The following is a 115,343-nucleotide window of genomic DNA, read 5'->3' as shown; positions in this document are numbered from 1 at the left end:
CGACCCGTGATTTATCGGTGACGACAGCTCTGGCGGTGCTGGTCTTTTTGTCGGTGCACTGGTTCGGTATCCGTATCCAGGGCCTCCGCCGCTATCTCCACCACTATCTGACGCCAAGCCCGATCCTGCTGCCCTTTCATCTGATAAGCGAGGTCACTCGGACCGTCGCCCTGGCGATACGGTTGTTCGGTAACATGATGAGTCTGGAAATGGCTGCCCTGCTGGTGCTTATGGTGGCTGGTTTTCTCGTACCGGTACCGATATTGATGCTGCATGTCGTCGAGGCGCTGGTGCAGGCGTATATCTTCGGCATGCTGTCCTTGATTTACATTGCCGGAGGGATTCAATCGCAGGAAGCAAGACAGGCGGAATAAGGGCCTGTTGACAAAGGAGCATACCATGTCGGACATGAATCTCATTGTGCTGGCTTCGACGCTGGCGGCGGTGCTGGGCATTGCCATCGGGGTGCAGCTGACGGCCCTGGCCATGGGCAAGGCCATTGTCGGCGCCCTGGAGGCCCTGGCCCGTCAGCCCGAGGCGGAGAAATCGATCATGCGCACCCTGTTCATCGGCCTGGCGATGATCGAATCCCTGGCGATTTATGTGCTGGTGATCGTCCTCATTGTGTTGTTTCGCAATCCTTTATTGGAATATCTCATCGGCCCTTAAGAGGAGAACGATTGTGGAACTGAATTGGACGACGTTTGTTCTGGAAATCGTCAATTTTCTGGTGCTGGTCTGGCTCCTGCAGCGTTTTTTTTATAAACCGGTGAAGGGGGTGATGGAAAAGCGCCGGCAGGACATCGATCTGCAGCTGCTGCAGGCCGAAGAAGGACAGCAGCAGGCGGAGGAATTACGGCGGCAGTATGAAAACCGCTTGGCGGACTGGGAGAATGAGCGGCAGGATGCCCGGCAAAAGCTGCGGCAGGAGATCGATGCCGAACATCAGCGGCTGCTGTCTGAACTGCAGCTGCAGCTTGAAGATGAGCGGAAAAAGAACGACGTCCTGGTGGCACGACAGGCCGAGGAACGGCAGCGGCAGAGCGAGACGCGGGCGCTGGAGCTGGGTGCCCGCTTTGTCGCCAGGCTGCTGGAGGAGCTGGCCTGTGAGGAGATACAGTCACGGCTGATAGAACTGCTCATGGTGGAGCTGAAAGATCTCCATCCGGAGCAGAAGGAGACGCTGGCGGCCATGGCGGAAAATGGCCGGCCGACGGCAGCACAGGTATCGAGTGCCTATCCTCTCGACCAGACACAGCGGGCTGCCCTCAAACGATACCTGGACACGCTTTTGTCTCATCCGCTGCAGTATAGCTGGACGCAGGATGCAAAATTACTTGCCGGGGTGCGCATCACCGTCGGTCCCTGGGTTATTCACGCCAATCTGTACGATGAGTTGAAATCCTTTGCCGCCATCGCCCATGGTTACTGATCCGTGTGACACGAGTCTGCTTGACAGACAGGAAGCCTGGCTGCAGGCCTATCGCTACGGCATGCGTTTTACCGAGCAGGGACAACTGGTCTCGGTCGGCGACGGCATTGTCTGGATCTCCGGCCTGCCATCGGCGCAAATGGACGGCCTGGTGGTCTTTGCCGACGGCAGCCGGGCGATGGTGTTCGATCTGTGTCAGGACAAGCTGGGCGCGGTATTGCTCGACGATACAATGACGCTTACCTCGGGGATGCCGGTCTTTCTCGCCCATGAGCAGCTGCGTGTGCCGTGCGGCGACGCTCTGGCCGGGCGGGTCGTCGATCCGCTGGGTGTTCCTCTGGATGGCCTGGGACGCCTGGAAACCATGAAGTATCGCGCCATCGAACAGAGATCGCCACCGATCATTGCCCGTGATTTTGTGCACAAACCGCTCTATACCGGCATAAAAACCATCGATACCCTGATCCCCATCGGCCATGGGCAGCGCCAGCTGCTGATCGGCGATGAAGGCCTCGGCCGCAGTGCCCTGGCCATCGATACAATCCTCAACCAGCGCGGCGCAGGAGTACAGTGTGTCTATGTGCTGATCGGCCAGAAGCGTTCCACGGTCATCAACACCATCGAGACCCTGCGTCGCTGTTCTGCTCTTGACTACATCACCGTGGTGGTGGCTGAGGCCAGCTCCCTGCCGGGCATGCAGTATCTGGCCCCTTTCTCCGGCTGTGCCGTTGCCGAGGAATGGATGCATGCGGGCAGACAGACCCTGGTGATTTACGATGATTTGAGCACCCACGCCAAGATCTACCGCGAGCTGTCCCTTTTGCTGCGGCGTCCTCCGGGCCGGGAGGCCTATCCGGGCGACATTTTCTCCATCCATGCCCGTCTGCTGGAGCGAAGCACCGCCTTATCAGCCGAGCATGGCGGCGGTTCGATGACCGCGCTGCCCATCGTCGAGACGCAGCAGGGAGAAATTGCCGGCTATATCCCAACCAACCTGATTTCCATTACCGACGGGCAGATCTACCTCGACCAGAACCTGTTCTCTGGCGGTTTTCGGCCTGCCATTGATATTGCCCGGTCGGTATCGCGGATTGGCGGCCAGGCACAGCACGCAAAAATCAAGGCCGAGGCCGGCAGGATGAAGCTCGATTATCTGCAGTTTCTCGAACTTGAGGTGTTCACCCGCTTTGGCACCAGGCTCGAGGCATCGATGGAAAAAGCCATTCATCGCGGCCGGATATTGCGGGAAATTCTCAAACAGGAGCAATTGCATCCACTGCCGGTGGAATTCCACATGGCCTGGCTGGTCGCTTTTAATACCGGGCTGTTTGATCCCGTAGAGGCAGAGCAGCTCCCCGAAATTTTGCAATATGTGCAGCAACAGGTGGAGTTGAGCGCGCTGTGTCTGGAGGATGACCGAGAAAAATGGCTTACAGCCGTCCACCGGTGGCTTGCCGAAAAGGGGGAAACGGGGGAACATGAGCCGGTATCGCCGCGTTGAACTGCACCTGCAGCAATTACAGGAATTGCAGTCGATCATTACTTCGATGAAGACCCTTGCCCAGCTGGAACTGCACAAGCTTGCCGGGGGGATGGCGAGCCAGCGGGCAATGATGACCATGCTCGAGCAGGTAGCCGCTGATTTCCTGATGTTTTTTCCGCATTCCGTGCCGCCCCAGGGCAATGCGCTCTGGCTGGTTTTCGGTTCCGAGCGCAGTTTTTGCGGCAACTTCAATGAATTGCTGGTCAGACGTTTGCTCCATGAATACCCTGTCTGTATCGAACATCCGCAACGGGTGCTGGCGGTAGGGCGCAAACTCTGCGAACGACTTGACGAGGCGCTGCCTGGATATGCCGGGCTGGCAGGTGCGTCCGCCGGGGAGGAGATCCCATCGGTGTTAACCCAGGTGGTCGCCGCAACGCAGAAACAGCTGGTGGCAATCAGTGCTGCTACGTTGTGGGTTCTCTGGCATAACGATGAGCCAAGCAAGATCATTTTCCGACGCTTGCTGCCGCCGGAAGAGGCGTGTCCGCTGCCAAGACGAGGTCATCCGCCGATGCTCTATAGCCAACCGGATCGGTTTTTCAGCGATTTTCTGCAGCACTACCTGCTTCTCGGCCTGACGCAGTTCTGCACGGTTTCCCTGCTGGCGGAGAATCAGTACCGCATCCGCCATCTCGAGGGCGCCGTCCGCCGGCTTGATGAACGATTGGCGACGTTAACTTCACGGGCCAGGACCCTGCGTCAGGAAGAGATTATCGAGGAGATCGAGATAATACTGCTTGGCAGCAGTACCTTTGCCCCCTTGAACCGGAGTGGTTGATGGAAAAAATTATTTCGCGCAACAGCTTTCCTGGAGGAATATGCACCCTCTTCATTCACCTACGCAAGAACCGAAGCCGATATGGCATGCCCTGCCCATCAGCGAACTGCTGACCCTGCTGGTCACCAGTGAGAACGGCCTGACAGGCGCCGAGGTCAACAACCGCCTGGAATACTACGGCAGGAATCGCTTTCCGCAGAAACCGCCGGCCGCCTGGTGGGTGATCCTCCTGCGGCAGTTTATGAGCCCGCTGATTTACATCCTGGCCATCGCCGCTATCGTTTCCGCTGTGGTGCATCCGGATGCCCCGGCCGATGCCCTGTTTATTGTCGCCGTACTCGTCTTGAACGCCGCCATTGGCGGCTACCAGGAGGCCAAGGCCGAGCAAAAAAGCCATGCCCTGCTGCAGCTCCTGCAGATCAAGGCCTCGGTTCTCCGCGATGGCGAAGTACGTGAAGTTGATGCCGACGAGGTGGTACCGGGGGATATCGTCTGGCTGGAATCGGGCAATCGGATTCCGGCAGACATGCGCCTGCTCATGACCCATGGTCTGGAAGTCGACGAGTCGCTGCTGACCGGCGAGTCACTGCCGGTTACCAAAGAGAGCCTGTGGATCGGCGAAGAATCCACCCCGGTGGCCGATCACCGCAACATGGCCTATGCCGGTTCGATAATTATCCATGGCCGGGCCAAGGGAGTGGTCGTGGCAACCGGTCCGGCCACTGTCGTCGGGCAACTGGCTGTTGATGTCATGAGCGCCGAAGGGGGCAAGCCGCCTCTTCTTCTGCGCATGGAAAAATTCACCCGGGTTATTGGCGCCAGCGTCCTCTTTGCTGCAGTGGTGATTGCCGCAGTCGGCATTCTTTTTCGCGGGTATAGTCTCAATGATATGTTTCTGTTCAGCGTCGCGCTGGCGGTTTCCGCCATTCCCGAAGGGCTGCCGGTCGCCCTGACGGTGGCCTTGGCCATCGCTACGACACGCATGGCTCGCCGGGGCGTGATCGTCCGCCGGCTGGCGGCGGTCGAAGGGCTGGGCAGCTGCACCTTGATCGGCAGCGATAAAACCGGCACACTCACCTGCAACGAATTGACGGTGCGCTCCATCTCCCTTCCCGATGGACAGTTTCTCGAGGTCACCGGAGAAGGGTTTATCCCAGACGGAGAAGTGCTGTTTGATGCCCAGGCCGTTGTTGCCGACGCTTGGACCGAGCTGCATGATCTGGCCGTTGCCGCGGTACTGTGCAACGAGGCGGTCCTGCATCAGCGCGATGGTTCGTGGAGCTGGCGTGGCGACCCGACGGATATCGCGCTTCTGGCCATGGCGCACAAGATAGGCGTGTTTCGGGAAACGGCCCTGAGTCGATATCCTCAGGTCAACGAAATACCCTTTGAGCCGGAACGCCGCTATGCGGCCACCTTTCACCAGGATCAGGATCAAGGGGCAGGGTGTCTGTTTGTCAAGGGCGCTCCCGAGCGGGTACTGGCAATGTGTGATTTTCCCGGACAAGCGGCCGCGGCACGCAAGCTGCGGGCTCGTGCCGCATCCCTGGCCGATCAGGGTTTCAGGGTACTGGCCCTGGCCAAGGGGCTGGTGGAAGAAGACTTTGACGCCTCGCAGGCGCCGCCGGAACCGGAAGGGCTGGTTTTTCTAGGCTTTGTCGGGATGATTGATCCACTCCGCCCAGGGGTGCAAAAAGCTGTTGCCGAGTGCCGTTTAGCCGGGATTACCGTGAATATGATTACCGGCGATCATCCTGGTACGGCTTTTGCGATTGCCCGCGACCTGGGCTTTGCCCATCGGCCGGAGCAGGTAATTACCGGGCGCGAACTGGAGGAGATGGCACCGGAGCAACTGGCCGAAGCCGTACAGCACGGGCGCGTCTTTGCCCGGGTGACGCCGCGGCAAAAGCTCGAACTGGTCGAGGCGGCCCGGAACATCGGTCATTACGTGGCGGTGACCGGCGACGGTGTCAACGACGCACCTGCTCTGCGGCAGGCCAACATTGGTGTCGCCATGGGAATGTCGGGCACCGATGTCGCGCGGGAGGCGGCGGATCTGGTGATTACCGATGACAATTTTGCCACCATCGTCGCCGGTATCGAAGAAGGGCGTATCGCCTACGATAACGTCCGTAAAGTGATCTACCTGCTTGTTTCCACCGGGGCTGCGGAAGTGATTTTACTTGGGCTGGTCGTTATGACCGGCTGGCCGCGCATCCACGCCGACCAGGCGCTGCTCCCTCTGCTTCCTGCCCAGTTGCTCTGGTTGAACCTGGTGACCAACGGGATTCAGGATGTCGCGCTGGCCTTTGAGCCTGGCGAGGCCGGGGTTTTGCAGCGACCGCCGCGACCAACCCGGGAACGTGTTTTCAATCGTTTGATGATTGAACGGACCATCGTCGCCGCTCTGGTCATCGCCGGGGTCAGTTTTGCCGCCTTTTTCTGGATGATCGAAATCGGTGGCTGGTCCGAAGGACAGGCTCGCAACGGTCTGCTGATGCTCATGGTACTGTTTGAGATTATTCATATCGGTAACTGTCGCTCGGAAACCACCTCGGGCCTGCGACTTTCGCCATTAAAAAGCCCCATCCTTCTGGTCGGTACGGTTCTGGCGTTTCTTGTGCACATGATCGCCATGCATATCCCCTTCATGCAGAATATATTAGGTATTGAACCTATCAATTTTGTAACTTTTGCCGCACTGCTCGGGCTTGCTCTGACTATCTTTGCGGCCATGGAGATGCACAAGTGGTGGTGGAACATTCGCCACAAGAACGAGAAAAAAAATGACCCGGCCTATGACCTTGCTTGTTGTTCTGCTTCTTCGGCGATATTATAGCAGGTAAGCAGATGAAGAGTTTCTATAAGGAGTGCACTATGACGAAACGATTATTGGCAGTGTTTGCCTCGGCCGCTGTTCTTTCGCTCTTTGCCACCGGTATTTCGCTGGCTGCCGCCGGGGATCAGGGCCAGGGCCGGCAGCTCATGACCCAGCAGGAGCGTAACGAATTTCAGTCAAGAATGCGTTCAGCGAAAACCCCGGAGGAGCAAGAGCAAATTCGACGGGAAAACCACCAACTCATGCGCGAACGTTCCAAAACGCAGGGTGGTGGTGGGAAGGGCAGTGGAAAAGGATCAGGAGGCGGGAAAAAGGGGAAGTAATGGTTCTGGTGGATGGCTCTGGTGATCGCGATAAAGTATTGCTGCCTATTCCGTCTCCTCTACCCCCAAGGGCACTTCCTTCAGGCGAACAACGAAGCAGATGACGAATATTTACGACGCCATCAATAGTGCAGCAGCTGCGGCTCCCGCCAGGCAGTATCGCCGCCCAGTTCGCAAAGTATGGCGATAGCCTTCTCCATATTGGCGCCGACGGAGGCCAGGCCGTGGGAATCGTCTCCAGGGACGACGGCGATGCCCATGGCCAGCGTCATTTCCAGAATCACCCGGGAAATGTACGGTTCGTCCGCCCCTTTCAGTAGCGAGCGAAGGTTGAAATCCATGATCAGATCCAGCTCGCGGATGAGCTGGAGATTTCTTTTGATCCGCGCCATGATCTCCGGCTGGAGAAGTCTTTGCTTATAACCTGGGTCAAAAATTCGGATCAGGTCGAAATGGCCGACGACCGCCGGCCGCAGCAGCTTGATCATCTGGTACTGCGCGTCAAAGTAGTTGCAGTACAGCTGATCTATGCCGCCTGTGGCGGCAACCGTTTTGTCGTACTGCTCCTGGGAATAGTCAAAGCCCATATCGTTGACGAAATGGACGGAACCAACGATATAATCCGGCTGAAACCTGTTGATCAGCGACGGAATAAACGCTTCATAGCCGCTGTAGGTTTCAATCTCCATGGCCGCAAAGATACGGATTTCCGAGCGATATTTCTTCTGCAGCCGACGGCATTCCCGCATATAGTCGGCAAAACGATCAAAGAGAAAATCCGGCGTCAGGCCGGCCGCTCTCTGATCAGGATACAGCAATGCATCGCTGATAGCCGGGGAGTGTTCGGTGATGCCGACCCAGGGGAATTGCTTGGTGATATATAACTGGATAATTTCTTCCAGCGAATCGGTGGCATGGTGGCAGAACTGGCCGCTATGGCCACCATGCACGGAGACAAATGAGGTCTTTTTCATGAGAATTTTTACGATGTCATCGAGGAGTTAATGCAAGGATTTACCGGTGCTGGACATGGCCAGGTTGCCGTTCCGGACACCTCGGAGGGAGGTGAGCCGGTCCGACAGCTCCTGCACTTCTTTGGCCTTACCCCGGACGATGATGACTTCCAGGCAGTTGTCATGGTCCATATGCACGTGGGTGGTGGAGACGATATGATGGTGATAGTCGTGTTGCACCAGGGTAACTTTCTCCTGCAGCTTGTGCTGGTGATGATCATAGACCAGGCTGATGACGCCCATGACCTGTTTGTCGGCTTGCCACTCTTCCTTGATGAAGGCCTTGCGGATCAGATCCCGGATAGCTTCCGAGCGGTTGCTGTAACTGTGCGTCTTGATGTGCTCATCGAAAATATCCAGCAGCTTTTCTTCAAGTGATATAGAAAATCTCTTTAACATGAAAATCACCTCCCCAGGTGGTCACAGTTGTCATGGTCCCCACTATAAATGCTCGTGGTGTTCTATGCAAGCGCATTGACACCCCTCTAGATTCATTTGGCCGATCGGCCTCGCAGCCGCAGCAGGCAGTAGAGCATGGTCAAGCCAAGGCAGATGATGGTATACCAGGGAAACCAGGAGATGGCTCGAACAAAGGCCAGGTTCTCTATGGCCGAGGGTGACCATGTCGGATATAGCGCTGTCGCGGCCGTTCGCTGGTGGGTGATGAGCAGGGCAAAGAGAAAGCCGATCAGGCCATAGGCGAGATTGAAGGCCATCCCCTTGAAACTGAGCACGGTCGCCCGCTGGTGCGATGCAGTTATGTGATTGAGATAGTGGCTGGTGAAAAAGGAGACAAACATCATCGCGACAAAGATCAGGGCCATGGGCAGCAGCCCCCAGTAAGGGAAAAAGCCGGTAAGGCCGAACAGCCCGACGAGACTGATGGCCGCCACCCAGAGCATGTTGGTGGTCGGCGAATTTTTTTCAACCATGTATTCGGCAATTTTCGGGGCGAGCAGGCCAAGCAGGGCTATGGCTGAACCGATCACCCCGAAACTGGCCTCCGGCAGATCTATCTGCCGATAGTACTGGCTGTTCATGGTGACGATCATGCGCAGAATATGGTCGTAACACATGCCGAAGAGGATGATGGCCATGGCAAACGGCGTCCTGGCGATCCATGCGCCGGCCTGCCAGGTCATCTTCAGTGCGGCCAGGGTTCGAAAATTGATGCCATTGGTGTCCTCTTTCTTTTTTTCCTCCATCCTGAAGGCGGTAATGGTCGCAAGTATGGCCAGAACAAGGGTCAGGTAGACTGGAAAGCGCATGGTTGTCTGCTGGTCGACAATAAGTGAGCTGCCGAGCCAGGCGAGCAGCTGGTTGACCATGTTCGGATCGTAGATGAGCGCCCCGGTGGTCATGGTGACAATCGTGCCGATGGAGCGCAGGCGCATCTGCAGGCTGAGCACCTTCGGCCAGTCGTCGGGGTTGCCCTCTGCGGCCAGGGTGTCGTAGGCAATTGCCTCGTCGGCCCCGCTGGCCATGGCCTCGGCCAGACCGCTGAGGACGCGGTTGATGAGAAAGACCAGAAAAATAAGGCTGCTGTTGCCTAACGGAACAAAGGCCAGCAGCGACATCTCCACCACCATGAGCAGGGAGGTTGCCACCAGCAGGTATTTTCTGCCGAGAATATCCGCCAGGGCGCCGGAGGGGACCTCGGCACAGACAATGGTAATCGCCCAGACGGTATTGAGCAGGGCGAACTGTTCAATGGTCAGGCCGAAATCGAGGAAGAGAATGGTGAAGACCGGGTAGTAAAAACGGGCATTGAAGAAGATCCGGAAGGCGATAAACAGGCGGATATTGCTGATCGAAAAAGGCGAAGCTGCGGCTGGCATGATATGTCCTTACAAGAAAAATCCCCGGGTCACGTTCACATTACGGCATATTACGGCATATACTGACGACTGGGAAGCACCGTCCGGTCGGAACGGCCCAGGTGTATCTCTATTCTTCTGACCACCAGCGAAAGGGTCAGACAGAGGAGGAGATACATAAAAGAAATAGTCAGCCAGACCTCAATAGTTGCCTGGGTCGAGGCCATCACCTGCAGGCCCTGGAAGGTCAGTTCCTGGATGGAAATTATCGAGACAATCGATGACCATTTGATGGTATTGATGAATTCGTTGGCCAGCGGCGGCAGCATGATGCGTATGGCCTGGGGCAGGACGACCAGACGCATCATCTTCCATCGGGTCAGGCCGAGGGCCATGCCTGCTTCCCATTGTCCGGTATCGATGGCCTGGATTCCGGCCCGGGCGATTTCGGCAATATAGGCACCCTGGAAAAGAGCCAGGGTGAGCACGCCTGACAGAAAAGGGGTGATCAACCCTGGTTCGGCAAGAATGACGGCGAGAAATTGCTGCACGCCGTCCGGACTTGCCCGGAACATATCTTCGATGCCGAGAAAGGTGAGCAGCTGGTCGCTGACAAAGTAATAAAAGATAAACACCAGCACCAGTGGCGGGGTATTGCGGATCGCCTCGATATAGGTCCTGCCGATCAAGCGGAAAAAAAGCCGGGGGGAGACGCGCATCAGGCCGATGGTAAAACCGAGCAGCGCGGCCAGCAGGGTCGCCCAGATGCTGATTTTGATGGTGGTGAGGAACCCCTCGAGGAGAATATTTGCCGTCCAGCGCTGTTTCTCCGCGTCAAAACGAACAAGGTAGGTCGGAATAATCTCCCAGTTCCATTTGTAGTTAAGCGAGTAGAACAGCCGATACCAGATGTAGGCGAAGAAACCAATGATGGCCAGGAGGATGACGCCGTCGAGAAGGGTGACTGCTGGTTTCTTCGCTTGCATGGAAAAAGTCGGATTAAGAGTTCAGCCTATTCGACCTGGCTTTGCCAGTCTTTGCCGCCAAACCAGTAATTGTGCCGTTCTTCCAGCCAGCCTTCAAGGGTGGCCACGGTGATCCAGCTGTTAAAGAAGGCGAGAGTATCCGGGTCGCCCTTTCGCATGGCAAAGCCAATCGGCTCCTTGGTAAAGGTGCCCTGGATTGGCAGAAAGAGGGTGTCGCTGTAATCGACCGCCTCATAGGCCGGCCGTGGCGCATTACCTACCACCGCATGGACATTGCCGTTGCGCAGTTCCTGGTAGGCCTGGGGCTCGGTATCAAACATCCGCAGTTTGGCCTGGGGCAGGAATTTCTTGGCGGCGGCAGCCGCGGTGGTCCCCAGTTTTACGGCAATCTGTACCTCCGGTTTGTTGAAGTCCTCAAGAGAGTCAAAACCGGCGGCGAGCTTTTTGTGGGCGACAATACCCATCCCTGCGTAGTCGTAGGGCTGGGTGAAGTTGACCTGCAGGGCGCGCTGCGGCGTGATGCCCATCCCGCCGATAATGACATCGAATTTCCCGGTCAGCAGCGCCGGAATAATCCCCGACCAGGCGGTGGGCAGGAATTCAACCTTAACGCCCATATCTTCGGCCAGGCGAGTGGCCACATCGATTTCAAAACCGATCAGCTTGCCGTTTTTATCCTTCATCGCCCAGGGCTGGAAGATATCCATGCCGACTTTCAGAACCCCTCTTTTTTTAACGGTTTCGATGGTGCTGGCCGCGGAAATCTCCTGCTGCATGGTTGCCGCATGGCTGAAACCGGTGATGCACAGCAGCAGGAGGGCGAATGTGGTCAGGCGGAGGATACGGTGGTGTGTTTTCATGTCAGTCTCCTTGTACGTTAGGAATAAAGTAGTATGAACCATACATCTCACGGTAAACTAAGACGTTTTTCCATTATGCCAACAACTACCGACAAAAATAATGTAATGCACAGATACATGGCCGCTACGGTAAACCAGATCTCAAAGGTCAGGTAGGACTCGGCGATCAGGGCCTGGCCCTGCATGGTCAGATCGTAAATGGCAATGGTGCTGACCAGGGCCGAATCTTTCACCAGCGAGATGGCCTGGCTGGTCAGCGGCGGCAGCACCGTCCGGATGGCTTGTGGAATGATGATATGGCGATAGGTGGCAAAGGTGCTCAGACCCAGGCTGTCGGCCGCCTCGATCTGCCCCCGGTCAACCGACTGGATCCCGGAACGGAAAATTTCCGAGGCGTAGGCGCCTTCGAAAAGACTGAGGGCGACGATGGCGGCGGTCATCCGATCCAGGTCAAGCATCGGACCAAGGACGAAATAGATGAAAAATATCTGGATAAGCAGCGGGGTGTTTCTGCTTGTTTCAAGATAGATGATCGCCAGCCCCCTGGCGACAAAGGAGGTGGACAGACGAAACAGTGCGGTCAGCAGGCCGATAGCCAGGGCCAGCAACAGGCTGATCAGCGAGATCCGCAGGGTAATCAGCAGCCCTTCGACTAACGGGCCGGCGACGATGCCCGACTCGGTCATCGAAAACAGGTAGCGGGGAATCTGGTACCATTGCCAGTTATAGCCGATGTTGTCGGCACTGTGCACCGCCAGCCAGCCAAGGACGGCAATGAGCCCAGTAAACTGGAAAACATCAAAAAGCGGGCTGCGAAAAAACGTTCGCAGTGCATTGTCATTTTTTTCGGCAGAGAACATAATTGATTGATTAGGCGATATCCTTCCGTGTCAGCTGCTCCCTGGCCATTTCCGAGATGGTTCTAAAATCAATTTTACCGCTGCCCATTTTCGGCAGTGTCTCCCAGACGAGAAAAATTTTCGGCAGGGCGATAGCGGGAAGGTGTCTGGCCATCTGTTTCAGAACGGTTTTTTCATCCAGCGGCGTGGTGACCACCGCGACGATTCGCGCCCCTTTTATCGAATCGGGGATCTCCACGACACAGCAATAGCTGTCTTCGGGGAGAAACTTTTCCAGTATATCCTCGATCTTTACCAGAGAAACCATTTCTCCGCCGATTTTAACAAATCTCTTTAACCGGCCGACATGCCACAGATAGCCGTCTTCGTCCAGATTTCCCATATCCCCGGAATCATACCAGCCGCGGCGGATGTGCAGGGAGGTCTGTTCGAAGTCATTGAAATATCCCTTCATGACGCTGTCGCCTTTGACCAGGATCCGGCCATCCTCACCAAGGGCGCATTCCTCGCCGGTCTGGTAATTCTCGATACGTATCTGGATACCGGGAATAGGTTTGCCGACACTGCCCGGCCGGTTGAATTCCGGGGTGTTGGTCGAGATGACCGGCGAGCATTCCGTAGCGCCATACCCTTCGTAGACGGTAATATTGTGTTTGGTTTTGAAACCTTCCCGGAGCGCCTCGGGGCACTTGTCCGCTCCGGTCAGGGCGATACGCAGCGAATCAAAATCGCCTTTCTCGGATTTTCGCAGATATCCCCAGAAAAAAGACGGCGTGCCGACCAGGAAGGTTGCCTTATGGTCGCGGACGATGGTGCATACCTTCTTGAAGTCGAGCGGATTGGCGTAGGTGAGCATGGTCATGCCATGGTATATCGGCAGCCAGAGGTTGACGGTGAGGCCGAAGACATGGAAAAACGGTAGGGTACACATGAACACATCATCGCTGCGAAAATCGAAAATCGGCGAAACCGAGGCGATATTGGAGAGAATGTTTTTATGGGTCAGCTGTACCGCCTTCGGATCTTTTTCACTGCCGCTGGTAAACAGGATAACCGCCGTGTCGTCTTCGTCACCGCCATGAACAAGCTTTTTCAGCAGTGCTGCCGGAAGGGCCGCGGTGATGGCGGCCCGCACTTTCATGGCGGTGGTGATCGAGGCCATGATGTCTTCGATATAGACCATGCCGGCGACATGGGGGCATTCTATTTTTTCCAGCAGGGCCTTCGAGGTAATGATCGTCTTGAAATCACACTTCCTCTGGGCATATCCGGCATTCTGTTCCGCCCCGGTGGAGTAGTTGATCATCACCGGAATACGCCCGCTCATCAATACGGCAATTTTGCTGAGAACGCAGCCGGCCGAGGTCGGTATCATGATACCGATAAACCCCTTATCCAGTCGCGAAAAAAAACGGCAGAGAATGAGACAGGCGATAAGCGCTCTGGAGTAGCTGAGTTCCCGGTTGGTGGAGAAATCGTGCATGGCCAGCTTGTTGCCAAACCGTTTGGCGATGTCGATAAATTGATGATGTAACAGCACCGGCGTCTCCTGTTGTGAAGGTTGATGTGCAGGTTGATGGTCTGGTGTCCGCCGCGAGAGATGCGCTTAGTTTTTCAGTTCAAGTTCAGCTATATCGGTTATCGAAGAGGGCATATCTTTTTTCACCTGAACGCCCAATTCCTTCAACTGTTCGGCCTGGGCAATCAGGTTGCCCCGGCCCTGGGTCAGCTTGAGCAGTGCACCGTCGTAGGTGCTGTGGCAGGTGGCCAGCTGCTTGCCGATTTTTTCCATCTCTTCCATAAAGCCGCGAAATTTATCATACATGATACCGGCCCGTCTGGCGATCTCCAGGGAATTCTTGCTCTGATGTTCAAATTGCCAGATATTTTCCACCGTGCGCAGGGTGGCGAGCAGGGTTGTCGGCGTTACTATAATGATGTTTTTGCTGAGCGCCTCGCCGAAAAGATTGTCATCCTGCTCGAAGACGGTGGAAAAAGCCGCCTCGATGGGCATGAACATCAGGACGAAATCCAGCGAGTGTATGCCGCTCAGCTCGGCGTAATTTTTTTTACTCAGGCTGTTGATATGTTCGCGAACGGCCTGCAGCAGGGTGGTGAGATGGGTGGCACGCCGGTCTGCGTCGTCACTGTTGACATATCTCTCCCAGCTGATCAGGGAGACCTTGGAATCGATAATGATATCTTTGCCTTCCGGGAGATGCACCAGCACGTCCGGTTTTAATAACCGATTATTGTTATCCCGAAAGCCGCCCTGGGTGTCGTATTCGAGGCCGCGGCGCAGGCCGGACCGCTCGAGGACCCGTTCCAGCACCAGCTCGCCCCAGTTACCCTGCGCCTTCGTGTCGCTTTTCAGGGCCCTGGTCAGGTTGATCGCCTCCTGGTTGATCTGCTGGTTGAGGTCGCGCAGCTGGACGATCTCATTTTTCAGGGAGAACCTTTCGCGGCTGTCATGTCGGTAGATTTCGGTAATTTCCTGCTTGAGCGCGGTGAGCTGGCTGTTAAACGGCTGCAGGATCGCGTCCAGCTTATCCCGGTTCAGTTCGCTGAATCTGACACTTTTTTCGTCGAAGATCTGCTGGGCCAGACCGGCGAACTGCAGGCGCAGTTCTTCCCTGGCATCTTCGAGCAGCTGCAGTTTTTCGGCACCATGTTTGCGTTCATTGTCGAGCAGCGTCGTCAGCCGGGCCTCCCTGATGGCCTGGCTGTTGCTCCTGGCCTGGGTGTCGGCGATGGTTTTTTCCGCCGCCGTCAGCCTCTCCTTATATGCACAGTGCTGCGCCTGTAATGCGCCACGTTTGACCAGCAGCAGGAAGCAGACACACAACAACAGCAACGAGGTGCAGAACAGCAGCAGGACCAGAGCCGGCACGGAGATATCCGGTGGCAGGAAACCCTGGAGAAAAAGGACGAATGCCAGGGAAAAGTCATTCATATATCACCCAAGCGCCACATCGAGGGTCATCATGATGGCAAATCCCAGCATAACGCCGATGGTCGGGATATCGGAATGCCGCGCGGCCTGTGACTCGGGAATCAGTTCTTCGGCGACGACGTAGATCATCGCCCCGGCGGCAAAGGACAGGGCGTAGGGCAGAATCGGCTGCATGGTGATCACCGCGACCGCGCCGAGAACCCCGGCGATCGGCTCGACGATCCCGGAGGCCTGGCCGCAGAGAAAGCTTTTCGTGCGCGACATGCCCTCCCGGCGCAGCGGTACGGAGACAGCGGCGCCTTCCGGAAAATTCTGGATGCCGATACCGATGGCCAGGGCAACCGCCGCGCCGATCGAGGCAGCAGGATGCCCGGCCGCCGCGGCCCCGAAGGCGACGCCTACCGCCAGTCCTTCCGGGATATTGTGCAGGGTTATGGCCAGAACCAGCAGGACCGAGCGCTGCCAGCCGGTTTTAATTCCCTCTGCCTCTTTGGGCGGAAAACCAGGATGCAGATGCGGCAGAAGCTTGTCGGCGCACCAGAGAAACAGCCCGCCGCTCAAAAATCCGATGAGGGACGCCAGCCAGGCGATGCCGCCTCTGGATTCGACCATTGCAATGGCCGGGGCAAGCAGGGACCAGAAACTGGCGGCAATCATCACCCCGGCGGCAAAGCCGAGCATGCCGTCCATGATCTTTCGCTCGATTCTCTTAAAGAAAAAGACCAGTCCCGCGCCCAGGGCGGTCAAAAACCAGGTAAAGCAGGTGCCCATCAGGGCCTGGGTGATCGGTGTAAATTGACGAAACCACTCTTCCATACGGTCTTTCCTTGAGAGATCAAAGAGGCCAGGGCCGGTCTTTGCCGCCGAGGATGTGCAGATGGAGATGGAACACCTCCTGGCCGACCTTGCTGCCATTGTTGCAGATCGCCCGGTAGGCGTCACCGGTGCCGTTTTCCACCGCCACCTGGGCACCGACACGCAGCAGCTTGCCGACGAGTCTGTCATCGGCTTCGACCACATCCACCGGACCGGCAATATGTTTTTTCGGGATCACCAGAAAATGGACGGGCGCCTGGGGGGTAATATCCCGAAACGCCAGCACCTCCTCGTCTTCATAGAGCTTTTCGGCGGGGATTTCGCCTGCAACAATCTTGCAAAAGATACAGTCATGCATAGCCGCTTCTCCTTTTTTGTTTGTCATCTCGTTGTAGAAATGGGCATTGGATCTGGATGTATTGGTATTCTATACAACAACAGGCGGTTTTCGTAAATGCATGGAAGGATGGTTTCTCGGCTTTTCCGGTAAAGTGCATAAAAAAACGCAAAACAGTATGTGTCACATACTGTTTTGCGGCAGAAGATGAAATAAATGCACTAGGCGATGTGAGGAGGAAAAGCTCTCCTTTTTCCAGTTATTTGCTGTATTTGAAAATCAGTTCCTTGTTGGCTTCGTCGATAAGCACCTCTCCGCCTTTGGCCAGTTTGCCGAAGAGGATTTCCTCGGTCAGGGTGTCGCCAATCTCCTTCATAATCAGACGTCTGAGCGGTCTGGCGCCATAGTCCGGGTCGTAGCCCTTGACGGCCAGGTATTTCCTGGCCTGGGCGCTGAGCTTGATGCTCACCCGTTTTTCGGCCAGCTGTTCCTCGAGCTCGCGGATCAGCTTGTCGACAACACGCTCGGTCGCCTCCTGATCAAGCGAGCTGAACGAGACGATGGCATATCGAGCCTGTTGCGGAACTCGGGGGCAAAAAGCTTGTTCACCGCCGTCTGATCCTTGCCTTTTTTGCTGGTGACAAAACCGATGCTTCTGTTGGCCATTTCTCTCGCGCCGGCGTTGGTGGTCATGATCAGGATGACGTTGCGAAAATCCGCCTTTCGACCGGAGTTGTCGGTGAGGGTCGAATGATCCATCACCTGCAGCAGGATGGAAAAAATGTCCGGATGGGCTTTTTCGATCTCATCGAGCAGCAGCACCGAGTACGGATGTTTGCGGATGGCTTCGGTGAGCAGGCCGCCCTGGTCGAAGCCGACATAGCCCGGAGGCGAACCGATCAGCCGGGCCACGGCATGTTTTTCCATGTACTCACTCATGTCAAAGCGCTCGAAATGCACATTGAGGGTGACGGCCAGTTGTCTGGCGACCTCCGTTTTACCCACCCCGGTGGGACCGGCAAAGACAAAACTGCCGGTGGGAGAGTCAGGGTTGCCGAGGCCGGCCCGCGAGCGTTTGACCGCAGTCGTCACCGCCTCGATGGCGTCGTCCTGGCCAAAGACCACATTTTTCAGATTGACCGCCAGCTCACGCAGTTCATGGATCTCCGAGATGGAGCTGCTTTTCGCGGGAATCCTGGCTATCCGGGAGACGACCTTCTCGACATCGCCGACCTTGACCATGGTGCCCTGTCTGCCTTCAAGCCGGAAAAAGGAACCGACCTCATCCATGATATCAATGGCCTTATCCGGCAGGAAACGCTCGTTGATATAGCGGTCGGAAAGTTCGGCCATGGCCTTCAGCGAATTCTGCGAGTAGCGCACGTCGTGGTGGCTTTCGTATTTGTCTTTCAGCCCTTTGAGGATAAGGTGGGTGTCGGCAACCGAGGGTTCCTCGATATCGATTTTTTGAAAGCGCCGGGAAAGGGCCCGGTCTTTTTCAATCTGGTTTTTATACTCTTCATAGGTGGTCGAACCGATGCAGCGTAAAATGCCGGCCTGCAGGGCAGGTTTCAGCAGGTTGGAGGCGTCCATCGAGCCGCCGCTGGTGGCGCCGGCGCCGACGATGGTGTGCATCTCGTCGATGAAGAGGATGGCATTTTTTTTCTGCTCGATCGCTGAGACCACACTTTTCAGCCTTTTTTCAAAGTCGCCGCGATATTTTGTGCCGGCGACCAGGGTGCCCATATCGAGCAGGTGGATCTCGACATCCTGCAGGAGATCGGGAACCAGTGGCTTTTCGCCTTTTTCTCTGGCAACCTTGTCCTCATAAATGCGCAGGGCGAGCCCCTCGGCCATGGCCGTTTTGCCAACGCCGGGTTCTCCGACCAGCAGCGGGTTGTTTTTCTTCCGCCGGCACAGCACCTGCATGATTCTGCCGATTTCCTCATTGCGACCGATGAGCGGATCGAGTCTCCCCTGCGCGGCATATTCCGCCAGGTTGATGGTAAAATCTTCCAGGGCCTTGGCGTCTTTTATACCTTTTTGCGGTAAGGGACCCTCGGGCGGCGTGGTAAAAGGTTCTTTCTGCAGGCCATCGGCGGGCAGCTCGTGGGAGATAAAGTTCACCACCGACATCTTGCCGATACCGACCGAGGTGAGAAAGTAGACGGCATGGGACTCTTCCTCGGCCAGGATGGAGACCAGCACATCACCGCTGTCGACCTGCTGTTTGCCGCAGCTCTGCACATGGGCGACCGCCCTTTGCAGCACTCGGTTGAAGGCGATGGTCTGGGCCGGTTCTCCGGAGTTGGTGTTGGTAAATTTGGGTATTTCCATAAGAAAAAACTTCTCCAGGCGTTCCTTGAGGACCTGGGTTGAGCCACCGCACTCATTAATGATGTAACTGGTGAGCTCGTCATGCAAAAGGCCATAGAGCATGTGTTCAACAGTGACATATTCATGATTATGGGTTTTTGCTTCTCTTATGGCCATTATCAGCGCTTTTTCCAGTGTTTTGCTCAGCATAATTCTCGCACTTTGTTGGGTGAAAGGGGTACTTTCACCTGTTAGACTGTTTCCATTGAACAGCGGAGTGGAAACTCATTTTTTTTCGCCAGCTGGTGCACCACCGAGATCTTCGTTTCGCAGATTTCCCGGGTATAGATTCCAGCGATTCCTACGCCCTCGTTATGGACATTAAGCATTATTTTTGTTGCGTCATGGTGCGACTTGTGAAAAACGGTTTCAAGGACGGCAATGACAAATTCCATGGAAGTATAGTCGTCATTGTGCATCAATACTTTGTAGAGCCGCGGTTCTTTGATCTCAATGGTATCTTTGGTGAGTACCGATCCTTCTCTTCGTCTTTTGCTCTCTGCCATGGTTCTGCAATAATTAATAAAAACGTTAAATAGTTTTGTTTGGTTAGGAAGCCCTCCGCCGACCGGAGACTGCCTCGTTCGCCGCTGCCATCCGTCGTTTTCGGCCAGACCCGGAATCAATGCCAGAAACAACAGGATCGTCAAACATCAATTATGATAACAACTCTCCGCGCATTTTCAATATACCATACACTGCGCCTTCAGGAAAATTTTGCTGACCCGTGGAGCATGGCCAGAAAAAGTTCCTCGAGGATGAGTTGTGCCGGTAAAGGCGAGCCTTTCAGGCGAAATTCCGCCTCGAGCAGCATGGTCAGCCATCGTCGCAGCCCCGCACAGGAATATTCCGATGCCTTGGTGAAACTCATGAACAGGGCATAGGGATGGCCCTGGAGCATATCGCTCCATTCCCCCTGGAGCTTGAGGTCCGGCAGGTAGCTGTTCTGGAATTCCTTGGCGTTCATGCCATGTCGCCAGGGTGGGGAGGGGCGCATCTGCAGGGAACGATAGATCAGTTGTTTTTTGAGGAAATTGCGCATGGTGGCGAGGATGGCCAGGCTGTGGAACCCTTGTTCCTGCAGGCGTGACAAAATTATCAGGGTTCTGCTCACCTGTCGCTTACTGAAGGCATCGGTCAATTCATACAGGGCGTCCTCCCGGTTGCGGACGACCATTGTGTCCAGGTCAGCGCAGGTGATTACCGGCCGGTCACCGACAAAATGGGCCAGTTTTTCTGTTTCGGTGACAACGGCCACCGGATGAAAACCGACCCGCTCAAAAAATATTTCCACCGCCCGGGGATCTATTCTTTTATTGAATTCCGTAAGGGTCTTCTGCATCACCTCTTTCAGTACGGCCTTTTGTTCATTTTGCGCGGTGGCATTGGCGCCGGAGGCGACGGAGCAGTCGACAACGGTGCCATGTTTCTTGAGGTAGGTGAACAGTCGCTGGCGCTTGTCCACTGTCTCGGCGGTTAAAAGAAGGATGTTGCCGCCGGGGAGTCCTTTGTCGAATGCCTCGATATACCGGTCGACCAGGTTTGTCGGGGTGACCCTGGCCGGCCCCTGGCCTTCGGTAAGGAGCGCGTCGGCCCAGGCAAGGCTTTCGCCCGGCTTGTCAAAGGCGAAGATCTTTTTCCACTCCTTGCCGGGTATTTCCGAGAGGGGACTGGGGCCGTCGATTTTCAGCTCAACCGCCTGGGCTATGGCCTGGAGGTGGCGCAGAGCCGGACCGGGACGACCGGCCTGGAAAGCCTGGACCGCCTTCTGCCATATTTCCGAGGCGACGGTTTTACTATGGAAAATCCGGCTGTTGGCGACCCGGTAGAGCTGTCGGCCCGGGAGCAGGCTGAAGCTCATCAGTCTGGCCAGGGTCTGGCCCGGGTCTTCCGTGTCGCCGTCGAGGCTGTGTACGGCTCCGGCCTGCTGGGCCAGGAGGGTATTCTGTAGAGAATCGGCGGCCTCCTTACAGAGAAAACGTTCGCCGAAAAAAAGAAAAACCTGGGACTGGAAAGGGAAGGGGGCTTCCTTGATTTTTGCCTGCAGTTCCAGGCGGTTAATTTGTACCATCTGTCTGTCCTGTACGAGATTTACTCCGTCGTCCCGAAAAAAAGAGGGGAATGAGATACCATGGTGGAAGAGGATGTATCCACTGTAACGCTCTCTTATAGGGTAGTTGTTTTTCCTTGGATTTCCAAGTGTTCAGTTGTAAAACAGACTGGACATGAGAGAACCGTTCGGTGCTCTGCTGCAACAGGAGGTGTGCACTGCCGCGAGCTGACCGTGGCGATAAGCCGTCTACATATAATACCATCCAGGTTGCTCTCTGCTCGAAGAAAATGAACCTGGGAAACGAGAGAAAAAATGAAATTACCAAAGAGAAATGATCCCTGCTGGTGCGGCAGCGGCAGAAAGTATAAGAAATGTCATCTGCTCTCCGATGAGCTTGGCGAAACCGCTCCCCCCGGTCTGCCTAAAAAGAGAGGCGGCGAGGCTACTGTCTCACCCGGCAGGATAAGTCCACGCAGATCTGTTCCGGAGCATATCCGCCTGCCGGAATATGCCGTCAGCGGCGTGCCTGCCCCCGGCAAAGCTTCCTGTAAAAAGAACAGCGCCGAGCAGATCGAACGGATGCGCCTGGCCGGAAAAATTGCCCGCGATGTACTGGATACGGTCCTTGCCCAGGTGCGACCCGGCATCACCACCGATGCGCTTGACCAGATCGCCCACCTGCGGACCATCGAACTTGGCGCCTATCCCAGCTCTTTAAACTATATGGGTTTCCCGAAATCGATCTGCACCTCGGTCAACGAGGTGGTAGTCCATGGCATTCCCGACAGCAGAGAACTGGTCGAAGGCGATATCATCAACTGTGATGTCACCGTCTATGCCCATGGCATGCACGGCGACTGTTCGGAGACCGTTTTTGTCGGGGACGTCGATGAAGAATCAAAAAGGCTGGTGAAGGTAACCTGGGAGTGTCTGATGAAGGCCATCGATGTGGTCAGGCCGGGGCAGCCGCTCAATGCCATCGGGCAGGTCATCGAAGAACATGTCCGGCACCATGGTTATAGCATCGTCCGTATATTTACCGGCCATGGCATCGGCGAATCGTTTCACATGTTGCCCTATGTCGCCCATTTTTATGAGCCGAACAATAAAACGCTGCTCGAAGAGGGCATGACTTTCACCATCGAGCCGATGATCAATGCCGGACGTGCGGAATGCGTCATCTGGCCCGATAAGTGGACGGCGGTCACCTGCGACCTGGCCAGAAGCGCCCAGTTCGAGCATACGCTGTTAGTCACTGCCGACGGTGCGGAGATCCTTACCGGTGGCCGGGAACCCTGGTTCTTGAAAAAGTGATCGACACGGCTTGCCGCTTCACGCCACCCTCTGGCGACAGTTGGTTTCATGGGTAAACAGCAGCAGGAAAAAGGAGGCGGTGATCCATAGGAGCATTAAGCCAAAGCCGCTGCGATAGGCGGCCACATCATACATCCTGATGTCCATGACCATGCTCCCCGTCCACATGCGGTCGAGAATCCAGCCGACGGCCGGCTGCAGGATCATCGGCCCGGCCATGACCCCCATGTTGATCACCCCGGAGACGGTTCCCGCCAGATGTGTCGGCACCGATTCCTTGGCAAAAACAAAGCTGATGATCATACACCCGGACGCAAAACCGGTTATCAATAAAACCGGAACGAGTGCGGTGAGAGAGATGTCCCGCACCAGAATAAGCGTGGCCCAGCCGGTAACCGAGATGCCGCAGCCAATAAGATAGAGCTTTTTACGGTTGTGCAGCCGGTCGGACAGCCAGCCGAAAAATGGACCGCCGACGGCCCAGGCAACCAGCAGGGCCGAGGTGAGGGTGGCGGCAGCGGTCGGGGAAACACCGTGCAGGGTGGTTAGATAGGGCACGCACCACAACCCTGAAAAGGTGAGCACACAACCGACGATGCCGCCGGGAATGACAAAAAGAAGCACTATATTGCGGTAGGTGAAGACATGAAGGACATCAGCGATGATATCTGAGTCTTTTTTTGCGGCAGGATGGGCAGGCAGCGGTAGGAAATCGCGGTAACCTTTTTCCTCGGGGTAGTCCCGGACGAACAGCCAGGTGCCGGCGCCGATAAGAAGGGTCGTGGCCGCGGAGAAGAGCATAACGTCTCTCCAGCCGAACTGATCGACAAAGATGCGCAGGGGGGTGCCGGCAAAGACCGCCCCGATAATGCCGCAAAAGAGCGCCAGCCCCGACACCATGGCAAAACGCCGGGGGGGGAACCAGCTTGCCGCCAGCTTTAACAGACAGACGAAGGCAACCGCTACTGAGCCGCCGATAAGCAGGCGTCCGGCGGCAGCCCAGGCAATGCTCGGCGCCCAGGCAAACATCACCGCCCCCAAGGCCGCCACCAGAGCCCCCAGGGTAAGGAGCCGCCGTGGTCCCCAGCGGTCGGCAAGAATCCCGGTGGGGATCTGCATGGCTACATAGCTGTAGAAATAAAATGCCGAAAGATTGCCCAGGGCGGCGGCGCTGATCTGGAAATCGCGCATCAGCTCGCCGGTGATCACCGCCGGGGCGACCCGATGAAAAAATCCAAGGAGATAGAAAACGGCACCAAAGCCCCATACGAAAAGGCCGGCTGTCATGGAGGGGGTGCTGTCGTGTGAGGAAGTAGTCATCGGTTTTTTTTGGCGGAGAACAGTATGTCCATATCGAGAATTTTCCGGATCAGGTTTGAAAGTTCTTTCATCGCCACAGGTTTCATGGCAAAGCCCTTGATACCGGCAGCTCTGGCCTTTTCTTCGGAAATTGCCGAGCTGAATCCGGTGCAGAGAATGATCGGCAGCTGCGGTCGAATCTGCAGCATGCGCCGGGCGAGATCGATACCGGACATGTCCGGCATGGAATAATCGGTAATGACCAGATCGAAGTCACCGGGTTGATTCTGGAAAGTGGTCAGTGCCTCAAGGCTGCTGGTGCGTACCGTCACGCTGTAACCCAGTCGTTCCAGCATGGTCTGGGCCATCCGCACCAGCATTTTTTCGTCGTCGACAAAAAGGATACGTTCACTGCCGCCGGAGGGCCGCTCGATCGTATCTGCTTTCTGCAGACCATGTTCCGTAACTGTCGGGAAAAAGATATGGAAGACTGTGCCCTCGCCCGGCGTGCTGTACAACCGTATGAAACCACCGTAACTCTGGACGATGCCATGGGCAATGGCCAGACCCATGCCGGTCCCCTTGCCGGCTGCTTTGGTGGTAAAATACGGCTCAAATATTTTATCCTGTATTTCCAGCGGAATGCCCGGGCCGGTGTCTCTGATGGACAGCTGCAGGAAATTTCCCGGCGCAACGTTTGGCACCTCGCGCAGATCCTCTTTGCTGAGCTCTGTCTTGTGCAGGGAAATAAACAGGGTGCCGCCGCTTTCCTCCATGGCATGAAAGGCGTTCGTGCACAGGTTCATGACTATCTGATGAATCTGCGTCGGATCGGCAACAATTACATCCGTCTCGGCATTGATATCCTGCCGGATGTCAATGGTGCTGGGCAGGATGGAGCGGAGCAGTTGGAGGATTTCCCGGACGATATGTGCCGGTTCGAGCGGGACCATCTCGGCCTCCGCCTGACGGCTGAAGGCGAGTATCTGGATGACCAGATCCCGAGCCCTGGAGGCGGCTGCAATAATCTGCTCAATGTCTTTTGCTGCAGAGGATTCCGGCGGGCTGTCTTCCCGTGCCAGTTCCGCATAGCCGAGGATGGCCCCCAGCATATTATTGAAATCATGGGCGATACCGCCGGCCAGGGTGCCGATGGTTTCCATTTTCTGCGCCTGATTCAGATGGGCTTTGAGTTGCGCATTCACCTCTTCCATCTGTTTGCGCTGGTTGATATCACTTACGACAATTCGCCACACGGGCGAGTCGTCTGATCCTTTTGCCAGGGCGGACCTCAGTTCTGACCAGAATGACCTGCCGTCCTTTTTCACCATCTGCAGTTCAGTGACCTGCGGTGTATCCGTTTCCGTGAGCTTTCTGCGATGGTGATAGAAGATGTCCTGGTCTGCCGGAAGGACAAAATGAGTGAACGGCTGTCCGGCAAGATCTCTTTTGTCGACCTCTAAAAGAGCGGCGGCGGTGGCGTTGGCTTCGAGGATCAAACCCTCTTTGTTGACGGTGACATAACCTATCGGCGCCTGGTTATAGAGGTCGTAATAACAAGCTCGTGTTTTGTTCAGGGCCTCTTCTGACCGGCGCAGTTCTTCGTTCTGTATCTCAAGTTCGGCCTGGTACACCCGGAGTTCAAAGACCAGCCGACGTATGTCATCGGGCGACATGGACTGCAGGTCGGTCGACGTCTGCGCCATTTTTTCTCGCACCTTTCTCTCAGCCAGTTGGCGAATTGCTCCCACGTTATGTGGCGGATAATTATTGCTTGTCATGCTCTCCCGAGACTTCTTCCGTAAGATTTTTCCCTGCAGGAAGAGCGCCCGGACCTTATCTGTTTCAGGCAGAAGGTATCTGTCGTTACACACGTATCATATACTCATAAACTAACGAGTGACAGGCAGGAGATCAATATCTCTTGCAGAGAAAGATGTTTTTTAGTCGCTGAGTGCAATACCAGGCAACGAAGAGCCTGCTAAAGAAACAGGGTGTAGGCCGGGTTGTCGGTCTCTTCCTGGTAGCGGTAGCCGAGGGCGTCGAGTCGCTTTTCCAGTTCGCCGGCTTTTTCCTCCGGCGACTCCAGGCCGATAAGCACCCGGCCGAAATCACCGCCATCGGCCCGGTAATGAAAAAGAGAAATATTGTGCCGGCCCCGGGTGGCACGAAGAAAACGGGTGAGGGCGCCGGGGGTTTCCGGAAACTGGAAGCGAAACAGCCGTTCATGGTCGACCACGCCCGATTTGCCGCCGACCATGTAACGAATATGCGTCTTGGCCAGGTCGTTGTCGGTAATATCAAGATTTTCATAGCCCGCCGCACTGAGCTGGGCAGCAAAATCAAAGCGTTCCTGTTCCTTGCGAATGGAGATGCCGACAAATATATGCGCCTCCTTTCGGCTCGACAGCCGGTAGTTGAATTCGGTAATATTTCTTTCTCCGACCATGTCACGGCAGAAGGCCTTCAGGCTGCCGGGCCTCTCGGGAATGGTCACGGCAAAGAGTGCCTCCTGCTTTTCACCGACCATGGTCCGTTCCGTGACATACCGCAGCCGTTCAAAATTCATATTGGCCCCGGAGTTGATGGCCGCCAGGGTCTGCCCGGTGCAGCCGGTCTCCTGGATATATTTGAGCAGGCCGGTCATGCCCAGGCCGCCCGCCGGTTCGACAATGGCGCGGGTCGCCTGGTAGATCGCCTTGATGCCGCCGCATAACTCATCGGTGGTCACCCGGATTATTCTATCGACGTATTTTTGGCACAGTGCAAAAGTGAGTACGCCGACCTTGCGGACCGCCACCCCGTCGGCAAAAATGCCCACCGAGTCAAGGGAAATCCGTTTCACGGCAGCCAGGGACTGGTACATGGCGTCGCTGTCCACCGGTTCCACACCGATCACCTGGATCTCCGGGCGCAGGGTCTTCAGGTACAGGGCCATGCCGCTGATAAGTCCGCCGCCGCCGACCGGGACGAAGACCGCGTCAAGCCGGCCGGGATTCTGCCGCAGCAGTTCAACGGCGATGGTTCCCTGTCCGGCAATGACCAGTTCGTCATCAAAGGGATGGACCGGGACCATGGCCGTTTCCAGGGTAAGCTTTTCGGCGTGGCTTGCCGAATCCGAGTAGGTATTGCCGTACAGGACTATCTCGCCGCCGAAACCCCGCACCGCATCGATCTTTATCTTTGGTGTGGTCTGCGGCATGACGATCAGCGCCCGTATGCCCAGTCTGGCGGCGGCAAAGGCGACGCCCTGGGCGTGGTTGCCGGCGGAAGCGGTAATGACCCCTCTGTCCCGCTCCGCAGGTGACAGGTGGGCCAGCTTATTATAGGCACCCCGCAGTTTGAAGGAGAAAACCGGCTGCTGGTCCTCTCGTTTCAGGAGGATTCTGTTGTCGAGTCGCCTGGAGAGGCCTGCCGCCGTGTCAAGCGATGTTTCTACCGCTGCTTCGTAGACACGGGAAGTGAGGATCTGTTTAAAAAGTTTCTGCACGGCTACGCCTCGCTGTCAATGCGTACTAGCGCAAACTGTCGTTGATTAGTTGCAACGCACTATTACCGGGGCAGAGATCCGCCTCGGTCAGGGTATTCAGCGGCCGGAGAGTCGAATTGATGATATCGTGGGTCTCCTGGATGTCCGGGTTGACATATAAAAGGCCGGTGAGCAGCCTGCCCCGCTTTTTTTCCAATTCCAGTTTGTTCACCGCCTGCAGCCGGTCGGTGACATCTTCACGCGAATCCGCCTTGTGCAGATGGATGATACTGCCGTCGTGCATCACCACCTCCTGACTTGCCCCTTCGGCATATTGCGCGAGGATTTCCTGCTGCAGGGGGACAAAATCAAAGGTGTTGGTCGCCTCGATATGTTCCCGGACATACTCATAGCTCTTGGTCGAGGTGGAGGTGTTGTTAAAGGTGACGCAGGGCGAAATGACATCGATAAAGGCCAGGCCGTTGTGGGCCATGGCACCCTTGATCAGCGGTACCAGCTGCTGCTTGTCGCCGGAAAAGCCTCTGGCGACATAACTGGCGCCCAGTTCGATGGCCAGTTCGCACAGGTCGATGGAGGAATACGGGTTCGGCGCACCTCTCTTGCCCACCGACCCTTTATCGGCGGTTGCCGAGTCCTGCCCCTTGGTCAGGCCATAGCAGCCGTTGTTCATGCAGATGTAATTGAGGTTGAGGTTGCGGCGCAGGGCGTGGGCAAACTGGCCCATGCCGATGGAGGCGGTATCGCCGTCGCCGGAAATGCCGATGTACAGCAGCTGGCGATTGGCCATGTTGGCCCCGGTGGCTACCGACGGCATACGCCCGTGCACGGCATTGAAGCCGTGGGATTTACTGAGAAAATAGGCCGGCGTTTTTGACGAGCAGCCGATACCGGACATTTTCGCCACCCGATGCGGCTCCACCGACAATTCAAAACATGCCTGGATAATAGCGTTGGTCGTCGAGTCGTGACCACAGCCGGCACAGAGGGTGGAAATTGCCCCTTCATAATCGGTGCGGGAATATCCTGCCGAATTTTTTGCAAGTTTTGGATGGCGAAAATTTGGTCGCTCAAAGCTCATGCTTGTCCTCCCTGGGAAACCTGGAGATGTTCCGGATGCTCCTTGGCAAGGAGAGCCTGGATTTTCTCGGTAATGAAATCAGCGGTGATGGGCAACCCATCGAAGTTGAGTATGGAGCGCAGCTTTCGCGGGGAAATATCATTTTCCGTCATCAACATGGTGCGCAGCTGCCCGTCGCGGTTCTGTTCAATGATAAAGATCAACTGGTGTCTGTTGATAAAATCGACCACCTCTTCCTGGAAGGGAAAGGCGCGCAGCCGCAGGCTGTTGATGTTCAGCCCCTGCTCCGCCAGGCGACTGATAGCCTCATAGGCGGCGTGGGTGGTGGTGCCGAAAAAAACCACGCCGACAGCAGCACCGGTGTCCCGGATCTTGATGTGCGGCGCCGGCATCAGGCTGCGGGCGGTCTGCCATTTCACCAGAAGACGCTCCATCCCGGCCTGGTAAATGGGGCTTTCCTCGGTGTATCCGGCATATTCGTTATGCGAGGTTCCCCGGGTGACATAGGCGCCTTTGGTCGGATGCGTCCCGGGATAGGTCCGGTAGCAGATGCCGTCGCCGTCGACATCGAGATAGCGTCCCCATTTCTCCTGGCGGCTGTCCAGCTCTTCGGCGCTGAGCACCTTGCCGCGGTCGTATTTGCGATCATCGTCCCAGACAAGAGGAGCGCTGACATGGTCGTTCATGCCGAGATCGAGGTCGAGCATGACAATGACCGGCGTCTGCAGCCGCTCGGCGAGATCAAAGGCATCGGCCCCGAGATCAAAACATTCCTTCGGATCACAGGGGAAGAGCAGGACGTTTTTCGTATCGCCGTGCGAGGCGTAGGCGCAGGCCAGCAGGTCGGCCTGCTGCGTGCGGGTCGGCATGCCGGTACTTGGGCCGGCTCTCTGGACATTGATCACCACCGTCGGAATTTCGGCGAAATAGGCCAGGCCGAGAAATTCGCTCATCAGGGAAATACCCGGGCCGGAGGTGGCGGTAAAGGCTCTGGCGCCATTCCACGAGGCACCGATGACGATGCCGATGGCCGCCAGTTCATCTTCTGCCTGCAGGATGGCCACCTTGTTGCGGCCGGTGTCCTGTTCCGTTCGGAATTGCCGGCTGTAGCGCTCAAAGGCCTCGACCACCGAGGTGGATGGGGTGATCGGATACCAGCCGGTGACCGTGGCCCCGGCATAGACGGCGCCCAGGCCGAGGGCGGCATTACCGTCGACAAGGATTTCGTCGCCGAGTTTGTTCGACTTTCGTACCGACAGCCGGCAGATCCCGGCGTGATGCTCTTTGGCGTAGGCGAAGCCGAGCTCGAGGGCCTTGATATTGGGTTCGCCCAGCTTGGGTTTTTTGCGAAACTGTTTGTCGATGGACTCGGTCAGAATGGAAAAGTCCAGATCGAGGAGAAAGGACAGGGCGCCGACATAAATGATATTGCGCAGCAGCTGGCGCAGTTTGGGATTTTTGAACTCGTCATTACAGAGAGTGGTGAGCGGTACGCCGATGACGGTGATATCGTCACGGTTGAATTCATCTGACAATTCCCTGGTGGAATCGTAGAGAAAGTAGCCGCCGGGCAGAACCTCCTGGTAATCCTGGAAAAGGGTCTGGCCGTTGACGGCCACGGCCAGATCGACCCCGCCCCGTCTGCCGAGAAAGCCATGCTCGTTGACCCGCACCTCATACCAGGTCGGCAGCCCCTGAATGTTCGAGGGAAAGATGTTTTTCGGGCTGACCGGAACGCCGAGCCGGAAAATGGCCCTGGCAAAAAGATTGTTGGCGCTGGCCGAGCCGGAGCCGTTGACGTTGGCGAAACGGACGACAAAGTCGTTGACACTCTCTATCTTGTTCATTTTTGACCTGCCACGGCGGAATTATAGGTAAACTGCACCATTTCCCAGGAGGAAGTCGGGCAGCGTTCGGCGCAGAGCCCGCAATGCAGGCAGACATTCTCATCTTTGACCATGACCCGGCCGGTGGGCAGGAGTTCCGAGACGTAGAGGGCCTGTTCCAGGTTATCGGCCGGGGCGAGAAGTCGTGTGCGGAGATCGTCTTCGTCGCCATTTTCAACGAAGTTAATGCAGAATTCCGGACAGATATCGACACAGGCATCGCACTCGATACAGGTGGAGTAGTCGAAAACCGTCTGCACATCGCAGTTCAGGCAGCGCATGGCCTCCTGGTGGCCGGTTTTTTTATTGAACCCCAGTTCAACTTCGACCAAGCGGTCCTTCAGCGATTTGACCCGGTCGGCCGTCGGCACCGCATAACGTTTGTCAGGGGAGACGTGGCTGTCGTAGATCCAGTCCTGCATGCCCATCTTCTGGCTGACCAGATTGGTCCAGGGGGCCGGTCGGTCGTGGAGATCCTTGCCCCGGCAGAAGAGATCGATGGAGATCGCCGCCTCATGGCCATGGGCCACGGCGGTGATGACATTTTTCGGCCCAAAGGCGGCATCGCCGCCAAAAAAGATATGCGGTATGGAAGATTGATACGTTTTCTCGTCAAGGACGGGAAGTCCATGCTCATTCATTTCTATGTGCATATCTTCCTTGATGAAAGGAAAGGCATTCTGCTGGCCGACGGCGAGGAGCACCTGGTCGCAGGCGATAAAGACCGGCGGTTCCTTGGTGGCGAGCAGTTTGCGTTTGCCGTCCGCATCGTATTCGGCGGTCATTTTCTGGAAATGCATGCCGATCAGTCGCCCGTCTTCAACGACAAAATCGACCGGGGAGTGGTTGTCGATAATGGGGATGCCCTCGTCCTCGGCATCCTCGATCTCCCAGGGTGAGGCCTTCATATCGGCGCGTGGGCTGCGGACGATGACCCGGACGTCTTCTCCGCCGAGCCTTCGTGCCATGCGGCAGCAGTCCATGGCCGTGTTGCCGCCGCCGAGCACCAGCACTTTTTCCGGGGTTGAGGTGACGTGGCGGTAGAGCACCGAGGCGAGCCATTCGATGCCGATAAAAATCGACGCATCGCCGGCAATCCTGCCGGGCAGATCCGGCAGGTCACGGCCGCGCGGGGCGCCGGTGCCGACGAAGATGGCGTCGTAACCCTTGTCGGCAATGGTCTTCAGGTTCTCGACATAGTGATTGAAATGGCTGGTCACGCCCATGTTGAGAATGCGGTCGACCTCTTCATTGAGCACTCTCTCGGGTAAGCGGAAGGAGGGCACCTGGGTGCGGATAAACCCCCCGGCCTTCGACTGATCATCGTAGAGGTCAATCTCGTAACCGAGCGGCAGCAGGTCGCGGGCGACGGTAAGCGAGGCAGGACCGCCGCCGACGAGCGCAATTTTTTTGCCGTTTTTTTCGCTGGGAACCTCGGGCAGGAAGTCGGTGCTGTCGCTTTTAAAATCCGAGGTGACCCTTTTCAGCCGGCAGATGGCCACCGGGGTCTCCTCGACCCGGGTCCGTCGACAGGCAGGCTCGCAGGGCCGGTCACAGATACGTCCGAGGATGCCGGGGAAGACATTGGAAATCCAGTTGATTTTGAACGCCTCATCGTACTTGCCCTGGCTGATCAGCCGGATATATTCCGGCACCGGGGTGTGCGACGGACAGGCGTACTGGCAGTCGATGACTTTATGAAAATATTCCGGATCTTGTGTGTTTGTCGGTTTCAAGAATCGCTCCTCTGTTATCGGTGATACAAGATATCGTCATTCGGCATTCTCGGGCAGGCTCCTTATTCAGGGACAATACGCACCGCACCCTTATCAGCCGAGGCGGCGAAAAGGGCGTATGCCTGCAGGGCCTTGCTGATAGGCCTGTCCCGGTTGGTCGGTTTATAGGCGGCGGCTCCTTTTGCCTGTTCCTTTACTCTCCGCGCCGCGAGTTCCTCGTCGGTGAGGGCAACACTAATCGTTCTTGCCGGGATGTCGATGTTGATTGTGTCGCCGTCTTCAAGCAGGGCAATGGCCCCGCCGGCCGCCGCTTCCGGCGAAACGTGGCCGATTGACAACCCCGAGGTGCCGCCGGAGAAACGTCCGTCGGTGACCAGGGCGCATGCCGCGCCGAGATGGATCGATTTCAGGTAGGAGGTCGGGTAGAGCATCTCCTGCATGCCGGGTCCACCTTTCGGGCCTTCGTATCGAATAATGATAACGTCACCGGCCTTGATGCCACCGCCGAGAATAGCCTCACAGGCGGCCTCCTGGGAGGAGAACACCCGGGCGGTGCCGGAGAATTGAAAAATTGACGGATCGACGCCGGCGGTTTTGACGATACAGCCGTTCTCGGCGATATTGCCGAACAGGACGGCAAGTCCGCCCTCCTTGCTGTAGCAGTGGGCCATGTCCCGGATACATCCGGCCTCGCGGTCAAGGTCGGCTTTTTTGTACATGGTGTTCTGCGAGCCCATGACCAGATTCAGCCCGGCGGCAGCCGGCGCGCTCAGGTACAGCGCGGCCGCTTCCTGGCTGTGGCCGGGGCGGGAGATGTCCCATTTGTCCAGGGTTTCGCCCAGAGTCGGGCTGTCGACTCGATGGACGGTTGCATCGAGCAGCCCGGCCCGGTCGAGCTCGCCGAGAATGGCCATGATGCCGCCGGCACGGTTGACGTCTTCAATATGGTAGCTGGAAGACGGAGAAACCTTGCACAGGTTGGGTACCCGGCGCGACAGGCGGTCAATATCGTCCATGGTAAAATCGACCCCGGCCTCATGGGCGATAGCCAGCAGGTGCAGGACGGTGTTGGTCGAGCCGCCCATGGCGATATCCAGGGTCATGGAGTTCATAAAGGCGCTTTTGGTGGCGATGGACCGGGGCAGCACCGAGCTGTCTTCCCGGTCGTACCAGGCCGAGGCCATGGCCACGATACGTTCGGCCGCCCGTTCAAAGAGCAGTTTACGATTGGCATGGGTGGCGACTATCGTGCCGTTGCCGGGCAGCGCCAGGCCGAGGGCCTCGTTCAGGCAGTTCATGGAATTGGCGGTGAACATCCCCGAGCAGGAGCCGCAGGTCGGGCAGGCGCAGCGCTCCACCCGGTTGATCTCCTCGTCGCTGACCGTATTGTCGGCGGCGAGCACCATGGCATCGACCAGGTCGTATCGCTTGTCGCCGTCAACACCGGCCTCCATTGGTCCGCCGGAGACGAAGATGGTCGGGATATTCAGGCGCATGGCGGCCATGAGCATGCCGGGGGTGATCTTGTCACAGTTGCTGATGCAGATCATCGCATCCACCGTATGGGCATTGCACATATATTCGACGCTGTCGGCAATCAGCTCGCGGGACGGCAGGGAGTAGAGCATCCCGGCGTGGCCCATGGCAATGCCGTCGTCGATGGCGATGGTATTGAATTCGGCGGCAAAACAGCCGGCCTTGTCGATAATTTTTTTCAGGTGCTGGCCGATTTCATGGAGGTGGACGTGGCCGGGGACGAACTGGGTGAACGAGTTGACGATGGCGATGATCGGTTTGCCGAACTGCTCTTCCTTGACGCCGTTGGCCCGCCAGAGGCTGCGGGCACCGGCCATTCTTCGTCCCTCTGTGGTTGTTGCGCTGCGCAATGGTATTGCCATGATAGTACTCCGGAATTTTTATAGGGAAGCCATAACGGAAAGAAATATGTAGAAAATTAGAAAAAAAAAGCTTGCAACCCACGTTAATTTAGAGACAATATACTATGAAAACAAGTGGTATTGCACAATTTTTCAAGGGAGCAAAATGAAAAAGACGGAAATAGACTACTGGATAGCGGCAATGCTGGAGTCCCATGACAACGTTTCCGACCTGAATATAACCGTGGGGAAATCGTTGCAGGTCGAGTCGTCCGGGCTGCTGGTGCCGGTTGCCGTCTCGCCGCCGGTCACCGAATTGACGCCCTTTCAGACCGAAGCCTTTGCCCTTAATCTTATCGGCAATAACCGGCGGCTGCTCAAGGATCTGGTCGAAAAAGGATCGTGTGACCTTTCCTATTCGCTTTCCGATAAGGCCAGGTTCAGGGTAAATATTTTCACCCAGAAGGGCTATTTTACCACCGTCCTGCGAAAACTTGAAACCGAGGTGCCGTCGATCGAGAGCATGCATTTTCCCGAAGCCTTCGGCAAGATGGCCGCCGATTTAAACGGCCTTATCCTCTTTACCGGGGCCACCGGCACAGGGAAGACGACATCGCTTGCCGCCCTCTTGAACCGCATAAACCATGAGCGACCGGTGCATGTGGTGACTTTGGAAGACCCTATCGAGTACGTCCACGAACAGCATAAGGCCACCTTCAATCAGCGTGAACTGGGCAACGATTTCAGCAGCTTTGCCGTGGGCATGCGGGCCGCGCTTCGTCAGGCGCCAAAGGTCATCCTGGTCGGTGAGATGCGCGATAGGGACACCATGGAGATCGGTCTGACCGCCGCGGAAACAGGGCATCTGGTGCTGTCGACCCTGCATACCATCGACGCCGGACAGACCATCAACCGTATCCTCGGCATGTTCGAGCAGGATGAACAGCCGCAGATTCGCAACAGACTTGTCGATACCATTCGCTGGATCGTCAGCCAGCGCCTGTTGCCCCGTGTCGGTGGCGGACGGGTGGCGGCCATGGAGATTCTGCGCACCAGTTTACGGGTGAAGGATCTCATCTTAAACGGTGAGACTGAAGATAAAACCTTCTACCACGTTATCAATGAAGGCTCGGCTCTTGATATGCGTACCTTTGATCAGCACATACTTGAACTGTACAGCCAGGGAATGATAACCGAGAAGACTGCCTTTACCTACTGCTCGCATCGAGCGGAAATGAACCGCGGGCTCGACCGGATCAAGGCGGCGCGCGGCGAGGCGACAACCAGTCTGACCGATCTGGCTATGGAACAGGAACAAGAGGAAAGTTACGGGTACTATGGCCGGGGATGACAGGCAGGCGGCAGTGACCAACCAGGGTATGAGGAAATTATGATAGTGAATTGTCCACATTGCGGCAAGCAGTTGAAGCTGAACGATAAAATCCGGGAAAGTGTGCAGCGGCTCGAACCCGGTAAGAAGCTCAAGGTGAAGTGTGTCCACTGCGCTGTCCCGTTCGGTCTCGATGAAATGAGTCTGCAGGCCGCTCGTCCCGGTACTGACGCCGATCGCCCCGCCCGGCAAGCATCGCCACCGGCGGGACGGGTCAGGCCGCCGGCCCCGCCTGCCACGGATTGGCTGAAAGACGGCTCCTTTGAAGAAAGAGATGTTGTTGAGGATATCCCCAGGGCGCTGGTACTTATGCCGGAGTCTCCGAGCCGCGCGATGGTGGTGAAAGCCGCCACCGAATTTGGCTATCTCGTCGAGCGGGCGCAGACGGCGGAGGAAGCCATCGACAAGATGCGCTTTGTCAATTATGCAGCGGTTTTTCTGCATAGCGGTTTTGAGCCGGGCGGTGTCAACAGTGGTAAATTCCATCGTTTTATGCGTATGATGGATATGTCCCGCCGCCGCTATATTTTTTATGTCCTGCTGGGCGAGCAGTTTCAAACCCTGTACGACCTGCAGGCCCTGGCCTATTCGGTCAATCTGGTCGTCAATGACGCTGAAATCCCCTATGTGGGCACGGTGCTGAAAAAGGCTATCCCTGAATTCGAAACATTATTCGGGCCGTTGATGGAGGAGTTGCGGGTCATCGGAAAATAGAGTAAATTGGTTGATGTCTGAGCTGTGATTTTACTTAGCCATCCGAATATTGAGGTTTTTAAGAGTTTGTCAAGGTTGTCCGAAAGATATATTCTTTCTGTTTCGTTCACTTACGCCACTTCTCTTCCATTGGTTGCGCAACAGGCGCAACCTGTCACTTACCCACCTGTCACGGGAGAGCTTTGTCTCCGCCTGTATGCGCAGGCCAGGTCCGGCACGAGTATTTTAACCAGCCCTGCCGGAGCCACTTTTAGGTTATATATTGAGTCAATAATGAAAAAAACTATCCTTGCCGTAGGCAGAAAAATCAGGCGAATAGCCCAGGCCGGAAAACACCGATACGGGAGATTGCTGGGTCGTGCAGCTCCGGCTGCAGGTACCACCGAGCCGGACCTGCCCGCCACTTTGGCAGCAAAATCAGGCGAAAAACAACAACCGCCCCTCAAACAAAGCGCAGCCCCGGTTGCGGAAAAAAGCAAATATCGCGCGCCGGAAAAGGCCAAGGTCAAACCGGCCTGGAGCCTGGAGGATTTTCCGGTCACCCCGATGGAAGGCAAAAGCCGTTTCCACGACTACCCCATCCCCTTGCCGGTGATGCGGGCCATCGCCGATCAGCATTTCGAGTACTGCACGCCGATTCAGGAAAAGGCGCTGGAGGATGTCCTGGCCGGCAAGGATCTTGTCGGCAAGGCCAATACCGGTACCGGCAAAACCGCCGTTTTCCTGATCACCATTCTGTCCAGGCTGCTGGCGGAAAAGAAGTCCGGCAAAGGAAACGTCCGGGCCCTGGTCCTGGCACCCACCCGGGAGTTGGTGATGCAGATCGCCAAAGAGGGGGCGGTGTTCGCCAAATACTGTAATCTTTCGGTGCGTGCCGTCTACGGCGGCGTCGACTACCAGAAACAGATGGACTATCTGCAAAATAAGCAGTGCGATCTCCTGGTGGCCACCCCAGGGCGTCTCATTGATTTTATGAATAAAAGAGTCGTCGACCTGAGCGGCTGCAAAATCCTCGTGCTCGACGAGGCGGATCGAATGCTCGATATGGGCTTTATCCCCGATGTCCGGCGAATCATCGGCCGGCTGCCGGCGAAAAACGACCGGCAGACCCTGCTCTTTTCAGCCACCGTCTCGGAAGATGTCCAGCGCCTGGCGCTGCAATGGAGTGTGCAGCCGAAAGTGGTCGAGGCGGAGGCGGAGCAGGTGGCAGTCGAAACGGTCGAGCAGACCGTCTATCTGGTCACGGCGGAAGAGAAATATGCCGTTCTGTATAATCTGATTCAGCAGAATCCGGATGATCGAATCATTGTTTTCGCCAATATGAAAAACGAGACAAAGCGGCTCTCCAACCGTCTGCAGCGAAATAATATCGACTGCGTGCTGTTGTCCGGGGATGTTGACCAGAATAAACGGGTGAGCAGATTAGAGAGCTTCCGGTCCGGCAAGGTAAAAGTCCTCGTGGCGACCGATGTCGCCGGACGCGGCATCCACATCGAGGGCATTACCTTTGTGGTGAACTACACCTTGCCCTACGAACCGGAGGATTACGTCCATCGCATCGGCCGGACCGGCCGGGCCGGCGCTGAAGGCAAGGCGGTGAGCTTTGCCTGTGAGGAAGGTTCCTTTTATCTGCCGGCCATCGAGGAGTTTATCGGCAAAAAACTGGACTGTGTGCTGCCGGATGAAAATCTCCTCACCCCTCCGCCCAAAGGCCGGGAAAAAGGTCCGGATGCCGACCAGGCCACTCCCCGGCCGCGGCGGAACACCGGGCGGAAACCGCGAAACGCCGGGTCGAGCCGGAGCCGCGGCAAGTTCGAAAAAAAATCCGCATAAACACGTTCTCTTCATGATGCGCCGGGAATGAGAGCAAAAAACATTCTCGGCTGCGATGGGCTGTGGCCGGGTCGAACAAAAAGAAAAAAATATCCTTTCCTGCAAGAAGTTGTTGTCCTTTCGTCGAAAAATTGCTATACAGTGCGGTTTATGTCTACAAAGGTTGCCCCTTTTTCGGGAGTGTGCCTTATTTTCTTTTTATTTTCTGGCTCCTAGTGTGCGAAAATAAATTAACCCTTACCATTTGGCCTCTGGTCTACAGGAAGAGTAAAATCCATGACAGAACAACTTAATCAATCAACCCAGGACAGCAATGAAGAGATGAGTTTTGCGGAACTCTTCGAAATGGAAGAAAACAACAAGGTAGTCGCCGTCGGTGATGTGGCTATGGGCACCATTATCGGTACGGTAGACGACTATCTGCTTGTTGATGTCGGCGATAAGGCAGAAAGTTATATCGCCAAGTCGGAATTCCGCCTGGAAGATGGTGAAGAGATTAAAATTGGTGATATGTTCGAGGTGTTCGTCGAGCGACGCAAAGAAGAAGGTGGACTCCTCCTGTCGAGAGAAAAGGCTATTGCAATAAAAGTATGGGAAAGAATTGCCGAGATTCAGGAAGCTGACGGCACAATTTCCGGAAAAATCGAAAGCCGGGTCAAAGGCGGTATGTCGGTTGATATCGGCGTTCCGGCGTTCCTGCCCTATTCGCAGATCGACCTTCGTCCGGTCAAGGATCTCGATGCGCTGATCGGCGAATCGATGGATTTCAAGATTCTGAAATTCAATAAGAAAAGAAACAACGTGGTTATTTCCCGCCGGGCTATCCTCGAAGAGGAACGGAACAAGCTTCGCGAAGAGATGCGCTCCAAGCTCGAAGAAGGCCAGATCATCAAGGGCGCCATTACCAATATTACCGACTACGGTCTGTTTATCGATATGGGCGGCATGGACGGTCTCTGCCATATCACCGATCTTTCCTGGGGACGTGTCTCCCATCCGGCGAAACTCTATAAGGTCGGCGAGGAGCTGGAGGTTAAGGTTCTCAAATACGACCGGGAGCATGATCGCGTGTCCCTGGGTGTGAAGCAGCTGCGTGACGATCCATGGGCGACGGTCACCGAAAGATATCCGGTGAATCAGACGACCAAAGGCAAGGTGGTGTCCATTACCGATTACGGTGTTTTTGTCGAACTGGAAGAAGGTGTTGAAGGTCTGATCCATGTCTCCGAAATGACCTGGTCGAAGAAACCGCGTCATCCCTCCAAGATGGTTTCCGTCGGCGATGAAGTCGAGGTCATGGTCTTAAATATCGAGACCGAGACCAAGCGTATCTCGCTCGGCATGAAACAGCTCCAGCCGAACCCATGGGATCTGGTCACCGAAAATTACCCGGTCGGCTCGGTTATTGAAGGAAAAATCAAAAATATTACCGACTTCGGTGTGTTCATCGGCATCGAAGAGGGCATTGACGGACTGATCCATGTCTCTGATCTCTCCTGGACCGAGCGGATTAAACACCCATCGGAGAAGTACGCCAAAGGCGAGACCATTCAGGCGGTCGTGCTGAAGATCGACAAGGAAAATGAGCGGTTCTCCCTCGGTATCAAACAACTTGTCCCCGATCCATGGCAGGCAGCCTATAACAATTACCCCTCCGGCACCGTCGTTGAAGGTGAGATCACCAACGTCACCGATTTTGGTGTCTTTGTCAAACTGGAAGAGGGTATCGAAGGCCTCGTCCATGTCTCCGAACTGTCCAAAGATAAGGTGAAAACCCCGGTCGGCATGTATCAGGTCGGTGATACCCTGAAGGCGATTGTCATTAATGTTTCTGCCAAAGATCGTAAGATCGGCCTTTCCGTGAAAACCCTTGAGGGGGATGACGAAGAGGTAGCGGTAGAAAAATTTAAAAAAGCTGAAAAGGTCGCTGCCGAATCCGCGCCGTCAACTTTTGGCGATCTGCTGAAGGCGGCTGCGGAAGGTAATGACTCCTCTGACAACGATTAGGAAGCAGCCTGCTTAAGGCACTTGGAATGCAGCTGAAAGGTTGTCTTGCCGGATGTATGGCAAGACAACCTTTTTTTATATCTATGGGGACCGACCGGCACGGTCGTCCTTGGTAACAAGTTGATTATACGTAATTAGGTATGTTGAAAAAAGATCTGGTAGATAAAGTCAGCAGTGAACTCTCCATGCAGAAACAGGATATCAGCCTGGCGGTTGATATTATGCTGGAGACTATGGCCACGGCTCTGAAGGATGAGAGACGTATCGAGTTGCGTGGATTCGGCAGTTTTTCCGTGCGGCCGCGAAAACCGCGGTCAACGAAAAATCCCCGCACCGGAAAAATTATGGATATTCCCGATCGGAAGACCCTGCATTTCACCATGAGCAAATCTCTGAAGGAAGCACTCATCAGCGAAAAGGATTGACGTCCCCTTTGCCGACGCGGAGAATCTCCGGGGTATCGCCGGTCAGATCGATGACCGAAGAGGGGTCGGGATAGATTGGGCCACCGTCAACGACGAGTTCAATTCTCTTGCCGAGATACTGTTCTATTTCGTAGGGTTCGGCCAGTTTGGTCTCTTCCTCTTCCAGCTGGACACTGGTGTTGACGATGGGGTTGCCCAGCGTCTCGAGCAGGAGTTTGCTGATCGGGTGGCTGGATACCCTGATACCGACGGTCTTTTGCCTGGTAGCCATGATCTTCGGCACCAGCTTGGTGCCCGGCAGGACAAAGGTATAGGGTCCGGGCAGGTTCTTTTTCATCAGGCGGTAGGCGGTATTCGAGACATGGGCATACTGACTGATATCGGTCAGGTCGGAGCACATGAAGGAAAAAGGCTTATCCTTCGGCCTTTTTTTCAACTGGACCAGCTGTTTGATGGCTTTCTGATTGAAAAGATCGCAGCCGATGCCGTAGCCGGTATCGGTGGGATAACAGATTATCGCTCCGTTCTTCAGTGCCTTGACGACGTTTTCAATAAGACGGAGCTGAGGGTTTATCGGGTTGATTTCGAGCAGCATAGTGGTGAAAGTTCCTTCGTCGGCAAAGAGCGGACCGGTATGCATCCGCCTCTTTACCAAATTATCAAATTTCAAGTAATATTATCCGGTATCATAAAAAATAAGGTTTTTAATAAAGAAACCTTACTGTGATACTTTAAAAAATAGAGCATAATGTGAATTATGAAAGGCGGCCCCGGCGTCCTTTTCCGCAAAACACCAGCGTTGCCCCTGCAAAGAGGACCAGAACCAGCCTTTTATACTTCACTCCCTGACAAGGAGGGGACATGTTACCAGATCATATAGAAACCGCACTTACATTTGACGATTTATTGCTCGTACCTTCCGCTTCCGAAGTTCTTCCCAGCGAAGTCAACCTCGATACCCGGCTCACCGATTCTATCTTTCTCAAGACCCCCCTGGCCAGTTCGGCCATGGACACCGTGACCGAGCACCTGACGGCCATTGCCATGGCCCGGGAAGGCGGCATCGGTATCATCCACAAAAACATGACCATCGAGCAGCAGGCGATAGAGGTCGAACGGGTGAAAAAGTCCGAATCCGGGATGATCATCGATCCGATCACCGTTACCCAGGATCAGTCGGTAGCCGAGGTGCAGGAGATCATGAGCATCTACAAAATTTCCGGTCTGCCCGTCCTGCACGATGGCAAACTGGCCGGCATCGTCACCAACCGCGATCTTCGTTTTGTCTCCGATGACGGCTTGCGGGTCTCCGACGTCATGACCTCGAAAAACCTGGTCACCGCCAGGGTGGGCATCAGCCTGGAGCAGTCGAAAGCCCTGCTGCATGAGCATCGCATCGAGAAACTGCTGGTGGTTGACGACATGGGTGGCCTGAAGGGGCTGATCACCATCAAGGACCTGGAAAAAATTAGAAAATATCCCCTGGCCGCCAAGGATTCCTTCGGCCGCCTGCTCGTTGGCGCCGCTCTCGGCGTCGGTGACAATATCGAAAGCCAGGCGGAAAGGCTGATCAAGGCCGGGGTGGACGTGGTGGTTGTCGATTCCGCCCACGGTCATTCAAAAGGTGTGCTGCGGGCGGTCGCCAGGGTCAAGGCCGCCTTTCCCCAGCTGTCGGTTATTGCCGGCAATGTCGCCACCGGCGAGGGAACGGCGGATCTGATCAAGGCCGGGGCCAACGGCGTGAAGGTCGGCATCGGACCCGGTTCAATCTGTACCACCCGCGTCGTCGCCGGTGTCGGCGTGCCGCAGATGACCGCTTTGCAGAATTGCGTCAAGGTGGCCAATAAATACGATATCCCGATAATTTCCGACGGCGGTATCAAATATTCCGGTGACCTGGCCAAGGCTATCGGCGCCGGCGCCAGTACGGTCATGCTCGGCAGCCTTTTTGCCGGTACCGACGAAACCCCGGGCGATACCTTTCTCTACCAGGGCAGAACCTACAAAGGCTATCGGGGCATGGGGTCACTTGGGGCGATGAATCAGAGCGAGGGCTCAGCCGATCGCTATTTTCAGTCGGAGGTGACCAGCTCTTCCAAGCTGGTACCGGAAGGCATCGAAGGCAAGGTACCCTATCGCGGACCGCTGTCAACGGTCATCTATCAGCTGATCGGCGGTTTGCGATCGGGCATGGGCTACGTTGGTGCCGCGACTATCGCCGATCTGCAGCAGAAGGCCAAGTTTGTACGGATTTCCGCCGCCGGGCTGCGGGAATCCCATGTGCATGATGTGATTATTACCAAGGAAGCACCGAATTATCGGACTGCTTAGGAATCTTAAGCGCCGGACAAATTCGATCCACCGGGAAGATGGGTGACGGTTGCCAGGTCCGGAAACCATTTACCGGAACATCTATTGAGGAGAACACGAGAAAATCCATGGATATTCATAGCGAAAAAATAGTCATCCTTGATTTTGGGTCGCAGACCACCCAACTGATTGCCAGACGCATCAGAGAGCAGAAGGTATACAGCGAAATTCATCCTTTCTCCATTTCCCTCGACAAGCTGAAAGAGCTCAAGCCGTCCGGCATTGTCTTGTCCGGCGGCCCCTGTTCCGTCTATGACCTCGATGCCCCCCACTCCGATGCCGGCTTGTTTGAGCTGGGCATCCCCATTCTCGGCATCTGCTACGGCGCTCAGTTGATGATTCAGCAGCTGGGTGGCAAGGTGGAAAAGGCCGAAAAACGTGAGTTCGGCAAAGCGGAATTGACCATCAAGTATACCGCCGGGCTGTTCGCCGGGCTGGTCATCGACAGTCTCAGGCATCAGGTATGGATGAGCCACGGCGACCGCGTCGAGGTCATTCCCGAGGGTTTTGAAGCGACCGCCGTCAGTGACAATTCGCCCTATGCGGCGCTGCGACATACGGAGCAGCCCTTTTACGCGGTACAGTTTCACCCTGAAGTGGCCCATACGCTGATCGGTACCGATGTGCTGCGCAACTTCATCTTCGGCATCTGTCACTGTCAGCCGGAATGGACAATGCATTCCTTTATCGAGCAGAACGTCCAGGCCATTCGGCAGAAAGTCGGCAGCGATAACGTTATCTGTGCCCTATCCGGCGGGGTCGACAGCTCCGTCGTCGCGGCGATCATCCATAAGGCGATCGGTGACCAGCTCACCTGCATTTATGTCAATAACGGTCTGATGCGTACCGGTGAAACCGCCTCGATTCTGCGATTTTTCAAAGAAAAAAGCAAATTGAAGCTGATCGATATCGATGCCACCGACTATTTCCTCAGCGAACTGCAGGGGGTCGAGGATCCGGAGGTAAAACGCAAGCGCATTGGTCTCGGCTTTATAAAAATCTTTGACGAAGAGGCGAAAAAAATTGGCCGGGTGAAATATCTTGCCCAGGGCACCTTGTACCCCGATGTCATTGAATCGGTCAGTTTCCGCGGCGAGGCGCCGATTAAATCCCATCATAATGTCGGCGGCCTGCCGGAGATTATGCAGCTTGATCTGATAGAACCCCTGCGCGAGCTGTTCAAGGACGAGGTCCGTGAACTCGGCCTGGAACTCGGCCTGCCGGAAGAGGCCATTTATCGGCAGCCTTTTCCTGGACCGGGGCTCGGCATCAGGATCATGGGCGAGGTGACCGCCGAGCGGCTGCGTATCCTGCGCCAGGCGGATGTCATCGTCCTCGATGAGATGCGCAAGGCCGGCTGGTATCGCAAGGTCTGGCAGTCTTTTGCCGTGCTTCTGCCGATCCAGACGGTCGGCGTCATGGGCGACGGCCGGACCTATGAACATGTCATCGCCATCCGTGCCGTCGATTCACGGGATGCCATGACGGCGGACTGGACCAGGATGCCCTATGAAATCCTCAGCGAAATCTCCAGTCGGATCATCAACGAGGTGCGCGGAGTCAACCGGGTGGTCTATGATATCTCTTCGAAACCACCGGCGACCATTGAATGGGAATAGACTGAATCATCTGAATATAAGTGACGCGATATGCTCAAGACCGGAATCTATGTCGATGCGGAAAATATTAGAATGTGCGGCGGCTACGGCATGCGCTACGATGTCCTGGTCGAGCTTGCCGGCGCCGGTAATTCAACACTGCTGCGGGCCAACTCGTATCTGGCGGAAGATCGGGAGCGGACCAAGGAGGATGCCGAATATCGGCAGAAACTCTATCGCTACCATGAGGTCATCCGCCAGTGCGGCTTCAAGGTGATTAAAAAGTATGTCAAACACTTTGTCGACGATGAGGGTATTTTAACCACCAAGGCCAATGCCGATATGGATCTGGCCATCGATGCCCTGCTCCAGGCACGAAACCTCGACCGGGTCATTCTGCTCACCGGCGACGGCGATTTTATTCGGCTGGTGCTGGCCCTGCAGAACATGGGCTGCCGGGTGGAAGTCATCGGCTTTAATCACGTCAGCAATGACCTCAAGGAGGCGGCGGACAGTTTCCTGTCGGGCTTTCTTATCCCGGGACTTTTGCCGATCCCGGCCCAGGGCGGGGAAAACCGGCAGCGCGGTATTTCCCTCAACTATAACCCGGACAGAGGGTTCGGCTTCATGCGCTACTACCGGCTGACGCCGGAGGGGTTGCAGGCCCAGTCGGTTTTTTTCCATTGTTCCAAGGCGCAGGAGGTCCATGACGCACTGTTTCTCGATTCGTCGAAAATTTTTGAATTCACCATCGTCAAAAACCCCGATAACAGCGGCCGAACAGAGGCGTGGGATATTCAATGTATTGATACGTAGGAGGCGATAATGGCAACGATTCTGGCAGCCGATATCGGCGGAACGAAAAGCGAGGTGGCAATTTTTCCGCTTGACGGCGCGGACGGCGGAGCGCTGGTGCAAAAGCGCTATGTCAATGCCTTCTTCAGTGGCATTGACCGGATTCTCGAAGATTTTCTGGCCGGACTGGAACAGCTGCCGCAGCTTGCCTGTCTGGCCGTGGCCGGCCTGGTCTCCGGCGACACGGCGCGGATGACCAACCTGCCCTGGGAGATCGGCTGCCGCCGCCTGGAACAACGCTTTGGTTTTTCACGGGTTGTGCTGATCAATGACCTGACCGCGGTGGGCAGCTCTCTGGCCATGCTTCAACCGGACGATCTCCTGGAAATTCAGGCGGCGCCGGGGGCGGGAGAGGTACGGGGGATTATTGCCCCGGGTACCGGTCTTGGCGAGGGCTTGCTGGTCGAATACGGCGGACAGGAATATGTCCGCGGTTCGGAAGGCGGCCACACCGACTTTGCCCCGGTCGATGAAGAACAGCTTGCCCTCCTCGTCTGGATGCGCAAAAAAAGACAGCCGGTCAGCTATGAAATGTTGATCGCCGGCCCGGGACTGGCCAACCTGTATGATTTCTGCAGGGAATATCACCAGATAGAGGAATCTGCCTGGATAGTCGAGGCGATGCACACGGCCCAGGACAGGATTCCGGTCATCGTCGGAGGGGCTATCGGGACAATTGGCGGGATGGGCGTAAAGTCCTGCCCTTTATGCCGGCGGGTGATCGATCTTTTCCTGTCCATTCTCGGCAGCGAGGCCGGCAACCTGGCGCTGAAGCTCTATGCCAAAGGCGGCATCTATCTTGGCGGCGGCATCCTGCCGAGGTTGATCGACCATGTGCAGTTTGACGGGTTTTTACAAAGCTTCCACGCCAAGGGACAAATGTCCGGTTTTATGCAAGAGATTCCGATCAATGTCATCCTGCGCCGGGACGCAGCCCTCCTTGGGGCGGCACGTTATGGTCGGCTGGAGCTGCACAGGAAGAGCGCCGATGGCTGGTGAGAGTGTTCCCCCTGACGTCCTTGCCGCATTCTGCGGCGACCCGGCTCACTGCACCGTCTCCTCGCTTGGCCACGGCAATATTAACGACACTTTTCTGGTGCGAGTTGCCGCTTCTTCTTTTGTCCTGCAGAAAATCAACAGCGAAGTCTTTCCCGACCCCCTGCGGGTCATCGAAAATTTCCAGAAAATCACCGCCCACCTGCAGCGGAAAAGCGACGGGGAGCAAGAACAGCTGCAGGTCGCCTCGCCGGTGTCGACCCGGGACAATCATCCCTGGTACCGCGACGACACCGGAGCCTTCTGGCGCGGCCAGAGTTACCTGCCGCATGTGAGTTGCCGGGGGCTCACCGGTCCCGCGCAGGCACGTCGCGTCGGGCAGGCCCTGGCCCGCTTTCACCGGCTTGCCGCTGATCTCGAGGAGCAGGCCCTTCGTGACCCGCTGCCGGGCTTTCATAACCTGCCTGGCTATCTGCACGACTATGACCGGACAGTGCGCACCATGAGACTTCCGGGCGGCGAGCAATCTGCCTTTTGTCAGGCGACGATTGACCGCTACCGGCCCCAGGCGACGACGCTCGAGGATGCCCGGCAGGCCGGGATTCTCGTCCTGCAGCCGATCCACGGTGATCCGAAAATCGATAATTTTATCTTTGACGAACAGGGGGAAGTCCTCGGCCTGCTTGATCTGGATACCGTGGCCATGGGGTTGGTGCACCACGACCTGGGCGACTGCCTGCGGTCCTGCTGCAACCGGATGGGCGAGACCGGGGCGGATGTCCGGTCGATCACCTTTGATCTGCAGCTCTGCCGGGCCTTGCTGGACGGCTATTTTTCCGGACCCAAGCAGGTGCTGAACAAAAGCCAGCGCGAGTATATCTTTGCCGGCGTGCTGCTGATCGCTTTTGAGCTCGGCCTGCGCTTTTTTACCGATTACCTGCACGGTAACCGCTATTTCAAGGTACGATGGGAGGATGAAAACCTGCAGCGTGCGGTCGGCCAGTTTCGCCTGGCCAATGACATTGCCGGCAAGGAAGAAGACATCCGGGCTATGACTCTTTAGGACAACCTCCTACGACGCCATCAAGAAAAACTCTCGATCGAATACAGATACTTGCCAATGGTGTCGACGAGGTGCGGCTGCAGGTTGTCAAATTCGATACCGATACGCGTTTCCTCCAGGTCTATCTGGATGTTGCGGACCCGGCCGTTGATCTGCTGTTCTTCCTTGATCCCCGGCAGCAGGCAGCGGAGCAGGATGGTGCTGTTGATGTCAATCTGCGGCAGAGGTCTGTCCCCCTTATGTTTGATCTGGCAGAGACTGCCGGTCATGCTCAAATCGATGAGGGTGCCGTACAGCTCAGGCTCCTCCTTGATATGGAAGGTGCTGGGGATAAAAATCGGCGTCCTTTTCGCTTTGCGCAGTTCGTGATAGTGGATAACCCCGGGGTATTCGAAAAAAAGCAGCTGGGACGGGGATTCGACAGTCTTCAGCAGCTGGGCCTTGAACATCCACACCCGCCCCTTATGGACATACTTGATGATGACCCGCTGTTCGCTGCCGACCAGCTCCTCGAGGTCGGAAAACGGTTGCGGGTTGGTGACGATCAGACAGTTCCCCTGCAGCATGCCGACCATCTCACTGTCCAAAAGGGCGTCGAGATGGGGGAACTCCAGTTTGATCGGCGAGCCGATTTCCAGGGGAAGGCGCCTGCCCAGGGTCGACAGGTGCTTCAGCGGCAACTGGTGTTTTGGCTCGACGGCTTCATTTTCTATGATGACAACGGTTTTCATGTTCAGTCGGATTTGCGGTTGAGGTCGGCTACTGTCGGCGTTACCTCCTAGTATGCAGAAAAATACCGGAAAAGCAAAGAAGAAGTGGCGATTTCGATGCAATGAGAATGCCGGGATGACCCTAAAGCACTGCACGCAGGAGACTGTGCGAGAATAGCCATTGACAGAGTGGTTCAGGAATGCTTTCTTGCAGGGTTTTACAGACGCTGAAATAATAACTACCACTCCCTTACCAAAACAATGCATAAGACATCCCCATTCACCCTCCATTGCCAATCGTCCGAATGTGCGGCGAGAAGAGGCGAAGTGCGCACCCGACAGGGCGTTTTCCAGACGCCGGTCTTCATGCCGGTGGGAACCCAGGGTACCGTCAAGGCGGTGACGCCGGAAAACCTGCTGGAAATGAACGCCCAGATCATCCTCGGCAACACCTATCATCTGTATATCCGCCCGGGCCATGAGCTGATCGAGAGTTTTGGCGGGCTGCATCAATTCATGAACTGGAAGGGATCTATTCTCACCGACAGCGGCGGGTTTCAGATCTTCAGCCTGAAAGAGCTGGCGACGATCACCGAGGAAGGTGCGGCGTTTCGCTCGCATCTCGACGGAGCAAAACTGTTTCTCAGTCCGGAGGACGCCATTCATGTGCAGCAGGCGCTCGGCTCGGACATCATGATGTGCCTGGACACCTGTATCCCTTTTCCGGCCACCCGGGACGAGGCGGTCAAGGCGACCGATCTGACCAGCCGCTGGGCGAAGAGATGCCGCGAGGCCCACAGCAAGCGGGAGCGGCTGCTGTTCGGCATCGTGCAGGGCGGCATGTATGCTGATTTACGCCGCGAGCACGCCGCCGTCCTGGTTGATATCGGCTTTGACGGCTACGCCATCGGCGGTCTCAGTGTCGGCGAGGAAAAGCAGCTCATGCATGACATGACCGAAGCGACGGTGCCCTGCCTGCCGAAGGACTATCCGGTGTACCTGATGGGGGTCGGCACCCCGGCCGACCTGGTCGAAGGTGTCTGGCGCGGCGTGGATATGTTCGATTGCGTCATGCCGACGAGAAACGCCCGGAACGGCTCGCTTTTCACCTCCAAGGGCAAGCTGTCCATCAAGAATTCCCAGTTTCGTGACGATCACCGGCCTGTTGACGAGGAATGCACCTGTTACACCTGCCAAAACTATAGCCGGGCCTACCTGCGGCATCTGTTTATGGCCCGGGAAATACTCAGCTATCATTTGAACACCATCCATAACCTGCATTACTACCTTCATTTGATGGCGGCTATCCGGCAGGCGATCGAGGCGGACGATTTCGCCCGCTTTCGCAAAGATTTTTATAGCAAGCTCGAGCATGAATGATTACCATGAACGGTGTTTTGTGGTTCTCAATGTAAAAGATGTTTCAAGAAGCAGATTTTTACATATTCCCGTTAATTTTTTGGAGGTTTTGTTATGGTAGGCATTGCTAATGCGGCTGGAGAAGGTGCCGGTGGAGCTTTCGGCGCCGGCGGAATTGCCTCATTTATTCCGCTCATTCTTATTTTTGTTGTTTTTTACTTCTTGTTGATCAGGCCGCAGCAGAAGCAGGCCAAAGCCCATCAGGCCTTCCTCAATGACCTGAAAAAAGGCCAGAAAGTCATCACCAAAGGCGGTCTGCACGGCGTTATTACCGCTTTGACCGACACGGTTGTCACCCTGGAAATCGCCAAGGATGTCAGCGTAAAGATTTCCCGTGATGCCATCGGCGCTCCCCTGAACAAGGATGGCGGCCCGGCACCGCTGAAAAAAGACGCCCCCAGCAGTGGCGGCTGAGGTATTAAAGGCTGCTGATATCCTCAGGTTGTGGAGACAGGTGAAAAAGCCGGATTACCCTGCGGGGTAATCCGGCTTTTTCTTTTTACGGATGCGGGCATAAGAAAAGAACATGGCGAAAGAGAAATTCTACGTGGTTGCCGCAGGCCGCTGCCCCGGCATATATCGGGACTGGGCGACGGCTGAGAAACAGGTGAAGGGCTTTGCCGCGGCAAAGTTCAAGAGTTTTCCCACCAGGGCCGAGGCCGAGGCGTGGCTGGAAAACCCCCTGTACGCGAAAAAAGAGGCCTCGAAAAACCACAGCCGGGACAACGGCGCCGCTCCCCGGCAGCATGACCCCTCGGTAATCGTCGTCTATACCGACGGGGGCTGCATCAACAACCCCGGTCCCGGCGGCTATGGGGTGGTCATCGAGCGGGCCGGCCAGCGTCAGGAACTGAGCGGCGGTTTCCGGCATACCACCAACAATCGCATGGAAATGATGGCGGCAATCGTCGCCCTGCGCGAGCTGCACCACTGCGGGAAAAAGATTGTCCTCTATTCGGATTCCAGCTATCTGGTCAACGGCATCACCAAGGGGTGGGCCAGGAAGTGGCGTCGTCAAGGGTGGCGCAAGAGTGACGGGCAGCCGGTGCTGAATGTTGATCTCTGGCAGGAACTGCTCGAGCTGCTCGATGGTGTCGACGTGTCGTTCAACTGGGTGAGGGGCCACGCCGGCAACGAGCTCAACGAGCGCTGCGATCGGTTGGCGGTCGCCGCCGCCCGGCAGGCGGATATGCCGATTGACCTTGTCTACGAAAGCTAGAGGGACCACCGTGACGAAAGAACTCTTCAAAGGCTCCATCCTGTTCGGCCCGGTACCGGCGGTGCTGGTAACGACCATCGATACGGCAGGCAAGGTCAATGTGTTTACCGTCGGCTGGACCGGAGTCGCCTGCACCCGCCCGCCGCTGGTGACCATTGCCGTGCGCAAGGAGCGCTTGTCCCATGAAAATATCACGGCAAGCGGTGAATTCGTCATCAACCTGACCACCAGGGAGATGGCGAAAATGACTGATTTCTGCGGCTGTCGTTCAGGAAGAAAGGTCGACAAGATCAAACACTTCGGCATGGAACTGGAACCCGGTACCGATGTCGCCGTCCCATCGCTGAAGAAAAGCCCGGTGATTCTGGAATGCAAGGTACGTTCCGTCACCGAGCTGGGCACCCATGATCTGTTCGTGGCCGAGATTGTCAGAAACAAGGTGGAAAAATCCCTTATCGACAAAAACGGCACGATTCAGCTGGGCCAGGCCGGCTTGCTGGCCTATTGTCACGGAGAATATTTCTCCCTCTCCCGTCACCCCATTGGTACCTTCGGCTATTCCGTCGCCGGTAAAGCCGTGCGGCAGGCGAGGCACCGGGAAAAATTTCAGAAGGGCAAGGTAAAAAAACGCTGAACTCCCCTAACTCCTGATGGTGGTTTTACGTTTCTCGACGTAGCGAAAGAAGACCGGGAAGGCGACGAAAAACATCACGCAGATAATATATTCAATGCCTTTTATGTGCGTATAAAAATCCACCATGGTGTGGATCGGCTGGATCATACCGCTGGCGACCAGGTATTGCCGCACCAGCTCGGTGACCTGCCAGTTGACCCGGTGCAGGCCACCAACCATTGCCGCAAGCGCCCAGAGACCGAAGAGGCCTCCGGTACCGATCATTAATGCCCCGACGGGTTTTATTCCTTTCATAGTCATGTCTGTTCTCCTGCTGAAGATTTTCCTGTTGTGTATAATGATTCGTGTTTGCTGTTGTCAGGAAGTTGTCCGGCTTAGAATCCGGTGATTGCCGTGAAATACCCCTGGATGACTTCAACGGCGCCGACATTTATCAGGGCAGCGACCAGACAGGTCAGGCCCCAGAGGCCGATAGCCGCACAGACGACTGCGCCTGCTTTCCGGGTAAAGCTCATGATTTCATCGGCGATATCGATCTGAATTTTTTCTCTGGTGATGATAGGAGCGTTCATGGTGTCCTCCGTTAATGTGTGGTGAATAAGAGTGGCTGGATGTGTTGTGCTACCCTCGATTTACTCTTTATATTGCACGGGTCGTGCCGGATGGAACCTTGTGGAAAAGAAATTTCGTATTTTTATTAAATTTATATAAGTGATTGTAATATAACGTTATAATAATGTGTGCTTGCGGAGAGAGGATCGGCGGATGCTGCTTATGGTAAGTATTTAACTAAAAACTGTCGCATGGAGTGGGGGAGTGTTGCAACAGCGCGACATATGTGTTGTACACTCTTTCGGATAGGTTTTCGGCTGGCTCGTTGTTACGCCGGAGTTGTACGTTCCCACACTCGAGCGTGGGAACGAGAAATGTGGTCGGGGGATCTCGTTCCCACGCTCCGGCGTGGGAATGCCAGGCCCTATTTACCAGCCCTATCCTCCTCCCAGTCAAAGACAATAGGCAACCGATAGACGATAAAGCGGTAGACAATAAAATAGAGGGCATAGAGGGTGACGGTCAGCCAGATCTCTTTCCAGTAGGGCACGTCCTGATAGAGCTGGTAGTTGAAAGCGAACAGCGCGGTGTTCAGCCGGTTCCAGACCACCCCGAACACGGTGATAAAGGCCGCCCAGCGAGCCAGGGCAACCGCGCCGTCACGCACCGCCTTGGCAAAAAGCATCATCGGCAGCACCACGCCGATACCTATCTCCATAAGATAATAAAACCCCCAGCCGGTAAGAAGATGTTCCCATTCATTGTCATGGGCAACGGCGACAAGCTTGATGACCAGATAGGTGAACATCGCATAGCTCGCCCCCTTGGCCAGGCCCAGGGTCATGTAGTCCAGGTTTTCCCTGAAGGCCTTGCCGCAGCGCCAGGCCATGAAGCGATTGATCAGGGTGGAGCTGACGATAACCATGGCCAGCCCGCCGAAGATCGCCGAGCAGAGAAAATGGATCCACATAAACTCGACCGACAGCCACAGCGGATGCAGCTTGGTCGGGGCATAGGTGAACAGAGCGCCGAGGGCGCCCTGGTGCAGGGTGGAGAGAATGATTCCGGCGATGGTCAGGCCCAGGCTGATGCGTTTTATGTAATATTTCCAGGCAGGTCGACCAAGCCACTCGAAAAAGGCCGGCAGCAGTTCGGCGATCTGCACGGAAAGATAGGTGGCCACATGCCAGGCGACGAGAAAAAGGACCGCCGCCGGGCCGAGGGAGACGAACATCGGATAGGCCAGCCGCCAGGGCATGCCCAGATCCACCTCGAGGTAGACCACGGCAAAAAAATAGCCAAGCAGGCCATTGAGCAGGGCGAGGCGTTCGATGGGGTGGAAATCCTCCCGGCCAAAGAGCATGACCGTGGTACCGAGGAGAAAGCCCGACGCCGACAGCGGCACCATGCCGAACAGGCCGAAGCCGAGAAAAAGCCCCCACGGGTAATCGTTCGAGGCATGGGTAACCGAGCCGAGGCCGTAGATATACCGCTGCAGGAGAAGCGGCACGCCGACGGCGAAAATGAGCAGCAGCAGCCAGTTCACCGGATTTCGCCGCAGCTGCTCGAGGTATTGGCTCGTCGTCAGGCCGAGGAAGATCTTTTTGCGCAGGGACCATGCGGAGCCATCGCCCTGGCTCGTTCCACTGATGGGTAAGTGGATATCTTCAGAGATAAGCGCCTTCATTGTTCATCCTCCTGTCCGTTGTCATTGTTGCCTGTCCGGGGCCGTTCCTTGCGGGTTGCCAGGAGATGGAAACCGGCAAACAGCGCCGGCCAGATGGTCAGCACCATCGGGACGATACCGAGAAAATTTTTCACCGAATCGAGAATAGGTTCATGGGGAATATCCGTGTCGAAGCCGACCTCGTCAAAGGGCACACTCGACAGATACATCCATGAGGTGCCGCCTGCTTCATATTCCCCGTAAATATGATCCTGATAGCTGCCGCTGTTTTCCTCGATGCGCCGTCGGCCGATCTTGATCAGGTCGTCACGCTGGCCAAACAGCAGTGCCTCCTGCGGGCAGGCCTCGACACAGGCGGGCTGCTTGCCGAATTTCAGCCTGGTATCGTAGCAGAAGACGCACTTCATGATCTGCGGGGAAAAGGCGCTGGAATACTTGAAGGTTGGAATATAAAACGGACAGGCGACCATGCAGGTGCGGCAACCGACGCAGACATCGGCATTGTAGATGACTGCGCCCTCGGGGGTCTTGGTATAGGCATTGACAAAGCAGGAGGAGAGACAGGCCGGTTCCTGGCAATGATTGCACTGCACCTTGCGAAACAGCGGGTGTTCCTGTCCGGGCACCTCGTAGCGGTTGACCACGGTGTAGCGGGTTTCGTCGGTGCGCCGCTGCCGGCCGTGCTCGGTTTCCTGAAAAACCTCCATATCGGTGAAGGGTTGCAGCGGCGCGGGCAGCTTCTGTTCGGCATTGCAGGCCGCCTCACAGCTCCGGCAGCCGACGCAGCGGGTCAGATCGACCAGCACGCCCATGCTGTGCGGATATTTTTTGATCTCATGGGACTCGCCGGTCTTCGGGCGCAGCAGCAGGGCGCCGATGGTCCCGGCCAGGCCATTTTTCAGGATGGATCTTCGGCTTATTTTCTCTGACATTCTGTTCTCCTTCTCTGCAGTGGGAAAAACTCGTAAAAACTTCGATTTCCGATGGCTAAGTAAAAAGCTTCATATTGGAGGCGTGCAATTTTTCTATTATTTCGGCGTACTAGAGTACGTCGTAATGATAGAAAAATTGTAACAACGAACAAGATGAAGAGTTTTTACGACGCCATCATTCTTGTACCAGGAAGCGTTTCCTCCCCGCCGCGGTGAAGGCGTGGCACTCCTGACAGCCGGTTGGCCCGCCCTCGGCCGTGTGGCAGCCGAGGCACTGCAGATGCAGCGCCCCTTTGATGCCCGGTTTGTCAAGGTGATAGATCATGCTCTCGGCACCGTTTGCCGCCGCTGTCGGCGCCGTCTCTTTCTCTTCATGGCAGCCGGAACAGGAGACGTCGTCGACCTCGGGGGAAGCGGCATGACACTTGGCGCAAACCGCGTCGTGCGGACCGTCGCCGGTGGTGTGGTGATGACAGACATTGCAGGCATAATTTTCCGCATGCATGCGGTGGTCAAAGGTCACCGGCTGATACAGTTCCTGCAGATAATCGAGCGTCACACTGTCCGGGGCATCGTCGATATCCATGGCCGTTGCCGGAAAAGTGCACAACATGCCGCCGAGCAGCAGACAACATATTCTTGCACCAGGTTTACGTTTTTTCATGCCGGGATCTCCTCTTTATGGTCGATGGTATTCTGTTCATCTGGCGTTGGTTTGGCACTTTTTTCGGTATTGATGTAACAATGCATGACTATCTCCATTTCTTCCGCATCAATGGTTTCGTTGATCAGCAGCACTTCCGCCAGGTCGTGGATGAGCCGGTTGTGGCTGCGCAGCAGTTGCTCGGTTTCCGCATAACAGTCGTTGATGATCCGGCGCACCTCGAGGTCGATTTCCCGGGCGGTCACGTCGCTGAAATTGCCGGATGTTTCGACACTGCCGAGAAACTGCTGCTGTTTGCGGCGATACACCGTCGAGCCGATGGCGCTGCTCATGCCCCACTCGCAGACCAGGCGCATGGCGATGTCCGTCGCCCCGGCGATGTCGTTGGCCGCGCCGGTGGACAAATGGTTGAAGACAATTTTTTCGGCGATGCGTCCGCCGAGCAGCACCTTGATCCGGTTGAGTAAATATGGCAGCGAGTAGGTGTAGCGCTCTTCGATGGGCACCTGCTGGGTCAGGCCGAGGGCCATGCCCCGGGGGATAATGGTGATTTTATGCAGCTCGTCGGTATCCGGCAGCAGCCGGGCGACAATGGCGTGACCGGCCTCGTGGTAGGCAATGATGCGCCGTTCCTTCTCATTGATGGCGGCGTTCTTGCGTTCGAGGCCCATCATGATTTTGTCTTTGGCCGCCTCGAAGTCATCCATTTCCACCGACAGTTTTTTCTGTCGGGCGGCGGTCAGGGCCGCCTCGTTGACCAGGTTGGCGATGTCCGCGCCGCTGAAGCCGGGGATGCCCTGGGCGATGACCGTCAGGTTCAGGGCCGGGGAGATGGTCACCTGGCGCGTGTGCACCTGGAGGATCTTTACCCGGCCGTGCAGGTTCGGCAGAGAAACGGTCAGCTGCCGGTCAAATCGGCCCGGACGGAGCAGGGCCGGGTCGAGGATGTCCGGCCGGTTGGTCGCGCCGATGACGATCACCGTTTCGTTGCTGGAAAAACCGTCCATCTCGACGAGCAGGGCGTTGAGGGTCTGTTCCCGTTCCTCGTGCGAGCCGTTGCCGCCGCCGCGCCTGCTGCCGATGGCGTCGATTTCGTCGATAAAGACGATGCACGGGGCATTTTTCTTGGCCACGGCAAACAGCTCCCTGACCCTCGAGGCGCCGACGCCGGCAAACATCTCGACAAAATCCGAGCCGCCGATCAGATAAAAGGGCACCAGGGCCTCTCCGGCGATTGCCCGGGCGAGCAGGGTTTTGCCGGTGCCGGGCGGGCCCTGCAGCAGTACGCCTTTGGGGATGCGGCCGCCGAGCAGGTTGTACTTCTCATGGTTTTTCAAAAAATCGACGATCTCCTTCAGCTCCTCCTGGACCTCGTCGATACCGGCGACATCGGCAAAGGTCTTCATGTCCGCCGGTTCCGCTCTCAGCTGAAAACGCTTGTTGGTCCACACCTTGCTGCCGGTCATCGCCCCCTTGGTGAAAAACATCCGTAGAACCGCCAGGATGGCGATCAGGAAAACCAGCGGCAGCAGCCGGTCAAACAGGTCTGGCGGCTCCTCGGCAGTGATGGTCACCCCGGCGTCAATGAGCCGCGGCATGAGCGGGGCGGGATCGGGGGAAAAGGTTCGGAAGGCTCTGCCGATCTTGTCCTCGCCGCGGATCTCCCCGCCCTGCAGATGGACCGAGACAATGTCGCCGCCATGCAGTTCGGTAAGAAAGTCGGTGTAGCTGCGCTCGGGCGGTGTCGTTTCCCATAACCAGGCGTTGTAACCGAGTATGGTCAGGACGCTGAGAAAAATCAAAAGCAAGCCTGTCTGTATACTATTTTTCATGTCATTGCCCCCCGGCGGCTGGTTGGCTGGTTTTCGTCCTGTTGTCGGTCGGGGCGATCAGTCCGGACAGCAGATGATCAAGGACTGCCAGCCGGTCCGGCCAGGACACGGTGTTGTGCCGAAAACAGAATTCATCGAGGTAGCTCTGCAGGTAGCAGGAATCAATCGCCCCGCAGTAGAGTCTGTCCAGCCAGTCGCCGGTTTGCCGCAGGAGAAGCTGCCCCTGGGTCAGCTGTTCGGCGGTCGGTGCTGCCAGCTGATACCTGCCGTTAAGGGCAGCCATTTCCTGACGAAAATGATCGGGGAGAAGCAAAATGGTGTCCTGTTGCACCAGTCTGTCGATGGCCGCCGGAATCTCCTCGGCTGCATTGCTGTCGAGCACCGTCAGCCGCAGCCGAATCGATTCCGCCCTGGCATGCTCCATCTCCAGGGCCATGGCGATATCACGGGTTTTCTTTTCGCCGGCGGCGGCAAGCTGCAGGGGGATAACGTCAAATAGAACGGTGTCGCGGCAGGGCGCCGATTCGGCCAGGGCGGCGCCATGGCGTATCTTCTGCAGCCAGCTCCAGGCGGTCTGATAACAGGACAGCTCCATCAGCCGCTGCAGCTCCCGCGCACTGATGCCCTGCTCGTGGAAGCAGAACTGCGAGGCCACGCGCATCCAGGCGACCAGGTTCTTCTTGCTGCCATGCATCAGGGTGTGGGCGGTGATGGACGTCTGTTTGCGGCAATAGCGGCAGACCACCGTATAGGCGGGGGCCATATCCTTCTGCACTCTTTGGCAAAAGGGGCATTTGAAGCCCCACGGCCAGCGCTTCTGAAACAGATAGGTGACACAGGCGTGTTCCGTGGAAAACGGGGTGTTTGATGCAGGTCTTTGAAAAAATGTCATTTTTTGAATCCTCCGCAATCCCTCTGTCTCTATTTGCAGCAAGGAGCTGTTGGGTTCTGCCTATCCTGGTCAATATCTCAATAGCATATGTAATGCCAGCGTGACCGGTCGTGACGAAATCCGGCTACAGGTGAGTAAATCCGCAGTCGACAGCCGGCATGCGGCAGGACCATGCGCCCTGGCTATGCGACACAATCATTTTCTTTGCCACACAAGTGTTGCAACACTTGTGTGGTAATTAAATGTGCTATTGTTTGCCCAGATTCATTTGCAGCAAAGGCCTATGGTGATTAGTATAGCAACTCATCAATTATCCGAAATAAAAGGAGGAAGCAGAGTGGAATGGTTAGTAGTGCTTGACCCCATCGAGGGCCTGGTTGCAAAGACGGATACCTCCCTGGCGATTATCGACCAGGCCCGAAAGTCCGGCATCAGTGTGGATACGGCAACGATTGAGCAGCTGTTTTTCGAGACCCATGTTGGGGTAATCGCCACCGACGCATCCGGCCAAAAACGGGTGCGGGGTCTTGATGACTACGCGCTCATTTTCATGCGCAAGGAACCGCCCTACGACATGGCCTTTCATTATGCCACCCAGCTGCTGTCCCTGGCCAGGGCGCCGGTGGTCAACAGACCGTCGTCGCTGCGCAACTTCAATGAAAAGCTGATTTCCCTGGCCTTTATCCACCATATGCCGCCGACCCTGGTCAGTTCGGACCCTGATCTGATCGGGGATTTTCTTACCGCCCAGGGGACAAGTGTCATCAAAGCCCTCGACAGCTTTCAGGGTAAAGCGGTGCAAAAGATAGAACCGTCGGACCGGGCCACGGTCGCCGCGTATACTGAAGGAGGCAAGCAGCCGGTTATGGTGCAGAAATTCCTGGAGAATGTCTATGCAGGTGACAAGCGGGTGATCATGCTTGGCGACAGGTTTCTTGGTGCCGCCATGCGCCGGCCTAAACAGGGCTACCACGCCAATTTCGCCAGCAGCGACGCGCTACGGACCGCACTGACGGAAAAAGAGCAAGAAATCATCGCCGAGGTCGGACCCTGGCTGCTCGAACATGGCATTCATTTTACCGGCCTCGATCTCATCGATGAACAGCTGACGGAAATTAATATCACCTGTCCGACGGGTATTATGCAGATCTCGGCCCTGGAAGAAAGAAATCTGGCCGAAGAGATCGTCGACTATTTCATCAAGCTCGCTTAATTAAAACAATATGCTCGCCTTATCGATTCAGAATCTGCAGAAACAATACCAGGGTGGCTTCCAGGCACTGAGCGGGGTGACGCTTGACGTCCAGGAAGGCGACTTCTTCGGCCTGCTCGGTCCCAACGGTGCCGGAAAGACCACGACAATCGGCATTATTACCTCGCTGGTCACCAAGACCGCCGGCAAGGTGCGCGTTTTCGGCATCGACATCGATGACGATTTTCCGGCGGCAAAACGGTTGATCGGCGTCGTTCCCCAGGAAGCCAATTTTTCGATATTTGAAAAAGTGCAGGACATCGTCACCCAGCAGGCCGGGTATTATGGCATTCCCCGGCGGGAGGCGCTGGTCCGTTCCGAAAAGTACCTGAAAAAACTCGGCCTGTGGGATAAACGAAACGTCGCCGCCCAGCAGCTCTCCGGCGGCATGAAACGGCGGCTGATGATTGCCCGCGGCCTGGTCCATGAACCGAAACTGCTCATTCTTGACGAACCGACCGCCGGCGTCGATGTGGAAATGCGCCGGGGCATGTGGGATTTTCTCGTCGAACTGAACCGCCAGGGCCGGACGATCATCTTGACCACCCACTATCTCGAGGAGGCCGAGCAGCTGTGCAATCAGATCGCCATCATCACCAGGGGGAAAATCGTCGAGAACACCAGTAAGCGCGAACTGCTGCGTAAACTTGACAGGGAGACCTTCTTTTTCGACACGAAAACCCCGGTGACGGCGGTCAACCCCCTGGAAAATACCGAATTCTCCCTGATGGATGATGGAACCCTGGTGGTGACGAAAAATAAATCGCAATCGATGAACCGAATCCTCGCGCATCTTGACCAGCAGGGTATTGTCGTCGACAGCATGCGCAACAAGGCCAACCGCCTCGAAGAACTTTTTATGGAGATGGTCGAATGATGCGCAGAAACTGGATCTCCTTCACCAGCATCGCCCGCAAGGAAATTATACGGATCTTCCGCATCTGGCTGCAGACGCTGGTGCCGCCGGTGATCACCATCACCCTGTACTTTATCATTTTCGGCAGCTTTATCGGCTCGCAGCTGGGCGATATCGACGGCTATGATTACATGGCCTTTATCGCCCCGGGACTGATCATGATGTCGATCATTACCAATTCCTACACTAATACCGTCTCGAGCTTTTTCAGTACCAAGTTCCAGCGGAACATCGAAGAACTGCTGGTCAGCCCGACCCCGAACTGGGTGATGATTCTCGGCTATATTTCCGGCGGCATGACCCGCGGACTCTGTGTCGGCATGCTGGTGTCGCTGGTCAGCCTGCTGTTTGTCAGGCTACCGCTGTTTAGCGTGCCCTTCACGGTGCTTTTTGCCCTGCTGACGAGTTTTGTCTTCTCGCTCGCCGGCTTGATCAATGGCATTTTTGCCAAGAAATTCGATGACGTCTCGATCATACCGACCTTTGTCATCACCCCGCTGACCTACCTCGGCGGGGTGTTTTACTCAATCTCCCTGCTGCCCGACTTCTGGCGGATGCTGTCCAAAGCCAACCCCGTCGTCTATATGATCGGCGGCTTCCGCTACGGCTTTCTCGGCATCGCCGACATCAATGTCTGGGGTGGCCTGGGCATGCTGCTGCTGTTTTCCGTGGGCCTTTTTTTGACCACCCTCTATCTTCTGAAAAAAGGAACCGGTGTGCGGAGCTGATGGTTCAATGCCGACAATCAAAAATCAAAACAAAAGGAATAAAATGATAAAACTCTACATACGATCCAGCTGCCCATATTGTAAAAAAGTACTCACCGCAGCGGAAAAACTCGGCCTTAAGGAAGGCAAGGACTTCACCGTAATCGATGCATCACCGGGAACACCGGGACGAGAGGTAGTGCTGCAGGTCGGCGGCAAGCAAATGGTCCCCTTCCTGATAGACGGTGAGGTGTCCATGTATGAAAGTGATGATATTATTGCTTACATGAAGCAGGGGACGAATACATAAACAAAACAAACGGAGAAAATATGTCCAAGATACTCATAGTCTATGCCAGCAGGACCGGAGAAACCCAGAAAATAGCCGAGCTGATAGCCGAAGGCCTGCGCTTTGCGATGGCCGATGTCGTCTTAAAGAATGTCAACGATATCAAGACAGAAGAAGATCTTGCCGGTTACGATGGCTATATCTTCGGTTCATCCACCTATCATGGCGAGATGATCAACCGGATGAAATCCTTTCTCTTCCTTGCCGAAAAGGCCGGGCTGCAGGGCAAAAAAGGTGGTGCTTTCGGGTCGTACGGCTGGAGTGGCGAGGCGGCTGATCGAATCTTCCAGACCATGAAAAACATCTTCGGTATGGATATGGTCGGTAGCCCCTTGATGCTGAAAGCCGCTTCGATTGGTGGCGGTATCAAAATGGCCCATGATTATGGTAAGGAGGTGGCTGCTGGTTTGTAATTGTTTTACTGGCAGTTAGTTCATTTCTAATTATAATGCCAACACCATAACAATTTTACTAGGTTGGCTGATGGAAATACACGTTTTGGATCTTCGTCCGGCGGGTTATGCGTACCTGTTGGAAAAACTTGAGCTGGTGGAGGTGCCCCATTGGCATATCTCATTGGTGTCATCCAGCGGAGGTCATCGATCAAGAGTACGCGATGGGGCTATTGAAGACTTTTATCCGGTAAGGTACTGGCCTGGAGATACAGCCGGCGACCATCTGGAATTTGCGCTGAAGTATGACGGCATTAATCTGGCTCTGTTGCGATGCATCTTCGAACGTATTTCCATCAGTGAGATTACCGACTATATCAAATCTAAACCCACCGGAAAGTATGCCCGAAGGATCTGGTTTTTTTATGAGTTCCTGCTTGGCACCCACCTCCCCATAGATGATATTACTGCGGGTAATTATGTTGTGGCGCTGGAGCCGAAGAAATATTACACCATTGCCCATGGAGAGAAGTCCCAGCGGCAGCGCATTGTCAACAACCTGCTCGGAACCAGGGAATTCTGCCCGATCATTCGAAAAACAGAGAAACTTGCCGGAATGGATGCAGCTGATCTGTCCCAAAAATGCGAGGATATTTTCGCCTCTTATCCATCGGAACTTCTTCGTCAGGCACTCGGTTATCTGTATAACAAGGAGACAAAATCATCCTTTGCAATTGAAAACATAAAGCCCAATGCCCGCCGCACTGAAAAATTCATTGCATCGTTGGAACTCGCCGGAAAAGAGGACTTCTGTATAAAGGAGCGATTAATAGATCTGCAAAACCGGATTGTTGATCCGCGATTCAAGGACAGTGATTACCGCACCAAGCAGAATTACGTCGGGCAAACTGCCTCCTATCAAAAAGAGGTCATCCATTTTATCTGCCCAAATCCTGGCGATCTGCCGGTTTTGATGAACGGCTTGATCACGTGCCATAAGCGGATGAAAGACGGCAAGGTGTCACCGGTTATTCATGCGGCGGCAATTGCCTATGGTTTTGTTTTCCTCCATCCGTTCGAGGACGGAAACGGCCGGATTCATCGATTCCTTATCCACAACATTCTCGCCATTCGGCACCTGGTGCCACCAGGCCTGATGTTCCCGGTGTCGGCGGCAATGCTCAAGAATCCAGCGGAGTATGATGCCTCTCTGGAGGCCTTCTCCCGGCCTTTGCTGCAGCTCATTGATTACAGGCTGGATGAGGTGGGGCAAATGACCGTCGAAAATGAGACCGCCTGGTGGTATCAGTACATGGATATGACGGTACAGGCGGAAGCACTGTATGAGTTTGTTAACAAGACCATCGATGAGGAACTTGCTGCCGAGCTCAGCTTTCTCTCTAAATATGACGATGCAAAAAAGAAGATGCAGGGTATCATTGACATGCCGGATCGCCTGATCGATTTATTTATTCAGCTTTGTCTTCAGAATAACGGAACGTTGTCGGTGCGCAAGAGGGCGGCTTGGTTTGATTTTTTGACAGATGACGAATTTGGTGCGTTGGAAGGGGCTGTTGCTTCTCTCATGCATTAATCAGATTACCAAAGGTAAAAAAGTGGATAATAATTATTCAGAGAGCCTGCTTGTTCATTTCCGGCGGGTTGAAGCGCTGCGCGCCGAGGCGCTGGACTGTAAGTCGATAGATTTGTCATCGCGGCAGTTGTGTGATATCGAACTGTTGCTGAACCGTGGTCTGTATCCGCTGAACGGCTATCTCGGCCGCGAGGATTATGATGCGGTGGTCGAGAATATGCGCCTGGCCGACGGCACCGTCTGGCCGATGCCCATCTGTCTCGATGTGTCGGAAAAGATTGCCGCCGGACTGTCGGTCGGCGATCGGATTGCCCTCAATGATGAGGAAGGATTTCTGCTGGCTGTTCTGACCGTCGAAGAAATCTGGCAGCCGGACAAGAAGAAAGAGGCGTTGTCGGTCTACGGCACCGACGATCCGGCGCTCCATCCGGGGGTACGGCAGATCTACGACCGGGTTGGCGACCACTATATCTCCGGCCGGTTGGAAGGCGTCAGCCTGCCGATCCACTATGACTTTCGCCATCTGCGCCTCAGCCCGTCCGAGACGGTGCGCTCCTTCACCATGAACGGCTGGCGCAAGGTACTCGGCTTTCATACCGACGAATACCTGCACTGTGCCCATCGGGAGATGGTTATTGCCGCGGCGCGGGAGGTGGGAGCGGCCATTTTTCTGCAGCCGGTGGCCGACCTGAGCCATCCGGGCAATCTCGATTATTATACCCAGATCCGCTGTTATCAGGCCTTTACGCAAAAATTTCCGCCCAATATGATCAAGCTCGGCCTAACCCCCTTTGCCAGCCGGAAGGCCGGACCGAAAGAGGCCCTGTGGCAGGCGATTATCCGCAAAAATTTCGGCTGCAGCCATTTCATGGTCGCTGCTGATCATGCCGACCCCCTGGCCGCCGGCGACGGCGAAGAGCGTTTTTACCGACGCGGCGCCGCCCAGGAGATGGTCGCGGCCTATGCCGAAGAAACCGGTATCGCCATGGTGCCGCAGCGGGAAATGGGCTATCACACGGAATTGAAAAAATACGTGGTGCTCGGGCAGGTAGAAGGAATGGAGGTGGCGACCATATCATCGCGGGAATTGCGCCGCAGGCTGGTGGCCGGTGAGGATGTGCCGACCTGGTTCTCCTATCCCGAGGTGGTGGATCAGCTGCAGTGTTCTTTCCCGCCCCGATCCAAACAGGGCTTCACCATCTTTATGACCGGTTTCTCCGGCTCGGGAAAATCGACCATTGCCAAGGTCCTGCTGGTCAAATTCATGGAGATGTGCGATCGTCCGGTGACCCTGCTCGACGGCGATATCGTCCGCCGGAACCTCTCCTCCGAGCTGACCTTTTCCCAGGAGCACCGCAATCTGAATATTACCCGCATTGGTTTTGTCGCCAGCGAGATCACCAAAAACGGCGGCATCGCCCTGTGCGCGCCCATCGCCCCCTACGAGGAATCGCGGCAGGCCAACCGGGAGATGATCTCCCGCTACGGCGGCTATATCGAGGTACACGTGGCCACCCCGCTCGAGGTCTGTGAACAGCGCGATCGCAAGGGGCTGTATGCCAAGGCGCGGGCCGGCAAGGTAAAAGGGGTCACCGGCATCACCGATCCCTATATTCCCCCCTCCAACCCCGAGCTGACCATCGATACCACCACCATGACGCCGATGGAAGCGGTGCAGGAAATATTGCTGTATCTGGAGGAGCAGGGGTATGTGGTTTAATATAAAAACAAAATGAAAAGAATCATACTCATACTCATCGTCTGTTTTCTCGGTCTTGTGGCCGTGATCCAGACCAGCACCGCGATCTATTTTGCCAGACGTACGGCGACGCTCGACCCGGCAGACCTTGTCGTGGTCTTTCCCGGTGGCAGCCGGCGCATTATCACCGGCATTGACCTCGTAAAAGATGATCTGGCGCCGCGCTTTATGGTGATCAGTACGACTGCTCCACACCTGCAGGAACTGCTGACAAAGAACGGCGCGCCGGAAACCATCAGTACACTGCCCGGCGGCGAGAGCAGGTCGACCTTCGAGGATGTTTACCAGACAGTCCAGACCATCCAGGACAACCAGCTGCGGTCGGTCATTCTGGTCACGTCAAGCTACCATCTGCCGCGGTCGATGTTTCTTCTGCGCGTCTCCCTCAGGCTTTCCGGTCAGGACGTCCGCATCCAGGGCTTTTCCGTCAAAGAGGAACGGGGATTGAGCAAAAATCTGGTGCAATACCCCAATGAGGCGATCAAGCTCTGGGGCAGTATCCTCGAGATGACCGGACAGCACGTATCCGGCCAGTTACTGCTCGATGCGCCAATTTTGAAAAAGGCCCAGGGAGTTTTCAAGAAGACTTTTTTGCTGTGATTACCACATGGGGCTTAGAAGATGTCAAGTTGAAATTTGAAATTCGGAGTCCGACCAAGCTATCCCTTTTCTTTCGATAGTGTGGATTTCGGGTCAGGCGAGGAATGACGGAAGTTTACACGGAATGACGGTGGTGGATGCGAGCGACAGAGAAAAAAAGCAAAATGAGACCTTGACTTTTCTTACGTTAAAATGAGACACTTTGAATCTGGAGCACGTTGGGTGGCTTTGCACATTACTCTAAGGCCGTAATACGTTAATTTTATTATGTCCCCAGATTAATGTTAGACTAATGTTTAAATTAATTTTTTTTGCATAAAATGGGTATTTATACCCATTTAATTTTCAGGCAAATGTGTTATGTCAGTGGCCAATCGTATTTGATTCGGTAATTTTGCCTGGGAAAGGTTTATTATGATTTCTTTAGAGCTGCGCATCATCCTCGTCTTTCTGGTGGCCTTCTTTTCGGTAATGGTAGTTTTGCCAAAAATTTCCAACATTGCCTGGCATATTGGTTTGATTGATCAACCCAACAACCGCAAGGTGCATATCCGGCCGCGGCCGCTGGTCGGGGGGATCGGTATGGTGATGGCTGTCAGCCTTACCAGTCTTGCCTTTATTCCGATAGATGGATTGTGGGGATATTTTCTCGGCCTGGCCATTTTGCTGCTCGTCGGCTTTCTCGATGATTTAAAGGAAATCGGTCATCAGCAGAAATTTATGGCGCAGATCATTGCCACCGGCACCTTGATCTATTTCAGCAAGATAACGCTGGCAACTTTTGGCGATTTACTCGGCATCGGCACCCTGGATGTGCCGGGCGGGGCGGTCGGTGCCTGGCTGGTGACGATCTTCTGTGTCGTCGGCGTGACCAATGCGGTCAACCTTATTGACGGGCTGGACGGGCTGGCCGGCGGCTTGTCTTTTATTGCCTTTATCTTTTTTGCCATCCATGCCTCCTTTGCCGGAAACAGTACCCTGATGCTTCTCAATCTGGCCCTGGCCGGGGCCGTTCTCGGTTTTCTCAGATTTAACTGGTATCCCTCGGTGTTGTTCATGGGCGATGCCGGCAGTCTCTGTCTCGGCTTCTCGCTGGCCTTTATGGCGCTGGCCATGACCCAGGGCGCACATGCCGCGACGACCCCGGTGACCGCGCTGCTCATCCTTGCCGTACCGATCACCGATACGATCATTGTCATGTTCAAGCGGATTGCCCATGGAGACAGCCCCTTCAAGCCCGATAAGCATCATCTGCATCATATTTTTCTACGTTACGGCATGAACAAGGCCAAGGCGGTCCGGACCATCCTGGCCATAAGTGTCCTGATGGGGAGCTGCAGCCTGCTCGGTCCGGTCCATGGACTTGCCGAATCGTGGCTGTTTGCCCTCTTTGTTGTCTATTTTCTCGTCTGTCTCGCCGCGTCTTTCTGTATCATCGGATTTTTCCGCTACTGTATGAAGCTGAGAAAAAAACACCGGTATCCGGTCGGCATCGAGCTCTTTTTACGATTTGTCTTTGGTTGTTTTGATGCCTTGAAACTTTTTCGCAAGAGCAGAAGGTATTATGTCAGCCTGATGGTGAGCTCTGCGACCGATAAATCAGGGTCGATGTATCGAGGCCGGGTGTTGAATATCTCGCAGACCGGTTGCATGGCTAAAATAAATGGACTCGAGAAAGTAGACGACCGCATGACCTTGTCGATCATTTTTCCTGATGACGTCGATTTAGCAAAGTTGGAGGTGCAGGCAGAACATCTCTGGGCCTCAACACATGACGGGGTCGGGTATCACGGGTTTAAATTTCAGGACATGACGCCTGAAAAAGCAGCGCTTCTTGACAGGTATCTGGAGCAGTTGACTCCGCAACACGTTGCCGATGTCAAGCCGGCAACTGTCTAGGAGTACAAAAATTTGTATTGTCAGCGGGTATTGAGTATGGTAGTAGTTTTTTCGGTTTAACACTGCATCGTCTGCAGGTTACTGATTACATTCGAAAGAAATAACTTAGGGGTAAGAGCATGAAAAGAATTTTAGCAGCACTGCTTATTGTCGGATTGGCATCATCCTTTGCATGGGCTGACTGGCTGACCAATTTCAATGACACCTACAACAACAAAAATATCAATGCCGCCGTTGAGGATGGATTGAAAGAAGGCATTACCCCGGATGTCATTGTTGAAAAAAGTATGGCCTTGCCGGGCATCAATCCGCAAAATGTTGTCGAGGCGCTGTACTGCGCCGGTATCGGTGGCCAGGATGTGTACGAAGCGGCTGCAAAAGCTCATATTGCCGAGTCGGTCGTTACGGCGGGTTTCAAGAAAAGCGTCGAAAAATGCGGCGATAAGGTGGTCGATACCGAGCCCTATACCCCCGGCGACAGGGGACCGGGGCGTAGCTTTGGTCCTCCGCGTACCTCCCCCGGTAAAACGTTTGCCAGTCCTGATAAATTTGCCGGCAAGTTTTAGGAGAGCCGGAGAAAATATTTTTCTGTCTGCCAAGCCTGTGTGTCAAATTTGAAGGCTGACCTGTTCTCTTCAGTGTCGGCCTTTTTTGCGACGCCATCAAATATAAAATCTGTAAAAAGGGAGTAGGGATGAAACGTATATCATTGTTCGTTGTAGTCTGTCTGGCGGCTTTTCCGGTTGCCGGGCACTGTGCCGAAGCGCAGGAGATGCCGAAGGGCCAGGGCACCGAGGGAAATGTGTCCATGCTGCCCGAGGAGACCGGCTCCGCCGTCGATGAACTTTTTGGTCTGGAAGGCGGCTACCTCCATCCTTATCTCAGCCTGGAGGGCAGCTTAACCGATAACCTGTATAACGTTGATTCAGATAAAACCAGTAATTTCCTGACCAGGGTCTCTCCGGGCATGTGGTTTACCCTGCCGCGCAAGAAAATCATCCCGGTTACCATGACGCCGCATAACACCTCCCCCGGCGGCCTGCAGCAGGCAATTGACAACCCCGAAGACACCGACCGCTATCAGCTCTACGCCCTGGCCGGCGCCGACCTGTTTTACTATTCGGAAGATTCTGATTTAAACACCGAAGATGTCACCCTCGAAGGTCTGGGCCGCTACAATATGGCCAGCGGACTTTCGCTGCAGCTGCTCGACCGATATAATCTTGGCCACGACGACTTTGGTTTCAGCGGGGCGACGGATGAGGATCAGCGCGAATATGAAAGCAATCTGCTCATGGCCACCGCCGACTGGGATATTACCGAGAAGGTCCGGGTAAAGGTTGATTATTCTAATTTCGTCCTGACGTATGACGACAATATCAACGAGTATCTCGATCGGCAGGACGATGTGGTCGATGTCTATGGCTTTTATAAATACAGCGGTAAGACCTCGCTGTTTCTGCAATACCGTTACGCGGCGGTCGAATATGATTCCGCCACCGAGAAAGACAACACGCAGAACTCGTATTATGCCGGGCTGCGCTGGAACACCACGGAAAAGCTGGCCCTGCTGTTCAAGGCCGGTCTGCAGCAGAAAGACTATGACACCGAGTCCCCGGCGTTTGACGATTCGGACAATTTTGTTGTCGATCTCCAGGCCCTGTATCGTGCTACCGAAAAAACCGACCTGCAGTTGAACTTTTATCGATTGAATGAGGAATCGGACACGACACTTGCTTCCGAGAAGGTTGTCCTTGGGACGCGGCTTGGTTACCGGCAGGCATTTACCGAGAAGATAACCGGTAAAGCCGCTGTCGGTTACGAGAAGGCCGATTATGAAGAGCTGGCTAATTCGGATCGGGACGATGACACCTATCGATTCAGGCCGTCTGTCGAGTATCTTTTCCAGGACTGGCTGATGGGTGAGCTGGCCTATGAGTTTGAGGTGCGTGATTCTTCCGATGATCTGTTTGATTATGAAACCAATACGCTTTTCTTTAGTTTGAACTTTGCTCTGTAATCCGGCTTGATGGCAAAGAAAGTTTGTCCGGTTTGTTTATGATATATTTTTGGAGTAAGGCACCAGTGAAATTTCTGTCCCTCGGCAGCTTGGTTTTCTTGTTTTGTCTCTGCAGCACAACTCTTCGGGCCGCAGACTACCTGGTCGGGCCCGGCGACGTCTTGGCCATCAGCGTCTACGATAACGAGGATCTTACCACCAAGGTCAGGGTGTCGTCATCCGGCACCATTGTCATGCCGCTGCTCGGGCAGGTCGAGGTGCAGGGCGGCACGGTCAACGCAATTACCGATAAGATAACCCGCCTGCTGGCCGATGGCTACCTCGTCCGCCCGCAGGTAAATATCTTTGTCGAAGAATATCGCAGTAAAAAGGTGGTGGTCCTCGGCAATGTCCGGACCCCCGGACTCATTGAGCTGAACGGGCCGACCAATTTTCTCGAGCTGGTTTCCAAGGCCGGCGGGCTGGAAAAGGATGCCGGTGACACGGCCACTATCCAGCGGAAAAAAGACGGCGGGGCCGCGAAGGTTATCGTCATAGATCTGCTGGCGCTGATCGAGAAAGGCGACCTGTCGCAGAATATGCAGATCACCGATGGCGACACCGTCTTTATTTCCAAGGCCGGCATGTGCTTTATCACCGGCGAGGTGGAGAAGCCGGGCACCTATGCCTGTGGTGACGGTACTACCGTTCTGCGGCTGGTCGCGCTGGCCGGCGGCTTTAACGGTAAGGCGGCGAAATCGAGCATCAATGTCGTGCGTATTGTCAATAATGAAAAGCGGGTGTCAAAGAATGTTGATCTGTACATGCCCCTGCAGGATAATGATGTAGTAGTCGTTCCCGAAAGTTTCTTCTGATGGCGTCGTAAAAAATCTTCATCTGCTGCGTTGTGCGCCCACAGGAAGTGCCCTTGGGGTACGATTGTTAAATCATTACGAAGTACTCTAATACGCCCAAATGATTTAACAATTTCATGCCTCGCATAGGAAGTTTTTTACTTAGCCATCACCATCATCAACGCAATAATTTTATAAAATCAATGTATAAAGATCACCCCACCGAGGAGTTTGAGGAGCAGGAGATTCATCTGCGTGACTATTTCCGGATAATCAGCAAGCGGAGATATATCATTCTGACGATTTTCACCATTGTCTTTCTGGCCACGGCGGTCATGACCTTCACCAAAACTCCGATCTATACCGCCGCCTCGCAGGTGCTTATCGAGAAAAATTACGGCAGCCAGGGGCTCGATGATCAATATCGCTTTGACCCGGATTTTCTGGATACCCAGGCGGAAATCATCAAGAGCGCCAATGTTGCCGGAAAGGTTGTCGCCAACCTGCAGCTGGCTGAACGGTATCGCCATTATTTCTTTAAAGACGAAAAAACCGGCTCCATCGCGACAGTCATCAACAACATGCTCGGGGCGGTGGTCCAGCCGGCACTGGCTTTTTTAAAAAACAGCCCTGAAGAACAAGGTGACAGCACGGCGGCGCCGGCTATTCCCGGGGTTGAACCAAAGACTGATGAGCAGATCATCGCGGAAATAATCAGCCAAGGTCTGCAAGTCATGCCGGTGAAGAACACCAAGATCGTCAGTATTGCCTACAGCGACACGGACCCGGCTATGGCGAAACTTGTCGCCGACGCCATCGTCAAGGCCTATATGGACGAGATGCTGGAGATCAAGCTGAGCACCTCGAGTTATTCGGTCAAATGGATGACCGATAAGGCGCAGGAAGAGCGGGAAAAGCTCGAATATTCCGAGCGGGAACTGCAGCGTTTCATGCGGGAAAATGATCTGGTGACCGTTGAGGACAAACTGACGGTTCTGCCGCAAAAGCTGAGTGAGTTTGGGCGGCAGATTTCCATGGCCGAGGCGCAGAAAAAGGAGCTGCAGGATCAGATCAGCCAGATTCAAGCCGCCGGGAAAAGCCTTGAACAGCTGGAAAAACTTCCCTCGCTGGCGACAAATGAGGTATTGAAGTCGATCAGGGAGCGTATCTACAAGGCCAACCAGACCAAACAGGAATTATCCAGGAAGTATGGCCCGAAGCATCCGCAGATGATCAAGGTCACCACCGAGCTGCGCATTTTAAATGATGAGAAACGGTTTGAAATCGAGCGAGTTCTCTCCTCAACGACCAATTCCTATGAGCTGGCTGCCTCGAAAGAACAGAGCATGAAAGAGCTCCTGGCCCAGACGAAAGGGGAGATGCTCGGCTCAAACGAAAAATTCATGCAATACCAGATCATGAAGCGGGAGGTCGACAGCAACCGGGTCATGTATGAAACCCTGCAGGCCGGCATCAAGAAACAAGGGGTCACCGAACAGTCGCAGAGCGTCAATATCTGGGTGATGAAAAAGGCCGAACTGCCGGAATTCCCCTCGAAACCGAACAAAAAACGCAACCTGCTGCTCGGCCTGATCCTTGGGCTGTTCAGCGGTGTCGGCCTGGCCTTCTTCATCGAGTACCTCGACAATACCGTCAAGGGCGGGCAGGAACTCGAAGACAAGTTCGGGCTGCCGGTGCTTGGGTCCATTGAAGAGCTGCGCGGCAAGGATAAGTCCATCGATTCCTTTATCGGCAAAAATCCTCTGTCGCCGCTGGCCGAGAGTTATCGGCTTATCCGCTCCGGGTTGCTGCTCTCTTCCGCCGAACGGCCGCCGAAGACCATGCTGGTGACCAGCATGAACGCCCAGGAGGGCAAGACCTCGACGACGGCAAATATCGCCCGGATCCTTGCCCAGGGCGGCAGCAGTGTGCTGGTAATCGATTGCGATTTACGCCGTCCGCGCATGCACGAGCTGTTTGGCGGCAGGAACGACATCGGCCTGAGCTCTTTTCTGTCCGGCTCCACCTCGGAAAATGTGGTGCAAAAAGTCCTTGAAGACAATATCTTTTTCATTCCGTCCGGACCGATTCCCCCGGCCCCCGCCGAACTGCTTGGTTCGGCGAAAATGAAGGAGTTTGTTAAAACCCTGGCGGAAACATACGATTTCATCCTTCTCGACTCGCCGCCGGTACAGAGTGTCACCGATAGCCTGGTACTCAGTCAGTATGTCGACGGTACCATTGTTGTGGTCCGTGCCGGGAAAACCACCAACGACGTGCTGGACAACGGCATGAAGAAGCTGCATGACGTACAGACCCGCTTTCTCGGCTTTGTCCTGAACGGCATGAAAAGCCGGGATATGGGCGAGTACTACTACGGATACAGTAGTTATTATTCCAAGGATAACTCCTAACAAACAATGCCGGACAGATTCATTCCATGAAATATTCCTACCGGCTGTTTCTTTTCCTGCTCATCTTTGCCCCCCTGGCCTTCGGCACGGTGGAGTTGTGGTCGCTGGCCACGCTTGAGCTATTGACCGGGGTTGCCGCCCTGCTCCTGGTGCTGCCGGCCTGTTTTTACCGCAAAAAGCTCTATGTTGTCCCCGGCGCGCTGCCCTTGCTGCTGCTGCTGTTCTTTATGCTGCTGCAGCTGCTTCCCCTGCCTGTTGCCGTGGTGCGCTTTCTCTCGCCGTCGACCTATGCTGCCTATGCGCCGGTCCTGTCGCTGACCGGCGGGGAATGGATTCCGCTGACCATCAATCAGAAGGCGACGCTGCAGGAGTTTCTCCGCATCGCCTGCTACGGTCTTTTTTATGTGCTGACCGTCCAGCTGCTGAGCATCAGCGGCCGGCTGAAAAAGACCGTGTTCCTCGTCGTCGGGCTAGCGGCGGCCATCGCCCTGCTGGCCATCGTGCAGCAGATGGGTTCGCCGGAGAAGATTTACTGGCTGCGCGCCGTGCCGGACAATGCCTCGCCATTTGGCCCGTGGATCAATCCGAACCAGTTTGCCGGGTTCATGGAGATGATCAGTCCGCTGGCCCTTGCTCTGTTTCTCTTTTACCGGCCGAGGGTGCATGGGCGGGAGAGCCTGCGCGAGAAGGTGGTCGGCTTTTTTACCATGCCGGGCAGTAATCTCTATCTGTTTCTCGGCTGCGCGGCGACGCTCATGGCCCTGTCCGTCTTCGTCAGTCTGTGCCGCGGCGGTATCCTGACCATAACCCTGTCGGCGTTTGTGTTCATGCTGCTCTACAACATGAAGAGGCCGAAGCACGGCCGGGCGGCGATTCTGGTCATTATCGGCTGCGTGGTGATGTTTGTCTCCTGGTTCGGCTGGGACACGGTTATCGCCGAATTCAACCATGGTATTACCCGCTCCGGCGAGCTTGATGATGGGCGCTTTGCGCTCTGGGCCGATTCGCGGCGCATCATTGGTTCTTTTTTCCTCTTCGGCAGCGGTTTTGGCACCTTTGTCGATATCTTTCCTGCCTACCGCAGCTTTCCCGGCTATCATATTTTTGACCATGCGCACAATGACTACCTTGAGCTGCTGACCGACGGCGGCATCATCGGCTTCGCCCTGGCCGCCTGGTTTGTCCTGGCCGTTCTGCACCATGGCTGGACCATGATTCGGGCGAGAAGAGATCAGTATGCCGTTCTGCTCGGCATCGGCGCCTTTACCGGAATTATCGCCATGCTTATGCACAGCGTTACCGATTTCAATATGCATAACGGCGCCGATGGCTTGTATTTTTTCTTTTTCTGCGGACTGCTCGTCGCCGTCGTCAATACCCGCTTTGACTATTGCGGCACGACCACGCTGTTGCCCAAACAGAGCGGTAAACAGAACGTCGGCCTGCTCACCCTTGCCCTGCTGATGACGGTTGTGACGCTGCTGGTGCAGTACGGTACGCTGCGCGCCCGGACGGAATACGGCAAGGTACAGGGGATCTATGTCAACCGGCAGCTCAGTGACAATCGTCGGCAGGAACTGATTGACGGGGTGTCCAGGGCGCAGTGGTTTGATCCCCTGGAACATCGCTATCCCTTTAAACTGGCGACCATCGAGTGGACTGTGCAGAACCCTGCGCGGAGTCTGGCCTATTTCCTCCAGGCGGCACGACGGATGCCGATGCATGGTGTCACCCTGCAGAGTATCGGTCTGCTGGTCGATGATCAGGCACAGGCGGCGATGCTGCTGGAACAGGGGGCCCGGCGCGGCCAGGACGATGATGAACTGGCCTTGACCCTGGCGGAGTTTCTCCTGCAAAAGGGCGAGCGGGCAAAGGCGGTGGAGGTCATCGGCGAAAGACTCCAGCGGACGCCGGCACTGGCGAAGAAATGGGCACCGCTGTTTAGCGACTTTTCCTTCAGCCGGGCCGAGATCGACCTGTTGCTGGCCGATTCGGTCGATGACTGGATAGCCTATGGCGAGTATCTGCACAAGATGGGGGATGGCGAGGAGGCCGGGTATTATTTCGCTACCGCGCTGTTTTTACTGGAGGGGACGGAGGAACTCAAGCCGCAATGGTTTGACAGGCTCATACGATTTTACCGAGAAAACGGCCAGCCGCAACAGGCGCTGCTGCTTTTGCGTCAGGCGGTTGAGCTGTTGCCGGATTATGCACCATTTCATGTGCAGCTGGGTGATTATTACCGCACTGAGGGTATTACCTTTCGCGCCCGTGAAGAGTATCAGCGGGCCTTGATGCTCGACCCGGGCAGTAAGGTGGTGCAGAAGAAGTTGCGGCAGATGGGGCTGAGTGATTCGTATTGAGGGTGAACCATAATCCAAAACATAAATAAACGCATGCGCCGCACCACCGTCATTCCACCTCCACCACTGTCATTCCGGGCTTGATCCGGAATCCACTCCCTCGCAAGACCCCTGACCACTCACAATCATGAGCACGTCTCAAAGAGGTACAACGGCCCGGCTGGGGACCTGGTCGACGCAGGAAATTGTCAGGGAGTCGGCCGAGAGCAGTCTGATCAGGTATGGACAGCCACTGCTGCTGAATATCGTGAAAAATGAAGAAATTGCAGTTGAAGATATTCTGTTACAGCAGATTTTTCGCATATTGATTAAGATAAGCTTTTTCTCATCCGCATTCTGTCCTCTCCCAACATGATTACCATCAAAAACTTATGACCAGAGCAAATATCCTTATCGGCATAGCCATTGCCGTCGTTTCCATCAGCTTCTGGGCCCTGTTGAACCGGCCCGAGACCGAGCCACCCTGGCCGAGCCGCATCCAGGGTTTTTCCTTTTCTCCCATGCAGGCCTGGAATGACCCGACCAAGGAAAAAAAGCAGCCCACCGAAGCGGAGATCGAGGCGGATCTGAAACTTCTGGCGGACACCACCAACGCCATACGGACCTATACGGTTGAAGGTGTCCAGGCCAAGATACCGGCTCTCGCCCGAAAGCACGGCCTGAATGTAACTTTGGGCGCCTGGCTCAGTGACGATTTAGAGGAGAATGAGGAGCAGATAGAGACGGTCATCCGCTTGGCCCGGGAAAACTATCGTAATGTCATCCGGGTCATTGTCGGCAACGAGGTCATACTGCGCAATGATATCACGGTGAAACAGCTTGCCGGGTATCTTGATCAGGTAAGAGATGCAGTCGACGTGCCTGTCAGTACAGCGGAGCCTTGGCACATCTGGATCAAAAACCCGGAACTGGTCGAGCATGTCGATTTCATCGGCACCCATATGCTGCCCTACTGGGAGGGTATCCATGTGGAAAAGGCGGTCGATTTTATCATCGAGCACATGGTTATGCTGGAGAACGCCTTTCCCAATACCCCGGTGGTCATTGCCGAGGTCGGCTGGCCGAGTAACGGCAGGATTCGGCGTCAGGCCGTCGCCTCTCTCGCCAATGAGGCAACCTTTCTGCGGCGCTTTATCACCGAGGCGGAAAAACTTGGCTACATCTATTATGTCATGGAGGCCTTCGATCAACCCTGGAAAAGGACCAACGAGGGTGCGGTCGGTGCCTACTGGGGCGTGTATGACGTGGACCGCAAAGCAAAATTCCCCTTTACCTCGCCCATCGTCGAAGTGCCGGAATGGCGCATTCTGGCCGGCAGTTCCATCCTCGTTGCCCTCATCACCTTTGCTCTGCTGCTTATTGACAGCAAGACCCTGAAAAAAAGCGGCCGTGGTTTTCTCGCCTCCATAGCCTTTGTCGCGGCTACCGGGGCGGTGTGGATAATTTATAGTTACTCCCGGCAGTATCTGACGGTGCCGGCGGTGGTTGTCGGTTTTCTTATGCTGATCGGTCTGATCGGGGTGGCCATAGTGCTGCTGACCGAGGCGCATGAATGGGCCGAGGCCATCTGGTCCAAGGGGGGCAGACGCGCCTTTACCCCGATCGAGGTGCCGGAAGACCAGTTGCCCCTGGTGTCGGTGCATGTTCCGGCATATAACGAGCCGCCGGATATGATGATTGAAACATTGAACGCTCTGGCCGCCCTTGATTATCCTCGCTTTGAAGTCATTGTCATGGATAACAATACCAAGGATCCCGAGGTCTGGCGGCCGGTGCAGGCGCACTGCAAGGCCCTTGGCCCGCGGTTTCGTTTTTTTCATGAAGATCAGCTGGCCGGCTTCAAGGCCGGGGCCCTCAACTACTGCCTGGAAAAAACATCGCCGGAGGCCGAAGTGATAGCGGTCATCGACAGTGATTATGCTGTCACCGCAGACTGGCTGCGCGATCTCGTGCCGCAGTTTACCCGGCCGTCGGTGGCCATTGTCCAGGCGCCGCAGGACTACCGGGATGACAACGAAAACCTGTTCAAGGCCATGTGCTATGCCGAATATCGCGGTTTTTTCTATATCGGCATGGTCACCCGTAATGAGCGTAATGCCATCATTCAGCACGGCACCATGACCATGGTGCGGAAATCCGTTCTCGAAGAGGTGGACGGCTGGGCGGAATGGTGCATTACCGAAGACGCGGAGCTGGGCTTGAAAATCTTCGAGAAGGGCTACGAGGCCCTGTATGTGGCGAAAAGCTACGGTAAGGGCGTGATGCCCGACACCTTCAATGATTTCAAGAAACAGCGTTATCGCTGGGCCTACGGGGCAATGCAGATCATGCGCTACCATGGTCGAACGCTGCGGCGTGGCGGCCTTAGCCGGTTGACCGTCGGCCAGCGCTATCATTTTGTTGCCGGCTGGCTGCCGTGGCTGGCCGACAGCATCAATTTGATTTTTACCCTGGCTGCCCTGTTCTGGTCGACGGCGATGATCCATTATCCGGAGAGGTTCGATCCGCCGTTGATCATACTCTCCTCCGTGCCCCTGTCGTTTTTCATCTTCAAGATGGCCAAGATGTTCTACCTCTACCGCAGCCGGGTGAAGGCAACCGTTACCCAGACGGTGGCCTCGGCTCTGGCCGGTCTTGCCCTGTCGCATACCATTGCCAAGGCGATAATGTACGGTCTGGTGACTAACAGCCTGCCCTTTTTCAGAACGCCGAAAATAGTCAAGGGAAGAAAATTCTGGCATGCGCTGCAGTCAGCCAGGGAAGAGGGCCTGATCGCCATGGCCCTGCTCCTGGCGGTGCATGGAATTATCATGCAGGAAGGTTCCGACACCCCGGATGTCCTGGTGTGGGTCATCGTTCTGCTGGTGCAGGCGATTCCCTATCTGGCCGCAGTCATTGTGTCGATTATCAGTGCCTTTGCGCCGCTGCCTGCCAAGCTTATCGAGACTATTACCGCAGAACCCGAGACGGTTGAACCTGAGGAAACGGTGGCGCCGTAGCCCAGTGGCTCGATTCCTGGCTCGATTCCGGGCCAGGCCCGAAAGACGGTGGGGTTGATAGCCATGCCGTCACCCCCACACCGGTGCCCATGCGTCGCATGGGCACTTCTTTGCGACTGTGCCGCAGTCGATCACCCAGGAGGTTGTCCGAAAATGCCCTTTTCCCCCATCTCTGGTTTATTTTCAGAAAATCAATGCTCGCAATATCAAATATATGGCTGTGCTTGATTTCCTGAAAATGCCTTGATCTGAGACAAAATGGCTATTCTCGGACAACCTCCTAGCAGCAATACGGGTTGTCCCTCTGCCCCAATCCAGTGCAGCAACCATCTTTACGTAAAAGGTCGATTGTTTTTTCGTAATTGTTGGCATCAGTTTGATCAATACCGGCAGGTGCGTGGTAAAAAATAAACCCTGCTGTTTTTTTGATAACATGTTGTTATAATATGTAAACGATCACTGGTCTTGTGATTGTATTTTTCATTTACCCTCTGTTTTCAGCAGGATGACTGATATAAAGAATTTCTTGATTTGATGTTGACTTAAACGTTAAGGTAAGTTATAAATGGCGACGTAAGGTTATTTAACGTAAACGTTATAGGCGATGTGTCAGCATGAACAGTTCTTGGGGAGAAAGAAAAGTATGAACATAATGTCATATCAGTCGATCCCGGCAGTACTCAAAGATAATGCCCGCAAGTACAGCAAAAAGACCGCGATCAGTTACAAAAAAAAGGGCGTTTACCTGTCCCTGACCTATGAGGAGTTCTACGAGAGGGTTCTCATGCTGGCGCGGGGATTGGCCAAGGCGGGGCTGGTGCCCGGCGACAAGGTGGCGATTTTTTCAGAGAATCGCCTGGGATGGGCCATCTCTGATTTCGGCATACAGAGTGCGGGTGGCATTACTGTGCCGATCTATGCTACCAACACTGCTAAGCAGGCGGCATATATCCTCAATCATTGTGAGGCAAATATTGTCTTCTGCTCCACCAAAGGCCAGTATGAAAAGCTCTACTCTGTAAAGGACCAGCTGCCGCATCTGGAGCAGGTTTTTTCCTATGAACGGTTCATGGGGCACCGCTCCTTTCCCGTCTCCACCCAGTATCAGCTGTCTGAAGTCGATACCCCCTTGACTGAGGAGGAGAAACGGCAGATCGAGGAGCAGATCGACAGGATTACCCAGGATGACATTATCACCATCATCTACACCTCGGGAACGACCGGGGTGCCGAAAGGGGTGCTGCTCAGCCAGCGTAATATCATGATCAATGCCGAGTATGGTCTGCAGCAGCTCGGCATGCCGCAGAAAGATGAGACAACCCTCAGCTTCCTGCCGCTCAGTCATGTACTGGAGAGGACCGCCGGCTATTACGTGACCCTGATGAACGGCAACCATATCGCTTTCGCCGAAAACGCCGCGGCGGTTATGGAGAATATGGCCGAAGTTCGCCCGACGACGATGGTCAGTGTGCCGAGGCTGTTTGAAAAAATTTATTCCAAGGTTTATGAAAGCGTCAACAAGATGCCTCCCTTGCGCCAAAAAATATTTCATCAGGCAATGGAGGTTGGTCGGGACTATGTCAATAAAAAATATGTCACCAACGAGCCGCTTGGACTGCTGAATTTCAAATACAAACTGTACGACCGGCTGGTCTTCAAGAAAATTCGCGCCAGATTCGGCGGCAGGCTGAACTACTTCCTCTGCGGCGGCGCGCCGCTGGACAAAACCATCAACGAGTTCATGTGGATCATCGGCCTGCCGGTCTTCAATGGCTACGGCCTGACCGAGACCAGCCCCGGGGTGGCCATCAGCGGTGTCGGCATGGTGCGCTTTGATTCGGTCGGCAAGGCCCTGCGCGAAACGGAACTTAAACTGGCACCGGACGGCGAGCTGCTGGTCAAGGGACCTCAGGTGATGCTCGGCTATTATAACAATGATCAGGCGACCATGGAGACCTTTGAGGACGGCTGGTTCAAGACCGGCGATATTGCCGAAATCGATGAACAGGGTTTCGTCTATATCGTTGATCGCAAAAAAGAGCTGATTGTCACTGCCGGCGGGAAGAACATCGCCCCACAGCCGATTGAAAATGAACTGAAGCTCGATAAGTATATCTCCCAGGCCATCGTTTTTGGCGATCGTAAACCCTATCTGGTGGCGGTTATCACGCCCAATATCGAAAGTCTTATCGATTTTGCCCAGAAAGAAAAAATCAGCTACATCGATATCGACGAGCTGGTGCAGAACGCCAAAGTGAAGGAGCTGTACGCCGGGCATATCAAAGAGCTGAATAAGAATTATCCTCCCTACAAGACGATAAAATATTTCGCCGTCGTGCCGAGTGATTTCTCGATCGAAGGCGGAGAACTCACTCCCACCCTGAAACTGAAACGCAAGTTCATCCTCGAAAAATATCAAAATATTATCGAGGATCTCTATGTATCGACAGCTAAAGGCAATGGGGTTATTACCCAGCAAGTAAAAAATTAATGGAGAGACAACATGAGGCAAATTAATCGAGTAGCCGTGCTTGGCGCCGGAGTTATGGGGGCGACCATTGCCGCCCATCTGGCCAATGCGGGATTGGAAATTCTTTTGCTTGATATCGTTCCGAAGGAATTGGACAAGCAGGAAGCAGCAAAGGGTTTAACGCTGGACAGCCCGGTGGTGCGCAACCGCATCGCCCAGAATGGCCTGCAGGGATTGCTGAAGATGAAACCGGCGCCTTTTTATCTCACTGAATATGCCGGCCAGATCCAGGTGGGCAATCTAGAGGATGACCTGGAAAAATTAACAGGATGTGACTGGGTTATCGAGGTCGTCATCGAATATATGCCGATCAAACTCGAGCTGCTGAAAAAACTCGTGCCGCACCTTGCCCCGGGGGCCATCCTCACCACCAATACCAGCGGTCTTTCGGTGAACGAGATGGCGGCGGTACTGCCCGACGAGGTGCGCAAAAATTTCCTCGCCACCCACTTTTTCAATCCGCCGCGCTATATGCGGCTGATGGAGATCGTTCCCTGCCGGGAAACCGATCCGGTGGTCATGAAGGGGCTGGCCGATTTTATCAGCAAAAGGCTGGGCAAAGGCATTGTCTATGCCAAGGATACCACCAATTTCATCGCCAACAGAATCGGTACCTATGCCATCTATAAGGGTATCCAGCATATGGTCGAGATGGGCATGACCGTGGAGGAGGTCGATGCCGTAGCCGGTCCGGCCACCGCCCGGCCAAAGAGTGCGGCCTTTCGCACCGCCGATCTGGTCGGCCTGGACACGCTGGCCCATGTCGGCAACAACTCCCACGATCTGCTGCCCGATGATGAAGAACGCGAGGTGTTCAAATTGCCCGCCTTTATGAAAAAAATGATCGACAACAAGCAGCTGGGTAATAAAACCAGACAGGGCTTTTATAAAAAAGATGTGGTCGACGGCAAGAAACAGATCCTGTACTACGATTACACCAGTGGTGAGTACAAACCTCTGGCCAAACCGAAATTCGCCTCGGTGATGATGGTCAAGCAGGTGGATGATCCGGGCCAGAAGGTGAAAATGGTCGTCGGCGCCAAGGATAAAGGCGCCGAGTTTGCCTGGAAGAGTATCCGCGACACCTTGATTTATACGGTCAATCGTATCCCGGAGATCGCCGACGATGTGGTCAATGTCGACAATGCCATGCGCTGGGGCTTTAACTGGGAAATCGGCCCGTTTGAAATGCTTGATGCGATCGGCGTGCCGGCCTTTGTCAAACGGGCGGAAAAAGATGGCGTCAAGGTGCCGGCAGGCCTTAGCGGCGTGGAGAGCTTCTACAGGTTTAATGCTGATGGGCAGAAAGAATACTATGACCTGTCGAAAAAACAATACCTGCCCGTCCCGGTGAAAGAGGGACAGATCCAGCTGCAGATCCTCAAAAAAGCCGGCAGGGTTGTCGAGAAGAACGCCAACTGCTCGGTGGTCGATCTGGGCGACGGCGTCTTTGGTTTTGAGTTCCACTCGAAGATGAATTCCATCAGCGGCGACATCCTGGCCATGACCCATAAGGCCATCAAGCGGGCCGAGGAAGAGGGTGTCGGCCTGGTCCTCGGCAACCATGGCACCAATTTCTCGGTCGGCGCCAACCTGATGATGGTGGCGGTGGCCCTTGCCGAGGGGGCCTATGACGATATCAATATGTCCGTTCGGGCCTTCCAGAAGGCAACCATGGCGATAAAATATGCCAAGGTGCCGGTGGTTGCCGCACCGTTCAACATGGCCCTTGGCGGCGGGGCGGAGTTCTGCCTGCACTCCGATGCCATCAACGCCCATGCCGAGACCTATATGGGCCTGGTCGAGATCGGCGTGGGGCTTTTGCCCGCCGGCGGCGGCACCAAGGAGATGAGTCTCAGAGCCATCGAGCTGGCGCAGCAGAACAAGGCCGATGTCCAGCCGTTTATCATCAAAAACTTCGAGCAGCTGGCCATGGCCAAGGTGTCCATGGGCGCGGCCGAACTGTTCGGCATGGACTATATGCGCCACGGCGATTCGATCACCATGGATATCGACCGGCTTATCGGCGATGCCAAACAGAAGGTGCTGGCGCTGGCGGTCAATTATCGACCGAAGCGGCCGGTTGAAAACATCCCGGCGCCCGGCCGTGGCATTGCCGCGGCTATCAAGAGCCAGCTGTGGAATATGCAGATGGGGAAATTTATAACCGAATATGAAGCGGAAATGGGCACAATCATTGCCCAGGTGATGTGTGGCGGCGATGTCAACCCCGGTACCCTGATCACCGAGGAGTACCTGCTGCAGCTGGAACGGGAGAATTTCCTCAAGCTGTGCGGCAACAAGAAGACCGCCGAGCGGATCCAGCATATGCTGAAGACCGGCAAACCGCTGCGCAACTAACCGAGAAATTCTTGCACTAAAACAAGAAATTCATTTCTTATAGGGAAATCGATATGAAAAAAGCATATATACTGGCCAGTTACAGGACGCCCGGCTGCCGGGCAAACAAAGGAAAATTCAAGGACATGCGGCCGGATGAGCTGGCGTCTCTGGCGATAAAAGGACTGGTTGAGCGCACCGGGATCGATCCGGCTTCGGTCGGCGATGTCTATCTTGGCTGCGCCTTTCCGGAAGCGGAACAGGGCATGAATATCGGCCGGATTGCCGCGCTGCGCGCCGGCCTGCCGATAGAGGTGCCGGGCCAGACCATCAACCGTTTCTGCTCTTCCGGGCTGCAGGCAATCTCCCTGGCCGCTGAACGGGTCATGTGCGGCTTTGCCGACTGTATTGTCGCCGGCGGCGTCGAGTCCATGTCCTGTGTGCCCCTTGGCGGTTTGAAGTACAGCGCCAACCCGGGTCTGATGGCTGACTGGCCGGAGGCCTATTCCTCGATGGGGGTCACCGCCGAGCTGGTCGCCGAGAGATACGGTATTGACAAACTGGCCATGGACACCTTTGCCGTCGCCAGCAACGCCAAGGCTGCGGCCGCCATCGAAGCGGGACGCTTTGCCGATGAGATTATCCCGGTCGAAATTGAAAAAGACATGCTGGTCGACGGCAAGATCAAAAGAGTGAAAGAGCTGGTCACCGTCGATGACGGTGTCAGAGCCGGGACGACCCTGGAGAGTCTGGCCAAGGTGCGGCCGGCCTTTAAAATAGGTGGCCCGGTAACCGCGGGCAACTCCTCGCAGATGACCGACGGAGCGGCGGTGGCCCTGGTTGTCTCCGAAGAGTATCTGGAAAAGCTTGGCAAGAGCCCGATGGCCCGTTTTCTTGCCTTCTCGGCCACCGGCTGCGCCCCTGAGGTCATGGGTATCGGGCCGATTACCGCCATCCCGGCGGCGCTGAAACTGGCCGGACTGCAGCTGGAAGATATCGAGCTGATCGAGCTCAACGAGGCTTTTGCCGCCCAGTCTCTGGCCGTTATAAAAACCCTCGGTCTCAATCAGGACATCATCAACGTCAACGGCGGCGCCATTGCCCTGGGCCATCCGCTGGGATGCACCGGTGCGAAGCTGACCACCACCCTGCTGCATGAGATGGGCCGTAGAAAACTGCGTTACGGGCTTGTTTCCATGTGTATCGGCGGGGGCATGGGTGCCGCTGGTATTTTTGAAAAATTATAATGAAAAGGTGACTACAATGGCAGAAAAAATATTGAATGGCGGTGAATATCTGATTGTCGAGACCCCCTGCGCGGATGTCTTTACCCCGGAGGACTTCACCGATGAGCAGCGGCAGATGGGCGAGACCACCGAGCAGTTTGTAACGAATGAGATCGTGCCGAATATCGAAGAGATCGATAAGCAGAACTTTGATCTGGTTGTCAAAAACATGAAAAAATGCGGCGAGCTGGGCCTGCTGATGATGGACGCCCCGGAAGAATATGGCGGACTGGAACTGGACAAGGCCTCGACCATGCTGGTCAGTGAGAAGATTTCCTTTGGTGGTTCCTTTTCCGTGGCCTATTCCGCCCACTCAGGGATCGGCACCCTGCCCCTGGTCTATTACGGAACAGCGGCACAGAAGGACCAATACCTGGGGAAAATCATTTCCGGGGAATGGTGTGCCGCCTATTGTCTCACCGAGCCCGGTTCCGGCAGTGACGCCCTTGGCGCCCAGGCCTCGGCGGTCCTCTCCGAAGACGGCAAACACTATATCCTCAACGGCACCAAGCAATTTATCACCAACGGCGGGTTCGCCCAGCTGTATACCATCTTTGCCAAGATCGACAAGGAGCATTTCACCGCCTTTCTCGTCGAGAGAAGCTTTCCGGGCCTGATTGTCGGCGCCGAAGAGAAAAAACTCGGTATCAAGGGCTCCTCGACGACCCAGATCATCCTCGACAACTGCATGGTGCCGGTGGAAAACCTGCTCGGCGAGAAGGGCAAGGGTCATAAGATCGCCTTCAACGTTCTGAACATCGGTCGCTTTAAGCTCGGGGCCGGGGTCTGCGGCGCCTCGAAAATGGCCTTGATCGAAGGTATTAAATACGCCAACGAGCGCAAGCAGTTCAATACGCCGATCAGCCAGTTTGGCGCGATTTCCCAGAAGATTGCCGATCTGAGCGCCTCCATATTTGCCTCGGAGTCTCTGGTCTACCGCCTGGCCGGGCTGTTGGACGATAAAATAGCCACCATCGAAAAGGGCATCGACAACTATTACGAAGAGTATCTGAAAGGCATCGAGGAATATGCCTCGGAATGCGGTATCGCCAAGGTTTTCTGCAGTGAAGTTCTGGCCAGAACCGTCGATGAGGTGCTGCAGATCCATGGCGGCTATGGATTTGTCGCCGATTATCCGGCGGAGCGCTTCTACCGCGATGAACGGATCAACCGTATCTTCGAAGGTACCAATGAGATCAACCGTCTGCTTATCCCCGGCATGATTCTGCGTAAGGCAATGAAGGGCGAGCTGCCCCTGCAGCGCGAGGCGATGAAGGCCTTCGAATCGTTGATGACGCCGAGTTTCGAGGAACTGGACGAGTCGATTCCTTATGTCAAGGAAAAGGCCCTGATCAAAAATCTGAAGACCCTGTTCCTCATCCTGTCCGGTGCCGGGGTACAGAAGTTTATGGATAAACTGGCCAATGAGCAGGAAATTCTCATGGCGGCCGCCGATATCGCCATTCAGATCTTTGCGCTGGAGAGTACGGTGCTGCGGGCGGAAAAAAGTTATGGTAAAGTCAGTGCGGAGAAGCAGCAACTGCTCGACGCGGCGGTGAAAATATTTGCCTTCGAGGCCTCCGAGAACGCCGGCAGTGCAGCGAGAAAAGGTGCCTTTTTTATCGAGGAAGGAGATACCCTGACCATGATCCTGTCCGGGATCAGGCGTTTTGCCAAGTACGATGCCACCGGCCTGCTGGCCGCCAAGCGGACCTTGGCCAAAGCGGCCTGCGAGGCGGAAAAATATGTCTTCTAGGTTGTAAAAGTAAGCCGGTGCCCGCCTGGTTGGTGCGGACGGGCACCGGTTCCTGTTGTCCCCCAATGCAGTTTATGCGGCGTCGCGATCCCGCAGTCGATATGACGAAGCTTACCCAACATACCATAAATACTCCCTATCCGGTCGGTTCCGTCCATTGTTACACCGGCGTAATCGCCGGGGAACTGGTCCTTTTTGATACCGGGCCCCCGACGCCGGAGGGGCGGCGGTACCTGCTGGAAAATATCGATCTGGCGCAGCTCAAACACATCTGTATCACCCACTGCCATATCGACCACTACGGCCAGGCCCACTGGCTGGAGAAAAATTGCCGGGCCACGCTCTACCTGCCGTACCGGGATTGCCTGAAGCTCACCGGGCACAATCGGCGCATGGGCGAAATGTATCAGCTGCTTGGCGATGTGGGCTTCGATAAGGCCTATCTTGATCGGTTGCAGCAGATCTTTGACAGCGGCGTGCTGTTTCCTCCCTTTCCCAAGCAGTTTCTTGTGGCGGAAGAGGACCTTCCGGCGCGGCTGGGCATCGAGATGCTCGCCTGTCCCGGCCATTCGCAGAGTGATCTTGTCTACGTCGGCGAAGATTGGGCGGTAACCGGAGACACCCTGCTGCGCGGGGTTTTTCAGTCGCCGGTACTCGATGTCGATCTGGAGACCGGCGGGCGATTTAAAAACTATGAGGCCTACTGCGGATCGATTGTCAAGCTTGCCGGGCTGGAGGGGAAAACCATCTTGCCGGCCCACCGGAAGAGGGTCGAGAGTGTTAAAAAGGTGCTGGTTTTTTATATCTCAAAAATGCTCGGCAGGGCTGAACAGCTCTCTCCCTACCGGGCGGAAGAGAATGTCATGCACTTGATAGATACGCTGCTCGAGGGACGGATGAAAGAGATCTTCCCCATCTATCTCAAGGCCTCGGAAATTATTTTTATGAAGGATTTTCTCAACCAGCCGGAGCTGCTGCGCCGGGCGCTTGAGCAAATCGGTCTGTTCGATGAGGTTGCCGGTTTGTTTCATGCGGCTATCTCGGGTTAAAAAGTTGAGGAGTCTCTTCAAGGAGAACACACATCATGTCGGATCCGCTGTTTCGATCAATCTTCATAGGGGCGGTCGAGCTGAAAAATCGCATTTTCATGCCGGCCATGCACCTGAATATGTGCAAAAATTTTCTGGTAACCGAGCAGTTGATCGAGTTTTACCGGGAGCGGGCCAAGGGGGGAGCCGGCCTGATCAGTGTCGGCTATGCCACCATCGATGAACTGTCCGGCAACCCGGGCAATATCGGCGCCCATCTTGATGCGCATGTGCCGGGGCTTACCGCGCTTGCCGCAGCCATTCATGACGGCGGGGCGAAGGCCACTGTGCAGCTCAATCATGCCGGTCGCTATAATGCCTCGTTTTTTCTCGGCGGCAAAAAACCGGTTGCCCCATCTCCGGTACCCTGTCGCATGACCAGGGAAACCCCGGAAGAGCTCAGCCTGCAGCAGATCGCCGCAACTATCCGCCGCTTTGGCGAGGCGGCCGATCGGGTGCGGCAGGCGGGTTTTGATCTGGTGGAGATTCTCGCCGGCACCGGTTATCTGATCAGTGAATTCCTCTCGCCGCTCACCAACAAAAGAACGGATGACTACGGCGGCAGCCTGGAAAACCGTATGCGCTTTGGCCTGGAGGTTATCGGGGAGATAAAGAGCAGGCTTGGTCACAGTTTTCCCATCCTCGTCCGCCTCAACGGTAATGATTTCATGGCAGGGGGCATCGGTCCCGGGGAATTGCTCGAATTCGCCGTCGCCCTCGAGCGGGCCAGTGTCGATGCCCTGTGCGTCAATGTCGGCTGGCATGAAGCCCAGGTGCCGCAGATTGTCACCAAGGTGCCTCGAGGCGTCTTTGCCTATCTGGCCCGCGACATGAAGAAAAGGGTGTTCATCCCGGTTATCGCCAGCCACCGGATCAACGATCCGAAAATAGCCAGGCTGCTCATTTCGCAGAATTTCTGTGACATGGTGGCCATCGGCCGGGCGCTGATTGCCGACCCATGGTTTCCGGAAAAGGCCCGCACCGGCAGGGAGGACGAGATTGTCCACTGTGTCGCCTGCGGCCAGGGCTGCTTTGACAATATTTTCAAGATGAAGCCGGTGGAATGTCTCTGCAATCCACGGGCAGGCCATGAGTATGAAGCGACGCCGGCAAAGACCGCCCAGGCCAGAAAAGTGCTGGTCGTTGGCGGCGGGGTTGCCGGCATGTCCGCGGCTCTTGCCGCGGCGGAACAGGGGCACCGGGTCCGTCTCTATGAGCAGCGACTGCAGCTGGGAGGACAATTGCATCTGGCCGGAGCGCCTCCCGGCCGGGGGGAGTTTGTCGTTTTCGGCGATGATCTTGCCCATCAGCTGGCTGTCCATGATATCACCGTGCTGCTGAACAGCTCGGTGGATAGAGAGGTGCTTGTCCGCGAGCAGCCGGACCAGCTGATTCTGGCCACCGGCGGCGAGCCGGTGACTCCGGCCATTGCCGGGGTCGACGGCGACAACGTCGTGCAGGCCTGGGATGTCCTGGCTGGAAAAGTCGAAACAGGGCGAAAGGTAGTTATTATCGGCGGTGGTGCCGTCGGCATCGAAACCGCTTTGCTGCTCGCCGAGCAGGGTACATTGTCCGGCGAAGAGCTGAAGTTTCTCCTCGTCAATGGGGCGGTTACTCCGGAAAAACTCTATCAACTGGCCACCGAGGGCACAAAAGAACTGGTGGTCGTCGAGATGGCCGGAACTCTTGGCGCCAATTTCGGCAAGTCAACCCGCTGGGGCATGCTGCAGGATGTCAGCCGGTTGGGGATAAAAACCCTCATGCAGGCCAAGGTCCTGGAGATCCAGGACGATGGGGTGCGTATTGAACTCGGCGGCGAGGAACAACTCCTGCCGGCCGACAGTGTTGTTCTGGCGGTGGGCACCAGGTCGGCGAATCCCCTGGAGAAAGTGGCCGTCGAGCTGGGTATTCCCTGTCAGGTGGTTGGTGACGCGCTGGCGCCGGGAACGGTCTTTGAGGCGAATCATCAGGGCTATAATGCCGGAAAAAACCTTGTTTAACTGAAGGAGCTACAGGTGTTATTACTCAACCCGAAAAAATATGAACGATTCCATGCCGATGACGTATCGCGGCAACTTGTCCTGAAGACGATCGATTTTTTTGAGAAAAAAGGTTTGAAAAAGATCAAGGAAGATGATCAGTCGATGGTCTGGTACGAGGATTTTCTCGACTTCATCAAAAAAGAGAAAATCTTTGCCCACTTTCTTACCCCTGCAGCCTACAGCAGGGACGGCGGCCGCTGGGACATGTACCGCATCAGCGAGTTCAACGAAATTCTTGGTTTTTATGGACTCTGCTACTGGTACGCCTGGCAGGTGACTATCCTTGGGCTTGGACCGATCTGGATGGGCAATAACGAAGCGGTAAAGAAAAAGACCGCCGGATTGCTCGCCGAAGGCGGAATTTTTGCCTTCGGGCTTTCCGAGAAGTGTCACGGTGCCGATCTTTATTCCAGTGAGATGCTGCTCATCCCCCAGGATGACGGCAGCTATCTGGCCCGCGGCTCGAAATACTATATCGGCAACGGCAATTGCGCCGCCCTGGTTTCGACCTTTGCCAAGATTGCCGGAACCGGCGAGTATGTCTTCTTCGTCGTCGATCCAAAGCATGAGAGGTACGAATGCGTCAAGAAGATCGACACCTCCGGCGTGCGCCAGGCCTATGTCGCGGAATACGCCCTGCACGACTACCCGATCACCGAGGACGACATCCTTTCCCGGGGCGAGCATGCCTGGAACTCCTCACTCAATACCATTAATATCGGCAAGTTTGAGCTGGGCTGTGCCTCCATCGGCATCGGCACGCACTGTTTCTACGAGGCCTTAAACCATGCGGCCGGCCGCAGTCTCTATGGCCGCTATGTCACCGATTTCCCGCATGTGAAAAAACTGTTTACCGAGAGTTACGCCCGGCTGCTCGCCATGAAACTTTTTGCCTTTCGGGCAGCGGATTACATGCGCAGCGCCTCGGATGAGGATCGGCGCTATCTACTTTTTAATCCGGTGGTGAAGATGAAGGTGACCGGTCAGGGCGAAAAGGTGGTGGCACTGCTGCATGAGGTCATTGCCGCCAAGGGCTACGAGCAGGACACCTATTTTGAAATGGCCCTCCGAGATATCGGCATGTTGCCGAAACTGGAAGGGACCGAGCATGTCAACATGGCGCTGATCATCAAGTTTGTCAAAAACTACTTCTTTCAGCCGGTCGACTATGCCGAGATCCCCCAGAGAAAAGAGGCCGGGGATGATAGCTATCTTTTTCAGCAGAAGACCGGCAGCCTGGCGAGTATCCGTTTCCCGGAGTATCGTCTGGCCTATAAGGATGTTGATGGTGCAAATGTCCTGGTATTCAAGGAACAGATGGAACTGTTTCGCACGCTGTTGATCAGCGCCCCGCCGAGCCAGGAGCAGGCAAAAAATATTGATTATATGCTCGCGGCGGGCGAGCTGTTTACCCTTATCGTCTATGCCCAGCTGATTCTGGAGAACAGCAGAATTTATGGCACCGGCAAGGATGTGCTGGAACAGATCTTCACCTTTCTGGTCAAGGATTATTCGGCTTTTGCCCTGCAGATGATTCTCAGCCATGATAATTCCGCCGAGCAGGAAGAGATTTTCCACAAAATGATTAAAAAACCTGTTAAAGATGGTGACGGATTTGAGCGGGTGTGGGATAGTGTCCATGCTTTAAAAGACCAGTATGTCATGAACGAGTGATTTGAAAAGGCACTGAAGGAATAAAAATGGGGCATCACCTCGACGGAAAAAGCAACATCGTACCACTCATCGACCGGCTGAATAAATATCCCATCGGTCTGCCCGATACCGATAAGCTGCGCCGGATTCTGGCAATCCTGTTTTCCGAAGATGAGGCCTATGTCGCTTCCCGTTTTCCGCTTACCGAGGCCACCCTGCCGGAGCTGGTCAAGGCCACCGCCTGGGAAGCCGAAAGGCTGAAGGACCAGCTTGAGGCGATGGCCGAAAAAGGTCTGGTGATGGATACCACCTACGGTGGCAAAACCTATTATCTGCTGATGCCCGGGCTTATCGGTTTTTTTGAGTTCAGCTTCATGAAGCAGCGCAACGATCTGCCGGTGGCCGAGCTGGCCCAGCTCATGCACGAATATCTCTACGGCGACCCAGACCAGCAGATGGGCCGCGAGTTTTTCGGCAGCAAGACGCCGCTCACCCGCACCTTGCCGTATGAGGAGCATATTCCAGTCGACTCCCAGGTGGCGACCTATGAAAGCGCCAGGGAGATCATCAAGGGGGCAAGCTATGGCGCCATCGGCATGTGCTACTGCCGGCACAAAAAAGAGCATCTTAACCAGAGCTGCGATAAAAACGCCCCGACCAAAGAAATCTGCATCTCCCTCGGCACCGCCGCCAAATTCATGGTGCGCCGGGGCTTTGCCGAACAGCGCAGCAAGGAACAGTTGCTGGCCATCCTGGCCCAGGCCAGAGATCTGAAGTTGACCCATATTACCGACAATATCCGCCACAAGCCGTCGTTTATCTGTAACTGCTGCTCCTGTTGCTGTGAGCTGCTCGGTGGGGTGAATCAGGGCTTTCCCATGGGCATAGCCAAGACCAACTATACCCTGCAGATCGACAGCGAGACCTGTATCGGCTGCGGGCTGTGCAAAAAGGCCTGTAACGTTACCGCGCTCGAACTGCTTGACGTTGAAAATGGTCGGAAAAAGAAGCGGATGCAGGTCCTTTTCGACAACTGCCTCGGCTGCGGCGCCTGTATCAGCAGCTGCCCGACCGGCTCTCTGTCCCTCATTCCGGCGCAGCGGCCGGAGATTCCCGAGAAAAAAAAGGATCTCTTTCAACAGATCCTTAAAGAAAAAAAACGGTTGACACCTTTTGTCATCAGCGGCATAAAAAAGAAGATCAGCCGTGCACTAAGAATGGGGTAGATAACAACTGGGGTTTATCTACCTTTAATAGCGTCTCGGACTTCGCGACGGTCCGAGACGCTATTTTTTAGTTTACCTATTGCAAAAGAACTATTATTTATGGCAGCCTGAAAATTCGTCCAGCGCATGGAAGACGGTAAAGCCATTATCTCAAAACCTGTTACATTCACAGTAAAATCTCACCCAAAAAACTGTTCCGCCGGACGCGCATGAAGCACGCGCCGGTAAGCCGCGCCTTAGGTAACTCTCGGTTGGCACCGCGCTCGACCAGAGAGTATTCTTACCGACGCATAGAGCAAACCTGAAGCGTTCCCCTTGTCAATGTCGGCTTTTTGCTGTTGGTTATGCAGAGAGAATCACGCCTTGCCCTGCAGCAATGCCGGCGACCTGAATAATCAACTGCCAGGAGGAGACTGATGAATATAGTTGAAGATTTGTTAAGGGAATTTAACTGGGACGTCATAATCAAGACCGGATTGCGCCTTTTCATTATGATGTTCCTTGCCTGGATTGTCATGAAGGTGCTGCAAAAATCTCTGTATCGCCTGGAAAACCGTCTGATCTTGAAAAGCGTCGAAGAAGGAGAACCGCCTTCGGAGTCGCAGAAACGAATTGAGACGATTGTCCGTTTGATAAAGCAAGGGGTGTTCCTGGCTTTCTATCTGACCTTCGGCTTGGTGATTTTAAAGGAATTCGGCGTGGAAGTGGCACCCATTCTGGCCAGTGCCGGGGTGGTTGGCCTGGCGGTCGGTTTTGGCGCGCAAAACCTGGTTCGTGATGTTATTGCCGGTTTTTTTATTATCCTGGAGAACCAGATACGGGTCGGTTCCGTGGCCATTGTCAACGGAACCGGGGGGCTCGTTGAACATATTAATTTTCGTACCACTGTGCTCCGGGACCAGGCCGGGGTGGTGCATATTTTTCCCAATGGCAGTATTGCGACGCTCAGCAACCTGACCAGCGAATGGTCGGCGTACGTTTTTGATATCGGTGTTGCTTATGGGGAAGACATCGATCAGGTTATTGAAATCATCAGAGAGGTGGGCAGAACACTGCGCGAAGATGACAGGTTCGCTAGATCCATTCTCGAGGATATCGATATTTTCGGCGTGGACAACCTGGGTGAATCCGCGGTTATTATCAAGGGCAGAATAAAGACCAAACCGATCCGACAGTGGGAAGTCGGCCGTGAATTTTTACGAAGAATTAAATACGCCTTTGATAAAAATAATATTGAGATACCTTTTCCGCATCGATCGGTGTATTTTGGAGAGAAAAGCAAAGCATTTCATGTGCAATTGCTGGAGAAAATGCATGAGCAGGGGGCAGGTCGCACCTCTTGACAGGAGCAACGTCCCGTTTTTAAATATGTGTCAACCTGTTGAGCCATCAGCAGCCTGTCAGATGTTGCGATCTGGCCCTTCTTCCCTTCGGAGCAGAACACCTTGAGGTCGATATTATTACCGGTTTTTCTCGCCATACCATGCTTTTTCCCTGCCGGCTGGCGACTGTTTAACCACACCTTTACCCAGCCGGCCGGACTCCTGTCAGACATAAGTATTGCCTTCATCCTCTATGGCCTGGTATGGCTAAGTCCGCGCTGGCTCAAAGCTTTTCTGCTTATTATCTGGGCGCTGATGCAGATCATGTCGCAGGAACTGTTGGCGGCAATGCAGCGTCTGCCCTCCTGGCAGGATCTGCAGTACCTGGTTGATCCGACATTTGTCAAGAACACCACGGCAGGTTTTCATCTGGCCCATCCTGGTTATGTCCTGGCGTTTCTGCTCGTCACGGTAGTCGCGGCAGTGCTGCCGGTGCGCCGTCCCGGCTGGGGGAAGATCATAGCCTGCCTGCTCGCCGGTTTTTTGCTGCTCGGCCTGCATTCTCCCGTCAGTCGAGCCTTGAGTGACCAGAGTGTTGCCGCCCGGTATAATGCACTGCAGTGGCTCATCACTGATGCCTCGGCCAAGTTGTTTTCCGGCAAGGGTACCGGGCTGAGCGCTGCTGATCTGCCGCAGAATCTTCGAACTGTTGATCTGGAGGGCAAAAAACTGCTGCCGGGGGAGAAGGGCAGGGCTAAAAATGTCCTTATTGTTATCCTGGAAGGTATTCCCGGCATCTATTTTCCGGAAATCAGAGAACAGATGGGGGTCGCCGGAAAGATGTATCAGATGGACAAGCTTGCCGCGAGTACCACGGATGGCATGCTGGTGGCGGATTTTGTCGATCATAGTCATCAGACCATCCGGGGCCTGTATGCCCTGCATTGCGGCGATTTCAGTAAGTTTTCCTATGAGATGCCCAAGGCCATGGAGCTGCAGGACAACCCGGAGAGAGCCGCCGAATGTCTGCCTGCGCAAATGAGCACGCAGGGATGGCAGAGCCACTACCTGCAGGGAGCCGGTCTGCAGTTCATGAACAAGGAACGAGCCATGCCGGCCATGGGCTTTCAGCATGTCCATGGCGTCGAGTGGTTTACCGAACGAACCGACAACGATTTTATCTGGGGAACCAGCGATGCTGACTTCTTTACCGGGGCGAGAAAATACATCGGCAAGCTGCAGGCGGCGAAGGAACCATGGCTGTTGTCGCTGCTGACCGTTGCCACCCACCAACCCTTTGCCGCCACCGATGCCCAGGCGGAAAAACATGGCTCACGAAAAATTGCCACCGTCGCCCTGCTCGATGAGGCGGTTGCGACATTTATCGACCGACTGCGGCAGGATGGGGTGCTCGACGACACGCTGGTGATCATTACCTCCGACGAATCCCATGGCGAAGAAGGTGCCGACTGGTACAGCAGCTGGGGGTTTGCCATCGTCCTGGCCCCGGAACAGGAAAATCTGCCGCGCATCAAGAAGGGGACCTACGGTCTGGTGGATATCGAGGCCTCGGTTCTCGACTATGTGAACCTGCCGATGCCGCCATCAATCATCGGCAGAAGCATCTTTCGTGACTATAGCACCGGGCGCGACATGATTTCCTATACCAGCAGCAAATTGCGCTGGCAGACGGCAGATAACACCCTTTTTGAGTGCGGCCGGGACAATAACTGCAGAGAAATGAAGGGCGGGAGAATTATCGGGCCGCGGCCTGAAAAATTTGAAGAGGATAGGGAAAACAGTGCCGAACGTTTGTTTGGTCTGGCAACCGTTCTCGATCATAAGGTCTCCAGCCAGAAAAAACAGCAGGTACTGCAGTTTGCCGATGGCGAGATCCGCAAGCTTCCGGAAAAGGTCAAAAGTGAATGGACGGATAACCTGATTGGTGCGCAGTATCTCGATTTCCCGCCAAAATCCACCGTCCATGTGGATATTCGGTTGAAAGCCGTGGCCGTACAGGAAGAGGGGGTTCAGCTGAAACTCACCCTCCGTCAGTTTGAAAAGGAGGTGACGACAATTGATTATCCACCGTTTCCGCTCCTGCGCACCGGGGAAGAGAGCCATATAGAGTTTGATTTTGACAACCCTCAGGCCAGACAGGCGTTTTCATTTCACCTGGTTGGCGAGGGTCGCGATTCGACGATCCGGTTTGAAAAATTCGCCGTTACCATCCAGCGGTAACTTTTTACGACGCCATCAAAATTTACATACCAAAGGAAAAGCTCAGATGATATACGTCATTGCCTCGATACATATTAAAGAAGGGCGTAAGATGGAATTTATAGATATTTTTAAGGCCAATATTCCTCAGGTTCTTGCAGAAAAGGGCTGTATTGAATACGCCCCGACCGTCGACGTCCCCACCGGCTTGGCTGCACAGGAACTGAACGCGGATGTTGTCACAATAGTTGAGAAGTGGGACGATCTGGACGCTTTACGGGCGCATATGGCGGCGCCGCATATGCAGGCATACCAGAAGAAGGTAAAGGATATTGTCGAAAAGGTAACCTTGAGGGTACTGGAAAGAGCATAAAGTAGGATAATAATGAAAATTTGGGTGGACGCCGATGCCTGTCCGGTGGTCATTAAAGACATTTTATTCAAAGCGGCGGAACGTACCGGGGTAGGGGTGACGCTGGTGGCTAATCGGCCCGTGCGTATCCCGTCTTCGCGTTATGTTACCTTCGTTCAGGTCTTTGCCGGTCTGGATGTCGCCGACAATGAGATCGTCAAACGACTTGTGGCCGGGGATCTGGTTGTCACGGCAGATATTCCGCTCGCCGCGAATGTCATCGAAAAGGGAGGCGCTGCGCTTAATCCACGCGGCGAGCTGTATTCGGCCGAGAATATCAGGGCACGTTTGAGTGTCAGAGATTTTATGGAGACGCTGCGGGCCGGCGGAATAGATACCGGTGGGCCGCCAGTGTTAAATAAAAATGACCGGCAGAATTTTGCCAATCAGCTGGATAGGTTTTTAACAAGACATCGAAGAAACGCCTAGCAGCCTTCCTTTACCGCCTTTTTTATTGTTCTTTGTCGTTGTGGGTGAGAAATTCGGTCATGCGTATGCGGTACTCGACGATATCTTTGCGGAGTGAGGAGAGGTTGGCCATTTTTTCATCGACTTTGGCAATGTGGTTGTCGAGGATCTCGATGAGTTTTGGCGTGATCTTGTTGAAGTCTTTCTCGTGAATATCAAAAATATTGGAGAGTTGTTCGATCTCTTTCAGGGAAATGCCCATTGTTTTCAGTTTCAGAATGAATTTCAGCCTGAGGACGTCGTCATTGGTGTAGGTACGGGTGCTGCCACCGAGCCGTTCACTTTTACCCATCAGACCTATTTCTTCGTAGTAGCGGATCGTCCGTGTGGTAATGCCGAGGCTTTTGGCTAATTCGCCAATCTGTACCAGTTTGGACCCGGGTTTGTTCATGTTGTCATCCTTTGTCTAAGAACCGCGAACGCGACTGGTGCTCCATGGAAAATGCGGCCAGGCGCGGTCTGCTCTTCTTCACCGAATGTATTGTTGGGAGAAGAAGAACATTCACCTTTACGTAATATGTTTTTGGCAAAGTATCATGTCGGTCCTTCCTCTGTCAAATGAAAAAAGTAGATTGCAACGGTGTGTTCTACGGGTTTGCGAAGGATTTGCAAAAGAGGCTGAAAAAACTTGACCTTAACGTAAGCATTATTTATAAAGGGGAATGCAAAACATTCAGGATGTAGAGTATGAAGACCTTGATCCCCTGCCGGAGGATATACTATGAATTTTGAACCCACTGAAGAACAGAGTCTCCTGCGCGACATGGTCCGTGAATTTGCCGAGAAGGAAGTCGCTCCCTCCGCCGCCGAACGGGATGAGGCAGAGCGGTTTGATCGCCGCTTGATGTTTGATCGACTTGCCGAGCTTGGCCTGACGGGCATTGTTTTTCCAGAGGAATATGGTGGTGCGGGTGCCGACTATATCAGTTACGCCATCGCCGTCGAAGAATTGTCGAGGGTCTGTGCGTCAACCGGAGTAACCCTTTCCGCCCACTTATCTCTTGGTTCCAATCCAATCTATCTCTTTGGCAGCGAGACACAAAAACAACAGTTCCTCGTTCCTTTGGCCGAAGGCCGGAAAATGGGTGCCTTTGGGTTGACCGAACCTTCCGCCGGATCGGATGCCGGAGGGACCAGAACCACGGCGGTCAGAGATGGTGATTCCTGGATTCTGAACGGCACGAAAATATTTATCACCAATGCCGGCGAGGCGGAAGTCTATATCGTTTTTGCCAGGACGGACAAGGATGCCAAGAAACATTACGGCATCAGTGCTTTTATCGTCGAGAAAGGCACGGCAGGCTTTTCCTTCGGCAAAAAAGAGCAGAAAATGGGCATCCGCTCCTCTCCGACCATGGAACTCATTTTTCAGGATTGCCGAATTCCCGCGGCCAACCTGCTCGGCCTGGAAGGCGAGGGGTTCAAGGTCGCCATGAAGACCCTCGATGGAGGCCGCATCGGCATAGCCTCCCAGGCCCTGGGGATTGCCCAGGGGGCCCTGGATGCTGCCGTCAACTATGCCAAGGAGCGTCAGCAGTTCGGCACCCCGATCGGTCGCTTTCAAGGCGTGCAGTTTCAGCTGGCCGATATGGCCACCCAGATAGAGGCGTCAAGGTTCCTCGTCTACAACGCCGCCTACCGCGCCAGTAACGGGCTGTCCTATTCGCAGCAGTCGGCTATGGCCAAACTGATGGCCAGCGAAACGGCCATGCGGGTGACGACCCAGGCCGTGCAGATTCTCGGTGGCTATGGCTATACCCGGGATTTTCCTGTAGAGAGGATGATGCGGGATGCGAAAATTACCGAGATTTATGAAGGGACCAGTGAGGTGCAGCGCCTGGTTATCGGCAGCGCACTGACACGGTGAAAAGAAAAAAAGCAGTAACTGAGATGGAGAAGATTATGGAATTTACCCGTGAAATTTACTGGAATGTTGGTCATGGTGCAGGGACTCTGGTGCCCATGTACCTGTTCGCCTTTGCCGCGATCGGCCTGCTGGTGCGAGGATTTCTGCAGAGAGCCAAGGTGTACAAACAAGGTCTGCCGCTGAACCGGACCGATCAGCTGGGCAAACGGATTCGCCATATGCTGGAAAATGTTCTGCTGCAGAAAAAGGTGGCCAGGGTCCGCTGGCCGGGCCTGCTGCATGGTTTTTTCTTCTGGGGATTCGGCCTGCTGTTTATCGGTACCACCCTTATCGTCATTCAGGCCGATTTTACCGATCTGTTCTTTGATGTAAAATTTCTCAAAGGCACATTTTACCTGCTGTTTTCGATCATTCTTGATGTCGCCGGTCTGGTCTGTATCTTGATGCTCGGTGGTCTGCTGGTCCGACGGTATTTTTTTGCCCCGGAGGGACTGGAGACGAAAAATGATGATGCCATCATGCATGGGCTGCTTCTGGCCATTCTGCTCACCGGTTTTCTGATCGAGGGTGCACGAATAGCCGTAACCGAACTTGGCACACCGCTGTCTTTCTGGTCGCCGATGGGGTTGCTGGTGGCAAATGGCATCTCCGGCATGGGCGAGGATGGGCTGCGGGCACTGCATAAAGTGATCTGGTGGTTCCATCTGCTGCTGGTCATGGGCTTTTTTGTCCTCATTCCCCTGACCAAATTTAGACATATTTTCACCACCAGCACCAATTATCTTTTTGATGATCTCGGGCCCAAGGGCAAGCTCGTCACTATCGATATGGAAAATGAGGAGGTCGAGACCTTCGGGACCAGCCAACTGAAAGAAACGACCTGGAAGGATATCTTCGATGCCGATGCCTGTACCCTGTGCATGCGCTGTCAGGATCGCTGCCCGGCCTTTAATACCGGCAAGCCGCTTTCGCCGATGAAGGTCGTCAATCAACTGGGTGAGGTCGCCTTTAACAATCCGGAAGCGAACCTGATCGACACCTTCAGCAAGGATGTCCTCTGGTCGTGTACCACCTGTTTTGCCTGCCAGGAGATCTGCCCTGCCGCAATTGAACATGTGCGAAAGATCATTGATTGTCGTCGGGCCATGGTGCTGATGGAAGGAGAATTTCCTGGGGAAGAGGTGATGACCGCCATGGAAGCAACCGAGGTAAACGGTAATCCTCTCGGCATCGGCTATGCCGAACGGGGGGACTGGGCAGGGGAATTGGGCATCAAGCCGCTGGCCGAGGATGCGGAGGTTGATATCCTCTATTTTGTCGGCTGCTATGCCTCCTTTGACAAACGCAATATTTCTGTCGCCAAAAGCTTTATCAAGCTCTGTCAGGCTGCCGGGGTGAAAGTCGGTATTCTCGGCAAGGAAGAAAAATGCTGCGGCGAGCCGATGCGCAAGATGGGTAATGAGTATCTGTATCAGACCCTGGCCGGAGAGAATATCGAAGTAATGAAAGCCTATGGGATCAAAAAAATAGTCACCACCTGTCCGCACTGTTTCAATACCCTGGCGAAAGATTATCGCGATCTGGATTTTGCAATCGAAGTAGAACCCTATACCGTATTTCTGGAAAAACTTCTGGCCGACGGCAAGCTGCGGCTAGACGCCAGAGAGCTGTCCTGTACCTACCATGATTCCTGTTATCTTGGACGGCATAATAATATCTATGATGCCCCGAGAGCGCTTATCAAGGCGGCCGGCGGCAGGCTGGTGGAGATGGAGAAAAACCGGGCCGAGGCCTTCTGCTGCAGCGCCGGCGGCGGTCGGATTCTCGCCGAAGAAAAAATCGGCGAACGGATAAATATCAAGCGGGTGAAAATGGCCGCCGAGACCGGGGCGGCAACTTTGCTGTCCAACTGTCCGTTTTGCCTGACTATGTTTGAGGATGGGGTGAAAGGCGCCGAGGTGGAAGAATCCCTGAAGCCAAGGGATATTGCCGAGATCCTTGCCGCAAGAATCGTTTGATGAAGGTAAACAACAAGAAAGAAGTTCTACGTCACTCACCTGGAGGAAAGATATGAAAATTCTCGTTTGCATAAAACAGGTTCCCGATATGGAATCTAAATTCAAGGTCGATGCCGGGGGTACCTGGTACGCGAAAAATGATCTGGCCTGGCGAATGAACGAATATGATGAATACGCCGTCGAGCAGGCGGTTCAACTGAAAGAACAGGAAAAAGATGCCGACCTGACGGTCCTGTGCATCGGTTCCGAGAAGGTCAAGGAAACCATGAAAAAGGCCCTGGCCATGGGCTGTGACCGCGGCGTGCATATCGCCGATGAGGAGGTCAGCGGCAAGGAACCCTATCAGATTGCCGACATCATCGCCGAGTATGCCAAGGATAAAAATTTTGACATGATCTTCACCGGCCTGCAGTCCCAGGACCGGGGCAGCGCCCAGGTGGGGATTTTAGTCGCCGAAATGCTCGGCATACCAGGAATTACCACCGTGGTCAGTTTCGCCTTTAAGGATGGTGTCGTTGAGGCTAAACGCGAACTCGAAGGAGGTATCAAAGCCTGTGTCAGCGTTGCTGCCCCGGCGGTTATCACCTGTCAGCTGGGCCTCAATACCCCGCGCTATCCAACCCTGCCCAATATCATGAAGGCCAAGAAAAAAGAACTGCTTTCCCTTCCGGTGCAGGAGCTCTTAAAAGTTGAAGCGCGGCAGGAAACCGCCAAAATGTACTTTCCGGAAAAGAAAGGCGGCGGGCTGGTTCTTGAGGGAGATGCCGCGGCGTTGGCTGATCAACTGATCAAGATCTTGAAAGAAAAAACTGCTGTTCTGGGTTAGGAGAGGAGACGATAATGAAAATATTGCTTATTGCTGAAAGTAGGGAAGGAAAACTGCTCGGAAGTTGCTATGAATTGATAGCCTTTGCCGAGAAAATGGCGGCTGAGACGGCGATGGTTCTGGTCGGCAGCGACAGCTCCCTGCCGCAGTTTGCCGGCAAACTCTACCTTGCCGATGCGGCCGCTGCCGGTGAATACAATCCGGATGTGCATAAACAGCTGATCCTCGAGGTCGTGGCCAAAGAGCAGCCGGACATGGTTGCCTTCTCCCACTCCTCTTACGGCTGGGATCTCGCACCGCGTATAGCCTTTGCCCTCAAGGCGGCGCAGATTTCCGAGGTGGTCGATGTGGTTGACGGCACCATGGTCGTCCCCGTCTGCAATGCCAAACTGCGCCGCGATGTGAAGGTGAAAACGGAGAAGACGGTAGTCACCCTGCAGGCCGGAGCCTTTGGTTTGGACGAGGCACCGAGCGCTACGCCAACTGTTGAAAAAATAAGCGTCGAGGCTGGCGGCAAGATCCGTTTTACCGGTTATGAGCAGGCGGAGATGGGTGGCGTCGATTTAGGCAAGGCCAAGATCATCGTCAGTGCCGGGCGGGGTATCGGCAAGCCGGAAAATGTGGCGATGATCGCCGCTCTGGCCAAGGCGCTCGGCGGGGAATACGGCGCCAGCCGACCGGTGGTCGATTCCGAGTGGGTCGAGCATAATCGTCAGGTCGGCACGACCGGACAGACCGTGGCCCCGAAACTGTATATTGCCTGCGGCATTTCCGGAGCTATCCAGCATCTTGCCGGGATGAAAAAGTCGGAATTTATCGTCGCCGTCAATACCGATAAGGATGCGCCTATCGGTGATGTGGCTGACGTGCTGGTGGTCGCTGATCTGAAGCAGTTTGTCCCGGCTCTTACTGAAAAGATTCTGGCTTTATAGGCAAAAGGAGCAGGCTATGCTGCAGGCAATATTCAACAGACTTCCGGAATCTTTTGTTGCCGGAGTTTTTGCCAAACCGACGAGTTTTTATTTTTCGCTCGGAGACCTGAAAAAATCCGTGCAATGCAGCGCGGACAGCTGCACGGTCAGTGATGGCCGTACTGTTGACAATGCCGATTGTGTCTGCAAGACCAGCCCGGAATTTTTTCTGAAGATCTGGGAGGAAAATTACCGTCCGGGGATGAAGGATTTCATGAGCGGGACCATTAAGTCGAATAATCCAGGTGCGCTGCAGGATTTTTTGCGCAGCTTCGGCAAGGATGGTTGACGGTAAACCCGGAACGGCATAGGAGCCGTGATGAAATATAAGAAATTGTTCGAGTTATTTCGTTACGGTTCCTCAGCCAATAGGCAGAAGTTTTTGACCCGAGATAATCAGAGTGGTGAGAGTGATGCAATATTTAACGGAAATAAAAGTACGGGGTTATCACGCCGATTTTTACGGTCATGTGAATAATGCCAGGTATCTGGAGTTTTTTGAGGAAGACCGGTGGGCCCAGCTGGAATCAAAAATTGACCTGAAAAAATGGGCGGCCCAGGGGATCATCTATCTCGTGGTCAATATCAATGTCAACTATCGCCTGGCCGTACCGGTTGGCGAAACGCTGCTTGTTACCACGGATGTTAAAAAAATCGGCAAGAGAAGTGTTGTTCTGCAACAGAAAATTCTTCTCAAAGAATCGCTGGCTGTTGCCGCCGATGCGCTTATCACCTTTGTCATAGCCGATAAAAGCGGTCGGGCGGTAGCGATGGAAGGGGAGATGCTGCGGGAGATTGAAAAACTGCGTCAAACCGAACCAGTATGATTTATGATTGACATTCATTGTAATTATATATTACAAGCGAAGGGAGGTAGGCAATGGCAAACTTCGCTGTAAAGGTTGACTTGAACGTAAGATGTAATGTCGTAGGTTGAAGGGAGAGATCTATTCCAGAAGATTCTGTGGAATGGAGGGTATGAGGCGTCTGTCGGTGGGTTGGCAGATTTGCGTAATTTCAAGACCGAGGGGAGAAGAAGTATGAAGAAAAAGATTTCTGTATTGGCCCTGGCATCACTCTTTGTTGCGGGGTCCGCAATGGCTTCCGGATGGCGTATCCCGGAGCAGTCGGTTGATTCAACGGCCAAGGCTGGTGCCAATATCGCGTCATCGACCAGGGCTGACACCGCCTATTATAACCCCGCCAATATGGCCTGGATGGAAGATCGTTATCATCTGGAGGTAGATGCCACCTATATTTTTCTTTCTGAAATTGATTATGATGATAATCGTAGTGCTGCACTTGACGGGAGTTCAGAAGAAGAAAATTTCTTTGTCCCCACCGGTTTTCTCGTTTCCCCCTCCTACGGTGGTGCCCGCTTTGGTCTGTCCGTGACTGCACCCGCCGGCTTGTCCAAGCGCTGGAAGGATCCGTGGCCGAAAACTTTTGCCCAGGAATTCTCCCTTGCGGTCATCGAGGCGAACCCGACCGTCTCCTATAGTTTTAACGATATGGTCTCTATTGCCGCCGGTGTACGCATGCTCTATGCCGATGCCACGGTAACAAGTGATGGGATTTTACCAATTCCCGGAATGGGTGCATTTAGATTTTCGCGGGACATGGAAGGCGATACGACGGAATGGGGCTGGAATGTGGCTGTTGCCGTCAAGCCAATTGAAAAATTAAACATCTCCGCAACCTATCGTTCCCATGTTGATCTTGATTTTAAGGACGATGCTGATCTTAGTCTTTTCAGTGGGGCTGTTGCAGGAACTTTTGATGCCGATGTCTCTGTTCCCGTCCCGGCGGTCTTTGCCCTGTCCGTTGCCTATGATGTATTGGAAAATTTGAATGTCGAGCTTACCTGGGACAGAACCTTCTGGTCGGAGTATGAGGACCTTGATTTTAATTTCTCTCCGAATGTCGGTGGTGCAAATATATTCGAAACTCCGGTGGCCAAAGACTGGGACGATGCTAATGCCTTTCGTATCGGTTTAACCTGGGCTGTCAACGATACCTGGACGCTTATGGGCGGTTTTGCTTATGATGAAACTCCGGTTCAGGATGAAACTATTGGTTTTGAACTGCCGGATTCCGATGCCTGGATCTATTCAGTTGGTGCCCAATATAAGGTAAGTGACAAGATGGATGTCGGTATCGCGGCCCTCTACGATTACAAGGAATCCCGCACGGCACAGGATGAGAAAGGGTACATCGATGGTGAATTCACCAACGCTTCGGCACTTCTCATCAGCGTCGGCATGAATTACAGGTTTTAGCGTAGAAGTGTAAAGGAAGAGTAAAAAACCCCTTGCTGCCCGGCAGCAAGGGGTTTTTGTTTTTTCCGGCCAGGCTATAACCCACGCATATTTTCCGGCCTGAGGCTGACCTTGCCCGCCAGGGCCCCGGCAATACGTTGCAGGGTTGCCGCCTTGTCGTGCGGCAGTCTGGCCTTTATCGGCAGGTAGTTCGAGGCATGATTGGCATGGAAGTAGCCATCGGACAGGTCGGTATGGGTAAACATGATGGCCAGTTCCTCGAGCATCTCCGTCGTTGAAGGCAGCAGGAACGCGCCTTTTTCCGCGGCGTTGCAAAGCGGCGTGCCGGGCGTGAGGATAAGACTCAAGGCGCCGACATACTCCGGATCGATGGCGGTGAGGACCCGGCCGGTCTCCCGGGCATGGATATGCGAACGTTCCTTGCCGCCGATACCGAGCATGACGGTGACGGACAGTTTTATCCCCGAGGCGCGCAGCTTTTTGCCCATGTCGATCATCCGCGCGGCATCGGCACCCTTGTTAATCTGCTGCAGGGTGACGTCATCGCCGGACTCGAGGCCCATATAGGCGATCTGCAGTCCATGCTCGCGGAGCTCTCGCAGCTGTTCGGGGCTCTTGCGCATGATGCTCTTGGTGTTGGCATAGGTGCCGATTCTCGTCACCCAGGGCAGTTTCGTGCGGATGGCCGACAGGATAGTCAGCAGTCGCTCCTGGGAGATGATCATGGCGTCCCCGTCACAAAGGAACAGTCGATCCTGCCGGCGGCAGTGGACGGCGGCGAAATCGATGTCGGCCATGATCGTCCGGTCGTCTTTTATGGAGAACCGGCTTCCTTTGTACAGGTGGCAGAAGGTGCATTTGTTGTGCGAACAGCCGGTGGTAATCTGCAATAAAATCGAGTAGGCTTCACTCGGTGGTCGAAAAATATTTCCTTGATAATGCATGGTTTTTCTTTGATGACTTAAGTGGTTGAGAGAATAAAAGAGAATGTCAACAGAAGCGAAAAAAGCGATTGGCTGCTGGTAAAAGTCGACACAAACATTATGTACTGACTACTATAGAACAGAGGGCTCATTTGACAATGAAAGATTTACCTTTAGTGGCACATTCGATGTTCCCGCATCTGCTGCAACCCCTTGATCTCGGTTTCGTCACCTTGAAAAATCGTGTCCTTATGGGGTCGATGCATACCGGCCTTGAAGAGGAAAAAGACGGCTTTCGCCGCATGGCCGCCTACTATGCGGCGCGGGCGGCCGGGGGCGTCGGCCTGATGGTCACCGGTGGCGTCGCGCCGAACAGATCCGGCTGGGTGGCGCCTTTTTCGCTGCGGCTGGCCAGTCGTTCCCAGGTGCGGGACCATACGATGATAACCGAGGCGGTGCACGCGGCAGACGGCCGGATATGCATGCAGATTCTCCATGCCGGACGCTATGGCTACCATCCGCTCTGTGTCGCACCCACCTCGATCAAGGCGCCGATTAACAGGTTCAAGCCAAGGGCGTTAAGCAACCGTGGTATTGTCTCGACGATCGGCGATTTCGTCAAATGTAGTGGTCTAGCCCGGGAGGCCGGCTACGATGGGGTGGAGATCATGGGTTCGGAGGGCTATCTCATCAATCAGTTTATTGCCAGAAAGACCAATCGCCGTGAAGATGAGTGGGGCGGCTCCTTTGACAACCGCATCCGCTTTCCCCTGGAAATCATCCGTGGGGTGCGACAGGCGGTCGGCAAGGATTTTATCATCATCTTCCGGCTGTCGATGCTCGACCTGGTCAAAGGCGGCTCGACCTGGGACGAGATTGTCCGGCTCGCCAAAGAGATTGAACGGGCAGGCGCGACCATTATCAATACCGGTATCGGCTGGCATGAAGCGCGAGTGCCGACCATAGCCACCATGGTCCCGCGGGCCGGGTTTGCCTGGGTGACCAGGCGGCTGATGGGTGAGGTGACCATTCCTCTGGTCACGACAAACCGCATCAATATGCCCGAGGTGGCCGAAGCGGTCCTGGCCGCAGGCTGCGGCGATATGGTCAGCATGGCCAGGCCGTTTCTCGCCGATCCGGAGTGGGTGCAAAAGGCCAGAGAAGGCCGAGTCGACGAAATCAACACCTGTATCGGCTGCAACCAGGCCTGTCTGGACCAGATCTTTGCCCGCAAGACCGCCACCTGCCTGGTCAATCCCCGGGCCTGCCGGGAGACCATCAAACCCTTTGTCAAGGCAATGCAAAAAAAGCGCGTGGTTGTGGTCGGCGCCGGCCCGGCCGGTCTTGCCTGCGCGACAACGGCGGCGGCGCGAGGTCATGCGGTGACACTTTTCGAGGCGACCGGGGAAATCGGCGGCCAGTTTCGCCTGGCCCGGCAGATTCCCGGCAAGGATGAATTTGCCGAGACCCTGCGGTATTACCGCAGGCAACTGGAGCTGCACGGTGTCGATGTCCGGTTGCACAGCAAAGCCAGACCATCCGACGTGATGGGTTTTGATGAAATTATCCTCAGCACCGGCGTGGTGCCACGGAAAATTCAGCTGGAAGGCGCGGATCGCGACAATGTCCATCTGTACAACGAGGTCCTCAGCGGGGAAAAACACATCGGCGGCCGGGTGGCCGTCATTGGCGCCGGGGGTATTGGTTTTGATATGGCCACCTACCTGCTCCATGACCAGTCCGGACCGGACAGCATTGAAAAATTTATGGCCGAATGGGGCGTTGACATGGACTATAAAGGCGATGGCGGCCTGGGGGAGATCCAGCCGGCGATTCCGGCCAGAAAGATCTACCTGCTCCAGCGAAAAAATACCAAGCCGGGCGCGGGCCTCGGCAAAACCACCGGGTGGATCCATCGGTCGATATTGAAAAAGAACGGCGTGCACATGCTGAACGGCGTCGAGTATCTAGCGGTCAATGATCGAGGATTGCTCATCCGCCATGGCGGTCGGGAACAGCTCCTCGAGGTCGCTGATGTGGTCATCTGCGCCGGGCAGCTGTCGGAGCTGGCATTGGCCGGCGAGCTCGATGCCCGGGGGGTTGCCTATCATCTTATCGGCGGCGCTTTGAAGGCGGCCGAGCTGGATGCGAAAAGGGCTATTGCGCAAGGGACCGAGGTGGCCGATCGTCTTTAGATCAGCGGATAAGACCGTTCAAGAGTATGCTGCGCACCTTTTTGCGTCAGGCGGCTGCTGTAGAGATGGAAGCTTTCCACCGGAAACTCCGCAGTCTGGAAAAAGGCATTGCCGGCGAGAAACTGCTGCAGATGGCGGATGGAGCAGTTTCTCAGCCGGGCGATGGTTAAATGGGGGATATACTTTTTTTTATCTCGGGGAATATTGATGACCGCAAGAGTTCTTTCTATGGAGTTGCGCAGCGGCAGTAGGTGTTCTCCAGCTTCGACGCCGACCCAGAGGATGCGCGGAATCCCCCGGGGGGGAAAGGTGCCGATGCCTTTCAGTGCTATGGAGAATTTGGGGAGAAAAATTTCTGTCAGGGCATCGCGGATATCAAGCAATCTGCTCCCTTCCACCTCGCCGATAAATTTCAGGGTGAGATGTAGCTGATCCGCCGGAACAGGACTTGTATTGGCGATCGACCTGCCCATTCCTTCCACTTCCCTGCGGACAGCTTCGGGAACGTCTATGGCGATAAATAACCGAATCATTGGCAGCCTACCTGGTCAGCAACAAATGACGCCTCTTTCCCCACAGAGAAAAAAGCAGGAAAATATTTTCTGCGTCATTATTATTCCCTGTATGCGTTATCTTGTTTACCAACAATTGTAACTATGGCCCACGGGTTTGCCAACGAGGAAGAGACCATGGATCTGAAAAAAAGCCGTACTATCATTCTTAATAAAGGCAGCGAAGCAGACAAGCGACAGGAGATTCTGCACTACTTTCACAAGACCTTCGATCTGGACGAACAGCTGTATGACCACCTGGCCCGGGACAAGGCCTTCTCCCTGCGGGCCGAACCACTCCGGCATCCGCTGATTTTTTATTTTGGCCATACCGCATCTTTTTATATCAACAAGCTGAATATTGCCCGGTTGATCGATCAGCGGATCAATCCCGCCTTTGAATCGATGTTCGCTATCGGGGTGGACGAAATGTCCTGGGATGATCTGAACGAGCAGAACTATGACTGGCCGACAGTCGACGAGGTCCGGACCTACCGCAGGGAAGTGCGGGATTTTGTCACCGGAGTCATCAGGGAACTGCCTCTGTCGATGCCGATAACCTGGGACAGTCCTTTCTGGGTGATCATGATGGGCATTGAGCATCAGCGGATTCATCTTGAAACCTCCTCGGTAATTATCCGCCGACTGCCGATTGAAGAGGTTCGACCCCTTGCCGACTGGGACATCTGTCCGCTGCACGGCACGGCTCCGGACAACCGGCTGCTCATGGTGCCGGGGGGAAAGGTCGTTCTCAGCAAGAGCAAGGATCACCCCCTGTACGGCTGGGACAATGAGTTCGGCCGCCATGCGTTCGAGGTGTGGGATTTCAAGGCCGCCAGGTATCTGGTGTCAAATAGCGAATTTCTCGCCTTTGTCGAAGATGACGGTTATAGAAAAGAGCAGTACTGGACGGAAGAGGGACGGCAGTGGGTCAGCTTCAGCAAGGCACGGCAACCGTTGTTCTGGATAAAGGGGGCGGAGGGGTATCGGCTCAGAACCCTTGCCGCCGTGATCGATATGCCCTGGAACTGGCCGGTGGAAGTCAACTATCTCGAGGCGAAGGCCTTCTGCAACTGGCTGGCGGAGAAAAAAGGAGCTGCCATCCGTTTGCCGACCGAGGATGAATGGTATCGTCTGCGCGAGCTGCACGACATAGCGGATCAGCCCTACTGGCCGGAGGATCCAGGGGCTCCCGGTAATATCAACCTGGAATACTGGGCGTCATCCTGTCCGGTCGACCATTTTCAGTTCGGCGAATTCTATGATATCATCGGCAATGTCTGGCAGTGGACGGAGACGCCGATCAGCGGTTTTGACGGTTTTGAGGTGCATTCCTGCTATGATGATTTTTCAACGCCGACCTTTGACACGCAGCATAATCTGATCAAGGGCGGCTCGTGGATTTCCACCGGCAACGAGGCCACCCGAGATGCCCGTTACGCCTTTCGCCGCCATTTTTTTCAGCATGCGGGATTTCGCTATGTCGAGGCGGAGCAACCCCTGGCGGTGCCCCATGCGATGTATGAAACCGATGCAGCCGTGTCACAATACTGTGAGGCGCACTATGGCCGGACTTTTTTTGCTGTGGCCAATTTCCCGGCCGCCTGTGCGGCCATATGTCTTGAAAATATGCAGGGCAAGACGAAAAACAGGGCCCTTGATCTCGGCTGCTCCGTGGGACGAGCCGCCTTTGAACTGGCCAGGGAATTTCACTTGGTGCATGGACTCGATTTTTCCGCGAGGTTTATCCGGAACGCCTACCAGATGCAGGAAAAGGGGGTGTTGCGCTACGAACTCCCCGAAGAAGGCGAGATTGTTTCCTACCACGAGAGGAGGCTCACCGATCTCAATCTTAGCCAAACCGCCGGTCGGGTCGAATTTTACCAGGCCGATGCGCTGAATCTGAAGCCGCAATTTAAAGAATATGATCTGATTCTTGCCGCTAATCTGCTCGACCGGTTGTCAAAGCCGGCAAAATTTTTGGCCACCATCCATGAACGTCTCAACGAAGGAGGACTGCTGGTCCTTGCCTCACCGTATACCTGGCTGGAAGAATTTACCCGCCGGGAAGACTGGATCGGCGGTTACAGGAAGGATGGCGAGCCTTACACAACAATGCAGGGACTGCGGGATCATCTGCAGCACCATTTTATGCTGATCGGCGAACCGCGTGACATAGAATTCGTCATCAGGGAGACTGGTCGGAAATTCCAGCATTCCATCAGCCAGCTGACCGTCTGGCAGAAAACAGTCTCAGAGAAAAGGTAAGGAGAACTACGGACCATGGGGACAATAGCACCACGCCGTTATAAGCTTATCCTCGAGTACGACGGCACCAATTTCAGCGGCTGGCAGAAACAAAACGATGCACGAACCGTGCAGGGCGACCTGCTGAAGGGTGCTGAGCGGGTCTTTGGGCCGGTGGCAATGGATATCCAGGGCTGCGGCCGTACCGATGCCGGGGTCCATGCTCTGCAATATGCCGCCCATCTGGAGGTGACAAGCGCGCTGGAACCGGGAACAGTGGCAGCGCGGCTCAACGATACCCTGCCGAAGGATCTCGCCGTTCTGGCGGTGGAGCCGGTCGATGCGCGCTTTCATGCCCGGCACAACTGTCTGGCTAGAAGCTATATCTATCAGATAAAACGGCGCAAATCCGCCTTCGCCAAACGCTACAACTGGTGGGTGCGCGAAGAGCTCGATGTCGCTGCCATGCGGCGTGCCGCCGAGGTGATGGTCGGCATGCATGATTTTGCCGCCTTCGCCGAAAAACAGGAGCTGAAAAAGTCGACCAGGGTGCTCGTGCATGGGGTGCAGCTGGTTGAAGACGGAGATGTGCTGAGTATCAGGGTGATCGGCTCGCATTTTCTCTGGCGGATGGTGCGCCGGATGGTCGGGGTGCTGGTCGAGGTCGGTGGCCATCGACTGACGGCAGAAGATGTCCGCCATTTTTTGCAAGGGCCGTCGACGGTGCCGTTCAATCATACCGCGCCACCGGCCGGGCTGTTTTTTGAACGGGCCTTTTACGATGCGCAGGTGTTGAAAAAATTGTATTTGTCCAGCAGCACAGAAAGTCCTCTTTAACTGGAAAATGTCCTGAACAACAGGAAAAAAAGAAGAGGAGTCGGTTGCCGGATCGCACAATTGGTCCTGTTTCCTGTTCATCCTGGCAGTGCTGACAACGGCATGTTTTTTGCTTTATTTTTTATCAGCGAGCAACTCTTGTCGAGTGTTGCAGGCGATATGGCAAGGAACAACAACTCAATCTGTTTACTTAAAGGAGATGGTTATGTCAAAAATAGTGATCGACACGGATGAATGCATTGGCTGTCAAGCATGTGTCGAAACCTGTCCGGAAGTTTTTGCCTTTAATGATGATGAAGAAAAAGCCTCTGTAATCGATGGATCGGATGCGGACGCGGATTGCGTCGATGAGGCTATCGCCTCCTGCCCGGTCGAATGTATTAGCAAAGAGGATTAGTACCTTACAGATTGTTTTCTTGTTTTTTGCAAGAAATAATCTGTCCTAAGGTACTTATCCCGGCTTATTTCCCGTTTACCGGGGTTAGTACCTTACACCGAGGGAGGCACCACTCTTCCACGGAACAGTGGTGCCTCCCGGCAGTTCATTCAAGAGCTGATCACGTGGTCATTTTGCCAATTGAGCAAGTCTCATGATTGCCTGGTTGGCGATGGTCAGACCAAAAATCCCGGTGATAGTCGGCAGGCTGCCCAGAACATTTCGTTGCCGGCCCCGGTCGGCATAGGGGGTTTCGCCTATCTGTGTTTCCTCTTCGGGCAAGCGGTAGTCAAAATCAATTGTTTCAATCGAATAGACACAGGCGATTCCTTCCCCGACGCCCCTTCTTCTCAGGCGCTTGCGCAGGTGCCTGGCCAGCGGACAGTTGGACGTGGCAAACAGGTCGCCGGAACGTATGAGGGTAGGGTCGGTGCGCAGGGCGGCGCCCATCGAACTTATGATTGGAATCCGCCGTGCATATGCTGCCTGCAGGAGCTGCGTCTTAGGGTTGAGCGAGTCGATGGCATCGATGAGCAGGTCAGGCTGCGGATCGAGTATCTGCTCCATGGTGTCGTCGCCGGCAAAAAGTTGCAGGACCTCGACGCGGCATTGTCCATTGATGGCCAGCGCCCTTTCTCCGGCAACTTCCGCCTTGGAGCGGCCGATGGTGGTTTCCAGCGCAAGAATCTGCCGATTGAGGTTGCTCGGCTGGATGGTGTCAAAATCGATCAGCCGCAGGCGACTGACCCCGGCGCGAACCAGCCCTTCCATGACATAACCGCCCACCGCCCCCAGCCCGACCAGCGTCACCATTTTGCTCTGCAGGAGCTGAAAACGTTCCTCGCCGAGGAGTCGTTGCGTCCGTATAAATCGGTCTACATGTATATCATTCATATTCAGGTACTTTCAGATTGGTCGCAGAATCAAGACAAAAGATAAGCCCCATCATTCGACAAGCAAAGACTTCGCAAAATATCGCATAATTCGATTTGGTTATGGTAATAAATCGTCTTATAAAAGCCAAACTTTTACCCTCGCCAGAATGGCCAGTGGCGACTGCATCTTTCTTGATGGCCGAACCCGCCGCTGTACCATCTATGCCACGCGGCCGGAAACCTGTCGCAATCATCCGCGGGTCGGACCTCGACCCGGGTATTGTGCATTCGGTAGAAAAATGGCGGCCTGGAAGTCGAGTGGCGGCCCTCCTCAGGGGTGAAGCGTCTGTCTTTTCGGGAGGATATAGAAACGAAAATAGCCGACGACATTGCTGCTGATAAAAATTGCCTCCATCAGCACCGCTCCTGGTGAGCCGGCAAGAACGTTGTGCACGAGCCACAGACTTGTACCGATGAGCATCAATTGCCTGAGGAGTTTATCCTCTTTACAGAAGGAGGCGACGGTGCCGAAAAGACCTCCGGCGCAGCCGAGGATGGACAGCAAGCCGGCATAGGTGCCGATTGAGATAATAATTGTCGCACAAAGAAACAGGCCCATCAGTTTTTTTGAGGTGCTGAAAATACTGGTCGTGAAGCGAACGGCTGCCACCAGGCCGAGAAAGGCCGCCGTCCAGTGACCGAGCAGCATGAAATGGGCGGAGATCAAAGTGCAGGAAATCAGCAGGCAGGCGACGATCTTTTTTCGTTCCTTAAATTGAAAGGACAGGGTGTCGGTGCAGATGGCGATGCCGATGAGGATCTGTGAGAGAAGAAAATCAGACATCACGAGTTGCTGGCCTCGGTTGGAAGTCTCTGGTTGGCAGTTCGAAGAGTTTCATTGGTAAACTATTCCGATCGACTATACAACGTTCCGCTGTGTCCGTCCATCGGCTTTGTGTTGCTCTTCGCCCGGCTCCTCCCCTGTCATATCTAAAGATTCGGCATTGTAGCGCCTGCCGGCCACATCGTTTGGAAAAATATCGACAGCCGCCAGACTGTACAGACATTGACTGGTTTTTGAGATTGTAACTATAAAATCGATAAGTTCGTCGAGAAGTGTCGGCGGTAAATCCCGCTCAGGTGCATCAAAGAGGAGTATCGGTTCGGCCCTGCCGACCACCCGGCTGAAGGCGATGGCCAGACCACCATTTGCCTGCAGCTGTCTGAGGGAGAAGAGCGGTCCGTCGGTTGCTTTTGCCACCGGCTGGTCATTGATCAGCCGCAGCACCCCAGCGGCAGACCTGTCGATGCGCAGCTTCATTGAGGAAAATTGCCATGCCGCCAGCTGGCCGTTCAGTTCATCAAAGAATGCGCGCGCTGCAGCGGCTGAGGTGTGGCCGAGGGCTTTGCTGTGCTCGGAGATTACATGCAAAAGGTGCTGATGCGAGGCAAAGTCCTGCTCCGCGTCAGCGGCTGCCCGCCGACCAGGTGGCTTGACAGAAGCAGGGCGACCGCCAAGGGCGACAATGAGTGGCAGCCGGCAGCGAACAGTATCGCGTGCCGCCTGGAAATGATCGGCGCGGAGAACGGCTGTCCTTGTCGTTTCGATGTGTTGTCGAAAGCTTTGCCAGAGCGCGGGGGGCAGGTCGTCCAGCCAGTGGGCCAGCAGGTCCTGAAGGGTGTCCTTGATGCGATCCGCCGGTTTCAGGCTGCGGATGATGTCGACGAGCGGGTGTGAATGTTCCGGAACCAGACGCTGCGCCTCATCGAGTAAGATCCGTATATTGTCGGCAATCTCGCTCCAGCGGGTCGAGGCGGCCAGTTCGACGAAGTTGATCCAGCGGGAATAATCCAGGCGTCTGCCGACCTCGATCCGGTCGGTCTCATAGAGCGCCGGACTTATGGTCGCCAGCTCTTTTACCAGTCCGGGCGTGGCGCTGAAGACAGCAAGGGCAACCGTGCGTTTGCTTGGATGGATACGTTTCGTGTGGCCGTCCTCGGTGATATATTTCGGGAAATCAGCAAACGGTTTGACGCTTTCTATTGCATACGGTGGGTTGATGGTTTGCAGCATCCGCAGAAAATTGCTGCCATATTTCGGCTGTGGGAACTGCAACAGGTTCAGGTGCGGGCTCAATTCAAACCACCGGCTTTGCGTGAGTGGGCCGGATCCGCGTATTCTTGCCTGAACGAGCTTCATTGCTGGTCTCCTTGGATATTATCCTTTTGATGACAGACCTTTACCTGGCCATTCATGCTGTTCCCGTCTGTAAAAAATAAGCATGATGGTGCGAAAGGACAGGTTGCTGCCGGCAAGGTTATCATTGAATTCTTCCGCAAAGATTTGTATGCACAGGGGAGCAGGTACGCCGTCGTAAACAAAGAACATGGCCAAAGAAGATCCGCAGGTGCTGGCAGGTGCTGAGCCCTGTTCGCCCTCTTCGCAAAGGAACAAATGGTGTCATAATGCTGCGACCAAATATGCCGGCGGTCAATGACCAGGAAGGTGCAAAAATTCCCCACGGCCTTCCTGCGGTGATTGATGCCCATGTACATATCTTTCCCCGTAATATTTCTGCTGCCATTCATAAATGGTTTGATAAAAACGCCTGGCCAATCAGGTACCAGTTGACTTCATCACGGATATTTGAATTTCTTTTGTCGCGCGGTATAGCGCACGTCGTTGCCCTGCAGTACGCGCATAAGCCAGGGATTGCTGCCGACCTGAACCGGTATATGGCTGAAAAATGTGCAGAATTCAACAATCGGGTGACAGGAATGGCAACCGTATTTCCCGGTGAGGACAAGGCGGAAGAGATCTTACAGCAGGCCTTTGATGGTGGTCTGGGCGGAGTGAAACTGCATGCGCATGTCCAGTGCTTCGACATGAACGCCGAGTATATGCAGCCTCTGTACGAATGTTGCCGCAGAAATAAAAAACCTCTAGTCATGCATGTCGGCAGGGAACCGAAAAGCACCGCCTATAATTGCGATCCCTATCAACTCTGCCGTGCCGAAAAAGTCGAGCGGATTGTCCAGGCGTTCCCTGATCTGAAAATCTGTGTTCCCCACCTGGGCTTTAACGAGATCTCGGCCTACAGAAAAATGATCGAAAAATATGATAATCTCTGGCTCGATACCACCATGGTCATTACAGATTATTTTCCCCTGCAGGAAAAAATCGATCTTCGCCGTTACCGATCGGACAGGATTATGTACGGCTCGGATTTTCCCAACATCCCTTATGCCTGGGACAGAGAACTGCGAGAATTACAGGCAGCGGAAATCCCGCGTGCTACGTTGATGAAGGTAGCCGGTCAAAATGCCGCCGAATTTTTTGGTCTTACATTTCCTGCCGCATGAGTGCCGGTTGAAGAGAAATAGCGAGTGGAGTCAATTGATATGATAAAGCATATT

At 54.9% G+C, this 115,343-nt stretch carries 100 protein-coding genes (2 of these 100 only partly in view); 63 read left to right on the top strand and 37 right to left on the bottom strand.

The annotated features are described in order from the left end of the window. The 7 genes in view from ACYQ8U_RS01525 to ACYQ8U_RS01495 are tightly spaced (at most 40 nt apart) and all read left to right on the top strand, a layout consistent with a single transcriptional unit that may run on beyond the window. Positions 1-374, top strand: the 3' portion of a protein-coding gene (locus ACYQ8U_RS01525; RefSeq protein ID WP_459943736.1) for a F0F1 ATP synthase subunit A. Its footprint begins 313 nt before the window's first position; only the last 374 of its 687 coding nucleotides appear in the window; the start codon falls outside the window, past its left edge; its stop codon occupies positions 372-374. A 25-nt stretch (positions 375-399) separates the two neighbouring features. Beyond that, entirely contained in the window at positions 400-669 is a 270-nt protein-coding gene (locus ACYQ8U_RS01520) for an ATP synthase subunit c family protein (RefSeq protein WP_459943735.1), read from the top strand. Positions 670-682: 13 nt separating this feature from the next. Beyond that, positions 683-1,432: a F0F1 ATP synthase subunit delta gene (locus ACYQ8U_RS01515; protein ID WP_459943734.1), complete on the top strand. Its 750-nt coding sequence runs from the start codon at positions 683-685 to the stop codon at positions 1,430-1,432. After that, positions 1,422-2,933, top strand: a complete 1,512-nt coding sequence (locus tag ACYQ8U_RS01510) for a F0F1 ATP synthase subunit alpha (protein WP_459943733.1) — start codon at positions 1,422-1,424, stop codon at positions 2,931-2,933. The genes ACYQ8U_RS01515 and ACYQ8U_RS01510 overlap by 11 nt, the downstream gene beginning before the upstream one ends. Beyond that, positions 2,911-3,756, top strand: a complete 846-nt coding sequence (locus ACYQ8U_RS01505; protein WP_459943732.1) for a F0F1 ATP synthase subunit gamma — start codon at positions 2,911-2,913, stop codon at positions 3,754-3,756. The genes ACYQ8U_RS01510 and ACYQ8U_RS01505 overlap by 23 nt, the downstream gene beginning before the upstream one ends. 40 nt (positions 3,757-3,796) lie before the next feature. Beyond that, positions 3,797-6,595 carry a cation-translocating P-type ATPase gene (locus tag ACYQ8U_RS01500; RefSeq protein ID WP_459943731.1) on the top strand — a complete coding sequence of 933 codons (2,799 nt, stop codon included), beginning with the start codon at positions 3,797-3,799 and terminating at the stop codon, positions 6,593-6,595. 38 nt (positions 6,596-6,633) lie between these two features. Next, positions 6,634-6,918 (top strand): hypothetical protein, encoded by a 285-nt coding sequence (locus ACYQ8U_RS01495; RefSeq protein ID WP_459943730.1) that lies wholly within the window; start codon positions 6,634-6,636, stop codon positions 6,916-6,918. A gap of 122 nt (positions 6,919-7,040) precedes the next feature. Here the strand turns inward: ACYQ8U_RS01495 and ACYQ8U_RS01490 are convergent, their stop codons facing one another. The 14 genes from ACYQ8U_RS01490 to holA all read right to left on the bottom strand — a co-directional run bounded on the left by ACYQ8U_RS01490 (position 7,041) and on the right by holA (position 21,007). After that, positions 7,041-7,892 carry a histidinol-phosphatase gene (locus ACYQ8U_RS01490; RefSeq protein ID WP_459943729.1) on the bottom strand — a complete coding sequence of 284 codons (852 nt, stop codon included), beginning with the start codon at positions 7,890-7,892 and terminating at the stop codon, positions 7,041-7,043. A 27-nt stretch (positions 7,893-7,919) separates the two neighbouring features. Next, on the bottom strand, positions 7,920-8,330 hold the full coding sequence (nikR, locus tag ACYQ8U_RS01485) for a nickel-responsive transcriptional regulator NikR (protein ID WP_459943728.1): 411 nt from the start codon (positions 8,328-8,330) through the stop codon (positions 7,920-7,922). A 92-nt stretch (positions 8,331-8,422) separates the two neighbouring features. Continuing rightward, positions 8,423-9,769: an MFS transporter gene (locus ACYQ8U_RS01480; protein WP_459943727.1), complete on the bottom strand. Its 1,347-nt coding sequence runs from the start codon at positions 9,767-9,769 to the stop codon at positions 8,423-8,425. A gap of 50 nt (positions 9,770-9,819) precedes the next feature. Continuing rightward, positions 9,820-10,734 (bottom strand): amino acid ABC transporter permease, encoded by a 915-nt coding sequence (locus tag ACYQ8U_RS01475; RefSeq protein ID WP_459943726.1) that lies wholly within the window; start codon positions 10,732-10,734, stop codon positions 9,820-9,822. Positions 10,735-10,760: 26 nt separating this feature from the next. After that, positions 10,761-11,594, bottom strand: coding sequence for a transporter substrate-binding domain-containing protein (locus tag ACYQ8U_RS01470; protein ID WP_459943725.1), 834 nt, complete (start codon positions 11,592-11,594; stop codon positions 10,761-10,763). A 47-nt stretch (positions 11,595-11,641) separates the two neighbouring features. Beyond that, positions 11,642-12,454, bottom strand: a complete 813-nt coding sequence (locus tag ACYQ8U_RS01465) for an amino acid ABC transporter permease (RefSeq protein ID WP_459943724.1) — start codon at positions 12,452-12,454, stop codon at positions 11,642-11,644. A gap of 10 nt (positions 12,455-12,464) precedes the next feature. Beyond that, the gene (locus ACYQ8U_RS01460) at positions 12,465-13,994 is read right to left on the bottom strand and encodes an AMP-binding protein (RefSeq protein WP_459943723.1); all 1,530 of its coding nucleotides are present in this window, start codon (positions 13,992-13,994) and stop codon (positions 12,465-12,467) included. A 66-nt stretch (positions 13,995-14,060) separates the two neighbouring features. Further along, a complete protein-coding gene (locus ACYQ8U_RS01455; RefSeq protein WP_459943722.1) occupies positions 14,061-15,407 on the bottom strand; it encodes a DNA recombination protein RmuC in 1,347 nt (448 codons plus the stop codon). A 3-nt stretch (positions 15,408-15,410) separates the two neighbouring features. Continuing rightward, positions 15,411-16,223 carry a ZIP family metal transporter gene (locus ACYQ8U_RS01450; RefSeq protein ID WP_459943721.1) on the bottom strand — a complete coding sequence of 271 codons (813 nt, stop codon included), beginning with the start codon at positions 16,221-16,223 and terminating at the stop codon, positions 15,411-15,413. A gap of 19 nt (positions 16,224-16,242) precedes the next feature. Next, entirely contained in the window at positions 16,243-16,581 is a 339-nt protein-coding gene (locus tag ACYQ8U_RS01445; RefSeq protein WP_459943720.1) for a histidine triad nucleotide-binding protein, read from the bottom strand. A 238-nt stretch (positions 16,582-16,819) separates the two neighbouring features. Then, positions 16,820-17,044 carry a hypothetical protein gene (locus ACYQ8U_RS01440; RefSeq protein ID WP_459943775.1) on the bottom strand — a complete coding sequence of 75 codons (225 nt, stop codon included), beginning with the start codon at positions 17,042-17,044 and terminating at the stop codon, positions 16,820-16,822. 20 nt (positions 17,045-17,064) lie between these two features. Continuing rightward, complete coding sequence (locus ACYQ8U_RS01435) at positions 17,065-19,086, bottom strand: AAA family ATPase (protein ID WP_459943719.1); 2,022 nt, start codon at positions 19,084-19,086, stop codon at positions 17,065-17,067. A gap of 41 nt (positions 19,087-19,127) precedes the next feature. Further along, positions 19,128-19,442 (bottom strand): ATP-dependent Clp protease adapter ClpS, encoded by a 315-nt coding sequence (gene clpS, locus ACYQ8U_RS01430; RefSeq protein WP_459943718.1) that lies wholly within the window; start codon positions 19,440-19,442, stop codon positions 19,128-19,130. Positions 19,443-19,642: 200 nt separating this feature from the next. Further along, positions 19,643-21,007, bottom strand: coding sequence for a DNA polymerase III subunit delta (holA, locus tag ACYQ8U_RS01425; RefSeq protein ID WP_459943717.1), 1,365 nt, complete (start codon positions 21,005-21,007; stop codon positions 19,643-19,645). Between the two features lie 294 nt (positions 21,008-21,301). On the opposite strand from holA, the gene map reads away from it, so the two are divergent. Next, complete coding sequence (map, locus tag ACYQ8U_RS01420) at positions 21,302-22,303, top strand: type I methionyl aminopeptidase (RefSeq protein WP_459943716.1); 1,002 nt, start codon at positions 21,302-21,304, stop codon at positions 22,301-22,303. 18 nt (positions 22,304-22,321) lie between these two features. Here map and ACYQ8U_RS01415 read toward each other — a convergent pair whose 3' ends face one another. The 7 genes from ACYQ8U_RS01415 to ilvD all read right to left on the bottom strand — a co-directional run bounded on the left by ACYQ8U_RS01415 (position 22,322) and on the right by ilvD (position 33,690). Next, positions 22,322-23,623: an MFS transporter gene (locus ACYQ8U_RS01415; protein ID WP_459943715.1), complete on the bottom strand. Its 1,302-nt coding sequence runs from the start codon at positions 23,621-23,623 to the stop codon at positions 22,322-22,324. Then, positions 23,620-25,383, bottom strand: coding sequence for a hybrid sensor histidine kinase/response regulator (locus ACYQ8U_RS01410; RefSeq protein WP_459943714.1), 1,764 nt, complete (start codon positions 25,381-25,383; stop codon positions 23,620-23,622). The genes ACYQ8U_RS01415 and ACYQ8U_RS01410 overlap by 4 nt, the downstream gene beginning before the upstream one ends. A gap of 200 nt (positions 25,384-25,583) precedes the next feature. Beyond that, positions 25,584-27,092 carry a threonine ammonia-lyase, biosynthetic gene (gene ilvA / locus ACYQ8U_RS01405; RefSeq protein ID WP_459943713.1) on the bottom strand — a complete coding sequence of 503 codons (1,509 nt, stop codon included), beginning with the start codon at positions 27,090-27,092 and terminating at the stop codon, positions 25,584-25,586. Positions 27,093-27,117: 25 nt separating this feature from the next. Further along, positions 27,118-28,170 carry a 2-oxoacid:ferredoxin oxidoreductase subunit beta gene (locus tag ACYQ8U_RS01400; protein WP_459943712.1) on the bottom strand — a complete coding sequence of 351 codons (1,053 nt, stop codon included), beginning with the start codon at positions 28,168-28,170 and terminating at the stop codon, positions 27,118-27,120. After that, positions 28,167-30,017, bottom strand: coding sequence for a 2-oxoacid:acceptor oxidoreductase subunit alpha (locus ACYQ8U_RS01395; RefSeq protein ID WP_459943711.1), 1,851 nt, complete (start codon positions 30,015-30,017; stop codon positions 28,167-28,169). The genes ACYQ8U_RS01400 and ACYQ8U_RS01395 overlap by 4 nt, the downstream gene beginning before the upstream one ends. Next, positions 30,014-31,792, bottom strand: a complete 1,779-nt coding sequence (locus ACYQ8U_RS01390) for an FAD-dependent oxidoreductase (RefSeq protein ID WP_459943710.1) — start codon at positions 31,790-31,792, stop codon at positions 30,014-30,016. The genes ACYQ8U_RS01395 and ACYQ8U_RS01390 overlap by 4 nt, the downstream gene beginning before the upstream one ends. 62 nt (positions 31,793-31,854) lie before the next feature. After that, the gene (gene ilvD, locus ACYQ8U_RS01385) at positions 31,855-33,690 is read right to left on the bottom strand and encodes a dihydroxy-acid dehydratase (protein ID WP_459943709.1); all 1,836 of its coding nucleotides are present in this window, start codon (positions 33,688-33,690) and stop codon (positions 31,855-31,857) included. Between the two features lie 145 nt (positions 33,691-33,835). On the opposite strand from ilvD, the gene ACYQ8U_RS01380 reads away from it, so the two are divergent. From ACYQ8U_RS01380 to ACYQ8U_RS01360, 5 genes are all read left to right on the top strand, one after another. Beyond that, positions 33,836-35,020 carry a type IV pilus twitching motility protein PilT gene (locus tag ACYQ8U_RS01380; RefSeq protein ID WP_459943708.1) on the top strand — a complete coding sequence of 395 codons (1,185 nt, stop codon included), beginning with the start codon at positions 33,836-33,838 and terminating at the stop codon, positions 35,018-35,020. A gap of 39 nt (positions 35,021-35,059) precedes the next feature. Further along, positions 35,060-35,773 carry a zinc ribbon domain-containing protein gene (locus ACYQ8U_RS01375; RefSeq protein WP_459943707.1) on the top strand — a complete coding sequence of 238 codons (714 nt, stop codon included), beginning with the start codon at positions 35,060-35,062 and terminating at the stop codon, positions 35,771-35,773. A 273-nt stretch (positions 35,774-36,046) separates the two neighbouring features. Further along, on the top strand, positions 36,047-37,606 hold the full coding sequence (locus ACYQ8U_RS01370) for a DEAD/DEAH box helicase (RefSeq protein ID WP_459943706.1): 1,560 nt from the start codon (positions 36,047-36,049) through the stop codon (positions 37,604-37,606). A 276-nt stretch (positions 37,607-37,882) separates the two neighbouring features. After that, positions 37,883-39,613 carry a 30S ribosomal protein S1 gene (locus ACYQ8U_RS01365; protein ID WP_459943705.1) on the top strand — a complete coding sequence of 577 codons (1,731 nt, stop codon included), beginning with the start codon at positions 37,883-37,885 and terminating at the stop codon, positions 39,611-39,613. A 140-nt stretch (positions 39,614-39,753) separates the two neighbouring features. Continuing rightward, a complete protein-coding gene (locus tag ACYQ8U_RS01360) occupies positions 39,754-40,038 on the top strand; it encodes an HU family DNA-binding protein (protein ID WP_459943704.1) in 285 nt (94 codons plus the stop codon). On the opposite strand, the gene ACYQ8U_RS01355 is transcribed toward ACYQ8U_RS01360, so the two are convergent. Then, positions 40,022-40,633: an L-threonylcarbamoyladenylate synthase gene (locus ACYQ8U_RS01355; RefSeq protein WP_459943774.1), complete on the bottom strand. Its 612-nt coding sequence runs from the start codon at positions 40,631-40,633 to the stop codon at positions 40,022-40,024. The genes ACYQ8U_RS01360 and ACYQ8U_RS01355 overlap by 17 nt on opposite strands. Before the next feature lie 266 nt (positions 40,634-40,899). On the opposite strand from ACYQ8U_RS01355, the gene guaB reads away from it, so the two are divergent. The 5 genes from guaB (at position 40,900) to ACYQ8U_RS01330 (ending at position 46,920) form a co-directional block, all read left to right on the top strand. Next, positions 40,900-42,369 carry an IMP dehydrogenase gene (guaB, locus tag ACYQ8U_RS01350; RefSeq protein ID WP_459943703.1) on the top strand — a complete coding sequence of 490 codons (1,470 nt, stop codon included), beginning with the start codon at positions 40,900-40,902 and terminating at the stop codon, positions 42,367-42,369. Positions 42,370-42,476: 107 nt separating this feature from the next. Then, a complete protein-coding gene (guaA, locus tag ACYQ8U_RS01345; RefSeq protein ID WP_459943702.1) occupies positions 42,477-44,027 on the top strand; it encodes a glutamine-hydrolyzing GMP synthase in 1,551 nt (516 codons plus the stop codon). Between the two features lie 30 nt (positions 44,028-44,057). Continuing rightward, complete coding sequence (locus tag ACYQ8U_RS01340) at positions 44,058-44,822, top strand: LabA-like NYN domain-containing protein (protein ID WP_459943701.1); 765 nt, start codon at positions 44,058-44,060, stop codon at positions 44,820-44,822. A gap of 9 nt (positions 44,823-44,831) precedes the next feature. After that, a complete protein-coding gene (gene glk, locus ACYQ8U_RS01335) occupies positions 44,832-45,860 on the top strand; it encodes a glucokinase (RefSeq protein ID WP_459943700.1) in 1,029 nt (342 codons plus the stop codon). Beyond that, on the top strand, positions 45,850-46,920 hold the full coding sequence (locus ACYQ8U_RS01330; RefSeq protein ID WP_459943699.1) for a phosphotransferase enzyme family protein: 1,071 nt from the start codon (positions 45,850-45,852) through the stop codon (positions 46,918-46,920). Before glk ends, ACYQ8U_RS01330 begins: the two co-directional genes overlap by 11 nt. Before the next feature lie 20 nt (positions 46,921-46,940). Here the strand turns inward: ACYQ8U_RS01330 and ACYQ8U_RS01325 are convergent, their stop codons facing one another. Further along, positions 46,941-47,651: a PilZ domain-containing protein gene (locus tag ACYQ8U_RS01325; RefSeq protein WP_459943698.1), complete on the bottom strand. Its 711-nt coding sequence runs from the start codon at positions 47,649-47,651 to the stop codon at positions 46,941-46,943. 240 nt (positions 47,652-47,891) lie between these two features. On the opposite strand from ACYQ8U_RS01325, the gene tgt reads away from it, so the two are divergent. From tgt to ACYQ8U_RS01305, 4 genes are all read left to right on the top strand, one after another. Continuing rightward, a complete protein-coding gene (gene tgt / locus ACYQ8U_RS01320) occupies positions 47,892-49,010 on the top strand; it encodes a tRNA guanosine(34) transglycosylase Tgt (protein ID WP_459943697.1) in 1,119 nt (372 codons plus the stop codon). A gap of 93 nt (positions 49,011-49,103) precedes the next feature. Next, a complete protein-coding gene (gene yajC / locus ACYQ8U_RS01315; protein ID WP_459943696.1) occupies positions 49,104-49,463 on the top strand; it encodes a preprotein translocase subunit YajC in 360 nt (119 codons plus the stop codon). Positions 49,464-49,575: 112 nt separating this feature from the next. After that, positions 49,576-50,268: a ribonuclease HI gene (rnhA, locus tag ACYQ8U_RS01310; protein WP_459943695.1), complete on the top strand. Its 693-nt coding sequence runs from the start codon at positions 49,576-49,578 to the stop codon at positions 50,266-50,268. Between the two features lie 10 nt (positions 50,269-50,278). Beyond that, positions 50,279-50,902 (top strand): flavin reductase family protein, encoded by a 624-nt coding sequence (locus ACYQ8U_RS01305; protein ID WP_459943694.1) that lies wholly within the window; start codon positions 50,279-50,281, stop codon positions 50,900-50,902. 6 nt (positions 50,903-50,908) lie between these two features. Here the strand turns inward: ACYQ8U_RS01305 and ACYQ8U_RS01300 are convergent, their stop codons facing one another. The 7 genes from ACYQ8U_RS01300 to ACYQ8U_RS01270 form a co-directional block, all read right to left on the bottom strand. Then, positions 50,909-51,202, bottom strand: coding sequence for a hypothetical protein (locus tag ACYQ8U_RS01300; RefSeq protein ID WP_459943693.1), 294 nt, complete (start codon positions 51,200-51,202; stop codon positions 50,909-50,911). Between the two features lie 74 nt (positions 51,203-51,276). After that, a complete protein-coding gene (locus ACYQ8U_RS01295) occupies positions 51,277-51,474 on the bottom strand; it encodes a hypothetical protein (protein ID WP_459943692.1) in 198 nt (65 codons plus the stop codon). Between the two features lie 404 nt (positions 51,475-51,878). Continuing rightward, a complete protein-coding gene (locus ACYQ8U_RS01290) occupies positions 51,879-53,141 on the bottom strand; it encodes a polysulfide reductase NrfD family protein (RefSeq protein WP_459943691.1) in 1,263 nt (420 codons plus the stop codon). Further along, complete coding sequence (locus tag ACYQ8U_RS01285) at positions 53,138-54,073, bottom strand: 4Fe-4S dicluster domain-containing protein (RefSeq protein ID WP_459943690.1); 936 nt, start codon at positions 54,071-54,073, stop codon at positions 53,138-53,140. The genes ACYQ8U_RS01290 and ACYQ8U_RS01285 overlap by 4 nt, the downstream gene beginning before the upstream one ends. A 175-nt stretch (positions 54,074-54,248) precedes the next feature. Next, a complete protein-coding gene (locus tag ACYQ8U_RS01280) occupies positions 54,249-54,737 on the bottom strand; it encodes a cytochrome c3 family protein (RefSeq protein WP_459943689.1) in 489 nt (162 codons plus the stop codon). Further along, positions 54,734-56,569 (bottom strand): ATP-dependent zinc metalloprotease FtsH, encoded by a 1,836-nt coding sequence (gene ftsH / locus ACYQ8U_RS01275; RefSeq protein ID WP_459943688.1) that lies wholly within the window; start codon positions 56,567-56,569, stop codon positions 54,734-54,736. Before ftsH ends, ACYQ8U_RS01280 begins: the two co-directional genes overlap by 4 nt. 1 nt (position 56,570) lies before the next feature. Further along, positions 56,571-57,461, bottom strand: coding sequence for an IS1595 family transposase (locus tag ACYQ8U_RS01270; protein ID WP_459943687.1), 891 nt, complete (start codon positions 57,459-57,461; stop codon positions 56,571-56,573). Positions 57,462-57,798: 337 nt separating this feature from the next. Between ACYQ8U_RS01270 and ACYQ8U_RS01265 the strand changes: the two genes are divergently transcribed. From ACYQ8U_RS01265 to ACYQ8U_RS01135, 27 genes are all read left to right on the top strand, one after another. Continuing rightward, complete coding sequence (locus ACYQ8U_RS01265) at positions 57,799-58,674, top strand: ATP-grasp domain-containing protein (protein ID WP_459943686.1); 876 nt, start codon at positions 57,799-57,801, stop codon at positions 58,672-58,674. A gap of 10 nt (positions 58,675-58,684) precedes the next feature. Then, a complete protein-coding gene (locus ACYQ8U_RS01260; RefSeq protein WP_459943685.1) occupies positions 58,685-59,590 on the top strand; it encodes an ABC transporter ATP-binding protein in 906 nt (301 codons plus the stop codon). Continuing rightward, a complete protein-coding gene (locus tag ACYQ8U_RS01255; protein ID WP_459943684.1) occupies positions 59,587-60,357 on the top strand; it encodes an ABC transporter permease in 771 nt (256 codons plus the stop codon). The genes ACYQ8U_RS01260 and ACYQ8U_RS01255 overlap by 4 nt, the downstream gene beginning before the upstream one ends. A 46-nt stretch (positions 60,358-60,403) precedes the next feature. Further along, a complete protein-coding gene (locus tag ACYQ8U_RS01250) occupies positions 60,404-60,646 on the top strand; it encodes a glutathione S-transferase N-terminal domain-containing protein (protein WP_459943773.1) in 243 nt (80 codons plus the stop codon). Between the two features lie 20 nt (positions 60,647-60,666). After that, on the top strand, positions 60,667-61,098 hold the full coding sequence (locus ACYQ8U_RS01245; protein WP_459943683.1) for a flavodoxin domain-containing protein: 432 nt from the start codon (positions 60,667-60,669) through the stop codon (positions 61,096-61,098). Positions 61,099-61,168: 70 nt separating this feature from the next. After that, positions 61,169-62,671 carry a Fic family protein gene (locus ACYQ8U_RS01240; protein WP_459943682.1) on the top strand — a complete coding sequence of 501 codons (1,503 nt, stop codon included), beginning with the start codon at positions 61,169-61,171 and terminating at the stop codon, positions 62,669-62,671. 22 nt (positions 62,672-62,693) lie between these two features. Beyond that, positions 62,694-64,391 (top strand): bifunctional sulfate adenylyltransferase/adenylylsulfate kinase, encoded by a 1,698-nt coding sequence (locus tag ACYQ8U_RS01235; RefSeq protein WP_459943681.1) that lies wholly within the window; start codon positions 62,694-62,696, stop codon positions 64,389-64,391. A gap of 12 nt (positions 64,392-64,403) precedes the next feature. Next, a complete protein-coding gene (locus ACYQ8U_RS01230) occupies positions 64,404-65,030 on the top strand; it encodes a YdcF family protein (RefSeq protein WP_459943680.1) in 627 nt (208 codons plus the stop codon). Between the two features lie 414 nt (positions 65,031-65,444). After that, positions 65,445-66,929, top strand: a complete 1,485-nt coding sequence (locus ACYQ8U_RS01225; protein WP_459943679.1) for a PilZ domain-containing protein — start codon at positions 65,445-65,447, stop codon at positions 66,927-66,929. Between the two features lie 119 nt (positions 66,930-67,048). Then, on the top strand, positions 67,049-67,495 hold the full coding sequence (locus ACYQ8U_RS01220) for a hypothetical protein (protein WP_459943678.1): 447 nt from the start codon (positions 67,049-67,051) through the stop codon (positions 67,493-67,495). A gap of 128 nt (positions 67,496-67,623) precedes the next feature. Beyond that, on the top strand, positions 67,624-68,949 hold the full coding sequence (locus ACYQ8U_RS01215) for an outer membrane beta-barrel protein (protein ID WP_459943677.1): 1,326 nt from the start codon (positions 67,624-67,626) through the stop codon (positions 68,947-68,949). A gap of 65 nt (positions 68,950-69,014) precedes the next feature. Beyond that, a complete protein-coding gene (locus ACYQ8U_RS01210) occupies positions 69,015-69,803 on the top strand; it encodes a polysaccharide biosynthesis/export family protein (RefSeq protein ID WP_459943676.1) in 789 nt (262 codons plus the stop codon). Positions 69,804-69,985: 182 nt separating this feature from the next. Beyond that, a complete protein-coding gene (locus ACYQ8U_RS01205) occupies positions 69,986-72,196 on the top strand; it encodes a GumC family protein (protein ID WP_459943675.1) in 2,211 nt (736 codons plus the stop codon). Positions 72,197-72,222: 26 nt separating this feature from the next. After that, entirely contained in the window at positions 72,223-74,559 is a 2,337-nt protein-coding gene (locus ACYQ8U_RS01200; RefSeq protein WP_459943674.1) for an O-antigen ligase family protein, read from the top strand. Between the two features lie 371 nt (positions 74,560-74,930). Next, positions 74,931-77,558, top strand: coding sequence for a glycosyltransferase family 2 protein (locus ACYQ8U_RS01195; RefSeq protein ID WP_459943673.1), 2,628 nt, complete (start codon positions 74,931-74,933; stop codon positions 77,556-77,558). A 643-nt stretch (positions 77,559-78,201) separates the two neighbouring features. After that, a complete protein-coding gene (locus ACYQ8U_RS01190) occupies positions 78,202-80,049 on the top strand; it encodes an AMP-dependent synthetase/ligase (protein ID WP_459943672.1) in 1,848 nt (615 codons plus the stop codon). A gap of 12 nt (positions 80,050-80,061) precedes the next feature. Then, entirely contained in the window at positions 80,062-82,449 is a 2,388-nt protein-coding gene (locus ACYQ8U_RS01185) for a 3-hydroxyacyl-CoA dehydrogenase/enoyl-CoA hydratase family protein (protein ID WP_459943671.1), read from the top strand. A 53-nt stretch (positions 82,450-82,502) separates the two neighbouring features. Further along, entirely contained in the window at positions 82,503-83,675 is a 1,173-nt protein-coding gene (locus tag ACYQ8U_RS01180; protein WP_459943670.1) for a thiolase family protein, read from the top strand. A 16-nt stretch (positions 83,676-83,691) separates the two neighbouring features. Beyond that, positions 83,692-85,470 (top strand): acyl-CoA dehydrogenase family protein, encoded by a 1,779-nt coding sequence (locus ACYQ8U_RS01175; RefSeq protein WP_459943669.1) that lies wholly within the window; start codon positions 83,692-83,694, stop codon positions 85,468-85,470. Positions 85,471-85,571: 101 nt separating this feature from the next. Then, a complete protein-coding gene (locus ACYQ8U_RS01170) occupies positions 85,572-86,519 on the top strand; it encodes an MBL fold metallo-hydrolase (RefSeq protein ID WP_459943668.1) in 948 nt (315 codons plus the stop codon). A 35-nt stretch (positions 86,520-86,554) separates the two neighbouring features. Next, positions 86,555-88,558 (top strand): FAD-dependent oxidoreductase, encoded by a 2,004-nt coding sequence (locus ACYQ8U_RS01165; RefSeq protein ID WP_459943667.1) that lies wholly within the window; start codon positions 86,555-86,557, stop codon positions 88,556-88,558. 15 nt (positions 88,559-88,573) lie between these two features. Beyond that, positions 88,574-90,274, top strand: coding sequence for an acyl-CoA dehydrogenase family protein (locus tag ACYQ8U_RS01160; protein ID WP_459943666.1), 1,701 nt, complete (start codon positions 88,574-88,576; stop codon positions 90,272-90,274). Positions 90,275-90,300: 26 nt separating this feature from the next. Continuing rightward, positions 90,301-91,479, top strand: a complete 1,179-nt coding sequence (locus tag ACYQ8U_RS01155; protein WP_459943665.1) for a 4Fe-4S dicluster-binding protein — start codon at positions 90,301-90,303, stop codon at positions 91,477-91,479. Between the two features lie 416 nt (positions 91,480-91,895). Next, a complete protein-coding gene (locus ACYQ8U_RS01150; protein ID WP_459943664.1) occupies positions 91,896-92,822 on the top strand; it encodes a mechanosensitive ion channel family protein in 927 nt (308 codons plus the stop codon). 102 nt (positions 92,823-92,924) lie between these two features. Further along, entirely contained in the window at positions 92,925-95,042 is a 2,118-nt protein-coding gene (locus tag ACYQ8U_RS01145; protein WP_459943663.1) for an LTA synthase family protein, read from the top strand. Positions 95,043-95,088: 46 nt separating this feature from the next. Next, complete coding sequence (locus tag ACYQ8U_RS01140; RefSeq protein WP_459943662.1) at positions 95,089-95,394, top strand: putative quinol monooxygenase; 306 nt, start codon at positions 95,089-95,091, stop codon at positions 95,392-95,394. A 12-nt stretch (positions 95,395-95,406) separates the two neighbouring features. Continuing rightward, positions 95,407-95,862: a YaiI/YqxD family protein gene (locus ACYQ8U_RS01135; RefSeq protein ID WP_459943661.1), complete on the top strand. Its 456-nt coding sequence runs from the start codon at positions 95,407-95,409 to the stop codon at positions 95,860-95,862. 22 nt (positions 95,863-95,884) lie between these two features. On the opposite strand, the gene ACYQ8U_RS01130 is transcribed toward ACYQ8U_RS01135, so the two are convergent. Then, a complete protein-coding gene (locus ACYQ8U_RS01130) occupies positions 95,885-96,292 on the bottom strand; it encodes a helix-turn-helix domain-containing protein (protein ID WP_459943660.1) in 408 nt (135 codons plus the stop codon). Positions 96,293-96,622: 330 nt separating this feature from the next. Between ACYQ8U_RS01130 and ACYQ8U_RS01125 the strand changes: the two genes are divergently transcribed. From ACYQ8U_RS01125 to ACYQ8U_RS01095, 7 genes are all read left to right on the top strand, one after another. Next, positions 96,623-97,768: an acyl-CoA dehydrogenase gene (locus ACYQ8U_RS01125; RefSeq protein ID WP_459943659.1), complete on the top strand. Its 1,146-nt coding sequence runs from the start codon at positions 96,623-96,625 to the stop codon at positions 97,766-97,768. A 35-nt stretch (positions 97,769-97,803) separates the two neighbouring features. Next, on the top strand, positions 97,804-99,786 hold the full coding sequence (locus ACYQ8U_RS01120) for a heterodisulfide reductase-related iron-sulfur binding cluster (RefSeq protein ID WP_459943658.1): 1,983 nt from the start codon (positions 97,804-97,806) through the stop codon (positions 99,784-99,786). Between the two features lie 52 nt (positions 99,787-99,838). Continuing rightward, positions 99,839-100,612: an electron transfer flavoprotein subunit beta/FixA family protein gene (locus ACYQ8U_RS01115; protein ID WP_459943657.1), complete on the top strand. Its 774-nt coding sequence runs from the start codon at positions 99,839-99,841 to the stop codon at positions 100,610-100,612. A 14-nt stretch (positions 100,613-100,626) separates the two neighbouring features. After that, on the top strand, positions 100,627-101,544 hold the full coding sequence (locus ACYQ8U_RS01110; RefSeq protein WP_459943656.1) for an electron transfer flavoprotein subunit alpha/FixB family protein: 918 nt from the start codon (positions 100,627-100,629) through the stop codon (positions 101,542-101,544). 16 nt (positions 101,545-101,560) lie between these two features. After that, entirely contained in the window at positions 101,561-101,872 is a 312-nt protein-coding gene (locus tag ACYQ8U_RS01105) for a hypothetical protein (RefSeq protein WP_459943655.1), read from the top strand. 124 nt (positions 101,873-101,996) lie between these two features. Beyond that, a complete protein-coding gene (locus tag ACYQ8U_RS01100; RefSeq protein ID WP_459943654.1) occupies positions 101,997-102,410 on the top strand; it encodes an acyl-CoA thioesterase in 414 nt (137 codons plus the stop codon). Positions 102,411-102,623: 213 nt separating this feature from the next. Beyond that, complete coding sequence (locus ACYQ8U_RS01095; protein WP_459943653.1) at positions 102,624-103,862, top strand: OmpP1/FadL family transporter; 1,239 nt, start codon at positions 102,624-102,626, stop codon at positions 103,860-103,862. Positions 103,863-103,936: 74 nt separating this feature from the next. On the opposite strand, the gene ACYQ8U_RS01090 is transcribed toward ACYQ8U_RS01095, so the two are convergent. Then, positions 103,937-104,806, bottom strand: coding sequence for a radical SAM protein (locus ACYQ8U_RS01090; protein ID WP_459943652.1), 870 nt, complete (start codon positions 104,804-104,806; stop codon positions 103,937-103,939). Between the two features lie 137 nt (positions 104,807-104,943). On the opposite strand from ACYQ8U_RS01090, the gene ACYQ8U_RS01085 reads away from it, so the two are divergent. Beyond that, positions 104,944-106,980 carry a 2,4-dienoyl-CoA reductase FMN-binding domain-containing protein gene (locus ACYQ8U_RS01085; RefSeq protein WP_459943651.1) on the top strand — a complete coding sequence of 679 codons (2,037 nt, stop codon included), beginning with the start codon at positions 104,944-104,946 and terminating at the stop codon, positions 106,978-106,980. Here ACYQ8U_RS01085 and thpR read toward each other — a convergent pair. Further along, a complete protein-coding gene (thpR, locus tag ACYQ8U_RS01080; protein ID WP_459943650.1) occupies positions 106,977-107,513 on the bottom strand; it encodes an RNA 2',3'-cyclic phosphodiesterase in 537 nt (178 codons plus the stop codon). The genes ACYQ8U_RS01085 and thpR overlap by 4 nt on opposite strands. A 156-nt stretch (positions 107,514-107,669) precedes the next feature. Here thpR and ovoA point away from each other — a divergent pair, with 156 nt between their 5' ends. From ovoA to ACYQ8U_RS01065, 3 genes are all read left to right on the top strand, one after another. After that, entirely contained in the window at positions 107,670-109,799 is a 2,130-nt protein-coding gene (gene ovoA, locus ACYQ8U_RS01075; RefSeq protein WP_459943649.1) for a 5-histidylcysteine sulfoxide synthase, read from the top strand. Positions 109,800-109,814: 15 nt separating this feature from the next. Next, positions 109,815-110,615 carry a tRNA pseudouridine(38-40) synthase TruA gene (gene truA, locus ACYQ8U_RS01070; RefSeq protein WP_459943648.1) on the top strand — a complete coding sequence of 267 codons (801 nt, stop codon included), beginning with the start codon at positions 109,815-109,817 and terminating at the stop codon, positions 110,613-110,615. Between the two features lie 205 nt (positions 110,616-110,820). Continuing rightward, on the top strand, positions 110,821-111,012 hold the full coding sequence (locus tag ACYQ8U_RS01065; protein WP_459943647.1) for a ferredoxin: 192 nt from the start codon (positions 110,821-110,823) through the stop codon (positions 111,010-111,012). 168 nt (positions 111,013-111,180) lie between these two features. Here the strand turns inward: ACYQ8U_RS01065 and ACYQ8U_RS01060 are convergent, their stop codons facing one another. Then, positions 111,181-111,945 (bottom strand): tRNA threonylcarbamoyladenosine dehydratase, encoded by a 765-nt coding sequence (locus ACYQ8U_RS01060; RefSeq protein ID WP_459943646.1) that lies wholly within the window; start codon positions 111,943-111,945, stop codon positions 111,181-111,183. Further along, positions 111,938-112,180, bottom strand: coding sequence for a hypothetical protein (locus ACYQ8U_RS01055; protein ID WP_459943780.1), 243 nt, complete (start codon positions 112,178-112,180; stop codon positions 111,938-111,940). Before ACYQ8U_RS01055 ends, ACYQ8U_RS01060 begins: the two co-directional genes overlap by 8 nt. On the opposite strand from ACYQ8U_RS01055, the gene ACYQ8U_RS01050 reads away from it, so the two are divergent. Further along, a complete protein-coding gene (locus tag ACYQ8U_RS01050; protein WP_459943772.1) occupies positions 112,112-112,267 on the top strand; it encodes a YkgJ family cysteine cluster protein in 156 nt (51 codons plus the stop codon). The genes ACYQ8U_RS01055 and ACYQ8U_RS01050 overlap by 69 nt on opposite strands. Here the strand turns inward: ACYQ8U_RS01050 and ACYQ8U_RS01045 are convergent. Beyond that, positions 112,258-112,770, bottom strand: coding sequence for a YgjV family protein (locus ACYQ8U_RS01045; protein WP_459943645.1), 513 nt, complete (start codon positions 112,768-112,770; stop codon positions 112,258-112,260). The genes ACYQ8U_RS01050 and ACYQ8U_RS01045 overlap by 10 nt on opposite strands. A 75-nt stretch (positions 112,771-112,845) precedes the next feature. Next, complete coding sequence (locus tag ACYQ8U_RS01040) at positions 112,846-114,126, bottom strand: hypothetical protein (protein ID WP_459943644.1); 1,281 nt, start codon at positions 114,124-114,126, stop codon at positions 112,846-112,848. Between the two features lie 266 nt (positions 114,127-114,392). Between ACYQ8U_RS01040 and ACYQ8U_RS01035 the strand changes: the two genes are divergently transcribed. Both ACYQ8U_RS01035 and ACYQ8U_RS01030 read left to right on the top strand, forming a co-directional pair. After that, a complete protein-coding gene (locus ACYQ8U_RS01035) occupies positions 114,393-115,289 on the top strand; it encodes an amidohydrolase family protein (protein ID WP_459943643.1) in 897 nt (298 codons plus the stop codon). 39 nt (positions 115,290-115,328) lie between these two features. Further along, positions 115,329-115,343 carry the 5' end (the start) of a Dabb family protein gene (locus ACYQ8U_RS01030; RefSeq protein WP_459943642.1) on the top strand. 291 nt of this gene lie beyond the right edge of the window, so the window shows 15 of its 306 coding nt (coding positions 1-15); its start codon is at positions 115,329-115,331; the stop codon falls past the right edge of the window.

It is taken from the genome of Desulfocastanea catecholica, from assembly GCF_054657295.1.
This window is presented reverse-complemented; position numbering and strand designations above follow the sequence as displayed.

Bases quoted from the DNA above. Each gene is read 5' to 3' on its own strand.
- ACYQ8U_RS01520 (WP_459943735.1), top strand. From the start codon at position 400: ATGTCGGACATGAATCTCATTGTGCTGGCTTCGACGCTGGCGGCGGTG.
- ACYQ8U_RS01510 (WP_459943733.1), top strand. From the start codon at position 1,422: ATGGTTACTGATCCGTGTGACACGAGTCTGCTTGACAGACAGGAAGCC.
- ACYQ8U_RS01505 (WP_459943732.1), top strand. From the start codon at position 2,911: ATGAGCCGGTATCGCCGCGTTGAACTGCACCTGCAGCAATTACAGGAA.
- ACYQ8U_RS01500 (WP_459943731.1), top strand. From the start codon at position 3,797: ATGCACCCTCTTCATTCACCTACGCAAGAACCGAAGCCGATATGGCAT.
- ACYQ8U_RS01495 (WP_459943730.1), top strand. From the start codon at position 6,634: ATGACGAAACGATTATTGGCAGTGTTTGCCTCGGCCGCTGTTCTTTCG.
- ACYQ8U_RS01490 (WP_459943729.1), bottom strand. From the start codon at position 7,892: ATGAAAAAGACCTCATTTGTCTCCGTGCATGGTGGCCATAGCGGCCAG.
- nikR (WP_459943728.1), bottom strand. From the start codon at position 8,330: ATGTTAAAGAGATTTTCTATATCACTTGAAGAAAAGCTGCTGGATATT.
- ACYQ8U_RS01480 (WP_459943727.1), bottom strand. From the start codon at position 9,769: ATGCCAGCCGCAGCTTCGCCTTTTTCGATCAGCAATATCCGCCTGTTT.
- ACYQ8U_RS01475 (WP_459943726.1), bottom strand. From the start codon at position 10,734: ATGCAAGCGAAGAAACCAGCAGTCACCCTTCTCGACGGCGTCATCCTC.
- ACYQ8U_RS01470 (WP_459943725.1), bottom strand. From the start codon at position 11,594: ATGAAAACACACCACCGTATCCTCCGCCTGACCACATTCGCCCTCCTG.
- ACYQ8U_RS01465 (WP_459943724.1), bottom strand. From the start codon at position 12,454: ATGTTCTCTGCCGAAAAAAATGACAATGCACTGCGAACGTTTTTTCGC.
- ACYQ8U_RS01455 (WP_459943722.1), bottom strand. From the start codon at position 15,407: ATGAATGACTTTTCCCTGGCATTCGTCCTTTTTCTCCAGGGTTTCCTG.
- ACYQ8U_RS01450 (WP_459943721.1), bottom strand. From the start codon at position 16,223: ATGGAAGAGTGGTTTCGTCAATTTACACCGATCACCCAGGCCCTGATG.
- ACYQ8U_RS01445 (WP_459943720.1), bottom strand. From the start codon at position 16,581: ATGCATGACTGTATCTTTTGCAAGATTGTTGCAGGCGAAATCCCCGCC.
- ACYQ8U_RS01435 (WP_459943719.1), bottom strand. From the start codon at position 19,086: ATGCTGAGCAAAACACTGGAAAAAGCGCTGATAATGGCCATAAGAGAA.
- clpS (WP_459943718.1), bottom strand. From the start codon at position 19,442: ATGGCAGAGAGCAAAAGACGAAGAGAAGGATCGGTACTCACCAAAGAT.
- holA (WP_459943717.1), bottom strand. From the start codon at position 21,007: ATGGTACAAATTAACCGCCTGGAACTGCAGGCAAAAATCAAGGAAGCC.
- map (WP_459943716.1), top strand. From the start codon at position 21,302: ATGAAATTACCAAAGAGAAATGATCCCTGCTGGTGCGGCAGCGGCAGA.
- ACYQ8U_RS01415 (WP_459943715.1), bottom strand. From the start codon at position 23,623: ATGACTACTTCCTCACACGACAGCACCCCCTCCATGACAGCCGGCCTT.
- ACYQ8U_RS01410 (WP_459943714.1), bottom strand. From the start codon at position 25,383: ATGACAAGCAATAATTATCCGCCACATAACGTGGGAGCAATTCGCCAA.
- ACYQ8U_RS01400 (WP_459943712.1), bottom strand. From the start codon at position 28,170: ATGAGCTTTGAGCGACCAAATTTTCGCCATCCAAAACTTGCAAAAAAT.
- ACYQ8U_RS01395 (WP_459943711.1), bottom strand. From the start codon at position 30,017: ATGAACAAGATAGAGAGTGTCAACGACTTTGTCGTCCGTTTCGCCAAC.
- ilvD (WP_459943709.1), bottom strand. From the start codon at position 33,690: ATGGCAATACCATTGCGCAGCGCAACAACCACAGAGGGACGAAGAATG.
- ACYQ8U_RS01380 (WP_459943708.1), top strand. From the start codon at position 33,836: ATGAAAAAGACGGAAATAGACTACTGGATAGCGGCAATGCTGGAGTCC.
- ACYQ8U_RS01375 (WP_459943707.1), top strand. From the start codon at position 35,060: ATGATAGTGAATTGTCCACATTGCGGCAAGCAGTTGAAGCTGAACGAT.
- ACYQ8U_RS01370 (WP_459943706.1), top strand. From the start codon at position 36,047: ATGAAAAAAACTATCCTTGCCGTAGGCAGAAAAATCAGGCGAATAGCC.
- ACYQ8U_RS01365 (WP_459943705.1), top strand. From the start codon at position 37,883: ATGACAGAACAACTTAATCAATCAACCCAGGACAGCAATGAAGAGATG.
- ACYQ8U_RS01360 (WP_459943704.1), top strand. From the start codon at position 39,754: ATGTTGAAAAAAGATCTGGTAGATAAAGTCAGCAGTGAACTCTCCATG.
- ACYQ8U_RS01355 (WP_459943774.1), bottom strand. From the start codon at position 40,633: ATGCTGCTCGAAATCAACCCGATAAACCCTCAGCTCCGTCTTATTGAA.
- guaB (WP_459943703.1), top strand. From the start codon at position 40,900: ATGTTACCAGATCATATAGAAACCGCACTTACATTTGACGATTTATTG.
- guaA (WP_459943702.1), top strand. From the start codon at position 42,477: ATGGATATTCATAGCGAAAAAATAGTCATCCTTGATTTTGGGTCGCAG.
- ACYQ8U_RS01340 (WP_459943701.1), top strand. From the start codon at position 44,058: ATGCTCAAGACCGGAATCTATGTCGATGCGGAAAATATTAGAATGTGC.
- glk (WP_459943700.1), top strand. From the start codon at position 44,832: ATGGCAACGATTCTGGCAGCCGATATCGGCGGAACGAAAAGCGAGGTG.
- ACYQ8U_RS01330 (WP_459943699.1), top strand. From the start codon at position 45,850: ATGGCTGGTGAGAGTGTTCCCCCTGACGTCCTTGCCGCATTCTGCGGC.
- ACYQ8U_RS01325 (WP_459943698.1), bottom strand. From the start codon at position 47,651: ATGAAAACCGTTGTCATCATAGAAAATGAAGCCGTCGAGCCAAAACAC.
- tgt (WP_459943697.1), top strand. From the start codon at position 47,892: ATGCATAAGACATCCCCATTCACCCTCCATTGCCAATCGTCCGAATGT.
- yajC (WP_459943696.1), top strand. From the start codon at position 49,104: ATGGTAGGCATTGCTAATGCGGCTGGAGAAGGTGCCGGTGGAGCTTTC.
- rnhA (WP_459943695.1), top strand. From the start codon at position 49,576: ATGGCGAAAGAGAAATTCTACGTGGTTGCCGCAGGCCGCTGCCCCGGC.
- ACYQ8U_RS01300 (WP_459943693.1), bottom strand. From the start codon at position 51,202: ATGACTATGAAAGGAATAAAACCCGTCGGGGCATTAATGATCGGTACC.
- ACYQ8U_RS01295 (WP_459943692.1), bottom strand. From the start codon at position 51,474: ATGAACGCTCCTATCATCACCAGAGAAAAAATTCAGATCGATATCGCC.
- ACYQ8U_RS01290 (WP_459943691.1), bottom strand. From the start codon at position 53,141: ATGAAGGCGCTTATCTCTGAAGATATCCACTTACCCATCAGTGGAACG.
- ACYQ8U_RS01285 (WP_459943690.1), bottom strand. From the start codon at position 54,073: ATGTCAGAGAAAATAAGCCGAAGATCCATCCTGAAAAATGGCCTGGCC.
- ACYQ8U_RS01280 (WP_459943689.1), bottom strand. From the start codon at position 54,737: ATGAAAAAACGTAAACCTGGTGCAAGAATATGTTGTCTGCTGCTCGGC.
- ftsH (WP_459943688.1), bottom strand. From the start codon at position 56,569: ATGAAAAATAGTATACAGACAGGCTTGCTTTTGATTTTTCTCAGCGTC.
- ACYQ8U_RS01270 (WP_459943687.1), bottom strand. From the start codon at position 57,461: ATGACATTTTTTCAAAGACCTGCATCAAACACCCCGTTTTCCACGGAA.
- ACYQ8U_RS01260 (WP_459943685.1), top strand. From the start codon at position 58,685: ATGCTCGCCTTATCGATTCAGAATCTGCAGAAACAATACCAGGGTGGC.
- ACYQ8U_RS01255 (WP_459943684.1), top strand. From the start codon at position 59,587: ATGATGCGCAGAAACTGGATCTCCTTCACCAGCATCGCCCGCAAGGAA.
- ACYQ8U_RS01245 (WP_459943683.1), top strand. From the start codon at position 60,667: ATGTCCAAGATACTCATAGTCTATGCCAGCAGGACCGGAGAAACCCAG.
- ACYQ8U_RS01240 (WP_459943682.1), top strand. From the start codon at position 61,169: ATGGAAATACACGTTTTGGATCTTCGTCCGGCGGGTTATGCGTACCTG.
- ACYQ8U_RS01230 (WP_459943680.1), top strand. From the start codon at position 64,404: ATGAAAAGAATCATACTCATACTCATCGTCTGTTTTCTCGGTCTTGTG.
- ACYQ8U_RS01225 (WP_459943679.1), top strand. From the start codon at position 65,445: ATGATTTCTTTAGAGCTGCGCATCATCCTCGTCTTTCTGGTGGCCTTC.
- ACYQ8U_RS01220 (WP_459943678.1), top strand. From the start codon at position 67,049: ATGAAAAGAATTTTAGCAGCACTGCTTATTGTCGGATTGGCATCATCC.
- ACYQ8U_RS01215 (WP_459943677.1), top strand. From the start codon at position 67,624: ATGAAACGTATATCATTGTTCGTTGTAGTCTGTCTGGCGGCTTTTCCG.
- ACYQ8U_RS01205 (WP_459943675.1), top strand. From the start codon at position 69,986: ATGTATAAAGATCACCCCACCGAGGAGTTTGAGGAGCAGGAGATTCAT.
- ACYQ8U_RS01200 (WP_459943674.1), top strand. From the start codon at position 72,223: ATGAAATATTCCTACCGGCTGTTTCTTTTCCTGCTCATCTTTGCCCCC.
- ACYQ8U_RS01195 (WP_459943673.1), top strand. From the start codon at position 74,931: ATGACCAGAGCAAATATCCTTATCGGCATAGCCATTGCCGTCGTTTCC.
- ACYQ8U_RS01190 (WP_459943672.1), top strand. From the start codon at position 78,202: ATGAACATAATGTCATATCAGTCGATCCCGGCAGTACTCAAAGATAAT.
- ACYQ8U_RS01185 (WP_459943671.1), top strand. From the start codon at position 80,062: ATGAGGCAAATTAATCGAGTAGCCGTGCTTGGCGCCGGAGTTATGGGG.
- ACYQ8U_RS01180 (WP_459943670.1), top strand. From the start codon at position 82,503: ATGAAAAAAGCATATATACTGGCCAGTTACAGGACGCCCGGCTGCCGG.
- ACYQ8U_RS01175 (WP_459943669.1), top strand. From the start codon at position 83,692: ATGGCAGAAAAAATATTGAATGGCGGTGAATATCTGATTGTCGAGACC.
- ACYQ8U_RS01170 (WP_459943668.1), top strand. From the start codon at position 85,572: ATGACGAAGCTTACCCAACATACCATAAATACTCCCTATCCGGTCGGT.
- ACYQ8U_RS01165 (WP_459943667.1), top strand. From the start codon at position 86,555: ATGTCGGATCCGCTGTTTCGATCAATCTTCATAGGGGCGGTCGAGCTG.
- ACYQ8U_RS01155 (WP_459943665.1), top strand. From the start codon at position 90,301: ATGGGGCATCACCTCGACGGAAAAAGCAACATCGTACCACTCATCGAC.
- ACYQ8U_RS01150 (WP_459943664.1), top strand. From the start codon at position 91,896: ATGAATATAGTTGAAGATTTGTTAAGGGAATTTAACTGGGACGTCATA.
- ACYQ8U_RS01140 (WP_459943662.1), top strand. From the start codon at position 95,089: ATGATATACGTCATTGCCTCGATACATATTAAAGAAGGGCGTAAGATG.
- ACYQ8U_RS01135 (WP_459943661.1), top strand. From the start codon at position 95,407: ATGAAAATTTGGGTGGACGCCGATGCCTGTCCGGTGGTCATTAAAGAC.
- ACYQ8U_RS01130 (WP_459943660.1), bottom strand. From the start codon at position 96,292: ATGAACAAACCCGGGTCCAAACTGGTACAGATTGGCGAATTAGCCAAA.
- ACYQ8U_RS01125 (WP_459943659.1), top strand. From the start codon at position 96,623: ATGAATTTTGAACCCACTGAAGAACAGAGTCTCCTGCGCGACATGGTC.
- ACYQ8U_RS01120 (WP_459943658.1), top strand. From the start codon at position 97,804: ATGGAATTTACCCGTGAAATTTACTGGAATGTTGGTCATGGTGCAGGG.
- ACYQ8U_RS01115 (WP_459943657.1), top strand. From the start codon at position 99,839: ATGAAAATTCTCGTTTGCATAAAACAGGTTCCCGATATGGAATCTAAA.
- ACYQ8U_RS01110 (WP_459943656.1), top strand. From the start codon at position 100,627: ATGAAAATATTGCTTATTGCTGAAAGTAGGGAAGGAAAACTGCTCGGA.
- ACYQ8U_RS01105 (WP_459943655.1), top strand. From the start codon at position 101,561: ATGCTGCAGGCAATATTCAACAGACTTCCGGAATCTTTTGTTGCCGGA.
- ACYQ8U_RS01100 (WP_459943654.1), top strand. From the start codon at position 101,997: ATGCAATATTTAACGGAAATAAAAGTACGGGGTTATCACGCCGATTTT.
- ACYQ8U_RS01095 (WP_459943653.1), top strand. From the start codon at position 102,624: ATGAAGAAAAAGATTTCTGTATTGGCCCTGGCATCACTCTTTGTTGCG.
- ACYQ8U_RS01090 (WP_459943652.1), bottom strand. From the start codon at position 104,806: ATGCATTATCAAGGAAATATTTTTCGACCACCGAGTGAAGCCTACTCG.
- ACYQ8U_RS01085 (WP_459943651.1), top strand. From the start codon at position 104,944: ATGAAAGATTTACCTTTAGTGGCACATTCGATGTTCCCGCATCTGCTG.
- thpR (WP_459943650.1), bottom strand. From the start codon at position 107,513: ATGATTCGGTTATTTATCGCCATAGACGTTCCCGAAGCTGTCCGCAGG.
- ovoA (WP_459943649.1), top strand. From the start codon at position 107,670: ATGGATCTGAAAAAAAGCCGTACTATCATTCTTAATAAAGGCAGCGAA.
- truA (WP_459943648.1), top strand. From the start codon at position 109,815: ATGGGGACAATAGCACCACGCCGTTATAAGCTTATCCTCGAGTACGAC.
- ACYQ8U_RS01065 (WP_459943647.1), top strand. From the start codon at position 110,821: ATGTCAAAAATAGTGATCGACACGGATGAATGCATTGGCTGTCAAGCA.
- ACYQ8U_RS01060 (WP_459943646.1), bottom strand. From the start codon at position 111,945: ATGAATGATATACATGTAGACCGATTTATACGGACGCAACGACTCCTC.
- ACYQ8U_RS01055 (WP_459943780.1), bottom strand. From the start codon at position 112,180: ATGATTGCGACAGGTTTCCGGCCGCGTGGCATAGATGGTACAGCGGCG.
- ACYQ8U_RS01045 (WP_459943645.1), bottom strand. From the start codon at position 112,770: ATGTCTGATTTTCTTCTCTCACAGATCCTCATCGGCATCGCCATCTGC.
- ACYQ8U_RS01040 (WP_459943644.1), bottom strand. From the start codon at position 114,126: ATGAAGCTCGTTCAGGCAAGAATACGCGGATCCGGCCCACTCACGCAA.
- ACYQ8U_RS01035 (WP_459943643.1), top strand. From the start codon at position 114,393: ATGCTGCGACCAAATATGCCGGCGGTCAATGACCAGGAAGGTGCAAAA.